The organism is Kitasatospora cheerisanensis KCTC 2395 (assembly GCF_000696185.1).
Lineage (GTDB): Bacteria > Actinomycetota > Actinomycetes > Streptomycetales > Streptomycetaceae > Kitasatospora > Kitasatospora cheerisanensis.
Genome location: NZ_KK853997.1, coordinates 3,886,410 through 3,998,533 on the forward strand (window position 1 = coordinate 3,886,410; position 112,124 = coordinate 3,998,533).

The following is a 112,124-nucleotide window of genomic DNA, read 5'->3' on the forward strand; positions in this document are numbered from 1 at the left end:
GTCATGGTGACCGTGGTCCAGGCGGCGTCGCCGGTCAGCGGGACGGCGGCGACCTCGCCGCGCCCCGCCGGACCGGTCGCCGCGAGCTCGGGCAGCAGGGCGCAGCCCAGGCCGGCGGCGGCGCACTGGCACAGTGCCGCGATGCCGGCGAGCTCGGTGTCGATCACCGGCGCGTCCGGGCCGAGGCTGTCGATCAGGGCGTCCAGCATCTCCCGGAAGCCGCAGCCGGGCGGGGTCGCCAGGAACGGCTCGCCGCGCAACTCCGGCCCGCCGAGCTGCGGGTACCCGGACAGGCGGTGCCCGACCGGGGTGACCACCACCAGCCGCTCGCCGGCCAGCGTCTCGGACGCGACCGCCTCGTCGCGGGGGGCCGGCCCGAAGGTCAGCGCGACGTCGATCTCGCCCCGCCGGACCCAGTCGTACAGCTCGCCGCGGCTTCCCTGACGGACCGTCACCTGCACCCGGGGGAACTCCCGCCGGTACGGGGCGAGTACCGCGGGGAGGCGGTGGGAGCACAGCGTCTCCAGCCCGCCGACGACCAGCCGGCCGCCGGGCTGCCGGTCCTCCTCCTCGACCGCCAACCGGGCCTCCTCGGCGAGCAGCAGCATCCGGTCCGCGTACTCGACCAGCCGCTCGCCGGCGGGGGTGAGGGTCAACCGGCGGCCGCCGCGGTCGAACAGCTTCGCGCCGAGCTCCGCCTCCAGTGCCTGGACCTGCTCGGTGACGCTGGACTGCGCGTAGTTCAACTCGGCCGCCGCCCTGGTGAAGTTGAGCGTCCGGGCGACGGTGCGGAAGGTCCGCAGGTGGCGCAGTTCCACGGCGTCCGCTCCTCGTCCTCGATGCTCGGCCCCGGCGGTGCCATCGGCTCCGGCGATGGGCGCCATCGGAAGCGCCCGCTTCCTCAACCACCCCGGCGCGGCCAGAATTTCAGTGATCGCCCGCCGCTCACAACCGGCCCGGCGAACCGCGGCGCCGCCGTCGTCCGGCGCCCTTCCGCACCCGCAGCTCTTTCGCACCCTCGGGGGGACAGCCATGCCCGCTCTGCAGACCGCGTCCCGGCGCGGCAACGGCCTCCTGCTGCTCGGCCTGTCGCTCGGCTACTTCATGGTGATGCTGGACACCACGGTGGTGACCGTGGCGCTGCCCGCGATCGGCACGGACCTGTCGGGTTCGCTCAGCGGCCTGCAGTGGGTGTCGAACGGCTACACCCTCACCTTCGCCGCGCTGCTGCTCACCGCCGGTGCGCTGGCGGACCGCTACGGCGGGCGCCGGGTGTTCCTGGCCGGGCTGTGGCTGTTCGCCGCCTGCTCCGCGGCGAGCGCGCCGGCCGGCTCGATCGGGGCGCTGATCGCGCTGCGGGCGCTGCTCGGCGTGGCGGGCGCGCTGCTGCTGCCGGCCTCGCTGGCGGTGATCGCGCACGCCTGGACCGAGCCGGCGGTCCGCGCCCGGGCGATGGGCGTGTGGGCGGCGATCAGCGGCAGCGCGCTGGCGGCCGGGCCGCTGGTGGGCGGGCTGCTCACCGACCGGTTCGGCTGGCGGGCGGTCTTCCTGGTCAACGTGCCGGTCGCGCTGGCCGCGGTGGTCCTGACGGTGCGTCACGCCCCGGTCGAACGGCCCGGGCCGGCCCGGGGCGTCGACCTGCCGGGCCAGGTGTGCGCGGTGCTGGCGCTGACCGGGCTGACCTGCGCGCTGATCGAGGGCGGGCCGGCGGGCTGGACCTCGCTGCCGGTGCTCGGCGGCTTCGCGGTGTTCGCGGCGGCGGGCGGCCTGTTCGTGCGGGTCGAGCGCCGCCGGGAGGCCGCCCGCCGCGCACCGATGCTGCCGCTCGGCCTGCTGCGGGACCGGACGCTGGCCACCGGCCTGTGCGCCGGGCTGCTGGTGAACTTCGGGCTGTCGGGCGTGCTGTTCGTGCTGTCCCTGCACTTCCAGCGGGCGGACGGCCTGAGCGCGCTCGGCGCGGGCCTCGCGTTCCTGCCGCTGATGCTGCCGACCGCGTTCAACCCGGTCTTCACCGGGCGCCTGGTGGGGCGGATCGGCGCGCGCCGCCCGGCGGTCGGCGGGTTCCTGCTGATGGGCGCCGGGGTGCTGGTGGCCGCCGCGGCGACGGGCGGTTCGACGGCCGCGCGGGCGGCGATGGCGGGCGGCCTGCTGGTGCTGGGCTTCGGGCTGTCGTTCGCGATCCCGTCGCTGATGACGGCGGTGGTCGGCGCGGTCGCCAAGGAGCAGGCCGGGATCGCCTCGGGCGCGTTGAACTCGGCCCGGCAGACCGGCGCGGTGCTCGGCGTCGCCGTCCTCGGCACGACGGCCGACGCGGCCCCGGACGGCGACGGCACCCGGCTCGCGCTGCTGGTGGCCGGCCTCGCGCTGCTGGCCGGCGCCGGCGCGGTCGCCGCCCGGCTGGGCCGTCCGGTCGGGCCCGGGCCTGACCGGACGGCGGACGGAAGCGCTCAACTCCGGCCGCCGGCACCGTCCTTGTCGTCGCCGCCGGCGCTGCTTCCGGCGGCGGCCCCGGCGTTCTCGCCGTCCGACGCGGGCTTGGCGAACAGGACGTCGCGGGCCTGGTCGGCCACCCGGACCAGGCTCTCGGAGACGAAGTCGAGGAACCGCGCGATGTTCTCCAGCCGGGTGGCGGCCGGGGTGCCGGGGCCGAGGACGGAGACGCCCTGGCGGGCGGTGGCGACCACGGCGGCGTTGGCGCGGGCGCTGGCGATGGTGGCCTGGTACCAGATGTCCTCGTCCAGCGCGTAGCGCTCGCGACGGCGCTCGTCCCGCTCGCGGCGGATCATGGTCTGCTCGTCCAGGTAGGTGACCGCCTTGGAGATGGACGCGGGGCTGACCTGGAGGCGCTGGGCGAGCTGGGCCGCGGTGAGGTGGCCGTCGTCGGTGAGCAGCAGGGCGGCCAGCACCCGGGACGGCATCCGGCTCATGCCGGACTGCATGAAGACGGTGGTGACGGCCTCTTCGTAGGCCTGCAGGGCGTCCGGGTCGCGCCCGTCGGCGGGCCGGTCCGCGTACGGGCCGCGGGGCAGCGACTGGCGGCGCTGGGCGCGCTGCTCGGTGGCGCGGTGGGCGAGGTCGGCGCGGTAGCCGTTCGGGCCGCCGTTGCGCATGACCTCGCGGGTGACGGTCGAGGTCGGGCGGTCGAGGCGGCGGGCGATCTCGGCGTAGGCGAGGTCATCGGCCAGTCCCAGCGCGATCTGCTGGCGTTCCTGCTGGGTGAGCCTGCCTCCCGGCATCACGGTCTCCCTCGGTCGGTGTCCTGGACGGCACCAGCATAGCGTTCACCCTCAGTCTATTGCAACGCACCCCTGTCTGATGTTGCGTTACCTCGCGTACTGTTGCAACGAAATATGCGGCTCTACCTGCGCTTTTGCAGTTCGATTGCAACAACAGCGTTGCCGGATCCTTGAACGCAACGTAGCGTTTCCAATGTCAGAAACGAAGCGCACAGGGGGACAACACCATGCAGAAGTTCGACACCACCACCGCGATCACCGCCGTCGTCGAGATCCCGGCCGGCCGCCTCAACCTGATCGCCAGCGACCGCACCGACACCCTCGTCGAGGTGCGGCCGGCCAACCCGGAGAAGAACCGCGACGCGCAGGCCGCCGAGTCCACCGAGGTCACCCTCACCGACGGCGTGCTGCGGATCGCCACCGCCGCGAAGAACCGCCTGCTCGGCCCGAGCGGTGCGCTGGAGGTCACCGTCCAACTGCCCGCCGGCTCGCGGGTCGAGGCGAACACCGCCGACGTCGAACTGCGCGGCGTCGGACGCCTCGGCGAGGTCTCGTTCGAGAGCGCCCGCGGCGCGGTCAAGCTCGACGAGAGCGCCGGCGGCCGCCTGGTCCTGCAGGACGGCAGCATCGAGGTCGGCCGCCTCACCGGGTCCGCCCGGCTCGACACCCAGCGCGGCGACCTCACCGTCACCGAGGCCACCCGCGGCGAACTGGAGCTCACCACCCAGTCCGGATCGATCACCGTCGGCGCCGCCCGCGGCATCTCCGCCTCGCTGGACGCCGGCACCGGCCACGGCCGCATCCACAACGCACTGCGCAACGCCGACGACGTGACCGCGCTGAACATCCGCGCCACCACCGCCAACGGCGACATCACCGCCCACACCGTCTGACCGCCGCCCCGCCCCCCGGCCGCCGCCCGCGCGGCGGCCGGGCCCGGCAGCACCCCGGTCGCCGGCTCCGGCGACACCCCACCAGGCACCACCCCGCACCCCGCAGCAGAAGGAGCTCACCCATGACCCGCCTGGCCATCGCCGCGCAGGGGCTGCGCAAGTCCTACGGCGACAAGACCGTCCTCGACGGCGTCGACCTGTCCGTCCCGGAAGGGACCGTCTTCGCCCTGCTCGGCCCGAACGGGGCCGGCAAGACCACCGCCGTCAAGATCCTCTCCACCCTGATCTCCGCCGGCCCCGGCAGCGGGCCGATCCGGATCGGCGGACACGACCTGGCCGCCGACCCGCAGGCGGTGCGCGCCGCGATCGGCGTCACCGGCCAGTTCTCCGCCGTCGACGGCCTGATCACCGGCGAGGAGAACATGCTGCTGATGGCCGACCTGCACCACCTCTCCAAGGCCGAGGGCCGCCGGGTCGCCGCCGACCTGCTGGCCCGCTTCGACCTCACCGAGGCCGCGCAGAAGCCCGCCTCCACCTACTCCGGCGGCATGAAGCGCCGCCTCGACATCGCGATGACCCTGGTCGGCGACCCGCGGATCATCTTCCTGGACGAGCCGACCACCGGGCTCGACCCCCGCAGCCGGCACGGCATGTGGCAGATCATCAGGGAACTCGTCACCGGCGGCGTCACCGTCTTCCTCACCACCCAGTACCTGGAGGAGGCCGACGAACTCGCCGACCGCATCGCGGTGCTGAACAACGGCGTGATCGCCGCCGAGGGCACCGCCGAGGAGTTGAAGCGCCTCGTCCCGGGCGGCCACGTCCGGCTCCGCTTCACCGACCCGGCCGGCTACCGGTCCGCCGCCGACGCGCTCACCGAGAGCGCCCGCGACGACGACTCGCTGACCCTGCTCGTCCCGAGCGACGGCAGCCAGCGCGCGCTGCGCGCCGTCCTCGACCGGCTGGACGCCGTCGGCGTCGAGGCCGAGTCGCTGACCGTGCACACCCCCGACCTCGACGACGTGTTCTTCGCGCTGACCGGCGCGCCCGCCGTCCCCGCCCAGCCCGCCGCCCCGTCCGAGGAGACCGTCCGATGAGCCCGTTCGCACTCGCCGTCCGCGACTCGTCCACCATGCTGCGGCGCAACCTGCTGCACGCCCGGCGCTACCCGTCGCTCACCCTGAACCTGCTGCTCACCCCGGTGATGCTGCTCCTGCTGTTCGTCTACATCTTCGGCGACGCGATGAGCGGCGGGGCAGGCCGCTCCGCGTACGTGGCCTACCTGGTGCCGGGCATCCTGATGATGACCATCGGCTCCACCGTGATCGGCACCGCCGTCTCGATGGCCACCGACATGAACGAGGGCATCGTCGCCCGCTTCCGCACCATGGCGATCCACCGCGGCTCGGTGCTGTTCGGCCGGGTGATCGGCAGCGTGCTGCAGTCGGTGCTGAGCGTGGTCCTGGTCGGCGCGGTCGGCGTCGCCATCGGCTTCCGCTCGCACCACGCCACCGTGCTGGAGTGGCTGGCCGCGTTCGGCCTGCTGGTGCTGGTCGCGCTCGCCCTCACCTGGATCGCCGTCGGCATGGGCCTGGGCAGCCCCAACGCGGAGGCCGCCAGCAACAGCGCGCTCCCGCTGATCGTGCTGCCGCTGATCTCCAGCGCCTTCGTCCCGCTGCACTCGATGCCCGGCTGGTTCCAGCCGATCGCCCAGTACCAGCCCTTCACCCCCGCCATCGAGACCCTGCGCGGTCTGCTGCTCGGCACCCACATCGGCAACAACTGGTGGATCGCCCTGCTCTGGTGCGCCGCCCTGACCGTGCTCGGCTACGCCTGGTCCCGCGCCCAGTTCGACCGCGAGCCCAAGTAGCGGAAAGCAACGCCGATGGAGCTGACGCCAGGTCAGCTCCATCGGCGTTCACCGGTGTCGGCGGCACCCCTGCCCCCACTGCACCGTCACCGCCGCGGTCCCGAGCCGCGGCGCGCTCAGTGCGGGAACTGGGTCTCCAGGCTGGAGACGACCTGCTTCCACACCGGGTCCAGCACCAGGGCCGTGAGCCGGTCGCCGTCGAGCAGCGGCAAGAGGACCGGGTTCTGCCCCATCATCGGGGAGTTGTCCTCGGTGGCGCTGACGATGCTGCCGTCGGTGCCGTACAGCGTGGCCTGCCACGTGTAGAGGTCGCCCGCCGCCGGCGGCAGCTTGACCATCAGCACACTGCCGTCGGGCCGGTGCGTGATTGTGCAGTTCGGCGTCCCCTCGCAGTCGGGGTTCGGCTGGTACGTCGTCCCGGGCGCCATCCCCTTCACGTGGGTGATCTCGATGCCGAGGTCACCGGTCCGCGGCGGGTGGTTCGGGTCCGGCCAGTCCCCCTCCTGGGCCAGGAACTCGGTCGTCGCCACCCGGTACCGCAGGCCCGAACCGGGCGTCGGATCCGGGTCGTTGTACCGGTTGACGATCCGGTACCCGGCCGGGTTCCGGGCCGCGAGCAGGTCCTCCACCGTCGGATTGAGGACGGGGCTGTTGCTGGTCTTGGTCGACGGCGTTCCCGACGGCTTCCCCGACGGGGTGCCGGACGGCTTGCCCGAGGGAGAGCCCGACGGCTTGCCCGACGGGGTACCGGACGGCTTCGCCGACCCCGTGGGCTTGTCGGACGGCAGGTCGGACGCGGCGGCGGCCGCCGGCCCGACGGCGGAGCTCGGCACCGGGCCACCGATGAAGAGCGTCCCCATCGTCATCCCGGCCACCGCGGCAGCCGTGCCCGTCATGGCGGCGGCACGCAGCCGCCTGCGGTTGCGGCCCCGGCGCAGCAGCTCCGCCGTCGGGGCAGACCCCGGCGGAAGCTGACGGTCCGCCAGCACCTCCAGCGCGTGCGACAGGTCCTCGTGGTCGTTGGTGCTCACGGGCTGACAGCCTCCTCGTTCTTCAACCGGTTCTTCGGAAGAGCCGAGCGCAGCCGGGCCAGCGCCCGCGAGTGCTGACTCTTGACGGTGCCGACCGAGCAGCCGAGGACGGTGGCGGTCTCCTTCTCGGACAGGTCCTCCAAGTGCCGCAGCACCACCACGGCCCGCTGCCTGGCGGGCAGCGAGAGCAGTGCGCGGTGGAGTTCGTCCGTCTCCCCGTACTCGACGCCGGTCGGCCCCGGGCGGTCCGGCAGGTCCGCGGTGGGTGTCTCCCGGCGTCGCCGGCGCCACCAGCTGACATGGCCGTTGACCAGCATCCGCCGCAGGTACGCGTTCGGATCGTCGGTGGCCACCCGGCGCCAGCGGACGTACAGCTTGACCAGGCAGTCCTGGAGCAGCTCCTCGCCGCGGTGCCGGTCCCCCGCGATCAGGGTGGCCGTCCGCAGGTGGCGGGGCCAGGCAGCCGCGACGAAGGCTGCGTAAGCGTCGTCCTCGGTTTCTCGACTCACACCGACCACACGCCCGAGCACGGTGAAAGGTTGTCAGGTTCTCCGACCGGTTTCCGAACGGGATTCCGGACCGGCCCCGCCCGACCGCCGGTCAGTCGGCGCGGGTGCGCAGCCGCCGGAACGCGAGCGCGGCGGTGACGGCCGTGAGCAGGGCGAACAGGGCGCTCTCCACGGCCTGGAAGGTCCAGTACCGGTCGGCGGGCTGCTGAGTGACGTCGACGTGGACGCCGTGCCCGGCCAGGCAGCGGGGCAGGTCGGCGGGCGAACTGTGGTCCATGCAGTCCTGGAACCAGTCGGTGCGCCCGACCGGCGCGCCGCCGCGGTCGAGGATCGGACTGGTGTCGATCACCCACGGCCCGCCCGGGACGCGCAGGCCGCCGATGTCCCCGTACGTACCGATCTTGGTGAGGTTGGCGACGATCGGCTCGGTCAACTGCACGCTGGTCCGCTCCGGTGCCCGGTAGTGCGGCCGGACCAGCGCCGGAACGGCCAACTGGACGACGGTGAAGACCGCCAGCGTCGCGGCCATCGCGGGAACGGCACGGCGCAGGTGCAGGCCGAGCGTCGCACCGAGCACGGCCGCGAAAGCGGCGTACACGGCGGGCGCGGGCCCGTGCGAGGCGAACGCGACGGGCTCGAAGCGCGCCCCCTGGACGGCCGCGACCGGCCCGGTGGCCCAGCCCAGCAGCAGCGCGGCCAGCAGCGTCGCCAGCGTGCAACTCCCGCCCACCACCGCCAGCTTCACCGCCAGCCAGCGACGACGGGTGACGCTCTGGTTCCACACCAGCCGGTGCGTGCCGGCCTCGAACTCGCGGGCGAGCAGCGGCGCCCCGCAGAACACGCCCAGCACGGCGGGCAGCACCAGCAGCAGGTAGCCGAGCAGGTCCGCGCGCAGCCGGTAGCGGTCGGCGAACGCCGCCAGCGCCCCGGAGCAGTCGGGCCGGGCCGCACAGTGCGCGAGGGTGTCCCGGTGCGCCTGGTGGACGTCGAGGCCGAGCAGCAGCAGGTAGCCGGCCAGCACGAGCAGGGCGGCCAGGCCGATCAGGGCCTGGGTGCGGAACTGACGCCAGGTCAGCCAGATCATCGACGGGCCTCCGGTCGGGCGGACGATCGGCCCTTGCCGCCCGGGCGTTCGGCGCAGGCGAGATGGGCGAGGACGAGTTCTTCCAGGTCGGGCGCGGCGACGCTCCACGGCCCGTCGGCGGGCAGCGGCCGCACGGTGCGCACCAGCGCAGTGGCCCGGCCGTCGCCCTGCTCGGTGCGGGCGAGCACCACGGCCTCGGACGGCAGCGCGTCGAAGTCGGCGGGGCGGCCCGTCACGCGGACGTGCTGGGCGATCAACGGCTCGACGTCGCCGCACAGTTGGACCCGGCCCCGGGCGAGCACCACCAGGTGGTCGCAGACCCGGGCGACATCGGGCAGGGCGTGCGAGGAGAGCACGGCCGTCGCGCCGAGTTCGGTGACGGACTCCATCAGGTGGTCGAGGAACGCGTGCCGGGCGAGCGGGTCCAGCGCGGCGGCCGGCTCGTCGAGGATCAGCAGGTCCGGACGCTTGGCCGCCGCCACCGTCAGGGCGAGCTGGGCACGCTGCCCGCCCGACAGCCGGCCGGCCTTCTGCCGGGGATCCAACTCGGCACGTTCCAGCCGCCGGTCGGCGAGCGCCGCGTCCCAGCGCGGGTTGAGCCGGGCACCGAGCCGCAGGTGCTCGGCGACGGTCAGGTCCGGATAGACCGGGGTGTCCTGGGCGACGTACCCGACCCGGGCCAGCTGCTCCGGCCGGGTACCGGGCTCGGAGCCGTGCACCCGGATCCGCCCCTCGGTGGGCGCGACCAGCCCGCAGGCGAGCTGCATCAAGGTCGACTTCCCGGCCCCGTTCGGCCCGACCAGCCCGACCACCCGACCCGCCGGAACGCTCAACTCCACACCGGACAGCGCCCATCGGCGACCGAACCGCTTGCCGAGACCCACGGCCTCCAGCACCGGCGTCACCACTGCCCGTCCTCCGCGTCCCGCTCCGCCCGCCGGGCCCGCCAACCCCGCACCAACCGGTACGCACCCCATCCGAGAGCGACCAACATCCCCAACTGAACCGCCCACCACGCGTACAGCAGCGGACTGCGCTCGGTCCTCTCGGCCACCGCCGCCAGCACGGCACCCTTCACATTCACATCCATGCCCCCACGCTCCCGCCCACCCCGCCCCCGTCACAGCGGCCGAAGGTACGGTCCTCACGGTGCGGCGTCGTACTTTCGGCCGGTCAGCACCGGCGGCCCGGCAACGCAACGCCCGGCGCTACCAGCCGACTTCGCGCCGAAGGTGTCAACACCGATCCGCGCATCGACACCGCCTGAACGGCACGGCAGCGCGACGGCGCACCTTCGGCCGGCTCGTGGCCTCCGGCGCAACGCCCGGCGCTGCCAGGTCACTTCACGCCACACCGTCCGCCACCGGCTCCGTCCGCCGCGGCATCACCTTCCCGGCCGGCCCGCCGTCGGCTCGCCGTCGCGCTTCCCAGCATCGGGCCGGACACCGGCACGGCAGCTCGGGCACTCCCTGAGCTCCCCAAACCGCCGCGCAGCCAGCTCACTTCACGCCACGTCCGCCACAACGTTCCCCGCCTGCGGCAAGCCCCCCGTGGCCGGGGCGGCGTGGCGTCGTACTTTCGGCCGGTTCGCCGCGGGTGCGGATTCGCCTAGCGTGGCTGCGTGAGACGGACGTGGGTGGTGGGGAACGCGGTGCTGGGGGCGGGGTTCGCGCTGGCGCTGCTGGTGATGGCGGCGCAGTACGCGGCGCAGGGCCGGGTGTGGGCGCTGGACGTGGCGACCGGCGCGGTGGTGTGCGCGCTGGCGGTGGGCCGGGCCCGCAGCCGGGGTGCGGCGGCAGCTCTCGGGCTGGCCGTGGCGGGCGTCGCCGCTCTCGTGGCCCGGGCCGCCGGACTGCCCGGAGAGCCGGGCGCGGCGGCCGTGTTGGGGCTGCTGGTGCTGGGCGGGTCCGCGGTGCGAGCGCTGCCGTGGCGGCGGGCGGCCGTGATCGCCGGGGCCGGGCTGGCCCTGATGGCGACCGGCCTGCTGGCCGGGCCGGCCCCCTCCACCCCGTTCCGGGTCGGCATCGAGGTGTGGGCGCTCGCGCTCGCCGCCGGCCTCGGCCTGCGGCTGCTCGACCACCGCCGCCGGTCCGCCGCCGAGGCCGCCCGCCGGGACGAACGGCTCGCGCTGGCACGGGAGTTGCACGACCTGGTGGCCCACCACATCACCGGCGTGGTGGTGCAGGCGCAGGCCGCCCGGATCGTCGCCCGCAAGCGCCCCGAGCAGCTCGACGACACCCTCGCCGGGATCGAGACGGCGGGCGCGGACGCGCTCTCCGCGATGCGCCGCGTGGTGGGCCTGCTGCGCGCCGCCGACGACACCCCCGGCACCGCGCCCGCCACCCCCGGGACGGCCGAACTCACCCAGCTGGTACGACGGTTCGACGGCCACGGGCCGACCGTCCGGCTGCACCTGCCGGACCGGGACGCCGCGCCCTGGCCGCCCGAGATCGCCACCACCGTGCACCGGATCGTCCAGGAGTCGCTGACCAACATCGCCCGGCATGCCGCGCACGCCCGCACCGCCGAAGTCGCCGTCGCGCACCCGCCCGGCACCCTCACCGTCACCGTCACCGATGACGCCCCACCGCCCGGCCACGCCCGCCACCTGCGCCCCGTCGGCTTCGGCCTGCTCGGCATGCGCGAACGCGTCGAAGCCCTCGGCGGCACCTTCTCCGCCGGCCCCGGCCCCGCCGGCGGCTGGACCGTCCACGCCGAACTGCCCGTCCCCGAAAGCGTCTCCCGATGACCATCCGTGTCCTGCTGGCCGACGACCAGGCGATGATCCGCGGCGGACTGCGACTGATCCTGGAGGACCAGGACGACATCACCGTGGTCGGCGAGGCCGCCGACGGACCCGCGGCCGTCGAACTCGCCCGCCGGCTCCGGCCGGACGTCTGCCTGGTCGACATCCGAATGCCCGGCCTGGACGGCATCGACGTCACCCGCGCGCTCGCCGGGCCCGGCGAGCCCGACCCGCTGCGGGTGGTCGTGGTGACCACCTTCGACCTCGACGAGTACGTCCACGGCGCGCTGCGGGCCGGCGCGGTCGGCTTCGTCCTCAAGGGGGCCGCGCCCGCCCTGCTGATCGAGGCCGTCCGGGCCGCGCACGCCGGCGACGCGCTGATCTCCCCGTCCCTGACCCTCCGGCTGCTGCGCGGCCTCACCCCCGTCGCACCCGCCCGCACCCCGTCCGAACGCCCGCTCTCCGCCCACGAGTCCGAGGTCGTCCGCGCCATCGCCCGCGGCCGCACCAACCAGGAGATCGCCGCCGACCTCTTCATCACCCTCAGCACCGTGAAGAGCCACCTGACCGCCGTCCAGCAGAAGCTCGGCGCCCGCAACCGCGTGGAGATCGCCGCCTGGGCCTGGGAGAACCACCTGATGACCCGCCCCCCGACCTGAGCTCGACCGGTACGCGAACCGCACCCCGCTCCGGTACCGTCGCCGTCCCGTCGATCCACGCCTTCGGCGCGACCGACGCGGCGAGCGGTTCGAACTCCGTCTCGACGAGCGCCCGCTGCAGGCCCGCTCCCGCACCATCGCCCTGATCAGCCGCCAGAACCGTCTCCGGGCCTACCGGTTCGGCATGAAGTGGACCGCCGGGCAGAAGTAGCGGAGCGCCGTGCGGAACCGAACGACGGTGCCGGGGGCTCCTGTTGAGGAAGGTGCGGCACCTCGTGCCCGCCCCGACTCCGTTGTTCCCCGTCGATCCGGAGGCCGCGCCCGTGCTGTTCCTCACCCTGGTCCTGGTCGTGCCGACCGTGCTGGCGATCGTCGTCGCGATGCTGTTCCAGGCCGTCCGGGCGGCGCTCCGGCGGGCCTGGCTGCGTGCGCTCGGGATGGTGAGCTGCGGCGCCACCGCCGTGGTGCTGGGCCTGGCGGCGCTGGCCCTGATGGGGGCCGTCTCGGCGGCGGAGCAGGGCGGCTCCGGCTCCTCGCCGTTGATTCCCTGCCGGATCCCGGGGCAGCCGGTCGAGCGGGTGGTCGACTACCGGATCAACCTGCTCCCGCTCGGATTCTCCTGCGTCCTGGCCGACGGCTCCTCGTACGGCACCGACGAAGTCCCCTGGTACCTCACCCCGTTGGCGGGCGGGCTCGCCCTGCTGGCCGCCGGCGCCCTGTACGCCGGGCGGAACTCGCCTCGCACCGCCGAAGGTTGAGCACCGCACCCGGCGAAACACGCCGGGGCCCGCACCGTCGGACGGTGCGGGCCCCGGCGGGTGGCGTCAGCTCGCGGCGAGCAACTCCAGGGTGTCGATGACCCGGTTGGAGAAGCCCCACTCGTTGTCGTACCAGGCGACCACCTTGATGTGGCGGCCGTCGACCCGGGTCAGCTCCGAGTCGAAGATCGAGGAGGCCGGGTTGCCGGTGATGTCCGAGGAGACCAGCGGGTCCTCGGAGTACTCCAGCACGCCCGCCAGCTTGCCGGCGGCAGCCTCGCGGTAGGCGGCCAGCACCTCCTCGCGGGTGACGTCCCGGGAGACCGTGGTGTTCAGCTCGACGATCGAGCCGACCGGGACGGGCACCCGGATCGAGTCGCCGGCCAGCTTGCCGTCCAGCTGCGGCAGCACCAGGCCGATCGCCTTCGCGGCGCCCGTGGTGGTCGGCACGATGTTGACGGCGGCGGCGCGGGCCCGGCGCGGGTCGCGGTGCGGGCCGTCCTGGAGGTTCTGCTCCTGGGTGTAGGCGTGCACGGTGGTCATGAACCCGTGCTCGATGCCGGCCAGGTCGTCCAGCACGGCGGCCAGCGGGGCCAGCGCGTTGGTGGTGCAGGACGCGTTGGAGACGATGGTGTGCGCGGCCGGGTCGTACGCCTCGGTGTTGACGCCGTAGGCGAGGGTGACGTCGGCGCCGTCGGACGGCGCGGACACCAGGACCTTCTTCGCACCGGCCGCGAGGTGGGCGCGGGCCGCCTCCGCGGAGGTGAACCGGCCGGTGGCCTCCAGCACGATGTCGACGCCGAGTTCGGCCCACGGCAGGTCGGCCGGGTTGCGCTCGGCGAGGACCTTGATCCGGCGGCCGTCGACCACCAGCGTGTCGCCCTCGACGGTCACCGGGCGGCCGAGCCGGCCCGAGGTGGTGTCGTACGCCAGCAGCCGGCCCAGCGCGGTGGGCTCGGTCAGGTCGTTGACGGCGACGACCTCCAGCTTGCTGTCGCGTTCCAGCAGGGCGCGCAGCACGTTGCGTCCGATGCGGCCGAATCCGTTGACGGCGATGCGGGTCATGGGTGGTGCCCTTCTGTGCGGGGTGGACTCCTCCACTTTCGCTCGCAGGCGGGGCCGGTAGCAGTGGCGTCCGTGCCATGGTTCGCAAGGATCGTGCCAACCCCGGCGACCAGCCGGAAAGCGCTTACCAGGCGCTCCGAGGAGCGCCTGCGCGCCATCCCGGAAAGCGCTTGCCCGACACCCCTGGAAAGCGCTTACCCGCCGCGCCCGGAAAGCGCTTTCACTCCCCCTTGGCGAAGGTCCGCCGGTAGTCGCTGGGCGTCGTCCCGAGGATCTGCTGGAAGTGCGTGCGCAGGTTCGCGCCGGTGCCGAGGCCGGTCTCGGCGGCGATCCGCTCGACGCTCCGCTCGGAGCGTTCCAGCAGTTCACGGGCCAGGTCGACGCGGGCCCGCAGCACCCACTGCATCGGCGTGTAGCCGGTGTCCTCGACGAACCGCCGGGAGAAGGTCCGCGGCGAGACCGCCGCATGCCGGGCCAGCGCCCGGACCGTCAGCGGCTCGTCCAGCCGGTGCAGCGCCCACTCCCGGGTCGCGGCGAACCGCTCGCCGATCGGCTCCGGCACGCTGCGCGGCACGTACTGCGCCTGGCCGCCGCTCCGGTACGGCGCGGCCACCAGCCGCCGCGCGGTGTGGTTGGACGCCGCCACCCCGAGGTCGCGGCGCAGCACGTGCAGGCACAGGTCGATGCCGGACGCCGCGCCGGCGGAGGTGAGCACGCTGCCCTCGTCGACGAACAGCACGTTCTCGTCCACCCGCACCCGCGGGTACTTGGCGGCCAGTGCCCGCGTGTAGTGCCAGTGCGTGGTGGCCCGGCGGCCGTCCAGCAGTCCGGTGGCGGCCAGCGCGAACGCCCCGGTGGAGATCGCCGCCAGCCGCGCCCCGCGCGCGTGCGCCGCGCGCAGCGCCTCCACCACGGCGGCCGGCGGGTCCTCCCGGTCGGGGTGCCGGTAGCCGGGCACGAACACCGACTCCGCCCACTCCAACGCCTCCAGCCCGTGCGCCACGTGGTACGACAGCCCGTCCCCGCCGGCGACCAGTCCGGGTGCGGCCCCGCACACCCGGACCTCGTACGGCATGCTCGCGCGGGTCGAGAACACCTGCGCCGGGATCCCGACGTCGAGCGGCTTGGCGCCGTCCAGGACCAGCACGGCCACCCGGCGCAGACGAGGAACAGACATCCCCTCAGCCTAGGTGCCCCGTGCCGGACGCCCCCCGATCAGGAGCCACCGCACGCCGCCGGCCACCGGACGCAGGAACCAGAGTGCAGAACCCGGAAAGCAGGAGGCAGGAAGCGGGTCACCGGCACCCCGACCTGACGGATGCTCAGTCCGCGACGCCGAGGATCCGCCCCACCGTCTCCGGCTCCTTCAGGCTGCGCAGCATGCAGTGCGCGACATCGGCGCGGGAGACGGTGCCGCCGCCGCGCAGGTTCTGCCCGTAGGCGGTCCGGTAGTCGCGGGTGAGCGGCTTGTCGGTGAGACGGGGCGGGCGGACCACCGTCCAGTCCAGGCCGCTGCCCAGCACCACGTCCTCCATCCGGGCCAGGTCGGCGTAGTGCGCGCGCAGCACCCGCTTCACCACGGGGGTCAGCACGTACCGCATCACCGGCCCCTCGCCGGGGTCGTGGCGCGGCGGGTGCGGCCGGGCCGGGGACGGCACGGTGCCGATCGGTGCGGCGCTGACCACGACCAGCCGCCGCACGCCCGCCTGCCGCATCGCGTCGACGACGGCCCGGGTGCCGTGCTCGGCCACCCCGATCCCGGCCTTGCCGACGGCGCCGAGCCCGGACAGCACCGCGTCGGCGCCCTCCACCGCGTCCCGCAGCTCCGCGGGCCCGGCGCTCGCCAGGTCCGCCCGGACCACCCGGGCCCAGTGCTGCTCGCTCAGCTTGGCGGGGTTGCGCACCACCGCCGTGACCTCGTGCCCGGCCTCCAGCGCCTGCTCCAGCAGGTGCCGGCCGATGCCGCCGGTGGCGGCCAGTACGGTCAGTTTCATCGCTCTCCCCTGATCTCGATTCCGTGCACGGCAATGGGAGTTGACCTCACGCCACGGCTCCGGCCCGGGCGAGCTTGTCCGGGTTGGTGACGAAGTAGATGGCGGTGACCTGCTCGCCGTCCGGCGCCAGGTCGAGGACCAGCACGGCGAACGGCGCGCCGCCGACGAGCAGGACGGCCGACGGGTCGCCGTTGGCGGTGGCCCACCGCACCCGCAGGTCGTGCGGGGCGCGGGCGGCGTTGCCGACCAGCAGCCGGGCGACCTTGTCGCGCCCGTGCACGGTGCGGGAGCCCGCCGCGGCGGCCTTGCCGCCGCCGTCCGCCCACAGGGTGACCTCGGGGGCGAGCAGGTGCAGCAGCGCGTCGAGGTCGCCGCCGCCGACGGCGGTGGTGAAGCGCTCGGTGACCTGGCGGCGCACGGCCGGGTCGGCGCGGAAGCGCGGGCGGCGGGCCTGGACGTGTTCGCGGGCGCGGTGGGCGAGTTGGCGGACGGCGGCGGGGCTGCGGCCGAGGATCCCGGCGGTCTCCGGGTGGCTGTAGCCGAACACCTCGTGCAGCACGAACACGGCCCGCTCCAGCGGGGTGAGGGTCTCCAGCACCACCAGCAGGGCGATCGACACCGCCTCGGCCCGTTCGCCGGTCTCCTCCAACTCGGCGGCGGCGACCAGTGGTTCGGGCAGCCAGGGTCCGAAGTAGCTCTCCCGCCGCCGGCTGATCTCCGCGCGCCGGGCGAGCGCGGTGTTGACGGCGGTGCGCACCAGGTAGGCCCGCGGGTGGACGACCGGCCCGGCGTCGGTGGAGCGGTACCGGCCGGACCAGGCCAACCAGGTCTCCTGCAGCACGTCCTCGGTGTCGGCGACGGTGCCCAGCAGGTTGTAGACCATCGAGAACAGCAGCTCCCGGTGGCGGGTGAACACCTCCGTCGCCTTGTCCGGTGGTGCGGGGGGCGGGTGGTCGGTCATCGCGTTCTCCTCTCACGGCTGCATCCCGAGAGTGGCAGCGCGCACCGGGTGTGACACGGTCGCCGGAAATTCTCCGCGAACGCCGCGGGCCCGCCCGCCCGCACGACCGCCCGCCCGCACGAACGACCGCGCGAACGCCGAGGGCCCGACAGCACCGAGGGGCCCGCACGACCGACCGTCCGTCGGTCGTGCGGGCCCCTCGGCGCCCCTCGGCGCTTGTCGGGCGTCAGCCCATGCTCTTCGCCCCGTCCAGGGACTCCCGGATGATGTCGGCGTGGCCGGCGTGCTGGTTGGTCTCGGCGACGATGTGGATCAGGGTGCGGCGGGCGGACCAGCTCTCGTTGCGGTTGAACCACGGGGCCGGCGGCAGCGGGTGGCTCGCGTTCAGGTCGGTGAGGCCGGCGATCAGCTCGTCGGTGGCGGTGGCCACCGCCTCGTACGCGGCGAGGACGCCGGCCAGGGTCTCGCCGGGGAGCAGCCGGAACTCGTCGGCGCGCTGCTGGTAGTCGGCCTCGGTGAAGCTGTTGAAGTCCGGCAGCGCGGCCGGGCCGAGTTCGATGAACGCGGCCCAGGTCCGCTCCACCGAGGTGACGTGCTTGATCAGGCCGCCGATGCACAGCTCGCTGACGGTGGTGCGGCGCCCGGCCTGCTCGTCGTCCAGGTCGCGGGCGGTCAGCCGCAGGAAGTGCCGGGCCGCGCGCAGCGTCGCCAGCAGGTCGGCCTGCTCGCCGCTGAGCCGGTCGTCCGTGAGGGAGCCGGGGTACTGGCCGACGGGGGTCTCGGTGGTCTCGGTCATCGTCTCGCCTCTCCAGGGTGCGTCAACTGCGGTGCTTCGCAGAGGAGTTCTTCACCGCTTCGCGGTCGTCCTCCTCGCTCGTGTTCCACACTAGGGACCATTGCGGCCAGTTTCCGGCCGCAATGGGAGGAGGATCGGATTCATGGCCGACACCAGTGCCCGCACCCTGCGGCTGCTCACCCTGCTCCAGTCCCACCGCTTCTGGCCCGGCGAGGAGCTCTCCGGGCGGCTCGGCGTCTCCGCCCGCACCCTGCGGCGCGACGTCGACCGGCTGCGCGAGCTCGGCTACCCGGTCGAGGCGCGGCGCGGCGTGGACGGCGGCTACCAGCTCGCCGCGGGCGCCGCGCTGCCCCCGCTGGTGATCGACGACGAGGAGGCGGTCGCCCTGGCCGTCGGCCTGCAGGCGGCGGCCGACGGTGCGGTGGAGGGCATCGCCGAGGCGTCGGTGCGGGCGCTGGCCAAGGTGGTGCAGGTGATGCCGGCCCGGCTGCGCCGCCGGGTGGACGCGCTGCGCACCGTGACCGTGCCCGCGAGCTGGCGGGCCGACTCCGGGCCCCGGATCGACCCGGACGTCCTCACCGCCGTCGCGCTGGCCTGCCGCGACACCGAGCGGCTGCGCTTCCAGTACGGCACCGCGGACGGCCGGGCCGGCGAGCGCCACACCGAGCCGCACCACCTGGTCCGGCTCGGCCGCCGCTGGTACCTGGTGGCGTACGACCTCACCCGGCAGGACTGGCGGACCTTCCGGCTGGACCGCCTCTCCTCCCCCGTGCCGACCGGTGCCCGCTTCCTGCCGCGCACCCTGCCGGCCGAGGACGCCGCCGAGTTCGTCCGGGCCGGACTGTCCGGCCCGTCCCGGCAGTACCGGGTCGAGGTGCTGGTCGACGCGCCCGCCGCGACGGTCCGGCAGCGGATCGGCGCCTGGGCGGAGATCGAGGAGGTCGACGCGGACCGCACCCGGGTGCTGATGAACTCCGACTCGCTGGACTGGCCCGCGATGGCCTTCGGTTCGCTGGAAGCCGACTTCCGGATCGTCTCCCCGCCCGAACTCGCCGCCCTGCTGGCCACCTGGGGTGAGCGGTTCAGCCGCTGCACCGCGCCCAACCAGCGGGCAGAATCGGCGTCGTGACGACTCAGCAGCTGCTCACCCCCGCCGAGGCCGCCGAACGTTCGGGCTTCACCCTGGACACCCTGCGCTACTACGAGCGCATCGGCCTGCTCACCGCCATCACCCGCGCCACCAGCGGCCACCGCCGCTTCACCCCGGACGACCTGGTCTGGCTGGGCATCCTGCGCTGCCTGCGCGACACCGGCATGCCCATCGCCGACATGCGCCGCTACGCCGAACTCGCCCGCGCCGAGGGCCCGGAGAGCCTGCTCGACCGGATCGCCCTGCTGGAGAAGCACGACACCGCGGTCAACGACCGGATCGCCCTGCTGGAGCGCCAGCGCGCCCACCTGCGCGACAAGATCGACTACTACCGCAGCGTGCTGGCGGCCGACTGACGCCCCGACGTACAGCCTGATTCCCGGTCAGACCCGCAGTCCGTCCATCACCAGCCGGAACAGGTGCTCGCGCCGCCCGGCGAGCGAGGGCGCCTGGTCGGCGATCCAGCTGACGGCGTTCGCCAGCGCGAACAGGTCGGTGCCGGTGACGTCCGGCCGGATCCGTCCGGCCCGCTGCGCGGCGGCCAGCAGGCCGGCCCCGGCCTCCCGCATCGCCGTGCAGCTGGCGTGCAGCGGCGAGGCCGGGTCGCGCAGCGTGGCCATCAGCGTCTCGGGCAGGCCCTGGTAGGCGCCGGCGCCCTGGCAGAACTCCCGCAGCCACCCGGTCAGCGCCGCATCCGGATCGCCACCGCCCGCCAACTCTTGAGCGCGCTCGGCCAGTTGGCCGAAGCGTCGGCCGAGCAGGGCCTCCAGCAGCGCTTCCCGGTTCGGGAAGTGCCGGTAGAGCGTGCCGAGTCCGACCCCGGCCCGGCGGGCGACGTCGCGCAGCGAGGCCTGCGCGCCCTGTTCGGCGACCACCTCGGCGGCGGTCTCCAGCAGTCGGTCCCGGTTGCGCAGGGCGTCCGCGCGCGGCGCCCGCGCGGTCGGCTCAACGGCCATGGCGATTCCCGTCGTTGACATTCGGAGCAGCGCTCCGTTTAACTTTCCGGAGCAGCGCTCCGCATTCTACGGGAGCGCCGTCCGGCCTGTGGAGGGGAGACTCGGTGGACGACACGACGATGTGGGCGGTGCGCATGCACGCCTTCGGCGACCCGGAGGTGCTGGTCCGGGAACGGGTGCCGCGCCCGGTGCCCGGGCCCGGCGAGGTGCTGGTCCGGGTGCACGCGGCGGGCGTCAACCCGCCCGACTGGTACGCCCGGCGCAACTTCCCCACGATTCCGGCCGAGTTGCGGCCCCGGCTGACCCTCCCGCTGATCCCCGGCAGCGACATCTCCGGCACCGTCGCCGCCCTCGGCCCGTCCCCGGACGGCTCGCCCGAGGGCGCGACGGCGAGCCCCGCCAGGCCGGCCTGGCAGGTCGGCGACCGCGTCCACGGACTGGTCAACTTCCCCGGCCGGGCCTCGGGTTACGCCGAGTACGCGGTCGCCCCGGCCGGCCACCTGGCCCGGCTGCCCGACGCGCTCGACCACCTCGCCGGCGCGGCCCTGCCGATGGCCGGACTGACCGCCCACCAGTACCTCGCCCGCCTGCGCCCCGCCCCCGGCAGCACCGCACTGGTCGTCGGCGCGGCCGGCGGCGTCGGCCACCTGGCGGTGCAGCTGCTCCGGGCCGGCGGCGTCCGGGTGGTCGCGGTCGCCTCCGGCCGGCACGAGCCGTTCCTGCGCGGCCTCGGCGTCGACCGGTTCGTCGACTACACCGCCACCCGGGTCGAGGACGCCGTCCGGGACGTCGACCTGCTGCTCGACACCGTCGGCGGCCCGGACGCCCACCGGCTGCTCCCCGCCCTGCGCCCCGGCGGCCGGGTCGCCCCGGTCTTCCTCGGCGACTACCGCCCGGAACGGGCCGCCGAACTCGGCCTGGCCGTCGAGGACCGCCCCTGGCAGGTCCGCTCCAGCGGGGCCGACCTGGCCGCGCTCGACACCCTGGCGGCCTCCGGCGCCGTCCGGGTCGCCGTCGCCGAGGTGTTCCCGCTCGCCGAGGCCGCCGCCGCCCACCGCCGCGCCGAACAGGGCCACCTGCAGGGCAAGTTGGTGCTCCGGATCGCCGGCTGAGCCCCGGCCGGACGGGCTCAGCCCATGGTGCGCTGGCCGTCCAGGGTCTCGCGGAGGATGTCGGCGTGCCCGGCGTGCTGCGAGGTCTCCGCGATGACGTGCAGCAGGACCCGGCGCACCGTCCAGCTCGCGCCGGGTTCGAACCAGGGCGCGGACGGCAGCGCGTGGGCGGCGTCCAGGTCGAGCGTGGCGACCAGGTTGTCGGTGTGCTCGGCGACCGCCCGGTAGCGCTCCAGCAGGACGTCCAGGGTCTCGCCGGGCAGCATCCGGAACTGGTTCGCCCAGGCCTCGGCGTCCTCGGGCGCGCCCTCGGCGCGCATCGCCTCCGCGCCGCCGACGGCGAACCGCATCCAGCGCTCCTCGACGCCGGCGACGTGCTTGATCAGCCCGCCGAGGGTGAGCGCGCTGACGGTGGGGTGCTCCGCGGCCTGATTGTCCGTCAGGCCGCGCACGGTGTAGCGCAGGAAGCCGCGGTGCTTGTCCAACGCGGCCAGCAGGTCGGCGCGTTCGCCGGTCAGCTCGGGGAGCGGGGTGACCATCGGCTCAGGCCACCTCCACCGTGGCCGGCGGCTCGCCCTCCGCCGCGGCCGGGTCGATCAGCGAGAACGCCGCGCCCTGCGGGTCCACGAAGGACGCGAACCGCCCGAACGGGGTGGTGATCGGCCCGAACACCAGCTGCCCGCCGGCCTTGGCGACCCGCTCGGCCGCGGCGTCGCAGCCGTCCACCACGAAGTACACGCTGATGAACGACGACACCTCCGCGGGCACCTGGGGCGTCATGCCCATCGAGCCGAGCACCGGTGTGTCCGCGAGGTGGAAGATGCTGTAGTCGACGTTGTCGTCCACCAGCTTCCGCACCTTGTACGGGAACACCTTCGGGAAGAAGGCGTTGGCGGCGGCGGTGTCCCGGGTGAACACCTCCGCCCAGCCGTAGCTGCCGGGCGCGTCGCGCAGTTCGAAGCCCGCGTGGTCGCCGCCCTGCCAGATGCCGAACACCACGCCGGCCGGGTCCTTGGCGATCGCCATCGAGCCGAACGTGCCGACCTGCATCGGCTCCAGCAGCAGCGCGCCGCCGGCCTCCCGGATCCGCGCCGCGGTGGCGTTGACGTCCACCGAGGCCAGGTAGAGCACCCAGGCGGACTGGCCCGGTCCCTGCCCGGGCATCGGCGGGACGATCGCCGCCACCGCCTTCCCGTCCCGGTAGGCCTGCGTGTAGTCGCCGTACTCGGTCGAGGATTCGCCGAACGTCCAGCCCAGCACCTCGCCGTAGAAGGACTTGGCGCCCTCCAGGTCGGTGAACATCGCGTCCGCCCAGACCGGGGTGCCTTCGGGTTGCGCAGCCATGGTGCATCTCCGTCCGCTGTCGGGGGTCCGGGCCGGGCCCGGACAGAACCGCGTACGCCTGCCACGCTAACCACCGACCGTGACAGTTGCCCGGCGACGCGCGCGGCCACCGTCCGACGCACCGTCAGCAGCCGTGGAACAGCAGGTCGGACGCCTGTTGCACGGCAGTGACAGTGCACGCACGGATCGAGGTCATCCGGCTGCGAAGCTTTGGTCATCGCCCGAACGACAGCGCCCGAACGACAGCGCGGAGCACGAGCCGGGCCGAGACCACACCGACCACCGTTCCAGGGGGGAACCTTCCATGTCCGTGCGCGCCCGCCTCCGCCGCTCCTCCGCCGTCGCCCTCGTCTCCGCGATCACCGCCGGCTCGGCCCTGCTGCTCACCGCCTGCGACCCGTCGGCCGAGGCGACCGCCGCGAAGCCCGCGAGCTCCGCGCCGACCGGCGCCGCCGGCACCCCGTCCGCCCCCGGCTCCGCCTCGCCCTCGGCGTCCGCGAGCACCGCCGCCACCCCGTCCGCGCCCGCGTCCTCCCCGGCCCGCCCGAGCGGCTCCGCCTCCGCGCCGGCCGCCCCGAGCAGGGCCGCGGTGAACCTCACCGCCGGCACCGGGCTGACCATCAGCAACGGCACCCAGTACGTGGTGATGGACGGCAAGGTGGTCGACTTCGGCACCGTGGTCCGCGACCTCGCCTGGTCCCCCGACGGCAAGCACGCCGCCTTCATCGACGGCGCCGGCAACCTGCAGACCTCCGACCCGGACGGCAGCCACAAGGTGCTGATCGCCAAGGCCCCCACCGGCGTCACCTGGTCCCACCCGACCTGGCAGGTCACCACCCCCGACCAGTACGACAAGGGCCGCACCAACCTGATCTTCACCGCCGACGACCACGGCACGCTGCGCCTGCTCCGCCTCCCGGCCCGGGCCGGTGCCACCCCGGACGTGCTCAGCCTGAACCCGTACAGCGACGACCACCCGAAGCTGCCGCCGACGACCGGCAACCTGTGGCCGAACTCGTCGGGCGCGCACGGCCGGATCGTCTACGCCAACACGGACGACGGCCAGGTCTACCTGCGCGACGACTACCTGCGGCAGAACGGCGGCCCCGTCCTCAAGGGCTCGCAGCCGGCCGCCGCCGACGAGGGCGAGCTGGTGTTCGTCCGCTCCGTCGACGGGCACGACCACATCTTCGCCTCCCGGCTCAACCAGGTGGAGCCGGACGAGCAGGACCTGACCCCCGGCTCCGTCCTGGACTTCACCGAGCCGGTCATCTCGCACGACGGCAGGACCGTCGCCTTCCGCGGCCCGGACGGCATCTACACCGCCCCGACCGAGGGCGGGAAGCCGCAGAAGGTCTCCGACACCGTCGGCCTGCCCGCCTTCCGCTCCTGACGCCCCTGCGCACCACCGGCCCCCGCAGCCCGTCCGGCACCCGCCGGGCGGGCCGCGCTGCTGTCGGGCCGTCAGTTCGCCCACGCAGCACGCCCGGGAGGCCTGTTGCACGGCGGTGACAGCGCACGCACCCGGTACGGACGTGCGCCTGCCAGGCTGGAGTCATCGCCCGGGGGGCCGCCCGCCCCGTCCACCGTTCCAGGGGGAACCATTCATGTCCGCGCGCGCCCGCCTCCGCCGTTCCGCCGCCACCGCCCTGGTCAGCGCCGTCACCGCCGGCTCCGCCCTGCTGCTGACCGCCTGCGACCCGGACGGCGCCGACAGCGCCGCCGGCGCCACCGGCTCCCCCGCCGCCACCGCGTCCGCCTCCTCCGGCAGCACCGCCAAGCCCTCCGAGGCCGCCTCCGCGCCCGGCAGGAGCGGCGGCGCCCTGAACAGGACCGGCGGCACCGGACTGACCGTCAGCACCGGTACCAGCACCGTCCTGATGGACGGCAGGTCCGTGGACTTCGGCACCGTCGTCCGCGACCTCGCCTGGTCCCCCGACGGCAAGCACGCCGCCTTCATCGACGGCGCCGGCAACCTGCAGACCTCCGACCCCGACGGCAGCCACAAGACCGTCATCGCCAAGGCCCCCACCGGCGTCACCTGGTCCCACCCGACCTGGCAGGTCACCACCCCCGACCAGTACGACAAGGGCCGCACCAACATCGTCTTCGCCGCCGACGACAAGGGCACGCTGCGCCTGCTGTCCGTCCCCGCGAAGGCCGGCGGCACCCCGGCCGTGCTCAGCCTGAACCCGTACAGCGACGACCACCCGAAGCTGCCGCCGCAGACCGGCAACCAGTGGCCCGGCTCGACCGGCGCGCACGGCTCGATCGTCTACGCGAACAAGGACGACGGCCAGGTGTACCACCGGGACGACTACCTGCGGCAGCAGGGCGGCGTCACCACGAAGGGCTCGCAGCCGGCCGCGGACGACGAGGGCGACCTGGTGTTCGTCCGCTCGGTCGGCGGGCACGACCACATCTTCGAGCGCACCAACGACGACAGCCACCAGGAGCGCGACCTCACCCCGGACGCCTCGGTCGACTACACCGAGCCGGTGATCTCGCACGACGGCAGGACCGTCGCCTTCCGCGGCCCGGACGGCATCTACACCGTCCCCTCCAAGGGCGGGAAGCCGGAGCGGATCACCGACACGGTCGGCCTGCCCGCCTTCCGCTCCTGACGCCCGCACCGCGCCGGTCCGCGCATTCGGCCGCCGTGGACCGGACCTGACGCACCGCCGGCTCGAACGGCCCCCGCCGTCCGGGCTGTTGGCGGTTGCTGACAAAATCTTGACGAGGCATCTGCCTGGCACCGCCGACCCGGCACCGCCCGGGTCGCGGCCGCACAGTGATCCGTTCATGGGGGAATGTTTGATGAGCGAACGCATCCGTCTGCGCCGGTCCGCCGCCGCCCTGCTGGTGGCCCTGGTCACCACCGGGTCCGCCCTGCTGCTGACCGCCTGCGACCCGGAGGGCGACACCGGGACCGCCGCGCCGAGCAAGGCCGCCGACAGCCCGGCCGCCGACAAGCCGAGCAGCCCGGCCGGGCAGTCCTCGCCCGCCAAGGGCGGCGGCACGCTGAACAAGACCGCGGGCACCAAGCTGACCGTCAGCACCGGCACCAACACCGTCCTGATGGACGGCAAGTCCGTGGACTTCGGCACCGTCGTCCGCGACCTCGCCTGGTCCCCCGACGGCAAGCACGCCGCCTTCATCGACGGCAGCGGCAACCTGCAGACCTCCGACCCCGACGGCAGCCACAAGACCGTCATCGCCAAGGCCCCCACCGGCACCACCTGGTCCCACCCGACCTGGCAGGTCTACGGCCCGGACGAGCCGCACGGCGCCGGCACCTACCTGCTGTTCACCGCCGACGACAAGAAGGCGCTGAAGCTGCTGTCGGTCGAGGCGAAGGCCAACGCCAAGCCCGAACCGCTGCACGTCGGCGACTCCGAGGCCGAGAAGCCGCTGCCGGACACCGGCAACCAGTGGCCGAACTCGGCCGGCCCGGCGGGCATGACGGTGTACGCCAACAAGAACGACGGACAGGTCTACTTCCACGACGTGATCAGCCGGACCAACGGCGGCGTGATCACCAAGGGTTCGCAGCCGGCGATCTCCGACGACGGCGAGGTGGTGTTCGTCCGCTCGGTCAGCGGCCACGCCCACATCTTCGCCAAGGCGTCCGAGCAGGGCAGCAAGGAGACCGACCTGACGCCGGACGCCTCGGTCGACTACACCGAGCCGGTGATCTCGCACGACGGCAAGACCGTCGCGTTCCGCGGCCCGGACGGCATCTACATCGTCCCCGCCAAGGGCGGAAAGCCCGACAAGATCACCGACACCGTCGGGCTGCCCGCCTACCGCTCCTGAGCCAGCCGGGCCAACTCCTCCTGGAGATTCGGGAGTTGCTGGTCCGCCAGGTCGTGCGGCAGCCACTCCATCGGCTCGATGAAGCGGAACAGCACCCGGCTGGGAGTGATCGCGAACTCGTAGTCGACGAAGCCCACCACGGCGCCCAGCTCGCCCCGGGCGGCCCCGCGCACCACGTGCGCGGTCAGGTCGTCCGGGGCGCCCTCCTGATCGGCCGTCAGGTGCCGCCGGGCGTTCGGGCGGCCCAGGTACGGGCAGACCATCGTCGCGTACAGCATGCACGCCCGGTGGCCCGGAGCCTCCATGGTCGGCGCCATGTTCCGGTACGGCCGGCCGGCCGCCAGCGCCTCGCCGATCGCGGCCGCCTCCTCCCCGCCGACCACCCGCCACACCGGCCCGCGCGGCATCAGCGTGTTGCACACCGAGCACAGCCGCTCGCGCGCACAGGCCGCGGACCGCTCGTAGTCGGTCAGGCCGAACTGCGGGTGCCCGTCCTCCCACGGCGTGATCGCGGGCACCGGATAGCCGCGCTCGTCACGCGGACGGACGGCCACGGCGGGCGGCTTGGGCACGGAGTCGAAACGCATGCCCCATGCCTATCACGCCCCGCGGCTCAGCCGCGCGGCACCGCATAGTCGGTCAACTCGGCACAACGCGGAACGAGTTGGCTCCACTCGCCGGGCACGTCCAGCACCGCGATCCCGGCGGTGGCGAACTTCTCCCGCAGCCGCTCCAAGGGCTCGCTCTCCCGGCCCCCGGCCAGTGCCAGCACCAGCTCCTGCACCTCCGGCCGGTGCCCGACCAGCATCGCGGTGTGCACCATCGGCGGCAACTCCCGCAACAGGCCCACCAGTTCGTCCGGCCCGGCGCGGTACGCCCGGGGCTCCAGGACGAGATCGGGCGCACCGCCGAGCTCCTGCTCCGCCAACTCCCAGGTCTGCCGGGTGCGCACCGCCGTCGAGCACAGCACCCGGTCCGGCACCAGCCCGTGCGCGGCCAGCCACCGCCCCGCCGCCGCCGCGTCGGCCCGGCCGCGCTCGGCCAGCGGGCGCAGCTCGTCCGGAACGTCCGGCCAGTCCGCCTTGGCGTGCCGCAGCACGATCAACCGCCGCTGTTGGGTCATTGCTCCAGTGTGGCCCGCCCGACCAATAGTGTGTTGCGGGACGCGCCGCCGAACCGCGGCTGCCAGGATGGGCATCCCGACCTCTGGAGGCCGCCATGGCTGTCACCGTCCACCTCGCCCAGCAGGACGACGCCGACGCACTGCTCGGCCGCAGCCCGCTGGCCGCGCTCACCGGCATGCTGCTGGACCAGCAGGTGCCGATGGAGAAGGCGTTCAGCGGCCCGCTGGTCATCGCGCAGCGCATGGGCGCCGACGACCTGGACGCGCACGCCATCGCCGCCGCCGACCCGGAGGCCTTCGCCGCGCTGTTCGCCGAGAAGCCCGCCGTGCACCGCTTCCCCGGCTCGATGGCCAAGCGCGTCCAGCAGTTGTGCGCCTACCTGGTCGAGCACTACGACGGCGACGCCGAGGCGGTCTGGCGCGACGCCCCCTCCGGCAAGGACCTGCTGGCCCGGCTGAAGGCGCTGCCCGGTTTCGGCGTGCAGAAGGCGCAGATCTTCCTCGCCCTGCTCGGCAAGCAGTACGGCGTCCGCCCGACCGGCTGGCGGGAGGCGGCCGGCGCGTACGGCGAGGAGGGCTGCCACCGCTCGGTCGCCGACATCACCGGCCCGGAGTCGCTGCTGAAGGTCCGCGCCACCAAGCAGGAGGCCAAGCGCGCCGCCAAGGCCAAGGGCTGACATCGCCGGAAAAATCGGACGACACCCGTCCGCCGCCCCGCTAGCGTCGAAGGCATGCGTGCCCTGACCGAGCCCGAGATCCGCGCGTCCTTCGTCAACTGCTCGAAGGGCGAGGCCAAACGGCTTCCCGTCCCGCGCGAACTCGCCGAACAGCGCTGGGACGACCTGGACTTCCTCGGCTGGCGCGACCTCGGCGCCCCCGACCGGGCGTACCTGGTCGCCGAGCTCGACGACGCCCTGGTCGGGGTGGTGCTCCGGTCGCCGAACGTCCGGCGCAGCCTGACCCGCACCAACGTCTGCTCGGTGTGCATCACCGCCCACCAGGGCAGCGGCGTCTCGCTGCTCACCGCTCCCCGGGCCGGCGCCCGCGGCCGGGAGGGCAACTCGGTCGGCACCTACCTCTGCGCCGACCTGGCCTGCTCGCTGTACGTGCGCGGCATCCGCCGCCCGGCCACGGTCAGCCGCCCGAACGAGTCCCTCCCGCTGGAGGACCAGATCGCCCGGACGGTCGCCAACCTGGAGTCCTTCCTCCGCCAGGTCCTGGCCTGACGTCCCGTCACGGAGCGGACTGGTACTCCACGGTGAGCAGCGCCCGGCCCAGCGCGTGCGCGGTCAGGTGGAAGCCGACCTGCGCGGCGGGGGTGTCGCGGTCGACGCCGAGGTGCTCCACGTCCAGCGCGTGCACCACGAACACGTACCGGTGGGCCGGCCCGGGCGGCGGGGCCGCGCCGTCGTACCGGTGGCCGGGGAAGTCGGTGCGGACGTGGAACGCCCCGCCGGGCAGCCCGCCGTCGTCCGACCCGGCGCCGCGCGGCAGTTCGGTGGTGGTGGCCGGCAGGTCGACGGCCAGCCAGTGCCACCAGCCGGCCGCGGTCGGCGCGTCGGGGTCGTAGCAGGTCACCGCGAACGACCGGGTGCCCGCCGGGAACCCGGACCAGGACAGCTGCGGCGACTCGTTCCCCGCCGCGTGCACGTGCGCGTCCGGCATGGTCGCGCCGTCCACCAGGTCGTCGCTGCGCAGCTGGAACCTCGCCACCGGCGGCAGGAAGTCGTACGGGAGCGGGATGCGACCGGTCATCGGTGTCCTCTCACAGGGCGGATGGGGTACGCCGGGCAGTCTACGGAGCGTCAGCCGCGGCCCAGCGCCTCGACGGCCGCGCCGAGCACCGTGTCGGTCCGGCCCAGGTCGAAGACCAGGTCGAAGTGGTTGCGGCCGCCGATCAGCAGTTCCCGCACCGCCACCCCGGCGTCCCGGGCCGCGTGCGCGAACTCCGCCTGCTGGCGGGCGAACTCGTCGGTCTCGTACTCGCCCAGTGCCATCACCAGCGGCGGCAGCCCCGCAAGGTCGGCGAACAGCGGGCTGAGCCGGCGGGCCCGCTCCTCGTCCAGCCCGAGCGGCTGGTTGACGTAGCTCAGCGCCACCGGCTCCAGGTCGTACACCCCGCTGAGCAGCGCCGCCCCGGCGATCCGCCCCTTCAGCCGCCCGTCCAGCAGCGCGGTGGCGGCCAGGTGCGCGCCCGCCGAGCTGCCGCTCAGCACGATCCGCTCGGGGTCCACGCCCAGCTCGGCGGCGTGCTCGACCAGCCACACCACCGCCTCGGTGACCTGCCCGGCGATCTGCTCCACCGTCCACCCGGGCGCCAGCCCGTAGCCCACGGCGGCGTACGCGGTGCCCCGGGCCACGAAGTCCAGCGCGGGGAAGACCGAGTCCTCCTTGCCGAGCTCCTGCCAGAAGCCGCCGTGCACGAAGACGTGCAGCGGCGCGCCCGGCCCGGCCGGGAAGAAGTCGATCAGTTCCGGCCCGTGCGCCCCGTACCGCAGCTCCCGCTGCCCGGGCAGCTCCCGGTAGGCCCGCCCGCTCTCCCGGGCGTACGCGGCGAGCTCCGCGTCGAAATCCTCCACCCGGCTGCTCGGCGAGTACTCCCGATCGAGTTCCCGCTGGTCGAAGCCCCGGTAGACCGCCATCACGCCGCTCCCTCACCCAACCAGGTATAGACCAATACGGGAAGCCGCGGTTAGCGTGGTCACTCCCCGTACTTCCTTCTCCGGAGTTGCCCCGTGGAGACGTCCGTCCTCGCCTTCGCCACCGACCTGCTCGACGAAGGGGCCGACACCTTCTTCGGCAACCTTACCGACCGGGCCGGAGTCGGCGGTGTCACGCTCGCCTCCGTCTACCACGAGGCCCGCGACGTCTTCCCGCACAACCCGCACCGCGTGCTGCGCTACCTCGAACCCGGCGCCGCCTACTTCCGTCCCGACCCCGCCCGCTGGTCCGGCCGCCGCCTCACCCCGCTCCCCTCCACCGCCATCGGCACCCGCGACCCGTTCGCCGAGGCCGCCGAGGAGACCCGCCGCCGCGGCCTCAAGCTCCACGCCTGGACGGTCTTCTGCCACAACGACCGGCTCGGCTTCGTCCACCCCGACTGCGCCCCCGCGAACGCCTTCGGCGACCGCCACCTCACCGAGCTCTGCCCCGCCAACCCCGAGGTCCGCGAGTACTGCCACACCCTGGTCGAGGAACTCGCCCGCTACGGCGTCGACGCGATCCGCGCCGAGTCCCTGCACTTCCACGGCCTGGCCCACGGCTACCACCACGAGCGCTACTTCGAACAGCTCGGCCCCGTCACCGAGGCGCTGCTCTCCGTCTGCTTCTGCCCGTACTGCCTGGCCGCCGCCACCGCCGCGGGCGTCCCCGCCGAACACGTCCGCGACACCGTCCGCGCCGAACTGCGCGCCCGCCTCGCCGACGAGACCCGCGCCCTCGCCCCCGCCCCCCTCGACCAGCTCGCCGGCGGCGCCCTCGCCGCCTACCTCGACGCCGCCGCCCGCACCGTCACCACCCTCACCGCCGAACTCGCCGCCACCGCCGCCGCCCACGGCATGCGCCTCACCTTCATGGACGGCGGCGGCCCCGGCACCGGCTGGCTCTCCGGCATCGACCTCCCCGCCCTCGCCACCGCCGCCCACCGGATCGAGACCCTCGGCTACGCGAAGACCCCCGAGGAGGTCCGCGAGAAGGTCGCCGCCTTCGCCCTGCACGGCGTCCGCCCCGAGAACATGGCCGTCATCCTGCGCCCCATGTCCTCCGACTGCGACGGCCCCGCCAACCTCGCCGCCAAGATCACCACCCTCCGCGAACTCGGCGTCCCCGAGGTCGAGTTCTACAACTACGGCCTCATGCGGCTCAGCTCCCTCGACCGCATCGGCGCTGCGCTGCGCTGACCGGACGAGCTCAACGCCGCCGCTTCGCCGTCCCGAACAGGCTCCGGCTGATCTCCCGCCCCAACTGCGTCCCCGCCGACCGCGCGAACGACTTCAACGCCGCGCTGTTCAGCAACGACCCCAGCATCCCGTCCTCCTCCTTCTCCCTCCGCTGCGGCTTCTCCGGCTCGGGCGCGGGAGCCGGAGCGGGAGCGGGGGCGGGCGGCTCCGGCCGTGCGGCCGCGAGCTTCTCGTAGGCGGACTCCCGGTCGACCGCGTCCCGGTACTTCGCGTTCAGCCCCGAAGCCCCCACCGCCGCCGCCAGTTCCCCCTCCGGCAGCGGCCCCATCAACGACCGCGGTGCCCGCAGCCGGGTCGCCGCGACCGGCGTCGGCGCGCCCTTCTCCGAGAGCACCGTCACCACCGCCTCCCCGGTGCCCAGCCCGGTGAGCACGGCCGCCAGGTCGTACTCGGAGCGGGGGAAGGTCGACACCGTCGCCTTCAGCGCCTTCGCGTCGTCCGGCGTGTACGCCCGCAGCGCGTGCTGGACCCGGTTGCCGAGCTGCGCCAGCACGTCCGCGGGGACGTCCTTCGGGGTCTGGGTGACGAAGAAGATGCCGACGCCCTTGGAGCGGATCAGCCGGACGGTCTGGGTGATCGCCTCCTGGAAGGCCTTCGAGGCGCCCTTGAACAGCAGGTGCGCCTCGTCGAAGAAGAACACCAGCTTCGGCCGGTCGAGGTCGCCGACCTCCGGCAGGTGCTGGTACAGGTCGGCGAGCAGCCACATCAGGAAGGTGGAGAACAGTCGCGGCCGGTCCTGCACCGCCGGGAGTTCGAGCACCGACACCAGGCCGCGCCCGTCGTCCGCGGTGCGCAGCAGGTCGGAGGTGTCGAACTCGGGCTCGCCGAAGAACGCCGCGGCGCCCTGGTTCTCCAGCAGGGTCAGCGAGCGCAGGATCACCCCGGCGGTGGCGGCGGACAGCCCGCCGATGCCCTTCAGCTCCTCCTTGCCCTCCGGCGAGGTGAGGAAGGAGATGACGGCGCTCAGGTCCTTCAGGTCGTACAGCTCCAGGCCGTGCCGGTCCGCGTAGGAGAACACCAGCGAGAGCGAGGCCTCCTGGGTCTCGTTCAGCTCCAGCACCTTGGCCAGCAGCAGCGGCCCGAAGCTGGTGACGGTGGCCCGCACGGGGGTGCCGGCGCCCTGGCCGCCGAGCGAGAGGAACTCGGCCGGGCAGCCGGCCGCCGTCCAGTCCTGCCCGACCTCGGCGGCCCGCGCGGTGAGCTTCTCGCCGCCCCGGCCGGGCGCGGCGATCCCGGACACGTCGCCCTTGATGTCGGCGAGGAAGACCGGCACCCCGGCGGCGGAGAGCTGTTCGGCGATCAGCTGGAGGGTCTTGGTCTTCCCGGTGCCGGTCGCCCCGGCGACCAGCCCGTGCCGGTTCAGCACGCCCAGCGGGATGCGCACCTGCGCGGCGGGGTAGGCGGTGCCGTCCTGGAGGACCGCGCCGAGGTCGAGGGCCGGTCCGGTGAAGGCGTATCCGGCGGCGATCCGGGCGACCGGTTCGGGCAGGGCGGCGGGTTCGGTGTCAGCGGTCATGTCTCGGATCTCCCCGACTGAACGGTGAAATGACAACATTTCCCATGAAATAGCCCGCATTGCCCCGCGCCCGGTCAACGCACCGTTGGTCCCGCTTGCTGCGCCCGCCATGCCCCAAACGGTAGGCTTTCCGTGTGATCTTCAAGCGCATCGGTAACGGGCGGCCGTACCCGGATCACGGCCGGACCAGCACCCGCCAGTGGGCGGACGTCGCGCCGCGTCCGGTGCGGCTCGACCAGTTGGTGACCACCAAGGGCCAGTTGGACCTGGAGACCCTCCTCGCGGAGGACTCCACCTTCTACGGGGACCTCTTCGCCCACGTGGTGAAGTGGCGCGGAGACCTGTACCTGGAGGACGGGCTGCACCGCGCCGTGCGGGCCGCCCTCCAGCAGCGGCAGGTCCTGCACGCCCGCGTGCTGGAGATGGACTGACGGATCGTCATCCGCCGTCGGCTGCAACCGATGGTCGGTGTCGGTACGTCCTTTCGAGTGCCGTCGTCCCCCGGATGATGATCATCCAGTACCTGTGTCGCTGTTGTCGGATTAGTCTGCTGACTACCGCGGTGCACGCGGCCCTCTTCCACGGCCGCGCTGCGGTCACCGGCACCCCACCCTGGCACCTATGGGGAGACAGATCATGAGCATGTTGACTCCCCGGGGGTTGAAGGGGAAGCAGTACCGGATCACCGGCAACAGCTACCCCCGCCTCGGGCGCCCGTCGCGCCGCGGCCGCAAGGTCGCCGTCGCCGTCGGCGGCGTCCTCGCCCTCGGCCTGGTCTCGGTCGGCGGGGTCCAGCTCTACGGGGTGTTCACCGGCAAGGACAACCACGCCGCCGCGCAGGCCTGTGCCACCCCGTCCGGCAAGCCGCTGGCCGCGCCGGAGGGCTCCGCGTCCCCCGCGGCCGCCGGCTCCCCCGCCGCGGGCGGGCCCGCGGCGGCCGCGCGCAACACGGCCGTGCCGCAGCCGGCCGCCGTGACGGTGAACGTGCTCAACGCCACCGGCAAGAGCGGCCTGGCCGCCCACACCGCCGACGAGCTGCGCAAGCGCGGCTTCCAGGTGGGCACGGTCGGCAACGCGCCGTCCGCGCTGGACAAGAAGGTCCCGGGCACCGCGCAGGTGCTGAGCGGTCCGGGCGGGCTGGGCGCGGCCACCCTGCTGGTCTCCCAGGTGGCGTCCGCCACCAGCTCCGAGGACGCCCGCACCGACGGCTCCGTGGACTTCGTCATCGGCGACGCCTTCACCGCGCTGGCCGACCCGACCCAGGCCGCCGCCGCGCTGGCCGAGCTCACCAAGCCGTCGCCCAGCCCGGAGCCCGGCCACTGCTGAGCGGCCCGCCCGCACGAACGACGGAAAGAGATCCGGCCGGAGACGGGGCTTCCGTTTCCGGCCGGATCTCTACGTTTGGAACCGTGCGGAGGGCGCTCAGCCGGCGGTGCCGTACAGGCGGTCGCCCGCGTCGCCGAGGCCCGGGACGATGTAGCCGTGCTCGTTGAGGCGCTCGTCCACGGCGGCGGTCACCACGGTGACGGGCTGGCCGGCGAGCTCGCGCTCCATCACGGCGACGCCCTCCGGCGAGGCGAGCAGCACCACGGCGGTGACGTCGGTGGCGCCCCGGTCGATCAGCATCCGGATCGCCGCGACCAGGGTGCCGCCGGTGGCGAGCATCGGGTCGAGGACGTAGACCTGCCGGCCGGAGAGGTCGTCCGGCATCCGGGTCGCGTAGGTGGAGGCCTCCAGGGTCTCCTCGTTGCGGACCATGCCGAGGAAGCCGACCTCGGCGGTGGGCAGCAGCCGGGTCATGCCGTCGAGCATGCCGAGGCCGGCCCGCAGGATCGGGACCACCAGCGGACGCGGGTAGGACAGCCGGGTGCCCCGGGTGACGGCGACCGGGGTGGTGATCTCGACCGTTTCGGTGCGGACGTCCCTGGTCGCCTCGTACGCGAGCAGGGTCACCAGCTCGTCGGTGAGCCGCCGGAAGGTCGGCGAGTCCGTGCGCTCGTCGCGCAGGGTGGACAGCTTGTGGGCGACCAGCGGGTGGTCGACGACGTGGAGACGCATGACAACGACGATAACGGCCATCGGCACATGTGTACGACTTCGCACGGTTCGCGGGGACCCGCCGTGACCAGGCCGGAGTCCTGTGGAATCAGGGATTCCCGGCCGCTGCTGTGGTATCGGAGGGTGACATCTGGGAAAGTCGGAACCTATGAAGAGCAACCCGACGCGGGCATCGACCGCCGGCGCGGGCGGGTCCGGCTCGACAGACGAGGCCCGTCCGGAGTCAGCGGCCGCCGAGGAGACGGCGGCCACGACCGAGGAGACGGACGCGGAGCGGCGCAAGCGCCGGGCCGTGTTCCTCCGTGAGCTGGCCGAGGCCCGCGAACTGCGCGCCCGGGTGCAGCCGAGACGCACCAAGGAACGGCGCATGCGCGAGGCGTTGCGGATGCGAACCTTCCGGATCTGAGCCGCCCGGGGCCGCGCCCCGCACCGGAGTTGCGCCCCGTGAGCCCCCGTCCGCCCCCCGCCCGGGGGCGTTCGAGGGGCAAGATCCACGCCCCGACCGGCCGGAAGCCGGCCATTCCGACACGACCTGCGAAGACGCGCTGCCGAACACCCCCCGCAGCGGCGGGCTTTCTGTCACGATGCGGTGGGACGGTCCGAACAGCGGGCCGCCTTCTGGCGCGGGGGCGGCCGGACCGCACCCGCCCGAGATCGCCGACAGCCGAGACCAATCTTGGGAGTGTCCCTGGTGGCGTACTTCGCTGCAGTGCTTGCTCGCACCGGTGCCGGGTGGGATGTGAGCGAGACCGAACTCGACGACGTAGAGACCCTGGCCGACCTGACCGACCTGGCCCGCGAAACGGCCGAGGACGACGACACCGTGCTGGTCTTCATCGAGCAGGAGGACGCCTGGTTCGCCGTCCTGCGCATCGACGGTGAGGACGACCCGCGGATCTTCGTCTCGGACGCGGCCGCCGCGGCGCGCAGTTCGTACGGCTCGGTCCTCACCGACGAGCTGATCGAACAGGACGGGGAGGCCGACTTCGACGACCTCGACGGCCTGGTGGCCGAACTCGACGAGGACGCCGAGGCGAGCGCCGAGGCCGACGACGCGGACGAGGACGACGACGAGCCGGCCGGCGGGCGGGGCGCGACCCCGATCGGGCCGATCGGGGACTCCGAGCTGCTGAGCGAGTTCGGCATGGGCGCGAGCGCCCTGCTCGAACTGGCCGGCGAGGGCGCGGCCCCCGGCGACGCGCTCGGCGAGATCGCCGAGGCGCTCGGCTGCGGCGAGGTCCTGGAGGCCGTTCGGTAGCGGCGGTCCCGGTGCCCGACACTGGGAACCATGCAGCCCGTCCCCTCCCCCATCAGCACCCTGGGCGAACGGCCGCGGATCGCCCCGCTGCCCGCCCCCGAGCGCCCCGACCCGGTCCGCGACCGGTGGCGGGACCGGATGCGCCTCGCCATCGACGAGGCGGCTCTGGCCACCGCGACCGGTGACGTCCCGGTCGGGGCGTTCGTCCTCGGTCCGGACGGGACGGTGCTCGGGCGCGGCCACAACGTGCGCGAGGCGGTCGGCGACCCGACCGGGCACGCCGAGGTGGTGGCGATCCGTCAGGCGGCGAGCGCCGTCGGAGAGTGGCGGCTCAGCGGCTGCACGCTGGTCGTGACCCTGGAGCCGTGCACCATGTGCGCGGGCGCGATCGTGCTGTCCCGGCTGGACCGGGTGGTCTACGGCGCCCTCGACCCGAAGGCCGGCGCGGCCGGCTCGCTCTTCGACGTGCTGCGCGACAACCGCCTCAACCACCGCCCCGAGGTGATCTCCGGCGTCCTCGCCGAGGAGTGCACCGCCCAGCTCCGGGCCTTCTTCGACACCCAGCGCTGAACGGCCCGCGGATACGGATTTCGTCCGCTCCCGCCGATCCGGTAGAGTTCCCCTCGGTAGCGTGTCCGAGCGGCCAAAGGAGCACGCCTCGAAAGCGTGTGTGGGGGCAACTCCACCGTGGGTTCGAATCCCACCGCTACCGCTCTTCCGAAGGGCCCCGACCGTCAGGTCGGGGCCCTTCGCGTTGTGCTGCCGCGGTCCTGGGGGGCGGTCAGCTGCGGCGGCGTGCCCAGCGGATGGTGAACAGGCCGGCCACGCCGAGTCCGGCCGAGATCAGCAGCGGCAGCACCGGGGAGCCGTCACCGCCGGTCTTGGGCAGCTCGCCCGGGTGGGTCGGCCGCTCCGACGGGTGCTCGGACGGGCGCTCCGAGGGGTGCTTGGAGTGCGAGGGGCACGGCGACGGCGTCGGCGAGGGGGACGGCGACGGGGTCGGGCACGGCGAGGGGCTGGGGCTCGGCTCCTCGGCCCGGACGGCGATCTCCTCCTGGGCGGGCGGCGAGGTGACGGTCCGTTCGGGCGCGGTGCCGGTGGCGTGCGCGGTGTTGCGGACCGTGCCGGCCTCCGCGTCCGCCTCGGTGACGGTGTACGAGCCGGTGCAGGTGGTGACCGACCCGGGGGCGTTGCGCGGGGCGAGCGCGGTGGACTCGCACTGCACCCCGGTCAGCCGGTCGTCGAGCACGGCGAGGTCGGTGACGGTCAGGTCCGTGGTGTTGGTGACGGTGTACGTGTAGGTCGCGGTCTCACCGGCCAGGTACACCCGCGGCTCGTCGACGTGCTTCTCCAGCAGCAGGCCGTAGTTGTCGTTCAGCGGCAGGGTGTGGTCGGCCTCCGGGGAGGTGACCGGGCCGCTGTCGGAGTCGCCGTTGGCGACGGCCAGGTTGGTGATGAAGCCGCGCTGCACGTCCGCCGCAGTCACCGTGTACGTGCCGGTGCAGGTGGTGGTCTCGCCGACGGCGAGGTCGGTGGTCGGACAGGTGATCGCGCCGACCAGCGGGTCGGTCACCACCAGGTCGCGGATCGCGGCGCCGCCCGCGTTGGTGACCACGAACTGGTAGGGCACCACGGTGCCGGCGGTGACCGGGTCGGGCAGCGGCGTGGTGCGGTCGATCTGCTTGACCAGGTTCAGCTCCGGCAGCGGGTTGACGCTCCGGGCGACCACGTTGCGCAGCAGGTGCACGTCGGTGAAGTCGCCGGTGGAGGAGGCGAAGCCGAACTTGTAGGTGGCGGGCACCGGTTGCGGCGCGGCCTGGCTGAGCACCCGGACCGGGCCGGCCCCGAAGTCGACGTCCACCTCGACCTGCGGGTCCGGGGTGGGCGTCACGGTGACCGTGACGGTCCGCCGGCTGGGGACGAGCGCGGCCTCGGCCTGCTCCGGGGTGATGCCGGGCGGCAGGTCGGCGGCGGTGGCCGGGCCCTGCAGTTGGCCGGGCAACGTGGAGGGCCACGGTCCGGTGGTGGTGAGGTTGCTGGTGGTCGCGCCGAGGAAGCAGTAGCCGTCGGTGCCGTTGCCGGGCCCGCGCAGCGTGACCATGTTGGGTCCGGGCGCGGGCACGTGGAAGCCGGTGCCGGCCGGGGAGCGGGTGGCGCAGCCGTTGCCGCGGCGCTCCCAGTCGCCGAAGTAGTTGCCGAGCACGTCGAGTCCGACGCCGAGGTAGCCGTCCTCGACGCCCGGCAGGAACGGGTTGGCCGGGTTGTCGTCGGGCAGCTTCTGCGCGTACCCGAGGCTGCCGCCGTACGCGCCGGGCCGGCTCAGCGGGGCGGCGCCGTCGACCAGGAAGAACGCGATGCCGTCGGCGGGCGACGGCAGCGCGGGGTCGCCGCCGTACTGCCACTGCTCGAACGACACCTGGATGCCCTCGTTGGCGGGCAGCGGCCGCTCGTACAGCACCGCGGCGGTGCGGTCGTGGCCCGCGTCGGTCATCCGCAGGTAGCCGTGCGGGGCGGCGCTGTTCGGCGGGACGGGGCCGACCGGGTCGGCCGGGCAGCCGGTCAGCGGGTGCGGCTGGCCGACCGGCGGCGGGGCCGGGCGGCGCCGGTCAGGCAGGCGCCCTCGGTCGCGACGAACGCCGGGTCGGCGGTCGCTCCGGTGAAGCTCTCGGACACCAGCAGGGAGCCGGCGCCGGCCCGGGGCACGGTCGGGCGGCCGCGGCCTGCGGCAGCGCGGCCGGGCCCAGGACGGCCAGGGCGCAGACCGCCCCCGCCAGTAGCCTGCGGCCGGCCCGGGAGGTCCGGTGGGTGGTCAGCACTTCGGGTTCCGCCTTCCTGCGGCGCTCCGCCGGGCCACTGCCCCGTCGCGTTCGCCCGCGGTCTGCTCTCGACGTCTCGCAGTCGACCCCGGGCGAACGGGGAATCGAGGACCGGACACGCATACGACCGGCGGTAAGCACCCGGCCGGTCCAGTCGCCGGGAGCCTTCGGAGTGGAAAGCCGACCGGCGGGTTTCCCGGACGGCGCCGCACTGACGGCCCATTTCCGGTTGCCGGAGCCGAAGTTGAGGGGATGATGCCCGCATGGGCAGCACGCGGTGGCGCTGGTTGGTGTGGGTCGGGGCCGGGATATCGGTGGTGGGGCTGGCGTTGTTCCTGTGGGGGGAGGGACTGGACCGGGCGAACCAATGGGCGGGCGTGCTGGGCCTGTTCGTCGGCCTCGTGGGCCTGCTGGCCTCCGTGACGGGCGGCGTGCGCGGCCGCGGCGGCGGCCAGTCCGCGGACGGCGCGGCGGCCGGCGGCTCGGTCCGGATGGTGCGCGGGGTCAAGGGCGACGTGGTGATCGGCCGCACCTCCGCGGCGCCCGGCCCCGTCCCGGACCAGGCCTCGACTCCCGTGACCGACACGGCAGGTGACGGGCAGTCGGCCCGGGGCGTGCGGGCCGGCGGGGACGTGGAGCTGGTCGACGGCGTGGACGGCTCGGTGCGTTTCGGCGAGCAGCAGCCGTGAGCGGATTCTGGCGCCGGCTGTTCGGCGCGGAGGACGGCGCCGGCGGCGGCCAGTCCGCGGAACGGGCCGAGGTCGGCGGCGACCTGACGATGATCCAGCACGCGCAGACCGTGCGGATCACCATCGGCGCGGAGCCGCCCCCGCCCGGCGACCTGGACGAGGCCCGCCGCCGCCACGCGGTGCGGCTGCGCGAGCGCTACCACCGCCTCGACCTGGAGGTGCTGACCCCGCTCTCCGAACAGGACGAGCACCCGGCGGTCCACCTGCGGGAGGTGTTCGTCCCGCAGCTGGTGCGCGCCGACCCGCCGCCCGTGGAACTGCCCCGCGAGCTGCTGAAACGGCTCACCGAGACCGGCGAGCTCGACCCGGGCCGGCTCCCGCCGGGCATCGAGCGGGAGACCGTGCGCCGGGTCCGGGAGGCCTACCGCCGCCGCCCCGCCGTCCCGGTGCTGCCGCTGCTCGCCGGGCCGGACGGGCACCGGGCCGTGCTGCTCGGCGACCCCGGGTCGGGGAAGTCCACGCTGGCCCGGTTCCTCGGCCTGGCGCTGACCGAACCGCTGGTGCACCCCGGCGCGCCCCTCCCGGAGGAGGTCGCGGCGCTGGCCGGCCGGCTGCCGCTGATCGTCGAACTGCGCCGCTACGCCGACCCGGAGTGGCGGGAGCGGACCTTCGAGGACTTCCTCGCCCACCTGCACGGCACCGAGGGCCTGGGCCTGCCCGCCCCACTGCTGGAACGCCAGCTGACCGAGCACCCGGCGGCCACCCTGGTGGTGTTCGACGGCCTCGACGAGCTGTTCGACCCGCAGGTGCGGGAGACCGCGAGCCGGCGGATCGCCGCGTTCGCGGCCCGCTACCCGCAGGTGCGGGTGGTGGTGACGTCCCGGGTGATCGGCTACCGGCGGGAGCCGCTGGACGCCGCCGGCTTCGGGCACTACATGCTGCAGGACCTGGACGACCGGCAGATCGACACCTTCGCGGCCCGCTGGTACGCCACCGCCTGCCCGGGCGACCCGGTCGAGGCGCAGCGGCTGCACCGCCGGGTGACGGCCGCCGTGGCGTCCTCCGTGCCGGTGCGGGACCTGGCCGGCAACCCGCTGATCCTGACCATCCTGGCGATCATCGGCCGCCGCCGGGAGCTGCCCCGGGACCGCCGCACCGTGTACGAGCACGCCGTCGCGGTGCTGGTCGAGCACTGGGACCCCAGCAAGTACCTGCAGGACCGGCGGGTGGACGGCGGCATGCCCTACCTGGCGTCCGAGGACCGGCTGGAGCTGCTGCGGCTGGTCGCCCGGCGGATGCAGGAGGGCGGCGACGGCATCGCCGGCAACCACATACCGGGGCGGGTCCTGCTGGCGTCCTTCGAGGGCTACCTGCGGGAGCGCTACGAACTGCCCGCCGACCGGGCGGCGCCGGTGGCCCGGGCGATGCTCCAGCAGTTCCGGGAGCGGAACTTCATCCTGAGCCGGTTCGGCGGCGAGGTGTACGGCTTCGTGCACCGGGCGTTCCTCGAGTACCTGGCGGCCTCCGACATCGCCTACCGCTTCAACCGGGAGCGCTCGCTGACCGAGGACCAGCTGCTGGACGGGGTGTTCGCGGCCCGCTGGCGCGACCCGGCCTGGCGCGAGGTGCTGCTCCTGCTGGCCGGCGAACTGGACGAGCGCTTCGTCGGCGAGGCGGTCTCCCGGCTGCTGGCCGCGGCACCCGCCCTGCCCGGCGCCGCCGACCCGGTGCCGGAGTGGCTGGTGCTGGCGGTGCGCTGCCTCGGCGAGGTCCGCAAGCTCGGCCTGGTGACCGCGCAGAGCGAGGCCGTCGTGGACGCCCTGGTGGCGCTGTTCGAGGCGTACGCGGCCGAGGGCTCCACCGTCCTGCCCGGCGACACCGTGGAGGCCCTGGACGGCCTGCGGGCCGTCCTGACCGGTCTCGGCCCGCACTGGGTCGGCCGGGAGCGGTTCCTGCGCTGGTACCTGGTGTACGGGCACCACGCCCAGCGGGAGTCGCCGCTGCCCGCCGAGGTGGGCGCGGTGACCGCGCGACTGGCGTGCGCGCTCCTGCTGAACGACCCGCGCGGCCCCGCGCTGCTGCGCGCCTGGGCCGAGCACGGCTGGTCGCCGGCCCAGCGGGCGGCGGCGTTCGGCGCGCTCGCCGAGGGCTGGGCCGGCGACCGGCGGGTGGGCGCGTTCGTCCGCCGCCGGGTCGAGGAGGACGCCGACCCGCTGACCCGGGAGGCCGCGGTGGCGGCGCTCGCCGACGGCTGGGCGGGCGAGGCCGCCAGCGGCGCGTTCCTGCGCGCCCGGGTGGCGGGCGCCCGCGGCGAGAACCGGCTGAACGAGATGCTCGCGCTCGGCAAGGGCTGGTCCGGCGACGAGCCGGCGCAACTGCTGCTGCGGGAGATCGCGGCCGCCGACGGGCAGCCCGAGCTGCGCGGGCTGGCGGTGTTCGCGCTGACCGTCAACGAGCGGGTCGGCGGCCCGCTCGCCGAATTCCTGCGCGAGCGGGTGCGCCTCGACCGCGACCCGGGAGTGCGCGGCATGGCCCTGCAGGCGATCTGCCTGCAGCCGGCCGAGGACCCGCGCAACGCCCCGTTCCTGCGGCTGCTGGCCGGCGCCGACAAGGACCCGCGGGTGCGGGTGGCGGCGCTCGCCGGCCTGGCCCGCGGCTGGGCCGGCGACCCGGAGGTGGCGGACTTCCTGCGGCAGCGGGTCGCCCAGGACCCGGACCCGATGGTGCGCCGCCGGACCCTCGCCGTGCTCGCCCACCGCTGGGCGGGCGACCGGCGGGTGGCCGCCCAGCTGCGCGGCTTCGTGGCCGGCGACGGCCTGCCCGAGGTCCGGGCTTTCGCGCTGACCCTGCTCGGTCAGGGCTGGGCGGGCGACCCGGAGGTCGCCGAGTTCCTGTTCGAACGGGCCCGCGCGGCGGACGGCCACGGCCGGGCCCAGGCGACCGGCGAACTGGCCGCGCACTTCGCGGACGACCCGGCGCTGGACGCGTTCGTCCGCGAGGAGGCCGTGCACTCGCCCGACCCGCTGGTGCGCGGCGCCGTGCTGACCGCGCTCGCGGACCGCCGCTCGCCGAGCGCGCAGGCCCGCGCGCTGTTCCTGGAGCGGGCGGTCGCCGACCCCGACCCGCGCACCCGGGACCTGGCGCTGGAGGCCGTGGTGCGCTGCTTCGACGGCGAGGAGCGGGCCGGGGTGCTGCTGCTGGCCCGGGCCGCGCACTTGCGCGACGCGGCGGTGCGGCTGTCGGTGCTGCGGGCCCTGCTGGCGCACCGGCCGGACGACCCGGCGGTGCGGGCGCTGCTGCGGGAGCGGGCGGTCGCCGACTCCTCGGCGCCGATCCGGGCGATCGCCCTGCACGCGCTGTCCCGCGACCGGGCCCGCCGGCCGGTGGAGCTGCTGCGCGAACGGGCGGTGGCGGACGCCGACCCGCTGCCGCGCCGGGTGGCGCTGCGGGCCCTGGTCGCCGACCCGGCGGCGGCGGACTTCCTGCGGCTGCGGGCGGTGGCGGACTGCGACGACGAGGCGCGGATCGCGGCGCTGCGGGCGCTGGCGTTCGCCTTCCCCGGCCCGGAGACGGTGGAGCTGCTGGCCGGCCGGGCCCGCTCCGAGCGGACGCCGGCGGTGGCGGTGGAGGCGGCCCGGCTGGGCGAGGCGCTGCGTGCGGCCGACACCCCGTGGACGGCGAACGGCCCCGCACTCCCGGGCGGTTGACCACCATGCCTCGGGGAGTGCGGAGCCGGGACGAACCTCTCGGTCCGCGGTGGGGGCAGCAGCTCCGGGGGGACGAGCTGCTGCCCCGGGCGGAGGTCCCACAACCGGGGCCGCGTCGGGGGGAAAGCCGCGGCACCCGGTCCCACAGCGGGGACCTCCGGATCGCCGTACCGGGGATTCCTGCCAGATCCTCGGTACATCAACCATCCTGCCGCGCCCCCGGGGCGGGCACATCCGGAGAAAGCCCTGTCCGGACAGGACCTTCGTCCTGCCGGGTGAACAAGGCCCTCACCCCTTGCGCCGTCCGGTGGATAAGCTGCGGGTGGCAGGGCCGTTCGGGGAGAGGACGGCGGCCCGACTCAGGGAGGCAGGCCCGTTCGATGGCTCAGGCGAAGAAGGTGGCCATGTGGATCGTGGTCATCTTCGTCATCTACACGATCATCACCTCGCCGGTGCGCGCCGCCGAGCTGGTGCAGTCCGGCTTCGTCGGCATCTCGGACGCGGCGAAGGCGGTCGGCGCTTTCATGACCGGACTGGTCCGCTAGGGCCCGTCTTCAAACCCCCGCCTGCCCCACGACGCCCGGCACGCACTCTCGCCGCACCGGGCGAAAGACCAAGTACATCCAGTACGAGGCCTTCCACCCGGCACGCCGAGAGCACGCACCGGACGCCGCGGGCCTGCGACGCGGGTTTGAAGACGGGCCCTAGTACCGTTTGCGGGGTTCGTCCTTCGGGGGCGCTCCCCCGCCGGGGCGTGCCCTCCCTGATCCGCGAGGAGCGGCATCGTGATCCGGCACCTGGTCCTGTTCAAGCTCAACGAGGGCGTCACCAAGGACGACCCGCGGGCCCTGGCGGGCGCCAAGGCGTTCGAGGAGCTCGGCGCGCTGATCCCGGAGCTGCGCGAGTGGGAGTGCGGCTGGAACATCACCGACCGGGACATCGCCCACGACTTCGCGATCAACAGCCTGGTCGAGGACCGCGAGGCGCTGGCCTCCTACCTCGGCCACCCGGCCCATCAGGCGGCCGCCGGACAGTGGCGGGCCTTCGCCACCTGGGTGATCGCCGACCTGGAGGTCTGACCCCCCGTCGCACACGCACGACCACCGCGACCCCCGGCCCGCTCGGCGGACCGGGGGTCGCGGCGCGCTCCGCCGAATGCTGGACAGTCCGTCAACACGCCTCTGTCGGGTGCTTGCCCGGCCGCAGAGCGACTTGTGATGCTATGACCGGTTTTGCCGGAAATTGGCGAGGTGGTTCACAAGGGAGGGGTGACGTGTCCGTGCGGACGCAGGGCAACAGCGCGCCGGAGGACCGGATCGACGACCTGCCGGACCCGGTCGAGCTGGCCGCCCGCCGCTCCGGGGGGCGCGGCGCGGTCGACGTCCGCACCCTCACCCGGGTGCTGTTCGAGCGGCTCGCCGAACTCCCGCCCGGCGCCCCCGAGCGCACCCGGGTCCGGGCCGCCCTGATCGAGATCAACATCCCTCTGGTCCGCTACGCCGCCACCCGCTTCCGCAGCCGCAGCGAGCCGATGGAGGACATCGTCCAGGTCGGCACCATCGGCCTGATCAACGCCATCGACCGCTTCGACCCCACCCGCGGCGTCCAGTTCCCCACCTACGCCCTGCCCACCATCCTCGGCGAGATCAAGCGCTACTTCCGCGACAACGTCCGCACCATGCACGTGCCGCGCCGGCTCCAGGAGCTGTGGGTCCAGGTCAGCGGCGCCATGGAGGAGCTGACGGTCACTCACGGCCGGGCCCCCAAGGTCCCCGAGATCGCCGCCAACCTGCGCATCCCCGAGGAGGACGTGCGCGCCTGCCTGGACGCCGGCCGCGCCTACAACGCCGCCTCCCTGGAAGCCGCCCAGGAACACGAGGGCGGACTCGCCCTGCTGGACCGCCTCGGCTACGAGGACTCCGCCCTCACCGACGTCGAACACCGCGACATGGTCCGCCACCTGCTGGTCCAACTCCCCGAACGGGAACGGCGGATCATCATGCTGCGGTTCTTCGCCAACCTCACCCAGTCGCAGATCTCCACCGAACTCGGCATGTCCCAGATGCACGTCTCCCGGCTGCTCTCCCGCATCCTCACCCGGCTGCGCACCGGCAACTCCTGGGAGGAGTGAACCGCCCGCGCCGGGCCCCGCTCCGGACCCCGCGCGACGACTCGCCGCGATCGGGTTTGCCGGGCCCGGTGATCCGGTATTGAGCAGAAGGACACGTCAGTCGGGAACCGCCGTACGGGTGGAACCCGTTCGACAGGCAGTCGCAAAGGGGTGGGCGCGTGTTCACAGAACAGGGCAGTGCGGTCATCGAATCCGTCGCGGTACCGATCCCGGCCCAGGCCGGGCCCGCCGAGGCCCCCGACCGGGCCCTCGACACCCGCACGCTGTCCCGCTCGCTGTTCCACAGACTCGCCGCGCTGGAACCCGGCAGCGCCGAGCACGGCTACGTCCGCGACACCCTGATCGAGCTCAACCTGCCGCTGGTCCGGTACGCGTCCGCGCGCTTCCGCAGCCGCAACGAGCCGATGGAGGACATCGTCCAGGTCGGCACCATCGGCCTGATCAAGGCCATCGACCGCTTCGATCCCGAACGCGGCGTCGAGTTCCCGACCTTCGCCATGCCCACCGTGGTCGGCGAGATCAAGCGCTTCTTCCGCGACACCAGCTGGTCGGTGCGCGTCCCGCGCCGCCTCCAGGAGCTGCGCCTCGCCCTCACCAAGGCCGGCGACGAGCTCTCCCAGCGGCTCGACCGCTCCCCCACCGTCCCCGAACTCGCCGCCTACCTCGGCGTCTCCGAGGACGACGTGGTCGAGGGCCTCGCCGTCGGCAACGCGTACACCGCGAGCTCCCTCGACTCCACCCCCGCGGAGGACGACGGCGGCGACGGCCCGCTCGCCGACCGCCTGGGCTACGAGGACCTCGCCCTCGAAGGCGTCGAGTACCGCGAGTCGCTGAAGCCGCTGCTGGCCAAGCTCCCGCCGCGCGAGCGCCGCATCATCATGCTGCGGTTCTTCGGCAACCTGACGCAGTCCCAGATCGGCGACGAGATCGGCATCTCCCAGATGCACGTCTCCCGGCTCCTCACCAAGACCCTCGCGCACCTCCGCGAAGGCCTGACGGCCGAGTAGGGCTCCGGCGGGCGGGTCAGGGACGGACCCTAGGCGGTGCAGGCTGCTCGGAGCGCGGCGAGGTGGTCGTCCGACAGGCCGAGGCCGTCGTGCCAGAAGTCCTCGAAGGTGGGCCAGCCGAGGGCGAGTTCCTCGAAGGCCGCGTCGAGGTACACCGTTTCGGCGCGGGCCAGCGGGCGCATCAGCGGGTCCACCTTGGCGATCCGGGCGGCGGCGCGCTCGTTGGTGAGCAGGTAGTCGGCGAGGACGGCCTCGCGGGGGACGCCGAGGGCGGTGAGGAGGAGGGCGGCCGTCCAGCCGGTGCGGTCCTTGCCGGCGGTGCAGTGGAACAGCACCGGGGCGCCGTCCGCCTCGGCGATCAGCCGCAGGACGGTGGCGAAGCGCGAGCGGGCCAGCGGGTCGGTGACGAACCAGCGGTACATCGAGGTCATCATCGCGGTGCCCCGCCCGTCGCCGAGGACGGCGTGCATCGCGTCCGGCTCCCCGCTGCCGAGGGCGCGGCGCAGGTCGACGTAGAGGTCGAAGTCGGCGGAGAACACCGGCAGGTGGTGCAGCGCCGGGCCGAGCCCGTCCGGGGAGGGCACGCTCAGCGTCGCGGCGGCGTCCACCGGCAGCACGGCCGCCGGCAGGCCCGGGACCAGGTCGGCGCCCAGGTGGCGGACCTCGTCCAGGCTGCGCAGGTCGACGACGTGCCGCAGGGCGAGCGCGCCGAGCAGTTCGCGGTCGCGTTCGCCGAGCCGGCTCAGCGCCTCGGTGCGCAGCAGCAGGCCGGGGCGGACCCGCCGCCCGTCCGCGGTGCCGTATCCGCCCAGGTCGCGGGCGTTGACGGCGGAGGCCAGGCCGAGGCTGCGGGCGGTCTCGGTGGACGGCGCGGACACGGGGCCTCCTGGCGGGCTGCGGCGGTTGCGGCCAGTGTAGGCACGCCGACCCGCGGGGCCGCCCGGGGTGTCCGGTCGGCCCCGGGCGGGCCCGCCGCGTCCGCTACTTGACGGCCAGCCAGATCACGCCGACCACGACCGCCAGGGCCACCACGGCCCCGACGACGATCAGCGGGGTGCGGCTCGACGAGGAGCTGCTGCCGTAGGTGGTGACGGTGCCCGGGGCCTGCGCGGCCGGGGCCTCGTCGACGAACGCCCGGAACATCTGGGTGGAGCCGGCGGGGTCGTAGTCGTTGTCAGCCATGGAACGGGACTCTAGCCAACCCCGACGGCCCGCCGACACCCCGGACCCCACTGCGGGCCCACTCTGCACGGAGCCCTCACCTCGGCGGACGCCCGGGTGAACATCCGGTCGCACCGGAATCAAGCAGGACCCGAACGGGTTGTCCCCGTGCATGACGACCAGTGACGCCCCGCGGGTGACCCTCGGCCCCTCCGACCTCTCCGTCTCCCCGCTGTCCCTCGGCGGCAACGTGTTCGGCTGGACGGCCGACGAGGCGCAGTCCTTCGCCGTGCTCGACGCGTACGCCGCAACCGGCGGCAACTTCGTCGACACCGCCGACGTCTACTCCGCGTGGGCGCCGGGCAACTCCGGCGGCGAGTCCGAGACGGTGATCGGCAACTGGCTGCGAAGCCGCGGCAACCGCGAGCAGATCGTGATCGCCACCAAGGCCGGCATGGCCCCCGGCCTGGACAACCTCCGGCGCGACACCGTGCGCCGCGCCGTCGACGGCTCGCTGCGCCGGCTCGGCGTCGAACGGATCGACCTGTTCTACACCCACCGGGACGACCCGGACACCCCGGTCGAGGAGATCGTCACGACGCTGGACGAGCTGGTCCGCGAGGGCAAGGTGCGGGAGGTCGCCGCGTCCAACATCGGCGCGGAGCGGCTGGCCGCCTCGCTGGAGTTCGCCGCCCGCGAGGGCCTGGCCCGGTACGTGGCCGTGCAGCCGCACTACAACCTGGTCTCCCGCGACACCTACGAGGGCCCGCTGGCCGAGACCGCCGCCGCGCACGGCCTGTCCGCGGTGCCGTACTACGCGCTCGCCTCCGGCTTCCTGACCGGCAAGTACCGCCCCGGCGCGCAGGTCGACAGCGCCCGCGCCCAGGGCGCCGGGCGGTACCTCGACGAGCCCCGCGGCCTGCGGGTGCTGGCCGCGCTGGACGAGGTCGCCGCCGCGCACGGCGTCGAGGTCGCCACCGCCGCGCTGGCCTGGCTGGCCTCCCGGCCCACCGTCGCCGCGCCGCTGGCCAGCGCCCGCACCGTCGAGCAGCTGCCGCCGCTGCTGGCCGCCCTGACGCTGCGACTGACCGAGGCCGAGCTGAAGCTGCTCGACGGCGCCTCCGACTGACGCCGCGTCACCGTGCGACGGCGCCCCTCCCGCGGCTGCGGGAGGGGCGCCGTCGCCGTTGCCGGGCCGGTCAGGGGCGGCCGAAGAAGTCCGGGTAGTACCCGCTGTTCAGATGGGAGACCCGGACGTTCTTGCCGGGCCGCGGCGCCTCCACGTACGTCCCGTCCCCGAGGTAGATCGCGACGTGGTGGATGCCGGAGACCCGGCCGTTGCTCGACCAGAAGACCAGGTCGCCGCGCTGGAGCTGCTTCGACGTGATCGGGGTGGCCGCCCGGTACTGGTCGTCGGCGACCCGCGGGGTGGAGACCCCGGCCCGGCGGAACGCCTGCTGGACCAGCCCCGAGCAGTCGAAGCCGTTCGGCCCGTTGCCGCCCCACACGTACGGCTTGCCGACTTGCGCCAGCGCGTACGACACCGCCGCCTCGACGCCGCTCGCCGCGGGCGCGGCCGGCTTCGACTGCTGGGCGGTGGAGCCGCCCCCGCCGGTGCGCGAGACGTACACGTCGTAGTGGCTGGTGTACCGCCACTCGCCGGCCGCGTTCCTGAACCAGTAGACGCGGCCGTCCCAGCCCTGCCGGATCCCGCCGCCCGAGGGCTGCGCGGAGCCGGAACCCTGCTGCTGCGACTGGCCCTTGGAGCCGCCGGTGCGCTCCAGGTAGACGCTCTGCCACTTGGTGTAGCGCCACTCGCCGGCCGCGTTCTTGAACCAGTAGACGTGACCGTCCCAGCCGGGGCCGGACGGTGCGGGCATGGCGTGCGCGGTGGTCGCGCCCAGGCCCAGACCGACCGCACCCGCGCCGGCCAGCACGGTGGTGGCCAGACAGGTCGAACGCACCGCGCGATGGATGCGCCCCGCGCGCTCGGCAGCTCCGGACCCGGCGGTGCGGACCGCCGGCCGGGCGCACTCCGGGCACCGGCAGGCTGACGCACCGTCGGATTCGGCGAAGCCCAGCAGCGGGCCGTCCGACCGGTCGGGCAGATCTGTGGGGTCGGTGGATATCGAGGCGAGCGCTGGCTTCACGCGGGTTTCCCTTCCTTGCGGTTCGGCCGGGCGGCCGGGGCGGGCACCGAGGCGGTGACCCCCGCCGGGGCGACGAACGCGACCAGCAGCTGCTCCATCAGGGCGCTGCGCGCGGCGTCGTCCAACTCGTGGGCGGTGGCGCGCTCCAGGCGGCGCACCGCGAGCGCGGCGGCCTCCACCGCGTCGTCCACCAGGACGGTCCGCAGCCCCGCGTCCAGGTCGGCCAGCCGGCGGCGGCGCATCGACTCGGCGACCTCCGGCGCGTACTCCAGGGCCAGCGGCTGCACCGAGTACACCTCGATGCCAGCCGGGGCGGTCTCCGCCGCCAGCGACCGGGTCAACTCGTCGGCGAACCAGTGGCCGTCGCGCAGCGCCGGCCCGGGGGCGGAGTTGGAGTCGCACGGCAGCGTCGAGGCGATCCGAGTGAGGACGGCCTGCACCTGCTCCCGCAGATACGTCTCGTGCTCGGCGATGCCCAGCGTGACGCGGGCGGTGTCCTTGACCCGCCACACGATCAACACCCGCACCAGCAGCGGGGTCCCGGTCCGGTCGGTGACCTGCACCGGCTCGCTGCGCCAGTGCCGCAGCCGGACGTCCACCCGGCGGCGGCGCACCAGCGGGTTGACCCACAGCAGGCCGGTGCGGCGCACCGTGCCCCGGTAGCGGCCCCAGCGGGTCAGCACCCGGGTCTCACCGCCCGGGTTGGACAGCAGCCCGGCCAGCGCGACCAGCATCGCCAGCCCGATCGCGCTGACCGAGACGACGGTGCGGTCGCCGACCTGCGCCCCGTCGGCCTTCGCGGCCGCGTCCCGCAGGTCCGGCAGGCCGGACAGGTGCGGGATCACGCCGACCCGGGCCAGCACCAGCACCACCCCGGCCGCGCCGAGCAGCAGCACCAGCAGCGGCACCCAGCCCGGCAGCGCGAACGCCCGGCGCTCGCGCAGCGACTGGTCGGCGCGCGGCGGCCGCCGGTGCGCGGAGCCGTCCGCCACCGTCGGGTGCGCGCCGGTCTCGGAGCGGTCCGGGCCCTTGCCGAGCGGGCGCAGTCCGCCGCCGGCGAAGGGTTCGGGCGTGGCCCGCGGGCCGGGCGGGATCGCGGCCGGTTCGTCCGCGCCGACCGGCACCAACGCCGGTTCGACGGCCGGGAGCTGCGCGGTCGGCTCGCCCCGGTCGGGGTGTTCCCCGTCCGGTGCCGCGGTCCTGATCAGCGGGTTGCCCGCCGCTCGGGCGACGGCCTTGGTCAGTTGGGTCGCGCCGACGGGGTCGGCAGGAGGCTCGGTGGCCGAGGGCCAGGAGTTGGGTCGCGGCGACGAGTCGCGGGTGACGTCCATGCACGTGTCCTAAGGGTCAGAGTGTCGCGCAACGGGCGGCCCGGATCTGACGGGCAGTGCCAGACTCAGGCTAGGCTGATTAGTCATCAAATGCGACATTTACCAAGCGGTGTGTCGTTATCTCGGCAAACTCGCAGGAACCGGGCAATGCCGCCGCGACCTGCACGAACGGGCCGCTCGATCGCCCAACGCGCCTGCCGCGGAAGGCAGTCAGCGGTGGCGAGAACCGAACACCCGGCGCGCCAGCAGCCCCAGGCCCGCCGCGATCAGCAGCGCCCCGCAGGCCAAGCCGCGCCACCCGGTGGCCGCCGCCCGGTGCTCGGCCGCCATCGCGTCCGGCGGCGGAGCGGCCAGCGCCCGCACCGGCCCGGGGCCGTCCTGCTCGCCGACGGAGAACGGTTCGTCCGGCGCCTCGGCCGCTGCTGACGGCACGTCATCAGCCCTTGCCGGTGCGGACTCGGTCGGCAGCGACGTCGGCGTCCCCACCGGTGGTGTGCCCACCGGCGGCGTCCCCACCGGTGGTGTGCCCGCCGGTGGCGTGGTCGCAGGTGAGGTGCCCGGTGGCGGCGTGGTCGCGGGCGGGGTCGGCCGGGGCGGGGTGGTGGCCGTCGCGGCGGGGAGCTGGCGCTCCGGGGACGCGGACGGGGGCCGGCTGCCGAGCGGTGACGACTGCGCCGCGGTGGCCGGGCGGGTCGCAACCGGGGCGGACGGCGTGGCACTTGAGGGTGCGGGCCCGGCCGACGCGCGGGCCGACGCGGGGGCCGGCGCCGGGGCGGCGGGTGCCCGGACCGTCACCGCCTCGCCCGGAGTGCCGTTGCCCGCCGGGTCGGTGGCGGTGGGGACCAGCGTGAGGTCACCGGCCGCCAGGTCGCGGGCGGCGGTGCAGGACCAGGCCCCGTCGGCGGCGGCCACGGCGCTGCACACCGTGACGCGTTCGCCCTCGCCGTGGCGGGCCGTGACCGTGACGGTGCTGCCCGGTTCAGCGCGCCCGGCGAGTTCGGGCCGGGCGGAGTGCAGGAGGGCACCGGCCGACGGCGAGGCGAGCTGCGGCCGGTCGGGCGCGGCGGTGTCCACGGTGAGCGCGACGGGCTTGCCGTCGGCGTGGTTGCCGGCCGCGTCGAGGGCGTGCGGGGTGAGCAGGTGGCGGCCGTCGGCGAGGTTCTCCACCGGCAGGCAGGACCAACTCCCGTCCGCGGCGACGCCGATGGAGCACAGGTCGGCGCCGTCCGGGCCCTCGTCCGCGCCCACGGTGACGGTCGAGCCGGGCTCGCCGAGGCCGGTGACCAGCAGCCCCGGATCGTTGCTGAAGGCCGGCAGGGTGAGCACCGGGGCGGTCGGCGGCGTGGTCTTGACGGTCAGTCGGAACGGGTCGCCGCGCAGCGCCGTGCCGCCGTAGCCGGTCGTCGCCACCGTCAGGGTGTGCGCGCCCTCGGCGAGCGCGCTCTCGGGGCGGCAGCTCCAACTGCCGTCGCCGCCGGGCCGGGCGGCGCACAGCGTGCTGCCGCCCTCCTCGACGGCGATGCCCGCCCCCGGGGGTGCGCCGTCGCCGCGGAACTCGGGGCGGACCTCGGCCGTGACGGAGCCGGGGACGGGCAGCCCGATCTCCGGCCGGCCGGCGCCGAGCGCCAGCGCGATCTGCTGGTCGACGACCTGCCCGGAGTCGGCGAAGCCGTCGGGGGTGACGAGCTGGGCGCCGTTGTGGGCCAGCCGCAGCCGCACCCAGGTGTCGCCGCCGGCGGCGCCGGCCGGGACCTGCCACTCCAGCGTGGCGCTGCCCGCCCCGGCGGGGACGTCGGCCTGCACCCGCTCCCGCTGGTCGAAGCGCCCGTTGTGGTCGAAGTCGATCCAGCCGGCCAGCACGGCCGGCCCTGCCCCGGAACTGACCGGGACGTCCAGCCGGTAGGCCCGGCCGGGGGCGGCCTCGGCCGGGAAGGCGAGGGACGGGTCGGCCCCCCGGTACTCGGCCCGGCCGGGCCGGAGCCGGTCCGCCGGCGGATTGGCCCACGGGCTGCGGCGGCCCTCCCCGTCGTCCGCCCGCACCTCGGGCGCGAGCCGGCCGGCCGTACGGACGGGCGGCGGCGCGCCCGCCGTCGGGCCGGGCAGCAGCGGCTTCTCGACGGACTGGGCCACGGCGGGCCGGACCCGGGCGGCGTCCTGCCCGAGGAACAGGTCGGAGACCAGATGGGAGGCCGTGCCGTAGTCCGGCGGGGCGCTGCCCAGGTCCTCGTCCAGGGTGACCGTCCAGGCCTGACGGGGCGTCACCGCCGTGGTGGTGGAGCCGGCCCGGGCGGTGGAGCGCCGGTCCACCCGCAGTTCGACGGTGCTGACGGTGCCGGAGAGTTCGAGGGTGCCCGCGTCGTCGGCGGCGCCGTCCCGCGCAGTCGGGGCGAGCGAGTCGGCGCCGACCGTCCAGCCGCTCCAGCCGGTGCGGCCGACCAGCGCGGGGGCGGCGGGGGCGCCGCCGATGACGGTCAGCCGGGTGCCGGTGGCCGGCCCGGTCAGGCCGCTGACGTGCAGGCGGGGATCGCGCACGGGGCGGGAGAAGGACAGCCGCAGGGTGCCCAGGGTGTGCCACGTGCCGTCCGCACGGGGCCGCCGCTCGGCGGCCCGGAACGTTTCGGCGGGATCGCCGGGGCGGATCCCGTCGGCGTAGACGCTGCCGCCGCCCGGGCGTTCGGCCAGCTTCCCGGGCGCGGCCTCGACCGTCACCTCGGGGGCGGCCGCGAAGTCGAGGCGGACGGCGAGCCCCGAGGGGAGCTGCGCGCGGCCCTCGGCGGTCCAGCCGTCGGGTGCCTGCTGGGCGGCGGCCGGTGCGGCGACGCCGGTGAGCAGTCCGGTGGCGATCAGGACGGCGGTGCCCCGCCCGATCCGGGGCCCGGGCCGGTCACGGTCGGCCGGGCGGGCGGCGGGGGCCGGAGCCCGGTGGAGGAACTGTCGGCACATCCGGCTCTCCTCTCGGTGTCGTCGTCCGCCGAAATCGCGGCCCGACGCCATGCCCGAATGGTCGTGACGATCGGACAAAAGGGAATCACGATCTGGTTTCGGTCATACCGCGACACCTGGGACTTCGGCTGACACCACCCGATCGGCGGCCACTCGTCGGCAGCAGGGGGATACCCGCCGGGACCCCTGTCAACCCGCCCAAGCAGGCATCAATCGGACGCTAAGGTCACATAGTTGACCGATCGTCAGGCTTGCCCCCGTGCGCGAACCGATGCGCTCCTCCACCGGGTCGGCGGGGCCGCCCGGGCGCACGCCCCGCTCCCGGCGCCCACGCCCGGCGCATCCGGTGCGCGGGCTGCTCCCGATCGGCGGCGCGGCCCGACCGGCCCGCGCCCGGGAACGACGAAGGCCCCGGGTGGAAACCCGGGGCCTTCGGCTGGTGCGCTCAGCAGGATTCGAACCTGCAACCTCTTGATCCGTAGTCAAGTGCTCTATCCGTTGAGCTATGAGCGCTCGGACGGCCCCTTGCGGAACCGCGAGCGGAGATTTGGTGCGCTCAGCAGGATTCGAACCTGCAACCTCTTGATCCGTAGTCAAGTGCTCTATCCGTTGAGCTATGAGCGCTCGCCCCGTCGGCCTTGGCCTCTTGGGCGGTGCGGGGACAACATTACATGACCGGCGACCTGGGACGAAATCGATTGCCGGCGGCCCCGTCAAGGCCGCCGCGACGGCCATCGGGCGAACAGTGCCCGACAACGCAGAAGCCCCGTCGGTCAGTGACCGACGGGGCTCCCGGCAGAGCGGAGGCGGAGGGATTTGAACCCTCGATGGACGATAAAGCCCAAACCGCATTAGCAGTGCGGCGCCATAGACCGGACTAGGCGACGCCTCCAACACCCGGACCGCGACCGGGACTCCGGCGCAATCCGTGCGACTGCGATGATGCCACAGCCGAAGGCTCCGGCACCAACCACCACAACGATACTGGCCGGGTCGTCCACGGCGCAAAGAAGAATGAGATACTCCAGTCTCCGAGGAGAGCCAGAGCCGCCCGTCGAAGCGGCGGCCCGAAGGCGTGAGGAGACCTGTCGACGTGAGCAGCAGGCCGACCCGAGGCGCTGCTCGCCTCGCCGCGATACTCGACGCACTGCCCGACCCACTGCTGCTGGTGAACTCCAACGGCACCGTGGTCGACGCCAACAAGGCGGCCGTGGAGAGCCTGCAGGCGCCCGGCACCTCGCTGGTCGGACGGGGAGTGCTGGACCTGCTGCCGGAGTTCGACCCCAGCCGAATCCCCGGTTCGATGCGGCCCCCGGCGAGCGAGACCGAAAGCCTGGAACTACCACCGGTCCGGATGACCGCCCGGCGCACCGACGGCACCACCTTCGCCGTCGAGGTGTCCGGGAACGACTTCAAGGACGAGGGCGGCGGGGAGGCGCACGGCTTCCTGTCCTTCGCCACCACCGACCAGGACCTGCTGCTGCTCCTGGTCCGCGACCTGTCGACGCGCCTCGGCGTGGAGTCCGAACTGCGGCGCCAGCACAAGCAGACCGAGATGATCCTGCGGGCCGCCGCCGAAGGTGTCCTCGGCGTCGACCTGGAGGGCCGCGTGGTGCTGGTCAACCCGGCCGCCGCGCACATCCTCGACTTCCGGGCCAGCGAGCTCGGCGGCCGCGAACTGCACCCGCTGATCCAGCACTCCCAGCCCGACGGCAGCCCGCTGGCCGCCGAGAGCTCGGCGCTGATGGACACCCTGCACTCCGGCCGCAAGCACCGGATCCGCAACACCGTGCTGTGGCGCAAGGACGGCAGCCCCGTCACCGTCGACCTGACCACCGCCCCGGTCCGGGACGGCGAACAACTCGTCGGCGCGGTCATGACGTTCACCGACCGCACCCACGAACTCGCCCTCACCGCACGCAACGAGCACCTCACCGCCGTCCTGGAGTCCGAACTCGGCGGCGCGCTCGGCGCGCTGCACCGCCGGATCGACCAGCTCGCCGCCGACCCCGCCGGACAGCTCTGGCCCGAGGCCAACTGGACGCTGCGCCGGCTCGCCGACGAGTGCCGCCGCTTCGGCCGGCTCATCGAGGGCGTGCTCGAACACCAGCGCTTCGAGGCCGCCGCCGACCGCGGCAAGGCCGCGCTGGACCGCGAACGGATCGGCCTGGACGAGGTCGTGCAACTGGCCGTCGAGCGGGCCGGCGACCTGGTCGGCCCCGGCCGGGTCCGCTACTCGGTGCACGCCGCCGCCGTGAAGGTGCTCGCCGACCGCGAACGCCTCGCCCAGGCGCTCGGCCACTTGGTCGCCGACGTCAGCGGCGTCACCCCCGTGCCCGAACCCGCCCACGCCGAGGGCGAACCCGCCCCCGTCGGCGGGGCGTTCGGCGAGCCCGCGCCCGACGGCGCGCAGCCGCCGATGGTGGTGCTGGCCGCCGCCCAGCGCGGCCAGGTCGCCCGGATCGAGGTGCGCGGCCCCGCCCGCAGCTCCAGCGCCGTCCACCTGCCGATCGCCCGCGCCGCCGTCCAGCGGCACGGCGGCGTCCTGCAGCGGCACGACCTGCCCGGCGGCGCCGGCGCCACCTACGTGGTGGAACTGCCGATCGACCCCGACGGCGGCGACGGCGGCACCCCCGACAAGCAGCAGCACGTCCCCAAGGACTCCGACACCGCGATGCTGCCCGACCTCCCCGGGCAGCCCGCCGCGGCCGCATCGCGGCCGGACGCCGACACGGCGTCAGAGCCCGAGCCCGTCAAGGAGGCCGGCCCCGCCACCGCGCGGGCCGACGACACCCAGGGCTCCGGCCGCCGCCGGGCCCGCCCCGCCCGCGAGGACGACACCGCGGGCGGCCGGCCCGCCCCCGGCACGCCGATCGCACTCGGACCCGGGCCGTCCGCCGGCGAGACCGCCGACGGCGACAGCGAACGCCGGACCGCCGAGCCGCCCGCCCCCACCGGCCGGCGCGCCCGCCGGGCCGCCGCGCAGCAGGACAGCTCGCCGGCCCTGCACCTGCCGGGCGTCCCGGACGCGGGCACGCCCGTCTACCCCGGCCTGGAGAACGCGCTCCCCGCCACCCCGCCCGAACCCGTCGCCCCCGCCGCGCAGCCCACCGGGCGGCGCCGCCGGCTGGCCCTGCCCGCCGACACCGCGGAGAGCGCGGAAGAGGTGACGACGGTGCTGCCGCCCGTCCCCGCCGCCGAGCCCGAACCGTCCACCGCGCTGGCCGTCGCCCGGCCCGCCGCGCCCGCCGTCCCCCCGATGCCGCCCGCGCCGCCGGCCGGGCCCGACGGGGGCCAGCCGCAGCCGGTCGGCAGTGGACTTGGCGAACTCGTCCCGCCGCGCCCGATGGGCGGCTTCCAGGCCGCCTTCCCGGGCGCGTTCCCGCCGCCCGGAACGCCGCAGCAGGCCGAACTGCCCGCCGCCCAGAGCCCGGCCGCCAACGGGCAGCCCGTGCCCGCCGGTTCGGGCGAGAACGGCGGCGCCCCGGCGCTGCCCGCCGGGGCCGGCGCCGTCGAGGGCCGCACACCGCCCCGGCCGATCGCCGAACTCGCCCCCGCCCCGGCCAGGGAGTTCGACGGCCCCCGGCCGCTGCTGGTGTGGCCCGAACCCGACCCGTCCACCCGCGGCGCGCTGGAGAACCGGGGCTTCCGCCCGGTCGTCGTGGCCTCCCGCGAGGAGGTCGACGCGCAGGTGCCGCAGACGCCCGCCGCGCTGTTCGTCGACCCGCTGACCGGACCGATCACCCGCACCGCCCTGCAGTCGCTGCGCACCGCCGCGCTGGCCGGACGGATCCCCGTCCTGCTGGCCGCCGGACTCGGCCAGGCCACCCGGGACGCCGCCTACGGGGCCGACCCCGCCGTCCTGCTGCGCGCCCTGGCCCCCCGCGACGGCGAGAACCACGCCGCCCGGGTGCTGCTGGTGGAGTCCGACCCGGAGGTGGCCGCCGCCCTGGTCGCCAGCCTGGAACGGCGCGGCATGCAGGTCGAGCACGCCGCCGACGAGAACGAGGCGGTGGCCCGGGCCAGCAGCATCCAGCCGAACCTGGTGGTGCTGGACCTCCAGCGGATCGAACAGCGCAACCACGGCCTGCTGGACTGGCTGCGCGCCAACGACCGCCTGCACCGCACCCCGCTGGTGGTGTACACCTCCGCCGACCTGGACCCGCAGGCCCGCGCCGGACTCCGCACCGGCGCGAACGTGCTGTTCCTCGCCGAGCGCTCCACCACCGACGACGTCCAGGGCCGGATCGTCGAACTGCTGGCCCGGGTCGGCTCGTTGGGGCAGGTCGCCACGGCCGCCTCGTTCTGACCTCCCGTCAGGCTCCGGCGCCCTCCGCCTGACCGGCCCGCGGCAAGCGGGCCACCAGGCGGGCGCCGACCGGGGACGGCTCGACGGTCAGGGTGCCGCCGTGGTGCCCGGCGAGGTCCCGGGCTATCGCCAACCCGAGCCCGGCGCCGCCGAGTTCGCGGCTGCGCGCATCGTCGAGCCGGGTGAACCGCTCGAACACCCGCTCCCGGTCGCCCGCCGGGATGCCCGGCCCGTCGTCGCGCACCTCCAGCACCACCAGGCCGCCGCGGACGGCCAGTTCGACCTCCACCCGGCCCGCCGCGAAGCGCTGGGCGTTGTCGACCAGGTTGGTGAGCAGCCGGGTCAGCCAGGTGCGATTGCCCGACACCGTCACCCCGGCGGCGAGTCGGGCCGCGACCGGCACCCGGTCGGCGGTCCGGGCGGCCAGGGCGGCGGCGAACAGGGCCTCCAGGTCGAGGAGTTCGACCGCGACCGGATCCGCGGCGTCCAGCCGGGCGAGCAGCAGCAGATCCGCCGCCAGGTCCTGCAGCCGGACGGTGTCCTCCAGCGCGTCGGCGAGCAGTTCGGGCCACAGCTCCGGATCGGGATGCGCCAGCGCCACCTCCAGCTGGGTGCGCAACACCGCGATGGGGCTGCGCAGTTCGTGCGAGGCGTCGGCGATGAAACGGCGCTGCCGCAGGCCCGCGTCCTCCAGCCGGTCCAGGGTGGCGTTCACGGTGACGGCCAGCCGCGCCACCTCGTCCCCCGTGCGCGGGACGGGCACCCGGCGGTGCAGGTCGTGCCCGGTGATCTCGGCGACCTCGGCGCGGATCGCCTCCACCGGACGCAGCGCCCGGCCGGTGACCCGGCAGGTGACGGCCGCGACCAGCACCACCAGCCCCGGAACGCCGACCGCCAGCGCGGCGGCGGTGGTGTCCCGGGCCGCGTCCACGTCGCGCAGCGAGGCACTGGCGTGGACGGTGAGCGGCCCGTCCGGACCGGTCACGCTCATGGTGATCATTCGCTCCTCGTGCCCCTGGCCCCGCACGCCGGCCACCAACGACCGGTCGCCGGGCGCACGTTGGAACGGATGCCGCTCGGCCCCCGGAACGGTCGGAGCCGGGACGTCCGGCGCGGGGACGTCCGGGCCGGGGACGTCCGGGCCGGGGACGGCGGGGCCCGGGAGGTGCGGAACGGGCGGCTCGGCCGGGCGCGGCAACAGGTCCGGGGTGGCGGCGACCAGGTGCCCGTGCGCGTCCACCACCCAGACGGACGTCCCGCCGTGCGGCGCGAGGACCGGCGGCAGGTGCTCGACGGCCGCCGACTCGACGACCTTGCTCGCCTGCTCGACCGCGGCCTGCTGCGCGGTGCGGAGCAGGTTGGCGTGCAGCACCGCGAGCAGCGCGACCGAACTGCCGCCCAGCGCCAGCGTCACCACGGCGGTGGCGGCGAAGGTGGCGCGGGCCCGGACCGAACGCGGCACCAGCCGCCGGGGCTCCTTCGGCAGCAGGCGGTGCAGGCGGCCGGGCCCGGGCGGGGGCAGGCGGCGCAGGTGGCGCACCTTGCGCAGGTGGTGCAGGTGGCGCAGGTGGCGGCGCAGGTCAGCCACCGTCCACCGCCAGCCGGTAGCCCGCGCCGCGGACGGTGCCGACGGCGGCGCGGCCGAACGGGGCGTCGATCTTGCGGCGCAGCGCGCTGATGTGGACCTCGACGATGTTCGGGTCTCCGTCGTACGCCGAGTCCCAGACCCGCTCCAGGATCTCCCGCTTGGAGACCACCCCGCCGGACGCCCGGGCCAGGCACTCCAGCACGGCGAACTCCCGGGTGGTCAGCCGCACTTCGGCACCCGCGCGGGTGCAGGTGCGGCGGGCCGGGTCGATCGCCAGGTCGCCGAACTCCAGGGTCTGAGGCAGCCGCCGGCCGGTCCGGCGGACCAGGGCGCGCAGCCTGGCCACCAGCACCACGTACGAGAACGGCTTGGACAGGAAGTCGTCCGCGCCGGTGTCCAGCGCCTCGGCCTCGTCGAGCTCGCCGTCCTTCGCGGTGAGCATCAGGATCGGGGTGTCGTCGCCCGCGGCCCGCAGCCGGGCGCAGACCCGGTAGCCGTTCAGGAGCGGCAGCATGATGTCGAGCACGATCACGTCGTAGTCGTGCTCGGTGGCCAGCCAGAGGCCTTCCTCGCCGTCGTGGGCCAGGTCGACCGCGAACCCCTCGGCCCGCAGCCCGCGTTGCAGGGCGGCGGCGAGCCGCCGTTCGTCCTCGACCACCAGTACGCGCATGGGACCAGCGTGGCAGGCGTCGCGCCCGGCGGCGGGGCGGCTTCAGCCTGGCTTCAGGCGGGGCGCGGCAAGCTGGGCGCCCGGCCGGCGGGAGGATCCCGGCCGGGCCGTCGAGGGGAGTTGTGCAGATGTCCGAACCGCAGTCGCCGGAGCCGTCCGAGCCTGGGGCGTCCTCGCCCGGGGCGTCCGAGCCCGCGGCCTTCAAGCGCGAGCCGTTCGAGCCCGGGGCCGAGAAGGTGACCGCCCCGACGTTCCGTCAGCGCTACGTCCGGCTGCCTGAGCGGTCGGGCCGCCGGTGGTTGCTGGGCGCCGCCGCCGTCCTGGTGGTGGGAGTCGCCGCCGGTGCCGGTGCGGTGGCCGCGCACCACCCGGACCGGGAGCGGCCGCCGTTCGCCCGGACGTTCGCCGGGCGCGCCCCGGACGCGCCCTGGGCGCCCGGCGTACCCGGTGCGCCCGACGGCCGGAAGGACCGCCACGGGGACGGCGGGCAGCGGGCCGGCGGGAAGGCCGGGCACCGCGGGCCGAGGGCGGCACGGACGCGCTGCCCGGCAGCGGGGCACTCGCGCCGGCCCGGTGCCCTCCGTCCCGGCCGACCAGGCGCTGGCCAAGGCCGTGGGCGCGGTGCCCGGCGGCAAGGTCGACGCCCTCTCGGTGGTCGGCCGGCAGGGCGGCGGCAGCTCCTGGGCCGTCGAGGTGCTCGGCGCCGACGGGGTGCGCCACCTGGTGACGGTGGACGGCACCGACGGCTCGATCACCGGCAACACCACGAACGGCCGCTGACCGTCCGGCACCGGAAGGGCCCCGCCGCGCAGTCGCGGCGGGGCCCTTCCAGTGTCTCGTTGCTCCGGTACGGATCCGGGTCAGTGGTAGGCGTGCACGACGGCGTGGCCGAGGCCGCGGCCGATCAGCCAGCGGTTGACCGGCACGGTCACGACGAACGCCAGCACCAGCGAGGCCGCCAGCGACACCCAGAACAGCAACTGGCCCAGCCCGGCGTTCATCGCGCCCGGGACGGCGACCATCACGCCGTTGTCGATCAGCTCCATCACCAGGATCGACACGGTGTCGGCGGCCAGCGCGACCTTCAGCGCGGCGCCGACGCTCAGGCCCGCCTTCAGCACGCCGCGCGCGGTCAGCGCGTAGCCGAAGACGAACGCCAGGGCGATCGACAGTGCCACGGTCGCGCCGTTGTGCAGGCCGAAGCCGACGCCGATGACCTGGCCGAGCACCTCGCCGATGGCACAGCCGGTGAGGCAGTGCAGGGTCGCCTGGGCGGCGGTGCGCCAACTGCTGCCGCCACCGTGGCTGTGGTGGCCGTGGTGTGCGCCGTGCTGGTGCCCGGCGTGCTGCTCGTGGTGCCCGGTGTGCTGTGCGTGCTCGTCGTGCGACGCGTGCTCGTCGTGCGACGCGTGCTGGTCGTGCGAGCCGTGCTGCTCGTGGGCCGTGCGGTGGGCGGTGTGGTCGTGGTGTCCGTGGTGCTGGTGGCTCTCGTGACCCTCGTGACCCTGGTGTCCCTCGTGGCCGGAGTGCTCGGTGTGCGGCTCCATGGTGGCCCCTCCCTGGTCCGGTGCGTTCCGGCAAGCCTGAACGCTATACCCCCTATGGGTATTCCCCCAGGCTTTTCGGACCTTCACTCCGGAGCGGAGGGGCCGCCGCGGTCACCCCTTGCCGAGCACCGTCACATCCAGCCGCTCGGCGGCGTAGTCGGCCCGGATCACCTTCTTGTCGAACTTGCCCACCGAGGTCTTCGGCACCGACTCGATCAGCGCCCAGCGCTCCGGCAGCTGCCAGGAGGCGACCCGCTCGGCCAGGAAGGCCCGCAGCTCGGGCAGGCCGGCGGTGGCGCCGGGCCGCAGCACCACGGTGGCCAGCGGGCGCTCGCCCCACTTCTCGTCCGGGACGGCGACCACGGCGGCCTCGGCCACCTCGGGGTGGGCCATCAGGATGTTCTCCAGGGCCACCGAACTGATCCACTCCCCACCGGACTTGATGACGTCCTTGGCCCGGTCGGTGAGGGTCAGGTAGCCGTCGGCGGTGATGGTGCCGACGTCGCCGGTGCGCAGCCAGCCGTCGGGGCTGAACTTGTCCTCGGGGCGCTCCGCCTCGGCGTTCGCGCCGCCGAAGTAGGCCGCGGCGATCCACGGGCCGCGCACCTCCAGCTCGCCCTCGGCGACGCCGTCGTGCGGCATCGCCTCGCCGCCGGGGCCGATCAGCCGGGCCTGCACGGAGGCGGGGAAGACGCCCTGGGTGACGCGGTAGACCCACTCGTCCTCGCCGGTGACGCCGGCCGGCGGGTGGGCGACGGTGCCGAGCGGGGAGGTCTCGGTCATGCCCCAGGCGTGGATGACCCGGATGCCGTGCCGCTCCTCGAAGGCCTTCATCAGCGAGGGCGGGCAGGCCGAGCCGCCGATCACCACGGTCTCCAGCGTGGAGGTGTCGTAGTCGCCGGCGTCCAGCTCGTCCAGCAGGCCGGTCCAGATGGTCGGGACGGCGGCGCCGAAGGTCGGCTTGATCCGGTCGATCATCGTGGCCAGCGGCTTGGGCTGGAGGAAGCGGTCCGGCATCAGCAGGCTCGCGCCGGTCATGAACGCCGCGTGCGGGATGCCCCAGGCGTTCACGTGGAACATCGGGACGACCGGCAGCACGGTGTCACGGGCGGTGAGGCCGAAGCTGGAGGCGGCGATGATCTGCATCGAGTGCAGGTAGATCGACCGGTGGCTGTACACCACGCCCTTGGGGTCGCCGGTGGTGCCGGAGGTGTAGCAGAGCGCGGCGGCCTGCTTCTCGTCGATGTCGGTCTGCCACGGGTAGTCGGTCGGGCGGCCCGCGATCAGCGTCTCGTAGTCGTGCACCGTCCCGCCGAAACCGGCCAGCGCGGCCGGGTCGTACGGGCCGGCCACCACGATGTGCCGGACGGTGTCGGCCAGCTGCGGCAGGACGGCGGCGAGCAGCGGCAGCACCGAGCCGTTGACGATCACCACGCGGTCGGCGGCGTGCTTCACGATGTAGGCCAGCTGGTGGGCGGGCAGCCGCAGGTTCAGCGTGTGCAGCACCGCACCCATGGACGGTATCGCCAGGTACGCCTCCTGGTGCTCCGTGTTGTTCCACATCAGGGTGCCGACGGCCTCGCCCTGGGCGACGCCGAACTCCTCGCGCAGCGCGTGCGCGAGCTGCGCGGCGCGGGCGCCGATCTCGGCGAAGGTCCGGACGACCGGGCCGTCCTCGGTCCAGGTGGTGACGGTCGACCGCCCGTGAATGGTGGACCCGTGCTGCAGAATCCGGGCGACGGTGAGCGGAACGTCCTGCATCGTGCTGTACACCAGGGGTCCTCCTTGACCGACCGGCGGATTGTTACCCGCAGGTAGTAGGCGATGTCCTCGATTGTTTCCCCGGTGCCCCCGCGCTGTCAGTAGCCGCAACCGAGATGAGACCGAGGCGATCCGCCGCGTGTCCGTCCATGTTCGGCGGGTGGCCGAAAACCGCGACCCGGGGCCGCCGACGAGGGCCCGCGGAAAGCGCTTGCCCTCGGCCGCCGGACGGTCGGCGGTCCCGCGCCGCGTCCACGCCCGGGCGGTAACCGTCTTTGACCAACCACACTCCTTACGACACACTCGATCTCATGCCAGGCACCTCCCTCACCGTCGAAAGCACCACTGAACTCCCCGCCATCGCCTCGGTTTCCAAGGTCCAGAGCGGCTCCGGTCGGGCGCGGGCCAGCGGAATGCGACGACGGCTGGGCGGCGTGCCGGCACCGGTGCTGTGCGTGGTGTCGATGCTGGCGGTGCAGCTCGGCGTGGCGGCGTCCAAGCCGCTGTTCGGGGTGCTGGGAGTGGCCGGCGCGACCTTCCTGCGGATCTCCTTCGCCGCCGTCGTCCTGCTCGCCTTCACCCGCCCCCGGCTGCGCGGCCGCAGCCGGCGCGACCTGGCGATGGCCGGACTGCTCGGCGTCGCCTCGGCCGGCATGACCCTGCTGTTCGCCGCCGCCGTCGACCGGCTCCCGATGGGCACCGCCGCCACCATCGAGTTCCTCGGCCCGCTCGCCGTCGCACTGGTCTTCGCCCGGCGCGCCGGACACGTGCTGTGGGCGATGCTGGCCGCCGGCGGCGTCGTCCTGCTGACCCTGTTCGGCCACGGCGAGTCCGGCGCCGGACTGGACCCGGTCGGTCTGGCCTGCGCGTTCGGCGCGGCCGCCTGCTACTCCGGCTACATCCTGTTCACCGACAAGGTCGGCGCGGCCTTCCGCGGCTTCGAGGGCCTGGCGGTCTCCTTCACCGTCGGCACCGTGGTGCTCGCCCCGTTCGGCGCCGCCGAGGCGCTGCACGGCCTGGCCGGCTCGTCCTCCCCCGCCCTGCTGCTGCTCGCCGTCGCCGGCGTCGCCCTGCTCTTCCCGGTGCTCCCGTACGCGCTGGAGATGGTCGCGCTGCGCCGGATGTCCCAGCGGGTGTTCAGCGTGATCGTCAGCCTGGACCCGGCGGTCAGCGCACTGGTCGGACTGGTGGTGCTCGGCCAGGTGCTGGGCCTGCCGCAGCTCTTCGGCATCTGCTGCGTGGTCGCCGCCAGCGTCGGGGCCACCCTCACCGCGCGGCGCTAGCCGGCCTGCGACACGCCTCGGGGGCGCGGTGGCGTTGCGGCCGCCGCGCCCCCGAGGGGTTCTGTCCGTCCGTGCGCCCCGAGGTGGGTGACCCTTTCCACTCCCGGGCGCCCCGGCGGTCCTGCCCGGACGGTCCGGCGCCCCCGCCGGTCCGTCCGTACCTCCCGCCGCGAGGTCAGCAGCGGTGGACCGGCGCGAGGCCGACGTCGACGTTGCCGCCGGTCCGGTCGGCGCGGACGGTACCGGCGCTGTCCGCCGTGCCGAGCGTGTGGTTCCGGTTCCACGCACCGGCCCCGGCAGCCGCACCGCTGTCCGCGGCCGGGCGGGGGGTGCGCAAGCGCGCCATAGTCTCCTCCGTGCTGCTGGTTTCCACTGATGAATTTCCGACGTCCGGCCGGACGGGGACCGGGGCTGCGCTGCCGAGGAACAGAATTCCGCAACAAATCGACAAAGCACCAGCGCCGCCGGGCCATTTCCCCCATTCGCGTGACATCCCGGCCCGTTCCCACGACCCCGCCCCGCGACCCGATCGCCGCCTCTGACCTGGCCTTTCAGGCGAAATCCGGCACCCTCCGCGGGCCCTCGGATTCCGGCGGGTCGGGCCACCGCCCGACAGGAAGCCGTTCGAATGTCGATTTCCGGCCACTGCCGGAAAGGGCGGAAATCCGATCGGAATCCGGAACGATCCTCAGATCATCTTTCCCGGATTGAGCAGGCCCAGCGGGTCGAACACCGCCTTGATCTGCCGCTGCAGCTCCAGCCCGACCGGCCCCAGCTCGCGGGCCAGCCACTCGCGCTTCAACAGCCCGATGCCGTGCTCGCCCGTCACCGTGCCGCCCAGCTCCAGACCGAGCGCCATGATCTCGTCGAAGGAGACCCGGGCCCGCTCGACCTGCTCCGGATCCTGGGCGTCGAAGATCACCACGGGGTGGGTGTTGCCGTCGCCCGCGTGCGCGACCACGCCGATGGTCAGGCCGTGCCGGTCGGAGATCTCCGCGACACCGTTCAGCATCGCGGCCAGCGCACTGCGCGGCACCGCCACGTCGTCGATCATCGTGGTGCCCATGCGCTCCAGCGCGGGCAGCGCCAGCCGGCGCGCCTGGAGCAGCAGTTCGGACTCCGCGCGGTCCTCGGCCGGCACCACCCCGGTCGCCCCGGCGGCCGTGCACAGCTCGCCGACCGCGGCCAGCCGGTCGTGCTGGTCCGGCCCGTCGAAGGCCACCAGCAGCAGCGCCCGGGTCGACTCCGGCAGGCCCATCCGCGTCATCTCGTTGACCGCGCGGACGGTGGTGGCGTCCATCAGCTCCATCAGCGAGGGCGTGAACCCGGCGGCCATCACCTCGCACACCGCCCGCCCGGCGGCGTCCACCGAGTCGAACTCCGCCGCCAGCACCAGCTGCGGGCCCGGCGCGGGACGCAGCGCGAGCACCGCCTCCACCACCACGCCGAGCGTGCCCTCCGAGCCGACCAGCAGCCGGGTCAGGTCGTAGCCGGCCACGCCCTTGGCGGTGCGGCGGCCGGTGCGCAGCAGCCGGCCGTCGGCCAGCACCACGTCCAGGCCGAGCACGTACTCGCTGGTCACCCCGTACTTCACGCAGCACAGGCCGCCGGCGCCGGTGCCGATGTTGCCGCCGATGGTGCAGGACTCCCAGCTCGACGGGTCCGGCGGGTAGGCCAGCTGCTGGGCCTCGGCGGCGCGTGACAGTTCGGCGTTGACCACGCCCGGCTGCACCACCGCGATCCGTTCGACCGGGTCGAGGTGCAGGATCCGGTTCATCCGGGTCATCGAGAGCAGGATGCAGCCGTCGACGGCGTTCGCACCGCCCGACAGGCCGGTGCGCGCGCCCTGCGGCACCACCGGGATCCGCAGCTCGGTCGCGGTCCGCATCACGAACTGCACCTGCTCGACCGTCTCCGGGAACACCAGTACCGCCGGCTCGCCCGCGTCGCAGAACCCCGCCATGTCGCGCGCGTACGCGCCCGTGACGTCCGGGTCCACCGCGACCGCGCCGTCCGGCAGGCCCCGCTGCAGCCGCTCCACCAACTCACCCACGACAACCTCCACTCGTCCCGCCCGCACTCTCCTCCCCCACCCCGCGCCGGGCAACCGCCACCGCGTTGTCGGCCCGCTCCGGCACCCTGGTACCCATGCGCGCACCCCGCATCCACTGCCCCGCCTGCGACCGCCCGGTGGCCCTCATGCCCACCCGCCGCACCGGCTACGGCGTCATCCACGACCACAAGCGCGACCGCCGCTCCCTCGTCCTCTGCGACGGCAGCATGCGCCAACTCCCCCTCGCCGAAGCCACCCTCTGGCAGGACACCCTCCCGGGCCTCCCCGCCCCGGACGGGCCGCCGACGCTGTTCTGACGCCCCGCCAGGTCAGGACTGTTCACTCCGGGACGCCACCGGTAGCGTCCCGGGGCGACGGTTCGTCCTGGGGGGGCACGACATGGCGTACGACGGCACGCGGTTCCAGTACCTGGAGTCGATCGACTCGACCCGAACGGCATGGGCCGGACCGGGGCGGCGCGGCGAGGGCCCGGCCGAGGAACTGCAGATCTTCACCGAGGTGCTGATGACGCTGGCGCTCGGCCGCGACGTCGTCGTCCCCCAGTCGTACGCCTTCGACTCGTTCGGGTTCCAGCGGGTCGCGGCCGCCGTCCTGCGGGCCAGGGACAGCGCCACCGCGGGCGAACACCCGTTCCGGCCCCACCTGTTCGGAGCGCACTCGTACGAGGAGGCGGTGGCCGGCATCCTCGCCCGGACCGTCGACCCGGCGAACCCGTTCCTGAGCTGCCTGCTGCCCGAACTCAACGACCCCGCGGCGTACGGCCTCGACCCCGGCGACGTGCGGGAGCAGGCCGCCGACTTCGACCGGCTGCTGAACGCCGAATGGCTCGGGCCGGAGCGGGCCGACGGACTCGCCCTGGTCCGCGACGAGTTCCGGCACCTCCCCCGGGTCGCGGCCCGGCCGCCGGCCCGGCTGTACAGCCTCGGCGAGCTGGTGGTCTCCGCCGTCGACGAGACCTCCCCGATGGGACGCGCCGTGGCGGACCTGCCCGAGCCGTACCGCGAGGTGCACGCCACCCTGGCCGCCGCGATCCGCCGCCTCGGCACCGACCGGCCGCAGGCCTTCCACCACCGCAGCCGGCTGCGGCTCCCCCTGCCCTGGCCGGGCGACCCCGCCGGCCGCACCCCCGAGGAGATCGCCGGCGGGCCGGAGCCCCTCGGCCTGCTGGTGGAGTTCGTCGACACCCTCTACAACCTGACCGTGGCGGACTCGATAGGAATCGCCGACACCACGCTCAGCACCGGCCTCGGCCGCGACAGCGACCGCCTCGCCGCCCGCGCCCTCGCCCAGGAACTCGCCCTCGCCCAGTACCGCACCCGCGCCCACCCCGCCGAACGGATCGCGCCCGCCGTGGGCGACACCGGCACCGAGCCGCTGTTCGAGGTGAAGGTCGACGCGGCGGTCGGTCTCGCCGACGAGCGGGTCCAGGCCCGGATGGCCGCCCTGCGCACCGCCGCCACCGACGCGGTCGGCGCTCTGCTGCAGGCCCGCGCCGAACGCGGCCGCGCCGCCAAGTCCCCGTTCTGGCAGGGCCTGGAGCGGCTGCACACCGCCGAGGACCCGCTCTCCGCCCGCAAGGCGCTGGACGCCCACCTGGCCCGGGTCGCCGCCGTCCTCGGCGACCGCACGGGGCTGGCCCCCATCGGCGGGCTGGCCGTCGAACTGGTGCTGACCGCGACCGGCGCGGTCGGACCCGCCCTGGCCACCGAGGTGTGGAAACTGCCCGGCCTGGTCGGCTACCCGGCGATGGCGGCCGGCGCGGTCGGCAATGTCCTGTACCGCAAGGGGAAGGACAGTGTGGCGCGCCGGCTCTCCACCCGACGGCTGGCCTGCGCGCTGGGACGAATCGTCGATGTGAGGAGCTGACCATGACCGACCCCGAGCACCCGGACGCCATCCGCCGCACCCGGGAGGTCCTCGCGTACCGCAACCGCTACATCGACGTCTACGACGACGAAGTCGCCTTCCCGAGCGGGTCCGCCGGGAACTACCTGCGGATCCAGGCCCGCGACGAGGGGCTCGGCGTGGTGATCGTCCCCGTCCACGACCAGTTCGTCGGACTGGTCCGCACCTACCGCTACCCGCTCGGCCGGCCCCAGTGGGGCCTGCCCCGCGGCTTCTCCCAGAGCCCCGACCCGCTGGTCACCGCACGGGCCGAACTGCACGAAGAACTCGGCGTCCCCGACGCCGAGTTCCACCTCCTCGGCACCATGACCCCCGACTCCAGCCTGCTCGGCACCACCGTCGCCGTCGTCCACGCCGCCGTCCCCGCCCTCCCCGGCTCCGCGCCCCTCGACCTCGACGAAGTCACCGGAACCCGCTGGCTCCCCCTCCCCGACCTCCCGCGCTGGATCACCACCGGCCACCTCGACGACGGCATGACCCTCGCCGCCCTCACCCTCGCCCGGGCCCACGGCCGCCTCCCCTGACGATGCGGCCGGCAGCCGTCCCTGACGCATCGTCACAGTCGCCGGACACGGCGACGGCCCCTGACCAGAAGCACTGGTCAGGGGCCGTTGTCAGGCGCGGAGGGTGTGGGATTTGAACCCACGGTGGCGCGAAGCCACGACAGTTTTCAAGACTGGTCCCTTAGGCCGCTCGGGCAACCCTCCTGGGCGGAGGCCAGCCTAACGGGTCGGGGCGGGTTCGGTGCACACCGTTTCGGTGGGGTGGGTCAGTTGTCGCCCTTGCGTTCGCCGAGGGTGACGGTGGTCTTGGCGGCCTTGCCGTCGCGGGTGTACTCGACCTCGACCTTCTCGCCGGGCTTGTGGGTCCAGATCTCGCTGACCAGGGTCGGGCCGCTGTCGATGGAGATGCCGCCGAGCTTGGTGATGACGTCGCCGGCCTTCAGGCCGGCCTGGTCGGCGGGGCCGCCCGGGGTGACGGCGGGGGTGTCGCGGACGGGGGCGGTGGCGATCTGCGCGCCGTCGCCGCGGTAGTCGTCGTTGCGCAGGACGCCGAGGATCGCGTAGACGGGGGTGCCGTCCTTGATCAGGGTCTGGGCGACCCACTTGGCCTGGTTGATCGGGATGGCGAAGCCGAGGCCGATGGAGCCGGCCCGGCCGGTGCCGCTGGTGTTGGACTGGATCGCCGAGTTGATGCCGATGACCGAGCCGGAGCCGTCCAGCAGCGGACCGCCGGAGTTGCCCGGGTTGATCGAGGCGTCGGTCTGCAGGGCGTTCATGTACGAGGAGTTGGCGCCGGTCTCGTCGCCGGAGGCGACCGGGCGGTCCTTGGCCGAGATGATGCCGGTGGTGACGGTGCCTTCGAGGCCGTAGGGCGCGCCGATGGCGATGGTGGCGTCGCCGATGGCGACCTTGTCGGAGTCGCCGAGCGGCAGCGGGTTGAGCTTGTCCTTGGGCGGGTTGTCGAGGCGGATCACCGCGACGTCGTAGCCCTCGGCGCGGCCGACCACGGAGGCGTCGTAGCTGGAGCCGTCGGAGAACTTGACGCTGAGCTTGCCGCCCTTGGCGGCGGGCGCGACCACGTGGTTGTTGGTCAGGATGTGGCCCTCGGTGTCGAAGACGAACCCGGTGCCGGTGCCGGACTCGCTGGAGCCCGAGGCCTTGATGGTGACGGTGGACGGCAGCGCCTTGGCGGCGATCCCGGCGACGGACTCGGGCGCCCGGTCCAGGTTCTGGTGGGTGTTGCCGACGGCGACGGTGGTGCTGCTGTGGCTGCTGCCGCTGTTGCTGCTGCCGCCGCCGTTGTCGGAGACGGACGCCCCGATCGCGCCGCCGACCAGGCCGGCGACCAGCGCGACCGCGGCGACCAGCGCGACCAGCGAGCCGCGCTTGTTCTTTCCGGCCGGCGCGGGCGGCTGCGGCCCGGCCCACGGCGAGCCGGGTTCACCCGGTCCGCCGGCCGCGCCGCCGGACGGCTGGGCCCACCCGCCGACCGGGTGACCGGCGCCGAACGGGTGCTGCGCCTCCCCGGGAGCCCCGGCCGCCGACGCCCCGTCCTGCGCGTACGCCCCGGGCGCCCCGTCCTGCGCGTACGGCGCGGGCGGGACGGCCGGAACGACCGCGGTCGGCGCCTCGACGGCGGGCCGCGCGTACGGGCTGTTCGGGTCGGTGACGCTGCCGTACGGGTTCTGGAACGGCGGCGGCGCGTCGACGGCGGGGGCCGGGGCGGCCGCGGGCGCCGCCGGGACCTTCCCCAGTTGAATGGTGTGGTCCGCCTCGGGGGCGGCGGGCGCGGCCGGCAGCACCGGCGGCGGCGCATCGAGGTACGCGGGAGCGGAGGAGGCGGCGCCCGCCTCGGTGCCGGCGGCCTCGGGGGCCTTCTCCGGCGGGGTGGTACCACTCGCGTGCTCGGTGCTCACGGACGACCTCCATCGCTGACAGAACCTTGGGCTGTGCTCCGGGCCGCACGGGCGGGGCGGCCACAGCCTCGGAGCACAGTTTTTCCTATGCCGGATTCGGACACCGTAAGCGGCCCCCTGAAGAAATCATGAGAAGCCTTAAGCCTCTCCGACATGCCCGTCAGTGGTTCCGCGATGCGGACGCCGTTCCCCCCGGCCTTGGCGTTCCTCCGCCCGGCGGCTAGCCTTTCGCTCCTGTCAACGAAGAACGTCGCGGGAGCTTGGACCAGCCAGGCTGAGAGTGCGCCGGATCGACCGTAGGGCATGGCGGTGACGCCATCGCGGGCGAGGGGGCGCTGACCGCCGGAACCTGTCCGGGTAATGCCGGCGTAGGGAGTATCGGCCATGACGGCTGTTCCGTCTGCCCAAATTTCCGATCTTGAGACGGCCGCGCGGGCCGAGGCCCCGCTGACCCTCGACACCGCGCCCCCGCGCACCCTCGACTTCCGGGCGCTGTTCGCGCTCTGGGCCAACCTCGGGGTGAGCCTGATCGGCTTCACCAGCGCCGCGACGGTGCTCGGCAAGCAGGGCCACGAGCTGGGCTTCACCGCGGCCGTGACGGCGATCGTGGCGGGCACCGCGATCGGCACCGCGATGCTCGCGGTGGCCGCCCTGGTCGGCGCCCGCACCGGTGCGCCGGCCATGGCGGTGCTGCGCGGCCTGTTCGGCACCCGGCTCTCGTACGTGCCGACGGTGCTGAACATCCTGCAGTGCGTCGGCTGGGGCGTGTACGAGCTGACGGTGATCGCCTGGGGCGCCCAGACGGTGGCCGGCACCGAGGGCTGGCGCTGGCTGTTCGTGCTGCTGGCGGGCGTGCTGACGACGGTGCTGACGATCTGGCCGCTGGGCGCGATCGCGGTGCTGCGCAAGTACGTGGCGGTGGCGGTCGGCCTGGCGATGGTCTACTTCACCGTCCAGTTCGCCCGGCAGGGCTTCCCGGACCCGGGCGCGGGCAACTGGGACGGCTTCCTGTCGGCGACGGACGCGGTGATCGCGGTGTCGATCTCCTTCGTGCCGCTGGCCGCGGACTACACCCGGCACGCGCGCAGCTCGGCCAAGGCGTTCTGGGGCACCTTCTCCGGCTACACGGTGGCCCAGGTGTGGTGCTACGTGCTGGGCGTGGTGGCGCTGCTGCAGTCCGGCGGCGACCCGGACCGGATCCTGGGCTCGTTCACCGGCGTGGCCGCGGGCTGGGCGTTCCTGCTGGTGCTGGTGCTGCGCGAGTCCGACCAGTCGTTCGCGAACGTGTACTCGACCGCGATGTCGATCCACAACCTGTGGCCGAAGGTCGACCGGCGGGTGCTGACCGGCGGCATCGGCGTGCTGGTGACGGTGCTGGCGCTGCGGATCAAGGAGTTCACCGACTCGTACTACGCGTTCCTCGGCCTGATCGGGTCGGTGTTCGTGCCGCTGTTCGCGGTCCTGGCGGTGGACTACTTCCTGGGCGCCGGCCGGCGCGGCTGGAACCTGACGCAGGACGCCCCGGCCCGCTGGGTGATGCTGCTGCCGTGGGTGCTGGGCTTCGCGGTGTACCAGTTCCTGGCGCCGACGGCGGTGGCCGGCTGGTGGACCGAGCTGTGGACGAAGGCGCAGGAGGCGGTGCACTTCACCCCGCAGGCGTGGAGCTCGGCCTCGCTGTTCTCCTTCCTGGTCGCGGCGCTGGCGACCGGCGCGGTGACGGCCCTGGAGCGCCCGCGGGCCTGACGCCGCGTCACCCCGTCTGCGACGTCCCGGTGAGCCGTGTTCACCGGGACGTTGCCGTGCCGGAAGCGAGCCGTCATCCGGTGCCGCGTAGGGTGGTTGACGTGAACACCCAGCACAGCGCCTCGGCCTCGTCCTCCGCCCCGATCGACCGCTCGGCGGTCAAGGTGATCGCCCACCGCGGGTCCTCGGCGGCCCTGCCGGAGCACACCGAGGAGGCGTACCGGCGGGCGCTGGAGGAGGGCGCGGACGGGCTGGAGTGCGACGTCCGGGTCACCGCCGACGGGCAGTTGGTGTGCGTGCACGACCGCACGGTGCGCCGCGTCTCCGACGGCCGGGGCGTGGTGTCGACCATGACGCTGGCTCAGCTGTCCGAGCTGGACTTCGGTTCGTGGAAGCACCCCGAGCAGCCGCACCGCAGCTCGGTGCTGACGCTGGAGCGGCTGCTGGAGCTGGTCGCGGACGCCGGCCGGCGGGTCGAGCTGGCCATCGAGACCAAGCACCCGGTGCGGTACGCGGGCCGGGTGGAGTCCGAACTGCTGCGGATGCTGGACCGGTTCGGCCTGCTGCCGGCCGCGCCGGAGGAGTCCACGGTGCGGATCATGAGCTTCTCCGAGCTGGCCCTGCACCGGGTCCGCCGGGCCGCCCCGGCGGTGCCCCGGGTGTACCTGTGGGAGCGTCCGGTGCCGCTGCTGGGCCGGACCAGGGCGCTGCCGGGCGGCGCGTCGATCGCCGGCCCGGGCATCTCGCTGGTGCGCCGCGACCCGGGCGTGGTGAAGGCGCTGCGCCGGGCCGGGCACCGGGTGCACGTGTGGACGGTGGACCGGCCGGAGGACGTCGAGCTCTGCCTGGAGCTCGGGGTGGAGGCGCTGATCACCAACCGCCCGGCCGACGTGCTGGCCCAGTTGGGGCGCTGACGGCCGGTCCGGAGCGGGTGGCACGCGGGCCCCAATCGCGTGACATAAATACCGAACGGGGTATTTCCCGTTGCTCATTCGGACAAGCCCGCGGTCCGCGCGGAAGGTGAGACCCAGCTCACCTTTCGGCCTTCGGCCGTGCAGATGTCGTTAATGCCGCGATCGGATCGTCGAACGTCCGTTTCCGAGGCATTAACGGCGGGCATCCATCCCTCGGCAGAAGCTGAAGGAGGTCCGGGGGTGGCGTTGATGGTGGCGCGAGCTGTGCCAGTTCAGGCCGGGTCGACCTCATCGGCCATGGCCGTTCCGCACGGTCCGGCCAGTGTCTCGACAGCACGGCGCAGGCTGCGCAGCGATCTCGGTGATCGCTCGATACCGGATGCGGTGATTGACGACGCGGTGTTGATCCTCTCCGAACTGCTCAGCAATTCCTGTCGTCATGCCAGACCGCTGCCGGCCGATGATCCGGACGCAGCGGACGAACCCGGCGACGACGCGGAGATCGGTACGGTGCTGGTGAGTTGGCGGATGCGCGCGGACGGTCTGCTGACCCTGGAGGTGACGGACGGCGGGGCGACCACCCGGCCGGTGCCGGCCAGCCCGTCGGTGACGGCGCACGGCGGCCGGGGCCTGAGCATCGTCGGCAAGCTGGCCAAGGACTGGGGCGTGCGGCACGCACCCGGTCAGGTGACGGTGTGGGCGGACCTGCCGGCGTTCGAGCAGGTGGCGGGCGGCCGGGAGCGGCGCAGCGCCTGAACGGGGCGGCGCGGGCGAAGTAGGCTGCCCGGTGCAAAGTCCGCCGTCCCCGGGAGAGCCGCACCATGGCCAAGAAGGCCGCGAAGAAGCAGCCCAGCCAGTCCACCGTCGTCGAGGGCGAGGTCCCGGTCGTCGGAGCCCGCGAGGCGTGCCCGTGCGGCTCCGGCCGCCGGTACAAGGCCTGCCACGGCCGCGAGGCGGCGCACGCGGTGCAGGAGTTGGTGCACCGGCCGTTCGAGGGCCTGCCGGGCGAGGCGGACTGGGTGGCCCTGCGCGAGCTGGTGCCGGCCGCCACGGTGCCGCTGACGCTGGCCGCCGGGGTGGCCGAGGAGGCCGTCGGCGAGGTCCCGTCGGTGACGCTGGCGACGGTGCTGCCGCTGGCCTGGCCGGCGCTGCGCCGGGCGGACGGGTCGATCCTGCTGGGCCTGCAGACCCAGTCGTCCTCGGGCGACCTGAGCCGTGACCTGGCGGACGCGCTGGAGCTGGCGCTGGCCACCGAGCCGGGCACTCCGGTACCGGCCCGCCGGACCAGCCCGGGCGGCCGCCGCCTGCAGGAACTGCTGGACGTGACGGCCGAGTTCGTGCCCGCCGTGCACACCGGCTTCGAGTTCTGGCTGGAGGACGCCGAGTCGGCGACCGGCGAGGTCGCGGCCTCGCTGGAGCGGGCGAACGCGTCGGCGATCCCGACCGAGAAGCTGGCCGGCGTGGACTCCGCCTACTGGTGCGGCACCCCGGACAAGAACCACCTGCGCTGGGTGATGACCGTCCCCGAGGAGCAGCTGCTGGACGCGCTGGCCCGGCTGACCGCGGCCGGCGAGAGCTCGCTCGGCGAGGGCACCAAGCTGGTCGGCTCGTTCCGCGCGCACGGCCTGACCGTGCCGGTCTGGGACCTGCCGCTGGAGATGACCGCCGCCGACGTGGAGAAGCCGGCCGTGGAGTTCGCCGCGAAGCTGGCCGAGGTGCTGGCCGCGCCCGCGCCGCTGACCGCCGAGGAGCGCCGCTCCCGGGCCAACCTGGTGAACCGTCAGATCACTCTGAACTAGCCGCAGGTGACCGGCGTCACACCGCCGTCCGGCCGCCGAAAATCCCAAGGGCCTTTCGGCGTGGACAAATTGGCGCGGAGCCGGATCTTTGTTACTGTTTGAACAGTCCGACCGCTGGTGCATCCCCCGTCGCCAGCGGTCGGGCCTTTTCTGTCTCCGGCCCTACCCCGCAAGCGGGCTGACGAAGCGTCAGCCGCTCGGCCGGGCGACGGCCGTGGCGGTGATCAGCCCGCCCAGCAGCGTGCCGACCTCCGGCAGCCAGGGGCGCCCCGGTCCGGGGCGGCACACCCAGTGCACCGGCCCGGCGCCCGTCCGCGAGGGCGGCAGCACCAGGTAGCCGCCCGGCCCGTGGTAGCGCAGCGCGCCCGGCACCCACGGCCGTTCGGACAGCAGCCCGCCGAGCTCCGGCAGCGTGTACGGCGCCGTCAGCAGCACGAACCGGCCCGGCGTGCCGAGCACCGGGCCGTACGGGACGCCGATCTCGTCCAGGTGCCGCAGCAGCCACGGGCCGGCCGGGCGGGGCAGGCTCACCGCGCACAGCGCCCGCCCGGTGGCCGCCAGCACCGGCGCGCCGGGCGCGCGCCGCTCCCACCAGTGGCGGACCATCCGCGGATCGGTGGTGGCCGCCTCCAGCGGCGGGTCGGACGGGTGCGCGCCGGGCATCGGGCAGAGCCGGTCCGGGCAGGAGCAGGGGCCGGCCGGGCCGCGCAGCACCCGCGCGCCGGGCACCACCGGCCAGCCGCACCCGACGGCCGCGTGCAGCGCGGCGGCCAGCGCCAGGGTCCGGCCGCGGCGTCCCGGCCACCACTGGCCGACCCGCTCGGACAGCAGCTCTCGGCGGTGTGGGCGCATGGCGACTCGTTCCTCTCCGCGTCGGACGGCGTGGGTCGGGGACTGGCGGGCGGTACGCGTGCGCTTCGGTTACCCGCCGCTGGAACGAGAATCCCCCATACGTCCGGATGGACGCGGGCCGGCCGACAGCGGTTCCACCGTACGAGTGAGTGCGCGACGCCCCGGGTGGCATGCGGGAGGCCCCGCCGTACGATCCCTGGCACGTTCCGGCCGTCGCACTCCTGGACATGCCCCGATCGGCCTGTGTACAAGTGGGGGAATCGTGCCGAGTAGTGAGTAAAGACATCGTTTTCGGTCGGTCTCGGGGGTCCTGCGTGACACGTTCCGGATTGTGGGGAGTTGCGACATGACCGACGTCCAGCCGCTGACGTCCGAGGCCCTGACGTCCGAGCCGGTGCTGCTGCCGGAACTCGGCGAGCCGGCCTCGGCCGATCTGCAGGACCGTTTGGCCGGATGGCTGTCCGATTTCACCAGCCTCCAGGAGCACCTGGAGCTGCTGGCCAGGGCGGACGGGCTGCCCGGCACCCTCGACGCGCTGCTGGACTCCGGCGCGGCGCTGCTCGGCGCCCGCCGCGGCCTGGTGGTCACCCTGCGGCCGGGACCGGCCCGCACCCTGGCCCGGCCGGTCGGCCTCGGCCTGGACCGGTCGGTGCTCGGCGCGCTGGAGACCCTGCCCGCCGAGCACGGCCCGTTCGCAGACCTGCTCGGCCGGCCGGGCGGCACCGGCCGGCTGCTGATCTCCGACCTGGCCACCGACCCGTCCGTCGGCCCCCGGTTCCGCGAGCTCGCCGCCCAGCTCGGCCTCGGCGCCTGCTACGCGCTGCCGCTGGCCACCGAACGCGAGGGCGCGCTCGGCGCCGCCGTCTGGTTCTACGACGAGCCCGGCAGCCCCGACGAGCGCCGCGAACACCTGGCCCGCCGCTACTGCGAGTTCGCCGCCCCGCTGCTCGCCCGCCAGCTGGAGGCCGACCGGGCGGTGCGCGCCACCGCCGCGCTGCGCCGCTCGCTGCTTCCCGACCACCTGCCGAGCCGGCCCGGGCTGCGGACCGCCGCCCGCTGCGTGCCCGCCGCGCTGGAGCGCTCCGCGGGCAGCGACTGGTACGACGCGGTCGCGCTGCCGGACGACACGGTGGCGCTGACCGTCGGCAGCGTGCTCGGCGGCGGCCCCAGCGCCGGGCCGGGCGCGGGGCCGGCGCGGCCGCCGCGATGGGCCGGGTGCGGGCGGCGCTGCGCGCCTACGCGGTGCTGGAGGGCGAGGACCCGGTGTCGGTGCTCGGCGACCTGGAACTGCTGCTGAAGACCACCGAGCCGACCCGTTCCGCGACCGCCGTGTTCGCCAACGTCGACCCGGCCGAGCGGCGGATCGCGCTGGCCGGGGCGGCGAACTGCCCGCCGGTGCTGCTCACCCAGCACGGCGCGAACTTCGTCGAGACCTCGCTGTCCGCGCCGCTCGGCATGCTCAGCTGCTGGGAGGCCCCGGGGGTGGAGCTCACCGCGGAGCGCGGCGACGTGCTGGTGCTCTACACCGAGGGCCTGGCCCGCCGCTTCGGCGCCAACCTGCACGCCGGGCAGAGCGCGCTGCGCCGGGTCGCCGCCGACGCCCCCAGGGACGTCCGCCTCGACCCGGACCGGCTCTGCGACCACCTGCTGGCCGAGGCCGGCGGCGAGGAGCCCGGCGAGGACGACCTGGTGCTGCTGGCCGCCCGCTTCGAGTAAGGTCCGTCGCTGCTCGAAGGGGCTTTCTCCACTCGAACGGGCCTACGTACCATGGGGGCGACGTCCGCCCTCGCGCCCCGCGACCCGGGGAGTGCGGGGCGGTACCACGCGCAAGGAGGCGACGCAGTGACCGAGGACCGCAGCCCGGCGGTGTCCGAGAACCCCGAAGGGACCGCCGACGGCGAGGAGGAGGACAAGCCGATCAAGAGCCGCAAGAACGGCCTGTACGGCGAGATCTCCGAGGAGCTCACCGCCTCCATGCGCTCCGGCTGGGCCGACACCGAGCTGCACGGCCTGCAGCCGGTCGCCCAGGCCCCGTACGCGGCCGAGCGCCGCGCCAAGCTGTCCGCCGCCTTCCCCGGCGAGCGGCTGGTCGTCCCGGCGGGCAACCTGCGCACCCGCTCCAACGACACCGAGTACGCGTTCCGCGCCGCCAGCGAGTACGTGCACCTGACCGGCAACCAGACCGAGGACGCGGTGCTGGTCGGCGAGCCGGTCGACGGCGGCCACGAGTTCGCGCTCTACCTGCTGCCGCGCTCCGACCGGGAGAACGGCGAGTTCTGGCTCAGCGGCCAGGGCGAGCTGTGGGTGGGCCGCCGCAACTCCCTCACCGAGGCGTCCCAGCTGTACGGCCTGCCCGTCCGCGACGTCCGCAAGGCCGCCGAGGAGCTGGCCGCCGTCACCGTCCCGACCCGCCTGGTGCGCGGCTACGACGCCGGCCTGGAGGCCGCCCTCGCCGAGCAGCTCGACGAGGAGAAGGACGACGAGCTGAAGGTGTTCCTGTCCGGGCTGCGCCTGGTGAAGGACGCCTGGGAGATCGGCGAACTGCGCGCCGCCTGCACCTCGACCGTCAACGGCTTCACCGACGTGGTGCGCGAGCTCGGCCAGGCCGTCGCCACCTCCGAGCGCTGGATCGAGGGCACCTTCTGGCGCCGCGCCCGGGTCGAGGGCAACGACGTCGGCTACGGCACCATCGCCGCCGCCGGCCCGCACGCCACCACCCTGCACTGGGTCCGCAACGACGGCGACGTCCGCCCCGGCGAACTGCTGCTGCTCGACGCCGGCGTGGAGACCAGCACCCTCTACACCGCCGACGTCACCCGCACGCTGCCGATCAACGGCGCCTTCACGCCGCTGCAGCGCAAGATCTACGACGCGGTGTACGACGCCCAGGAGGCGGGCATCGCCGCGGTCAAGCCGGGCGGCAACTTCCGCGACTTCCACGACGCCGCGCAGCGGGTGCTCGCCGAGCGCCTGCTGGAGTGGGGCCTGATCGACGCCTCGGTGTACGACGTGGACAAGGTCCTGGAGCTCGGCCTGCAGCGCCGCTGGACCCTGCACGGCACCGGTCACATGCTCGGCCTGGACGTCCACGACTGCGCGCACGCCCGCCGCGAGAACTACGTGGACGCGGTGCTGGAGCCCGGCATGGTGCTGACCGTCGAGCCCGGCCTGTACTTCCAGGCCGACGACCTGACCGTCCCCGAGGAGTACCGCGGGATCGGCGTCCGGATCGAGGACGACATCCTGGTCACCGCCGACGGCAACGAGAACCTGTCGATCGGCCTGCCCCGGCAGGCCGACGAGGTGGAGGCCTGGATGGCCTCGCTGACGGGCTGACCCCGCCGCGGCATCGCCCCGAAGCCCCCGTCCGGTCCGCCGGCGCGGGGGCTTCGGTGCGCTCAGTGCCGCCGGCCCCATCCGGAGCGGACGGCGACGGTCACGACATTCTTCTCGAAACGGGCACGGACGGGCGTGAACATGGCTGCTCTCCGGGAAAAGGGTGTGGTGGACGGCCGCGGGCGGCGCTCCCGCTGCCCCCGCTGACGCCCCCATCCTCCCGGGCGGTTGCAGGTCAGTTCCAAAGGTTTTCCGCCCCCGCCCGATCAGCCTCCGGCACGGCCCGTGCGCACCCGGTCCGCCCCGGGGTCGCACCCGGACCCCGGGGGCGCGGGCCGCTACACTCGCCGCGAACCCGCCACCGGCCGCACCAGGAGCACCACATGGCCGAGCCCGTACCCGTCGTCATCGGAAAGCGCCCGGCGCCCGTGCACACCGTCGCGGTGTACGCCTTCGCGGGCATGGCCCCCTTCGAACTGGGCGTGGTGGTCGAGGTGTTCGCCCTCGCCCGGCCCGAACTCGCCGGCCTGCTGGCCGCCCCCTGGTACGACGTCCGGGTGTGCGCCGAGCGCCCCGGGCACCCGCTGGAGGCGGTCGGCGGCTTCACCCTGACGCCCCGTCACGGCCTGGAGGAACTCGCCGCCGCCGACACCGCCGTGGTGGTCGGCGTCCCCGACCCGTACGGCCAGGTGCCGCCCGCCGTGGTCGCCGCGCTGCGCACCGCGCACGCCCGCGGCGCCCGGGTGGTGTCGATCTGCTCCGGCGCCTTCGCGCTGGCCGCCGCCGGCCTGCTGGACGGCCTGCCCGCCACCACCCACTGGCGGTGGGCCGAGGAACTGCGCCGCCGCCACCCGGAGGTCCGGGTCGACCCGGACGTGCTGTACGTGGACAACGGCCAGGTGCTGACCAGCGCCGGCAGCGCCGCCGGCATCGACCTGTGCCTGCACCTGGTCCGGCAGGACCACGGCGCGAAGGTCGCCAACACGGTCGCCCGCCGCTTCGTCGCCCCGCCCCACCGCGACGGCGGGCAGGCGCAGTTCGTCGAGGCCGCGGTGCGGCCGGTGGACGAGCCCGAGGACGGCGTGACCCGCTCCATGCGCTGGGCGCTGGACCACCTCGCCCGGCCGCTGACCGTGCCGCTGCTGGCCCGGGCGGCCGCCATGTCGGACCGCTCGTACCTGCGGCACTTCACCGCCCGCAACGGGGTCAGCCCGATGCGGTGGGTGGCGATCCAGCGGATCGCGGCCAGCCTGCCGCTGCTGGAGTCGCCGGAGGGCAGCGTCGAGGAGATCGCCGCGGCGGTCGGCTTCGAGTCGGCGGCGACCTTCCGCCACCACTTCGGCCGCACCATGCGCACCTCGCCGTCCGCCTACCGGCGCACCTTCGGCCGGGCCGCCTGAGCGCCCCGGCCGGCACCGGCCGGCCGGGCGTCCGGCGCGGCCCGTCCGGCCGCGCGTTCCGCCCGGCCGGGGCCGGCCGACGCGGCGTCAGGACTGCTCCTGCCGGTCCGCGTTGGCGTGGATCGCGTCCCGCAGCCACCCGGCGAGGCCCGGGGCGAGCTGCTCGTAGGTGGCGGTGAACCGCTCGTCGGCGACGTACATGTCGCCGAGGCAGCGGTGCATCTGCGGGGCGCACTCGTAGAAGTTCAGGCCGATGTGCCCGCGGTGCTGCTCGGCGGCGTCCATCGCCTCCGGGCTGTCCGGCGCCGCACCGGCCGTGAACGCGGCCACCAGGGCGTCGTTGACGGCGTCGGTCTCCGCCTTGATCCGCTCCCAGTCCGCCTTGGTGTACGTCGAGGTCTTCGCCTGGGACTGCTTCCACGCGTCGGTGTCGCCCCAGCGCTGCTCGGCCTCGTCCTCCCAGTTCTCCTGGTAGTCCTTGCCGAACACCTCGAACTTCTCCTCAGGGGTCAGCTGAATTCCCAACGTCCTTGCCTCCATCGCTCGTTCGACCGCCGCGGCGAGGTCTTCCAGCTTCCTGATCCGATCGCCGATCAGCTCGCGCTGCCGGCGCAGGTGCTCGGTCGGGCTGACCGAGCGGTCGTCCAGGATCGCCGCGATCTCCTCCAGCGGGAAGCCGAGTTCGCGGTAGAACAGGATCTGCTGCAGCCGGTCCAGCTCGGCGTCGTCGTACCGCCGGTAGCCGGCCCGGGTGCGGCCGCCGGGCGACAGCAGCCCGACCTCGTCGTAGTGGTGCAGGGTGCGCACCGTCACTCCGGCGAGCCGGGCGAGCTGCCCGACCGTGTACCCGCTCATCGCGTCCTCCTTCCCTCCCGCTGCGAACCAGCCTCCGGCCTCACGTCGCGTGAGGGTCAAGCCGGAACGCGGGGACGGTCATTCGGACTCGCCGTAGCGGACCAGGTAGCCGGCGAAGCGCTCCAGGTCCTCGTCGTCCCAGGAGGTGAAGCGGTCGGTGAAGGCCCGCCGCCGCTGCTCGTAGGCCTCCGCCAGCAGCTGCTCGCCCGCCTCGGTCAGGTGCAGCAACTGGCCGCGCTGGTCGTCCGGGTCGGCCTGCCGGCCGAGCAGGCCGAGCCGCTCCAGCGCCCCGACCTGCCGGCTCACGGTGGACTTGTCGAGCATGAAGTGCGCCGCCAGGTCCGCGCCCCGGCAGGAGCCGCGTTCCTTGACCAGGTCGAGCATGCTGTACGTGACCAGCGAGAGCTCGGGGTGCAGCTGGGCTGCCTTGTGGCGGGCCCGGCGGGCGAACGCGGTGAGCTCGCGCTGAATGGTGTCCAGCGCGGCGTCGCGGTCGGGCATGGCGGTGACTCCTTCGTCGTGCGGTGTTGCGACCCACGGTAGGGGCAGCCGCACTCAGACGCCGACCGCCTCCTCCATCTCCTCCTCCGCGGGCTCCCCGGCGGTCGGCGCCGGGGCTGCGGCGAGGCCCCGGCGGCGCTCGGTGCGGGCGGCCAGGAGGAGCAGCGCCGCGCCGGCCGCGAGCCAGCCGAACAGGGTGGCGACGTGGCCGCCGAGCCCGGCCCGGCCGCCGAAGTGGGCGTGGTCGCGGACGCCCTCCAGGAAGCCCGCGCCGTTCCAGAAGGAGTGCAGCGCGGCGTAGAAGCCGTTCTGCAGCTCGGGCTGGAAGACGCCGCCGGAGCTGGTGAAGTTGAGCATCACGAACAGCGCCATCATGGTCAACGTGGTCCAGCGGCCGAGGAAGGTGTGCAGGGCGGTGCCGATCGCGATGATGCCCGCCGAGTACAGCCAGCTCATCGCCCAGACGCCGAACAGGCCGTGGTCGACCAGGTGGAACACCGGCCCGGCCAGCGCCGCTCCGAACAGGCTGACCACGAGCGCCACGCCGAGCCCGAGCAGGGCGCGTGCCCGCACGGTCAGGGCCGCGCCGGCCGCGCCGAGCACCGCGACCGAGCCGTAGGAGCCGATGCTCAGCGCCACCAGCAAGAAGAACAGACCCTGTCCGGTCGGGTCGCCGGCCGGCATCGGGGTCAGTTCCTGGACGGCCAGCGGCTTGTCCTGCTGGGCGGCGACCCGGGTGAACACCTTCTCGGCGGCGCTCGCCGAGGTCTCCGAGTTCGCGGTGGCCACCAGGAGGGTCGGCGTGCCGGCGTCGGGGACGTAGGCGGCGACCAGCTCCCGGTCGAGCAGCCCGGTCCGGGCCGCGTCGGTGTCGGCCAGGGTGGTGACGTCCAGCGCGTCGCCGGCCCTGTCCTGGACGGTCCGCGCGAGCGCCTGGGCCTGCGGGCCCTGGCCGACCACGGCGACCGGCAGCCGGTGCGGGGCGGGGGCGTGGAAGGCGGACAGGTACGCGATCCCCATGCCGAGGCACATCAGCAGCGGTGTGACCAGGTGGGTGAGGACGTGCCGCAGGGCGGGGCGGGGGGCCGCTGGCAGCGAGGACATCACGACTCCAGAGTTGGTAAATGCAACTAACTCGTTGCACTTTACAACGCCAGGATGCTTCGTATCCACCCTTCCGCCGTCCCTGTGACCCGCCCCACCGCGCTACAGCAGGTCGTCCAGCTCCCGCAGCAGCCGGGCCTTGGCCCGCGCCCCGACGATCGAGCGGACCGGCTCACCCCCCTGGAACACCATCAGCGTCGGCATCGACAGCACGCCGTACGCGGCCTGGGTCTCCGGGTTCCGGTCCACGTCCAGCTGGACGATCTTCAACCGGCCCGCCTGCTCCACCGCCATCTCCGCCAGCACCGGCGCGATCATCCGGCACGGCGGGCACCAGTCGGCGGTGAACTTCACCAGCACCGGGCCCTTCTCCGCCAGCACCTCGTCCGCGAAGTCCTGGTCCGTCACCACCTGCACGCCACTCATCGGATCCCCTCTCGTCGCTCACTCGTCCCTGCGCACCAGCTCGCAGCGCGGCTGGGCGTCCGCCGCGGCCAGCGCGTCGCGCGCCGCCTCGGCCTGCCCCAGCTGCGCCGCCACCTGGTCCCGGATCTCGCTCAACCGGGCCACCATGGCGTCCAGTTCGGCGAGCTTCGCCCGGTACACCTCCAGCGAGGCCGGGCAGGAGTCGCCCGCCGGATGCCCGGCCCGCAGGCACTCCACGAACGGCCGGGTCTCCTCCAGCACGAACCCGAAGTCCTGCAGCACCCGGATCTGCCGCAGCAGCCGCAGGTCCTCCTCGTCGTACGCCCGGTACCCGTTGCCGCCGCGCCGCGCGGGCAGCAGCCCCCGCGACTCGTAGTACCGCAGCGCCCTGGTGGTGGTCCCCGCCCGCTGCGCCAGCTCGCCGATCCGCATGCCACGACGCTAGACCTTCACCCCGGCGTCAACGCCAGCCGCCCGCCCGGAACCCGCCTCGGGAAAAGCCCGGAAAGCGCTTGCCGAGATCCTCTACCCTCACCGGGTGACCGACCTGACGACGGCCCTGCTCGCGGCCTACGACGAGCACATGCGCGGCCTCGGCGCCGCCCGCGACGGCGAGACCCAGCAGAGCGACGGACCGCTGCTCCGCAAGCACGGCGGCTTCCGCGGCTTCATCACCTCCCCCACCGCCGACCTCGGCCTGCGCGGCGCCGAACTCGACGAGCTGATCACCCGTCAGCGCGACTTCTTCGCCGCCCGCGGCGAGGCCGTCGAGTGGAAGACCCGCGGCCACGACCTGCCCGCCGACCTCCCCGAGCGGCTCACCGCCGCCGGCTTCGTCGCCGAGGCCCCGGAGACCGTCCTGATCGGCCTGACCGCCGAACTCGCCACCCCCACCCCGGTCCCCGAGGGCATCGTGCTGCGCCCCGTCACCGCGCCCGCCGACATGCGGCGGATCGCCGCGATGGAGAGCGAGGTCTGGGGCGAGGACTGGAGCTGGCTGGCCGACGACCTGGCCGACCGCGCCGCCGCCGACCCCGACGGCTTCCTCGTCGTGGCCGCCGAGACCGACACCCGCACCCCCGAGGTGGTCTCCGCCGCCTGGCTGATGCGCACCCCCGGCACCGAGTTCGCCGGCCTGTGGGGCGGCTCCACCCTCGCCGCCTGGCGCGGCCGCGGCATCTACCGCTCGCTGGTCGCCCACCGCGCCCGCTGGGCCCTCGACCGCGGCATCCGCTACCTCCAGGTCGACGCCTCCCCCGACAGCGCCCCCATCCTGCGCCGCCTCGGCATGCACGCCGTCACCACCACCACCCCGTACGTCTGGACCCCGCCCACCATCTGACACCCCGCCCGACCTGCCAAGACGCCCCCGTCCCGGCGATTTCCGGAGAATCTCCGCCAGCATGTAGAGAAGCCCCCGCCCGCTCCGACCACTGCACGCAAGCACCCACCGAGCACAGAGGACGTGGTCCCCGTGAAGTACCTGCTGATGACCTACGGCAACCAGGAGAAGTGGGCGTCGATCTCCGCCGAGGAGTGGCCGGAAGCGATCGCCAAGCAGGACGCGTTCAACGAGCGCTACCGCGGGACCGGCGAACTGATCGGCGCCTACGGCCTCGGCGACGCCGCCGCCGCCCGGCTGGTGCGCCGGCAGGACGGACTGCCCGCGGTGAGCGACGGCCCGTACCTGGAGACCAAGGAGTACATGGCGAGCTTCTACCTGCTGGACTGCGAGAACGAGCAGCGGGCCCTGGAGATCGCCGCCGACATGCCCTGGGCCGACCAGGAGCCGGTCGAACTGTGGCCGATCCTGCACGAGACCCCGATGGCGGACCCGGCCGCGTGACCGGACCGACCGCCGCCGACCAGGACCTGCTGCGCACCCTCGCGCCGCAGGTCCTGGCCGTGCTGCTGCGCCGCCACCCCGGCGCGTTCGACAGCTGCGAGGACGCGGTGCAGGAGGCCCTGCTCGCCGCCGCCTTGCAGTGGCCCGACCAGGGCCGGCCGGACAACCCGCGCGGCTGGCTGGTCACGGTGGCGTCCCGCCGGCTGGTCGACCTGGTGCGCGCCGACCGGGCCCGGCGCGAACGAGAGGAGCGGCTGTTCCTCGCCACCCCGCAGTCCGAACTGCTGGGCCGCCCGGCGGACGCCGGCCCCGAGGCGGACGGCGACGACTCGCTGGCGCTGCTGTTCCTGTGCTGCCACCCGGCGCTGACCGCGCCGAGCCGGATCGCGCTGACCCTGCGCGCCGTCGGCGGCCTGACCACGGCCCAGATCGCCGCCGCCTTCCTGGTGCCGGAGGCCACCATGGCGCAGCGGATCAGCCGCGCCAAGCAGACCATCCGCTCCTCCGGGCTGCGGTTCGCGCTGCCCGGCCCGGGCGAGACGGTGGAGCGGCTGCGCGAGGTGCTGCAGGTGCTCTACCTGGTCTTCAACGAGGGCTACACGGCCACCTCCGGCGACGACCTGACGACCCCTCACCTGTCGGACGAGGCGATCCGGCTGACCAGGCTGCTGCACCGCCTGCTGCCCGCGGACGCCGAGGTGATGGGCCTGCTCGCGCTGATGCTGCTCACCGACGCCCGCCGCCCCGCCCGCACCGGCCCGGGCGGCGAACTGGTGCCGCTGGCCGAGCAGGACCGCTCGCGCTGGGACGGCGCGGCGATCGCCGAGGGCGTCGCGCTGGTCGAACGCGCGCTGCCGCACGGCCGGGTCGGCCCGTACCAGTTGCAGGCGGCGATCGCGGCGCTGCACGACGAGGCGCCGAGCGTGGCGGACACCGACTGGCCGCAGATCCTCGCCCTGTACGACCTGCTGGTGCGGGTCGCCCCCGGCCCGATGCCGGAGCTGGGCCGGGCGGTGGCGCTGGCGGAGGTGACCGGACCGGAGCTCGCGCTGAAGGAACTCGACGTGCTGGAGCCCGCGTTGGGCCGCCACCACCGCTTCCTCGCGGTGCGCGCCGAACTGCTGGCCCGCCGCGGCGACCCGGCCGGCGCGGCGGAGGCCTTCCGCCGGGCGTCCGCCCTGGCGCCCAGCCTGCCGGAGCGCCGCTACCTCGCGGACCGCGCCCGGCGCACCTCCTAGCCGGCGACGGCCGCAGCCACCGCGGCGTCGACGGCCCCGTACAGCTCGGAGCGCAGGCCGAGCCGGCTGGCCCGGATCTCGACCGCCTCGGCGACGGCCGGCTGGGCGTAGCGGTCGACGGACTCCCGGATGCCGTGGATCAACGGCGCGCCGGCCAGGCCGAGTTCGCCGCCGATGACGATGGCGGCGGGGTTGAGGCAGTTGACCAGGTCGGCGAGGACGCGGCCGATGGTGCGGCCCGCCTCGCCGATGACCCGGGCCGCCGCGGGGACGGCCGCGAGCTCGCCCAGCGGGGGCAGTTCCACCGACTCGCGGGCGCCTGGGCTGAGCACGTGGGCCAGCCGGCGGCGGACCTCGACGATGGAGGCGACCGACTCCAGGCAGCCGCGGTTGCCGCAGCGGCACCAGGTGCCGGTGTCGGGGAGCTGGATGTGGCCGATCTCGCCGGAGATGCCGCTCGCGCCGCGGTAGATCCGGCCGTCGAGCAGCAGCCCGGCGCCGATGCCGGTGGACGCCTTCACGTAGATCAGGTCGTTGACGGCCTGCCCGTCGCTGTGGGCGCGTTCGCCGCGGGCGCCCATCTCGGCGTCGTTGCCGACCGTGACGGGACGGCCGAAGAGCCGGCCGAGTTCGGCGGCGGGGTCCATGCCGATCCACTGGGAGAGGGTGGAGGGGGCGCGGACCACGTTGGTGCGGGTGTCGAGGGCGCCGGGGATGCCGGCGGCGACGGCGGTGATCGCGTCGAGGGTGTGCCCGGCGGCGGCCAGCGCCCGGTCGGCGAGGGTGCGGGCGGCGTCCAGGACCTCGCGCGGGTGGTTGTCGACGTCGAGGTGGGCGGTGGCCTCGCCGAGCAGGGCGCCGGTGGTGTCGGCGACGGCGGCGGTGACGTGGGTGTGCCCGAAGTCGAAGGCCAGCACGAGGGCGTGGGCGCGGCGCAGGGTGACGGCGGCGGCCCGGCGGCCGCGTCCGGTGGCGGTGGTGGCGGTGGTTTCGCCGGCGAGTCCTTCGTCGAGCAGGTCGGTGACGGCGCTGCTGACGGCGGAGCGGGAGAGCCCGGTGAGCCGGCTGATCTCGGCGCGGCTGAGCGTGCCGTGCTCGCCGAGGACGGCGAGCAGGGTGGCCCGGGTGCGCAGGCGGCGGGCCGAGGGAGCCGGGTTGGCGGGGGCGGTCATGCGGGGAACGGTAGCGGACCGCGACCGGATATACACCGTTGAACGGATTATTTGACAGACGACTTGTCCTCTTGACGGAGGAATTGGCCTATACCTATGGTCGAGGTCAACTGCCCGTCGTCCGGGGAGCAGCAGCACCTCATGTGCCGGTACGGGAACGCGCCGGGAGAGGAAAGGCCGATGAACGCCATCCAGAGCCGCCATCGCTGGTGCGTCGAGATTCCGCACGCCAACGAGGTCCGCTCCGGCCGCCACCTGTTCATCGTGGACGCCGCCGCCGAGGACGACGCCCGCCGGGCCGCCATCGAACGCGCCGAGTCGGCCGAGGCCCGCCGCCACCGCCGCGACGCCGCCCTGGACCTGGCCCAGGTCACCGTGGTCCACCTCGGCCTGCTGCGCACGCACTGAGTCCACGCGCCCCCGATCCCCCGACGGCCCGCCGGCCGCCGGGGGATCGCGTTTTCCGCCCCGCCCTCCCCGCCCGCCCGGCACCGGCACCGGCCGCCCGGAACAGGGGTGTGACTTCACCCGACCGAATTTGTATGCTTCGCTGACCCTCTACAGCACTGTAGAAGTTCGAGTCGGCGCCCGAGCCGACCGCAACCGGGAAGGGTGCGTCATGTCTGCACGCAGGGCGGGGGCCCACAGCACCGGAGCCGGGCGCGGCCGCCGGATCCGGCGGATCGCCCTGTGGACCACCGCCGGCGTCGCCGCCCTCTCCGTCACCGCCGGCGGCCTGGTCTACTACCGCCTCAACGGCAACCTGAGCACCTTCGACAGCTCCGGCGTCAGCAAGGACCGCCCGGACGCCGCCGGCGCCGACGCCCAGGGCCGCGTCCCGGTCAACCTGCTGCTGATCGGCTCCGACTCGCGGGCCGGCGCCAACAAGGACCTCGGCGGCGGCCAGGACGGCGGCGCCCGCTCGGACACCGCGATCCTGCTGCACGTCTACGCCGACCACAAGCACGCCGTCGGCGTCTCCGTCCCGCGCGACTCGCTGGTCGCCGTCCCGCCCTGCATGCTGCCGAACAAGACCTGGACCAAGCCGCAGGCCTCCGCCATGTTCAACAGCGCCTTCTCGGTCGGCGACACCGACCAGGGCAACCCGGCCTGCACCCAGAACACCGTCGAGAAGCTCACCGGACTGCGCGTCGACCACACCATGGTGATCAACTTCCAGGGCTTCGCCGACATGACCAAGGCCGTCGGCGGCGTCGACGTCTGCCTGCCCAAGCCGGTCTACGAGGGCGACCTCGACCCCAACCTCGGGCACCGCGGCAAGGTCCTCTTCAACCAGGGCCACCAGAAGATCTCCGGCCAGGCCGCCCTGGACTACGTCCGGATCCGGCACGGCCTCGGCGACGGCTCCGACATCGGGCGCACCAAGCGCCAGCAGGCCTTCCTCTCCTCGCTGATCAAGGAGGTCAAGGCGCAGGGCATGAACCCGGTGACGCTGCTGCCGCTGGCCGACGCCCTCACCAAGTCGCTCACCGTCGACGAGGGCCTCGGCTCCGCGCAGAAGCTCGTCGACTTCGCGATGTCCCTCAAGGACATCGACCTGCACGACATCAAGTTCCTCACCGTGCCGTGGCGCTACCAGGGCGAACGGGTCGCCCTGGTGCACCCCGACGCCGACCAGCTGTGGGCCGCCCTCAAGGCCGACCGCACCCTCGACGGCCAGGACACCGCCGGCGCCGCCGCCCCCACGCCCTCCGCCACCGCCGCCCCGACCACCAGCCAGGCCCCCGCCAAGGTCGACGGCACCGGCGTCCGGGTCACCGTCTACAACGGCACCGACGCCGCCGGACTGACCGCCCGGGCCGCCGAAGCGCTGGAGGCCTCCGGCTTCACCGTCGCCGGCCGCGCCAACGCCGCCTCCCGCACCCACGCCACCACCCTCGTCGAGTACGGGCCCGGCGAGAAGGCCAAGGCCGAGAAGGTCGCCGCGCTGTTCCCCGGCGCCACCCTGCAGGCCGGCAGCCGCGCCGGCATCAACCTCACCCTCGGCGCCGACTACGCGGCCGGCAACGGCACCACCGCCGCCCCGCCGCTGCCCACCGGCCCGCTCCCCACCAGCGTCAGCCAGGCCCGCTCCGCCGACGACGACGCCTGCGCCGACCTCACCTACGGCTGACCGGCACTCGACCACCACGGGGGACAGCAGCGATGCACCCGCTCTCCGGCCACGGCCCCACCCAGCAGGACCGCGCCGACTTCGAGTACGCCCTCGGCCGGGCCCTCGCCGACCCCGCCGTACGCGCCGCCCTGGCCGGCGACGCCCCGCAGGCCGCCCGGCTGCGCGCGCTGGCCCGGCAGCACACCGCGGAGATCCTCGCCGCCGCCGAACCCGAGTACCTGACGTACCGCCGGCTCCGCGACGCCGCACCCGACCGGCAGCTCCCCGCCGCCGCCCCGACGACCGGCTGTCCGGCTGGTTCGGCGCGCTGGCGCTGGTGGTGCCGATCGTCACCGGCAGCGCCGCCGCCGTGTTCTTCCTGCTCGGCGCCGTCATCGGCCCGTCCCGACCGCACCACGCCCTCGCCGACGCGCTGCGCACCGCCGCCTGGTCCACCGTCGCCGCGGCCGTCGCCAGCGCGCTGATCGGCCTGCTCGGCCTGCTGTTCAGCGCCGCCCGCCAGCGCACCGCCCCGCCCGGCGACCCGCAGCACGCCCAGGACCTGGCCGCCGCCCGCACCGCCTGGCGCACCGCCCTGCTGCACCGCGGCCTGGTCCCGTTCCTGCTCGCCGGGCTGCACGCGGCCGACGCCGGGCGCGACGCCTGACGCTCCATCAACTCCGCTCCCGGACCGGTTAGTTCCACTTCGATCGGCTGCCGGGTGCGCCGGTAGCATGCCCGGTCGGCCGCCGCACGGCCGACCGGACCCTGTGCCCGCGAGGAGAAAGCCCGGACGATGGACGTACGACTCCCCACCCCCGCGCCGCCCGCGGGCTGCCCCGCCCACGGCGCCCGGGTGCCGCTGTACGGGCCCGAGTTCGCCGCCGACCCGCAGGCCTACTACGCCCACCTGCGGACCTTCGGGCCGGCCGCACCGGTGGAGCTCGCGCCCGGCGTCGAGGCCACCCTGGTCACCGACTACGCCACCGCGCTGCGCCTGCTCCAGGACCCGGCGACCTTCCGCAAGGACCCGCGCCGCTGGCGGGCCCTGTCCGAGGGCCGGATCCCCGCCGACAGCCCGGTGCTGCCGCTGCTCGGCCCGCGCCCCAACTGCATGTTCACCGACGGCGCCGAGCACCTGCGGCTGCGCCGCGCGGTCACCGACTGCATGGCCCGGATCGACCCGCGCCGCCTCGCCCGCACCACCCGGCAGGTCTCCGACTTCCTGATCTCCCGGTTCGCCGAGCAGGGCTCCGCCGACCTGCTGGCCGCCTACGCCCGGCAGCTGCCACTGTTCGTCTTCAACGAACTGTTCGGCTGCACCGCCGAGATCGGCGACCGGGTGCTGTTCGGCATCTCCGGCATGTTCGACGGGGTGAACGCCGAACAGGCCGCCCAGGTGCTGTTCGGCGCCGTCGGCGAACTCGTCGCCCTCAAGCGGTCCCGGCCCGGCGACGACGTCACCTCCTGGCTGATGGCCCATCATCAGCGGTTGAACGACGAGGAGATGGTCCACCAGCTGGCCCTGCTGCTGGGCGCCGGGGCCGAGCCGCTCGGCAACCTGATCGGCAACACCCTGCACCGCCGGCTCACCGACGACGCCTACCTCAAGGCCGGCGGCCTCACCGACGAGGCGATCGACGACACCCTGTGGGACAACCCGCCGATCACCAACCTGGCACCGCACTACCCCGTCACCGACCTGAACCTCGGCGGGCAGCGGGTCCGGGCCGGCGAGCTGGTGCTGGTCGGCTTCGCCGCCGCCAACACCGGCCCCGAACTGCGCGCCCGCCGCCAGGCCGGCAGCCGCGCCTACCTGTCGTGGAGCGCCGGACCGCACGCCTGCCCGTCCAAGGACCCGGCGCTGCACATCACCATGACCGCGCTGGACAACCTCTTCCAGCAGCTGCCCGACCTCGAACTGGCCGTTCCCGAAGCCTCGTTGAGCTGGCGGCCGGGCCCGTTCAACCGCGCCCTGGTCGCCCTCCCGGCCCGCTTCACCCCGGCCTCACCCAGCGCCGCCCCGGCCCCCGCCGCACCCACCGTGGCCACCGCGCCCGCGACGCCGGAAGTCCCGTCCGCGCCCGCCGGGAAGCCCGGCCGGTGGAGCCAGTTCCTCAGCTGGCTGACCGGCTGAACGCCTGTGTTCGAGACCGGTGCTGACCTCCCGTCACCGCCGGGCGAATACCCCCGTGCAAGTGTTCGTACGCGTCCACTAGCATTCCCCGCGCCCACCGGGCGGCGTTCGTCCGGAACGCCGCCGGGGGCTCCAAGGGGAGATCACCACGTTGAACAGAACTCCGGCCGCACGCATCCGTGCGGCCCTCGCCTCGGCCGTCACGGCCGGCCTCGCCCTGCTCACCGTCGCCACGCCCGCGCACGCGGCCGGCGGCGCCCCGACGACGCCGACCGACCTGTACAACGACTACCAGGCGTGCTCCACCGACCAGGCCCGGCCGTACTACGGCACCGGCCGCGCGGGGATCACCGTCGAAGGAATCCCGGGCCACACCGACTCCGGTGTCCAGTGGGTCACCGCGCAGTACCGCGCCTGGCCGCTCTCCGACCCGACCCAGGTCGTCACCGCCGAGCGCCCGTACTCGACCGTCGGCAACGAGGCGGTCGCCACCATCGGCGGCTACAACAACCCGCTGCGCGACGGCGAGACCTACGCCTGGCAGGCACGGACCCTCGACCCGGCCGGCGGCGCCGCCTCCGACTGGACGGCCCCCTGCTACGTCGCCACCGACGACACCTTCCCCGACGCCGAGCCGACCGTCAGCTCGCCCAACTACCCGGCGGGGCAGGCCAACCAGGGCGGCGCCCCGATCACCCTGAACTTCGGCGCCAACGGCGTGAGCGACCTCGCCGGCTACGCGTTCACCTGGTCCGGCTCGTTCCCGATCGCCGGCGGCGCGACCATCGGCGACCACGGCATCCCGGTCTACCACGACCCGTTCGAGACCAGCCCGAACTACTTCGTCCGGGCGACCTCGCTCGGCGGCCCGGCCACCGTCAGCGTGATCCCGCCGAACAACAGCGGCTTCCTGATGCTGCGGGTGGCCGGCCTGGACCGCTCGCTCAACATGGGCCCGGCCACCACCTACTACATCTCGGTCAAGCGGGACGCCCCGACCGTCACCAAGGTCTCCAACTCGCCGCAGTACGGCAAGGACGCGACCTTCAAGCTCACCCCCGACCCGGGCGTGCAGGCCGTGAGCCCGGTCGTCAGCTACACCGTCCGCCACCTCGGCCAGACCCAGACGGAGACCACCGTCCCGGCCTCGGCCGCCGGCATCGCCGAGCTGAAGGTCACCCTGAACAGCCCGTACGGCGAGTCCCTGCTCGTCACCTCCACCAGCGCCAACGGCTGGGTCAGCCAGCAGGAGTGGTGGCGCACCGACGGCGACGCCGCCGCGCCGACCGTCACCTCCGACGTCTACCCCGAGGACGCCGCGGGCGGCGGCGTGGGCGTGCCCGGCACCTTCACCTTCGCCCCGAAGCTCAAGGGCGCCGTCAGCTACACCTACTCCTTCAACTGGAGTGCGGAGACCACCGTCCCGGCCGGCGGCCGCGGCGAGGCGAAGATCTCCTGGACCCCGACCGAGAGCGGCTGGTACGCCCTCGAAGTCCACGGCACCACCAAGGACGGCCTGCAGACGCCCCCGGCGTACTACTACTTCACCGTCAACTGACCCACCCCGAACCCCCGGAGGGACGCCCGCGCGCGTCCCTCCGGGACCGGAGACGGATCTCCGCGATCCGGTGCCGGGTCGAGCGGCGTAGAGATCCTTCGTGCAGAGTCGAGCAACAATGCCCCGTTCCCCGAAGGAGCCGGCGATGGCCAGCAGTTCCGCGCCCACCCCGCCGGCGCCGTCCGCCCCCCGCACCGCCCGCGGCCTCCACGCCCTGCTTACCCCGGGCCCGGCCGCCGGCCCGCTCACCCTCCACCTCCTCGGCTGGGCCCGGAGCCTGGACGCCGCCGAACGCGCCCTCCGCGACAGCGCCGCCACCGCGACCGACCCGCGGACGGTCGGCCGCGCCGCCGCCCTGCTGACGGCCGCCGAGGCCGCCACCGTCCTCGCCGCCCGCGACGCCGGGTCCGGCACCACCCTCGCCGTGGTCTCCGCCCTGGTCCCGGGCCTGGCCGCCGAAGCGACCGCCGCCCTCGGCCACCCCGTCGCCCCCGCCCCGCGCACGGAACGCCTCCGCGCCACCCTGGTCGCCCAATTCTCGCGACTGGTCAGCGGATTCGCCCCGCACCCCGGCAACCCCCTGCGGACACTCCCCCGGCTGGTCACCGACCCGGTCCTCACCACCGCCGATCCGGAGGTCCAGCAGCTCGCCAAGTCCGCCCTGGCCGCCGCCGACGAACTCCACCGCCGCATCGCCGAGTTCCCCACCGGCCCGAGCGCCCGCCGCCTCGCCGCCGCCTACGAGACCCTCTACGCCACCGCCGCCTGCCTCACCCTGCTGCCCCCGACCCGCTCCGCCTGCACGCCGCCCTCCGCGCCCTCCTGCTCCGCCTCCTCCCCCTCCTCGACGAACCCGCTCCCTCCTCGCCCCGCACCCCGCCGAGGAACTCCTCGCCACCCACCTCGCCACCGGAGCCCCCCTGCTCCCGCTCTCCACACTCTGACGGGAAGCACGAAAAAGCCCCAGGTCAGTGACCTGGGGCTTTCTGCTGGAGCGGGCGACGAGAATCGAACTCGCGCTCTAAGCTTGGGAAGCTCATGTTCTACCATTAAACTACGCCCGCAGCTGACGGGCCGTCAGGGACGGCTCGATCAAGGACCACTGTACCCCATCGGGTGGGGCGCGAGGTGCAGGGTTTCGGGGGGCGGCGAGCCTCTCCGGGTGGTGTCCGGTAGATCCCCTAATGTGACGCTGTCGGCGGAACTGTGGGAAGGGGACCGATGGAGCAGCGCACCGTGGTTCGTTGTGCCGAGGGGCATGTGTTCAGTACGGCGGCGTTTCCGATGCAGCAGTTGCAGGCGGGGCGGCTGGGGCCGGGGCGGTTGTTGAGGTGCCCCGGGTGCGGGCGGTTGCGGAGTTCGGTGCCGGCGGAGCTGTCGGAGCTCTCGGCCTCCCGACCGGCCCGCGAGTCGCGGCGGTAGCAGGCCCGGCCGCCCGCCCGCGCGGGTGATCGGCCTGGTCCGAGGGGCGGGCGCTTTTGGGCGCCCGCCCCTCGGCACGTACCCTCGGGGGCGTGCTGCTCTCTGACAACGACATCCGCGCCGAGATCGACAAGGGGCGGGTCGTCATCGACCCGTTCGATCCGTCGATGGTTCAGCCGTCGAGCATCGACGTCCGACTGGACCGGTTCTTCCGGGTCTTCGAGAACCACCGCTACCCGCACATCGACCCCTCCGAGGAGCAGCCGGACCTGACCCGGCTGGTCGAGCCGGAGGGCGACGACGCGTTCATCCTGCACCCGGGCGAGTTCGTGCTGGCCTCCACCTACGAGGTGATCACGCTCCCGGACGACGTGGCCTCGCGCCTGGAGGGCAAGTCCAGCCTGGGCCGGCTCGGCCTGCTGACGCACTCGACGGCCGGCTTCATCGACCCCGGCTTCAGCGGCCACGTGACGCTGGAGCTGTCGAACGTGGCGACGCTGCCGATCAAGCTCTACCCGGGCATGAAGATCGGCCAGCTGTGCCTGTTCCGGCTCTCCTCGCCGTCCGAGCACCCGTACGGCTCCGAGCGCTACGGCTCCCGCTACCAGGGCCAGCGCGGCCCGACGCCGTCCCGCTCGTTCCTGAACTTCCACCGCACCCAGGTCTGATCCGCCTCGGCAGGGCGCACGGAGCGCACGGACACCACGAGGGCCGGCCCCGCAGGACGGGGCCGGCCCTTCTTCATGCCCGGGCTGTCTTCATCCCCTGACCGCCCGAACTCCGCCCGGGCTCGGGCCTCAGGCGCGCTTGGGGCTGGTCCGGGCGACCAGCACGGTGCCGTCCTCGGAGAGCGTCAACTCGGTGCGGAGCTCGGCGAGTTCGCCCAGCCGGTGGAGGTGGGTGCCGCCGCAGGGGATCTCCGCGGCGCCGTCCGGCAGTTCGGCGTGCCAGCGGCGGCGGGCGGTCAGCTCCGGGCCGGGGACGTCGATCCGGACGGCCGCGTCGGCGGCGACCCAGGCGGCGAGGCGGGCGTTGACGTCCTCGGTGAGGGCGGGCAGCGCCTCGGCGAGGGCCGGGTACTCCTCGGTGGCGTCGACCGTGAAGCCCTTCTTCTTCAGCGACTTGCCGATCCGGTAGGTGTCGGTGCTGGCCTCGGTGTCCATCACCGAGGTGTCCATGGCGAGGCTGTCGAAGTCGGGGTGGCCGAAGGCGTCGGCGCGGCCCGGGTCCTTGCGCCAGCGCGGGGCGAGCGCCGCGTTCAGGGCGAGCGCCAGCAGGTGGCAGCCGGTGTGCGCGGCGGACAGCAGGCCGCGGCGGTCGGCGTCGACGGCCAGCTCGGCGGTGCGGCCGACGGCCTCCGCCCCGAGCGCGCCGGCGGGCAGCACGTGCAGCACCAGCCAGGCCCAGTCCTCGTCGCCGCGCCGGACCGGGATGTCCGCCCCGGCCGCGAACTCGCCGTCCGGGCCCTGCGCGCCGGTGAGGCAGTCGACGACGGGGTGCGCGACGCCGTCCACGGTCAGGGTGCCGAGGTCGGCGGGCTGGTCGGGCCAGGTGTGGTCGACGGGGTGGAACGGAGTGGCCCCGGTGACCACGGCGGTGCGCCCGTCCGGCAGGGCGTGCACGGCGAGGATCGGCGAAGCGCCGGTCACCGCCCCGGCCGGGAAGCTGACGTGGGTGGTGGGCAGGCTCATGCGCGGACTCCGGACGGGATCTGAGGGTGGGCCGAACACCCCACCCTACAAAAATCCCACCATGCGGACGCCCGGAGCCCGGCCTCTGCCACATCGGCCCGGCGTGGGCCGCTTGCGCGTCAGCCCAGCGTGGGCAGCTTGATCAGCACCAGCAGCGCGAGCAGCTGCACCGCCGCCGCACCGGCCGCCTTGCCCCACGGCAGGTCGTGGACGCGCCGCACCAGGATGGTCAGCAGCACCGCGCAGCCCACCCAGGTCGCCCAGCCGACGGCCTGCACCACCAGGTTGTCGGCGGGCAGGAACAGCGCGAGCAGCAGCCGCGGGGCGTCGGTGGTCCAGCTGACCAGCACGGCCAGACCGACCGTCGACCGCCACGGGCCGTCGCCGCCGAACTGCCGGGCCAGCACGTGGGTGACGGCGCTCAGGACGCCGCCGGCCACCGTGAAGCCGATCGCGGCCCCGGCGATCGCCCACAGCGCGACCGCGAAGGTGGAGTGCACCACCTGGTCGTAGGTGCTGTCGAGGGCGAACACCGCGAGCACGCCGTACAGCAGCGACACGCACAGCGCGGGCAGCCAGACCTGGTGGTCGCGCATCCGGTCGAAGGTGGCGCTGGGGCTGCGGTAGATCCCGGTGAGCAGCTCCCGCCAGGGCAGCCGGGGCCCGCCGAGGTGCGGCGCGGCCTGCCCGCCGGCCCGGTAGACGGCGACGTTGTCCTCGGCCGGGTAGCCGGGCCCGGGGTGGCCGTCCTGCTCGTACTGCGGCGGGTAGTAGCCGTCGCCGCCCGCGTACGGCTCGCCGTAGGCCCCGCCCTCGTAGGGCGCGCCCGGGTACGGCTCCTCCCCGTACGGCTGCTCGCCGACCGCGAAGGCCTTGGTGTGACCGGGCTGGTCGCCGTAGCGGTCGCCGGGGTGCGCCGGCGGGGCCGGGTAGCCGGGCGTCGGGGCGGTGAAGTACTCGGGGGCGCCGGTGGGCGTGCCGCGGTACGGGTCGCCCTGGGGGGTGCCCGGTCGGGGTGCCGTCCAGCCGTGCCGGGGGTCGGCACCCCGTCCGTCGTCGTGTCGATTGCCAGCCACGCCTCGACGGTACCCGCAAGGGCTGACCCCTCGTCGGGTGATCATGATGGCGGGACCGGATTGCAGCCGTCCTGTGACGCGGCCGCCCGGAGGGTCGGTCAGCCGATGACGCGGGTGCCGGGCGCGTGCACCGCGGCGGCGTTGGTCAGGCCGGCCTCGCAGCCGCCGGGGCCGGCGGACAGGCGCACCGCGCCGACCGGCAGGCGGGTGCCGCAGGCGATCCGCAGGCCGTTGGAGAGCTCGTTCTCGGCCTCCAGCACGGCGCCGTCGCCGATCACCACGCCGTCCAGCGAGCAGCGCTCACCGATCTCGGCGAAGGCGCCGACGATGGAGTCCTTCACGTACGCGCCGGCCTTGATCCGGGCGCCCTGGAGCACCACGCTGCCCTCGACGATGGCGCCGGCGGCGATCTCGGCGTCCGCGGCGACCACGGTGCCGGAGCCCAGCACGGCGGCCTGGTCGACGTGCGAGCCGGCCAGCAGCAGGGCCTCGCCGGTCGGGCCGGGGACGGCCGGGGAGTCGACCTTGCCGAGCACCAGGTCGGCGGAGCCGCGGACGAACGCGGCGGGGGTGCCGAGGTCCAGCCAGTACGAGGTGTCGACGACGCCGCGCAGCAGGGCGCCGGTGGCGAGCAGCTCGGGGAAGGTCTCGCGCTCGACGGAGACCTCGCGGCCGGTCGGGATGCGGTCGATCACCGAACGGGTGAAGACGTAGCAGCCGGCGTTGATCTGGTCGGTGACGATCTGCTCGGGCGTCTCGGGCTTCTCCAGGAACGCCAGCACCCGGCCGTCCTCGTCGGTCGGGACCAGACCGAAGGCGCGCGGGTCGGCCACCCGGGTGAGGTGCAGGGTGACGTCGGCGCCGGAGGCGGTGTGCTCGTCGCGCAGCGCGGCGATGTCCAGGCCGGACAGGATGTCGCCGTTGAAGATCAGCACCGGCTCCTCCGGGCCGCAGGTCAGGCCGGCGGCGGCGTTGCGGATGGCGCCGCCGGTGCCCAGCGGCTCGTCCTCGGTGAGGTAGACCAGTTCGAGGCCGTAGGGGCTGCCGTCCTTGAAGTGGTCGACGAACACGTCGGCCAGGTACGAGGTGGCGAGGACCACCCGGGTGACGCCGGCCGCGGCGGCACGGGCCAGCTGGTGCGCGATGAACGGAACACCGGCCACGGGCAGCATGGGCTTCGGCGTGTGCGTGGTCAACGGGCGCAGCCGGGTGCCCTTGCCGCCGACCAACATGATCGCCTCGGTCATGTCCTATCTCCCCTGGTCAGATTCCGGCGGCCCGGCTCGACAGGGTCCGGTGCGCTCGCTCGGTGACTGTGTCGGGCCAGCATCAGGTGGCCAACGACGGAACCGGTTCTTTACCCGGTCCCGCCGCATACTCTATTTGCTCGAACAGCGTGTCAAACCCACCGCCCCTGGTCGGGCAGGTGTGCGGCCGGAAGCGCCCGGACCCCGGAGCCGCAACGGGCGTCCGGGGTCCGGGGAGCTGTGGGCGTCAGGCCTGGACCGGCTCCGCGTCCTCCGCGGGCACGGCCTTGACGGACTCCAGCAGCAGCTGGGCGACGTCGACGACCTTCAGGTGCTCCTTGGCGGCGCCCTCGTTCTTCCGGCCGTTGACCGAGTCGGAGAGCATCACCAGGCAGAACGGGCACGCGGTGGAGACGATGTCCGGGTTGAGGGACAGCGCCTCGTCGACGCGCTCGTTGTTGATCCGCTTGCCGATCCGCTCCTCCATCCACATCCGCGCGCCGCCGGCGCCGCAGCAGAAGCCGCGCTCCTTGTGGCGGTGCATCTCCTCGTTGCGCAGGCCGGGCACCTTGCCGATGATCTCGCGCGGCGGGGTGTAGACCTTGTTGTGGCGGCCGAGGTAGCACGGGTCGTGGTAGGTGATCAGGCCTTCCACCGGGTTGACCGGCAGCAGCTTGCCCTCGTCGATCAGGTGCTGCAGCAGCTGGGTGTGGTGGATGACCTCGAAGTGCCCGCCGAGCTGCGGGTACTCGTTGGCGATGGTGTTGAAGCAGTGCGGGCAGGTGGCGACGATCCGCTTGGTCGGCGCGTCCTCCAGCGCGGCGTTCAGGGTCTCGACGTTCTGCGCGCCGAGCATCTGGAACAGGAACTCGTTGCCGAGGCGGCGCGGGGAGTCACCGGTGCAGGTCTCCTCCTTGCCGAGGATCGCGAACTTGACGCCCGCGGTGTGCAGCAGCTCGGCGAAGGCCTTGGTGGTCTTCTTCGCCCGGTCCTCCAGGGCGCCGGCGCAGCCGACCCAGTACAGGTACTCGACCTCGGCGGGGTCGATGTCCTCGCCGATCACCGGCACCTCGATGCCGGTCTCCTTCTTCAGCTCCTTGACCCAGTCCAGGCGCGCCTTGGTGGCCAGGCCCCACGGGTTGCCCTTGTTCTCCAGGTTCTTGAGCATCGTCCCGGCCTCGGTCGGGAAGTTGCTCTCGATCATCACCTGGTAGCGGCGCATGTCGACGATGTGGTCGATGTGCTCGATGTCCACCGGGCACTGCTCGACGCAGGCGCCGCAGGTGGTGCAGGACCACAGCACGTCCGGGTCGATGACGCCGCCCTCTTCGGCGGTGCCGATCAGCGGGCGCTCGGCCTCGGCGAGGGCCGCGGCGGGGACGTCCTTGAGCTGCTCGGAGGTCGCCTTCTCCTCGCCCTCCATGTCCTTGCCGCCGCCGGCGAGCAGGTACGGGGCCTTGGCGAAGGCGTGCTCGCGCAGGCTCATGATCAGCAGCTTGGGCGACAGCGGCTTGCCGGTGTTCCACGCGGGGCACTGCGACTGGCAGCGGCCGCACTCGGTGCAGGTGGAGAAGTCGAGGATGCCCTTCCAGGAGAAGTGCTCGACCTGCGAGACGCCGAACACCGCGTCGTCGGCCGGGTCCTCGAAGTCGATCGGGGCGCCGTTGCTGGTCATCGGGCGCAGGGCGCCCAGCGCGGTGCCGCCGTCCTCCTCGCGCTTGAAGTAGATGTTGAAGAAGCCCAGGAAGCGGTGCCAGGCGACACCCATCGACGGGTTGACGCCGATGGTGATGGCCCACGCGAACGAGATGCAGATCTTCAGCATCGCGAACAGGTAGATCAGGTTGACCAGGGTGCCGTGGGCGGTGCCCTCGAACGCGGCGACGATCGGGTACGAGATCAGGTACGTCGGGTCGTAGGAGGTGACGCCTTCGAGGGCGCCCTCCAGGCCGCGCAGCATCATGATGCAGATGCCGATGCCGAGGATCGTGTACTCGACGTAGAACGCCTGCCAGGCGATCGAGCCGGCGAACCGGGACTTGCGGCCGGCCCGGGAGGGCAGGCTGAGCAGCCGGATCACGATCAGGACGGCGATGCCCAGCGTGGTCAGGGTGCCGATCAGCTCGACGAAGACGTTCCACACCAGCCAGTGGCCGATGATCGGCAGCGCGAACTCGGCGTCGAAGAGCTGGCCGAACGCGTTGACCAGGGTGAGCACCAGCGAGAAGAAGCCGACCGCGACGAACCAGTGCGCGACGCCGACCACGCCCCACCGGTTCATCCGGGTGTGGCCGAGGAACTCCTTGGCCACGGTGGCCACGCGCTGCGCGGGCTGCCCGAATCGGGTGCTGTCGGCGGAGCCGGTGCGCACCACCTTGTAGATGTACAGCGCCGCCCGGGCGGCGAGCGCGGTGCCGATCACAAAGGTGACCAGCGAGATGACGATCGCTGCTAGCTGCATCGGCTCTCCGTCTCCAGCGGCTTTGGTCCGAAGTCTTCCCCAGAGTGTACTGGTCGGTAACTTTCAGGGTCGACGCGCCGGACATTACCGCGCGTTAACACCCAGCCAGAAGATGTTCAAGGTATGGCGGCAGTCACTAAGCCCAGACTCACCCGCCCGGAGCACCCCCTGACCCCGCTCGGAACGGCCGGGCGACATAAGGGCTCAGTAAAGTTGAGCGAGGCAGACTCAAAGGTGTTGACGCTTCCCGGTCGGTCATGCATCCTTGAGCCTGTACTGCTCAACTTCTCCCCGGAGGTATTCACGATGGCACGCGCGGTCGGCATCGACCTCGGTACGACGAACTCCGTCGTCAGTGTTCTTGAGGGCGGTGAGCCCACGGTCATCACCAACGCCGAGGGCGCTCGGACCACGCCGTCCGTCGTCGCCTTCGCCAAGAACGGCGAGGTGCTCGTCGGCGAGGTCGCCAAGCGCCAGGCGGTCACCAACGTCGACCGGACCATCCGTTCGGTCAAGCGCCACATGGGCACCGACTGGAAGATCGGCATCGACGGCAAGGACTTCACGCCGCAGCAGATCTCCGCCTTCGTCCTGCAGAAGCTCAAGCGGGACGCCGAGGCCTACCTGGGCGAGACGGTCACCGACGCCGTCATCACCGTCCCGGCGTACTTCAACGACTCCGAGCGCCAGGCCACCAAGGAGGCCGGCGAGATCGCGGGCCTGAACGTCCTGCGCATCGTCAACGAGCCGACCGCCGCCGCCCTGGCCTACGGCCTGGACAAGGACGACCAGACCATCCTGGTCTTCGACCTCGGTGGCGGCACCTTCGACGTCTCCCTGCTGGAGATCGGCGACGGCGTGGTCGAGGTCAAGGCCACCAACGGCGACAACCACCTCGGCGGCGACGACTGGGACCAGCGCGTCGTCGACCACCTGGTGAAGGTCTTCCAGGCCGGCCACGGCGTCGACCTGTCCAAGGACAAGATGGCCGTCCAGCGCCTCCGCGAGGCCGCCGAGAAGGCCAAGATCGAGCTGTCCTCCTCCTCGGAGACCTCGATCAACCTGCCCTACATCACGGCCTCCGCCGAGGGCCCGCTGCACCTGGACGAGAAGCTCACCCGCTCGCAGTTCCAGCAGCTCACCGCCGACCTGCTGGACCGCTGCAAGGTCCCGTTCCACAACGTCATCAAGGACGCCGGCATCCAGCTGTCCGAGATCGACCACGTGGTCCTGGTCGGCGGCTCGACCCGCATGCCGGCCGTCGCCGAGCTCGTCAAGGAGCTGACCGGCGGCAAGGACGCCAACAAGGGCGTCAACCCGGACGAGGTCGTCGCCATCGGCGCCTCCCTGCAGGCCGGTGTGCTGAAGGGCGAGGTCAAGGACGTCCTGCTGCTCGACGTCACCCCGCTGTCCCTGGGCATCGAGACCAAGGGCGGCATCATGACGAAGCTCATCGAGCGCAACACCACGATCCCGACCAAGCGCTCCGAGATCTTCACCACCGCCGAGGACAACCAGCCCTCCGTGCAGATCCAGGTCTACCAGGGCGAGCGCGAGATCGCGGCGTACAACAAGAAGCTCGGCATGTTCGAGCTGACCGGCCTGCCGCCGGCCCCCCGCGGCCTGCCGCAGATCGAGGTCACCTTCGACATCGACGCCAACGGCATCATGCACGTGGCCGCGAAGGACCTCGGCACCGGCAAGGAGCAGAAGATGACCGTCACCGGCGGCTCCTCGCTGCCGAAGGACGAGGTCAACCGCATGCGCGAGGAGGCCGAGCGCTACGCGGAGGAGGACACCAAGCGCCGCGAGGCCGTGGAGACCCGCAACCAGGGCGAGCAGCTCGTCTACTCGACCGAGAAGTTCATCGCCGACAACGCCGACAAGCTCCCGGCCGACGTCAAGACCGAGGTCGAGACCGCCATCGGCGAGCTCAAGGAAGCCCTCAAGGGCGAGGACATCGCGGCCATCCGCACCGCCACCGAGAAGGTCTCCACCACCGCCCAGAAGCTCGGCGCGGCGCTGTACGCGCAGGCCGACGGCGCGGGCGCGGCCACCGGTGCGGCCGGTGCCGGCGAGGCCGGCGCCAAGGACGACGACGTGGTCGACGCCGAGATCGTCGACGACGAGAAGCCCAAGGGCGGTGCGGCATGACGGAGAAGCCGCAGGGCGAGCAGCCCGGCGACGACTCCGCCGCCGAGGAAGCCGTGCTGAAGGCCGCCGAAGAGGCTGTCTCGGGCGCGGGTGCCGACGAGCTGGCCGCCGCCAAGCGCGAGGCCGGCGAGCGCACCGCCGACCTGCAGCGCCTCCAGGCGGAGTACCAGAACTACCGCAAGCGGGTCGAGCGCGACCGGGCCACCGTCCGCGAGATCGCGGTCTCCAACATCGTGGAGTCGCTGATCCCGGTGCTGGACGACATCGGCCGCGCCCGCGAGCACGGCGAGGTGACGGGCGGCTTCAAGTCCGTCGCCGAGTCGCTGGAGACGGTCGTCGCCAAGCTCGGGCTGCAGCAGTTCGGCAAGGAGGGCGAGCCCTTCGACCCGACCATCCACGAGGCGCTGATGCACAGCTACTCGTCGGACGTCACGGAGGACACCTGCGTGCAGATCCTCCAGCCCGGGTACCGGATCGGCGAGCGGATCATCCGCCCGGCGATGGTCGCGGTCGCGGAGCCCCAGCCGGGCACCCAGACCACCGGCGAACCGGACGGCGACAAGGCTGACGGCTCGTCCGACAGCTGAGTGGAGTTCCCGTGCGCTGCGGAGTCGTACGTCGTCCAGTACGACGGCCGGCTCCGCAGCGCCGTATCCCGGGCTCTTCACAACAGCCCTCATCACCAACAGACTTCAGGATTACGGGAGGTGGCGGTCAAAGGCCATGAGCGCTAAGGACTACGTGGAGAAGGACTACTACAAGGTCCTCGGCGTGCCCAAGGACGCCACCGCCGCCGAGATCAAGAAGACGTACCGGAAGCTGGCACGCGAGTTCCACCCGGACGCCAACAAGGGCGACACCAAGGCCGAGGAGCGGTTCAAGGACATCTCCGAGGCGTACGACGTCCTCTCCGACGAGAAGCGCCGCAAGGAGTACGACGAGGCCCGCTCGCTGTTCGCGGGCGGCGGCTTCCGGCCCGGCGGCGCGGGCGGCGCCGGCGGATTCGACTTCGGCGACCTGTTCAGCGGCGGCGGCGCGACCGGCGGCGGCGGGCTCGGCGACGTGTTCGGCGGCCTGTTCAACCGCGGCGGCCGGCAGACCGCGCAGCCGCGCCGCGGCGCGGACGTCGAGACCGAGGTCACCCTGAACTTCGAGGAGGCCGTGGACGGCGCGACCGTGCCGCTGCGGATGACCTCCCAGGCCGCCTGCCGCGCCTGCGCCGGCACCGGCGCCAAGGCCGGCACCACCCCCCGGGTCTGCCCGACCTGCGTCGGCGCCGGCACCGTCAGCCGCGGCCAGGGCGCGTTCGCGCTCTCCGAGCCGTGCCGGGACTGCAAGGGCCGCGGCATGATCGTCGACGACCCGTGCACCGTCTGCCACGGCAGCGGCCGGGCCGCCTCGGCCCGCACCATGCAGGTCCGCATCCCCGCCGGTGTGCAGGACAGCCAGCGGATCCGGCTCAAGGGCAAGGGCGCCCAGGGCGAGCGCGGCGGCCAGCCCGGCGACCTGTACGTCACCGTGCACGTCGACCCGCACCCGGTGTTCGGGCGCAAGGGCGACAACCTCACCGTGACGGTGCCGGTCAGCTTCCCCGAGGCCGCGCTCGGCGGCACCATCGAGGTGCCGACCCTGAACGGCCCGGCCGTGAAGCTCAAGCTGCCCCCGGGCAGCGCCAACGGCCTGACCATGCGGGCCCGCGGCAAGGGCGCCACCCGCAAGGACGGCACCCGCGGCGACCTGCTGGTCACCGTCGAGGTCGCCGTGCCGAAAGTCGTCAGCGGCGACGCACTGAGCGCACTGGAGCAGTACCGCGAGGCCACCGCCTCGGACGACCCGCGAGCCGCCCTCTTCAAGGCGGCGGAGGGAGCGTGAGATCCCGATGAGTCCACACCCCGACAGCCCGCACGGCACCGAGGGCCGGATCGGCGCCGGCATCGGCGAGGGCCTGCCCGGCTCCGGCCGCGGCCGCCCCGCCGGCCCGCCGACGTACGTGCTGACCGAGGACACCCCGGTCTACGTGATCTCGGTCGCCGCCGAACTGTCCGGGCTGCACCCGCAGACCCTCCGCCAGTACGACCGGCTCGGCCTGGTAAGCCCCGACCGCACCGCCGGCCGCGGCCGCCGCTACTCCGCCCGGGACATCCAGCAGCTGCGGGAGGTCCAGCGGCTCTCCCAGGACGAGGGCATCAACCTGGCCGGCATCAAGCGGATCATCGAACTGGAGAACCAGGTCGCCGCCCTGCAGTCCCGGGTGTCCGAGCTGGTGGACGCCCTGGAGGGCGCCGCCGCCACCCTCCAGCAGCGCGAGGCCGCCGTGCACGCCTCCTACCGCCGGGACCTGGTGCCGTACCAGCAGGTCCAGCAGTCCAGTGCGCTGGTGGTGTGGCGCCCGAAGCGCTGAGGCCGAGAGCCGCCGACATCCCTGCCCACCGGGGGGTATCGGCGGCTTTGCCATGATGAGAGAGTGCGTCTGGCGATCCGTCGGTGGTTCCCCCGGTGGCACGGCGGACCGTCTCGGGTGATCGCCGCCTAGGATCACCCCCACAAGAGGATCGTGGCGCCGTTCGAGCTAGGGGCAGGGGCAACAGATGGACAGGGCTGAAGTGCCAGGTCTCACCACCGCGGGCCTCGGTGTCGTGTCTGCCGAGGCCCGCGAACTCTACAAATCGATCCTCGGGACCGCCGGCCGCTCGTGCCCCGCCCGACCGGAGGACCAGCGCCCCGCGCCGCTCCAGGAACTGCTGGACATCGGCCTGCTGGTCCCGGACGTCAACGACCCCAAGGTGCTGATGGCGGTCGACCCGCAGCAACTGGCCGCCGGGCTGAGCGCCTCCTGGCAGCGCAGCGCCCTGGAGCTCCTGACCAGGGCCGCGAGCCTCCCCGCGGACCTCCAGGAGCTGAGCCAGGCGTACGGCGGCGGGCTGGCCGCCGACAAGACGGGCGGCATCGTCGAACACATCTCCGGAAAGGCCGAGATCAACCGGCGGTTGGCCGAATTCGGCCAGTCGGCCAACCACGAGGTGCTCAGCGCGCAGCCCGGCGGCGGTGCGCGCTCGTTCCCGCCGGCCACGGCGATCGCGCTGGACACCGGAATGCTCCGCCGGGGCGTCGCCCGGCGGACGATCTACCAGCCGAGCACCCGCTATTCGGCGCCGGTCCGCGAATACGTCGCGGCGGTGACCAGGGCGGGCGGTGAAGTGCGCACGCTCGGTGAGCCGTTCACCAGACTGATCGTCATCGACCGCAGAATCGCCATCATTCCGTTCGCCGACGACAACGAACGGGCGGCGGTCGTGCGGGACGAACCGGTGATCGCCTATCTGGTCAACACATTCGAGCTCTGCTGGGAGCGCGCGATTCCGTTCCTCGACGGAAACGACGTGCCGGTGGAGGTCGTCTCCCTGCTCCGACAGAACATCATCAGAATGCTGCTGCAGGGCGTGGGTCACCGCGTGATAGCCCGAAACCTGGGCCTCAGCGAACGGACGCTGGCACGGCACATCGCCGAACTGCGCGAGGAATACGACGCGGAGACGCTGTTTCAGCTGGGCTGGAAGCTGGCCGAGGGCCACCGCAGCAAGCCGATGATGGATGCGATGGATGCCGAGGGAGCCCTCGACTAGCGACGTCCGGCGATCATCACGTCCAAATGATGTCGGAAGTGAGGGACTGGACCTTCGGCAGCGGCAGTGGCGCCGAGGCGGCCTCCGCCGAGACCGGGTCCGGCTTCGAACCGGTCCAGATGATGTCGACCGCGTGGGCCGGGGCAGCCCCGAACACCACCGCTGTCAGCACTAGTGCGGCCGATGCCACGAAGTGGCGCGTCCTGCGCATTGGGACTCTCCTTCCCCCAAGCCGGTCCGACGAGTCGGGCCTGCTCCGGCGACCAGTCATATCAGCGTCCAGAGTACGACGGTCAGTCAAGCACACCTTGACTCCTACCAATTCACCGTCGACAACTCTCGCAGACCGCCGGGTCCTTGCCCAAGTGTTGCCCAGTGTCATCTCGCTGCCAGGCAGGGAGATGACACTGGGCACCAGTGGACGGCCGGGCCCCCCTACCGAGACGATCAGTCCACCATCGATCGGCAACGGCAAGTCCCGTGCACGGGGGAACCGCAGATGGCATGGGCGCGCCAATTTTGTCGAGACGATAGCGGATGCTCAGCAGCATTCCCAAACAACGAATGCCTGACCGGACCACACCCGGACCAGGCCTTTCCCCCGGAGTCGAAATGAGTGAGCCAGATCTGCGTCACCAGACGGTCAGCAGCAGTGAAGGCCGACGGGCACGGGTGTTCCTGGCCGCGCCCCTGATGCGGCTGACCGGGCCGGCCGACAGCGTGGTGACGCTGGCCAGCCGGACCAGGCTGACCACCCTGCGGAGCACCCTGCTGCGCAGCGGCGCCGCGGTGTACAGCGCCCACCACAGCGACGCGTGGACGGTGGCCGGGCGGGCCCCCGAGCCGCGGGTCCCCTCGGACTTCCGGGCGATGCAGAGCGCCGACCTGGTCTTCGCCTACATCGGCGCCCCGCTGTCGGCCGGCGTGAGCCTGGAGCTCGGCTGGGCGTCGGCGCTGCGCAAGCCGATCGTGCTGCTCGTCGACGAGGCGATCACCCACAACCCGCTGATCGCCACCATCGAGCAGGTCTCCCCCGTGCTGCCGCTGGTGTTCGACGACACCTGGTCGCAGGAGGCCCTGCACCACACCGTGGAGACCGCGCTGGACTGGGCCGGCATGGCGCTGTCGCTGCGCAGCGGCTTCTGGACCGCGCCCGGCGAGCAGTTCCCGCGCCCGCGCCGCGAGCACACCGGCCCGTACGGCTTCTGGTCCCCGGAGATCGCCACCGGCTGACGCCCGGTCAGTCCGACGCGCCGGCCCCGGGCGGGTGCTCGGCCCCCCGCATCTGCCAGCCCAGCTGGAACAGGGTCTCCGCGTCGTGCAGTTCGCGCAGCCGGGAGATGTGGCCCGCCACGGTCCGTTCGGACAGGCCGAGGCGGGTGGCGATCGAACGCTGCGTCAGCCCCTGGGCGAGCAGGCGGCCGACCTGCTCGTGGACCGGGACGACGCTCTCGCCGCCGTCGTCGGCCGTGCGCCACTGGACCCGCTCGGCCCGCTCCCAGTCCCGCTCGAACGCGGCGACCAGGAACCCCACCACGGCCGGGTCCTCCACCACCGCGGCACTGGAGTTGTCCGCCGACGCCGGGACGACGGCGACCCGCCGGTCGAAGACCAGCATCCGGCCGAACGGCTCGCTCAGCGTGCGGAACCGGCCTCCCCACGCGGTGACCGACTCCGCCCACCGCACCGTCGGCTCGTCCAGCAGCGCGGCCGGCTCGTAGACGGTGTGCAGCGAGGCCCCGGCCGCCAGGAAGTCGCGGGTGCGCTCCAGCGAGTCGGCCTGGAAGTCGCCCCGGCAGATCCGGCCCGGCCGCATGGCGAGGATCTCCTCGGTCGCCGTGCTCTCCAACTGCCGCACCCGCTCCCGGATCCGGTCGGTCCGCTCGACGTGCTGCACCACGCTGGAGCGGTCGGCGCGGCGCGGGGTGGCGTCGTAGGCGTGGGTGAGCTCCTCCAGCAGCGCCGGCATCTCCTCGGCGCGCAGCAGCATCCGGGTGCCCTCGGCGCGGAGTTCGGCGCTGATCCGGTCGCCGACCGTGCGCGGGTTGACCGCCGTCAGCGACTGGTCGGCGCCGTCGTGCACCAGCAGCCCGAGCTCCAGCAGCCGCAGCACCCCCGCCGGGTCCTGTTCGACCGCCTCGCGGAACGCCACCCGGCCGCCCTGGTCCAGGATCCGCTGGTACAGCCGGCGTTCCGAGGCGCTCGGCAGGGCGGCTCCGTTCGACTCGCTCACAGCTCCCACTCCTTCCGGGCCGGCCCCGGGCGGGCCCCGGCGGTCGGTTCCGATCGTCAATCCGGTGCTCCGCGCAGCTGCCAGCCGAGCTGGAACAGGGTCTCCGCATCGTAGAGCTCCCGCAGGCGGGCGATGTGGGCGGCCACGGTCCGCTCCGACAGGCCCAGCCGGGAGGCGATGGCGCGCTGGGTGAGGCCCTGCGCGAGCAGCGCGCCGACCTCCTTCGGGACGCCGGTGTCGCGCGGGCGGCCGGCCAGCGCGTGCCAGTCGATCCGGGCGGCGCGCGCCCAGTCGCGTTCGAACAGGTCGATCAGGGCGGCCAGCACGGCCGGGTCCTCGACGAAGGCCGCGTGGTTGTCGTCCGGCGAGGCGGAGATGATCGCGATCCGCCGGTCGAAGACCAGCATCCGCCGGAACGGCTCGTCCAGGACCCGGATCCGCTCGCCGCCGGCCGAGACCGTCGCGGCGTAGTCGACGGTGGGCGGGTCGGCGAGGGCGCCCGGCTGGTAGAGGGTGCGCAGGGCGATGCCGCGGTCGAGGAAGTCGAGCGAGCGCTGCAGCGCCTGCCGCATCTGGCCGATCGGGCGGGCGCCGCCGGGCTGCGCGGCGAGGGTCTCCTCGTGCATCTCGGACTCGATCTGCATGATGCGGTGCCGGATCTGCTGACGGTCGTTCACCCGCTCCACCGCGTGCGCCCGGTCGGGGCGGCGCGGCGCCAGGTCGTAGGCGTGCACCAGGTCCTCCAGCTGGGCCGAGGTCCGCTGGGAGTTCGCCAGCTTGCGGATCGCCGCCTCGCGCAGGTCGGCGCTCAGCCGGTCGGCCACCGCGCGGGGGTTGACGGCGCTGAGCGACTCGTCGACGGCGTGGTGGATCAGCAGGCCGATCTCGATCAGCCGCAGGGTGGCCTCGGGGTCCTGCTGCATCGCCTCACGGAACATCACCCGGCCGCCCTGCTCCAGCACTTGGCGGTACAGCGCCCGCTCGGCCTCGCTCGGCAGCCGGTCCGTCACCGCGCACCGTCCCGCATCAGCCAGCCGAGCTGGAACAGCGTCCCGGCGTCGTAGCGCTCGCGCAGCCGGGCGATGTGTTCGGCGACGGTGCGCTCGGAGACGCCGAGGCGGGAGGCGACGGCGCGCTGGGTGAGGCCCTGGGCGAGCAGCCGGGCGATCCGGTCGGCCGCCTCGGGGACGGCGCCGCCGGCGAGGTCGTGCCAGCGGACGCGTTCGGCCCGCTCCCAGTCGCGCAGGAACAGGGCCACCAGGTGGCCGACCACCGCGGGGTCCTCGATGAACGCGGCGGTGCGGTTGTCGGCGGACGCCGAGATGACGGCCACCTTGCGGTCGAAGATCAGCATTCGGGTGAAGTCCTCGTCCAGCGAGCGCAGCCGCATGCCCCAGCCGGTGGCGCGCACCGCGTAGTCGATCACCGCGGGGTCGGTGCTGCCGACCGGCTGGTAGAGGATGTCCATCCGGGCGCCGGCCGCCAGGGCCTGCTCGGTGCGGGCGCTCTTCTCCAGGTAGACGCTGGGGCGCCGGCCGGGCTGGGCGGCCAGGACCTCCTCGCGGAAGTCGGCCTCGATCTGGAGCAGCCGGTGCCGGATCCGGTCCACGTCCAGCACGTGGGTGATCGCCCGGGAGTTGTCGTCCGGCCGGGCGGCGCGGTCGTAGGCGTCGGTCAACGCGCCCAGTTCGGCAGGGAGTTGCTCGGCCTGGTCGAACAGCCGGGTGCCGGCCGTGCGGAGTTCCCGGCCGAGCCGGGCGCCGACCGAGCGCGGGTTCACCGCGGTGAGCCGTTCGCTCTCGTCGTGGTGGACGAGCAGCCCGAGGGCGAGCAGC

At 73.9% G+C, this 112,124-nt stretch carries 103 protein-coding genes, 6 tRNA genes and 2 pseudogenes (1 of these 111 only partly in view); 58 read left to right on the forward strand and 53 right to left on the reverse strand.

Going from position 1 to position 112,124, the window contains the following annotated elements; translation table 11 throughout:
* The coding region (locus tag KCH_RS17625; RefSeq protein ID WP_035864119.1) for a LysR family transcriptional regulator at nt 1-818 on the reverse strand (818 nt) is incomplete at its 3' end.
* A gap of 292 nt (nt 819-1,110) precedes the next feature.
* Between KCH_RS17625 and KCH_RS17630 the strand changes: the two are divergent.
* Nucleotides 1,111-2,436: pseudogene (locus KCH_RS17630) on the forward strand (MFS transporter); the annotation flags it as partial.
* 11 nt (nt 2,437-2,447) lie between these two features.
* Here KCH_RS17630 and KCH_RS39760 read toward each other — a convergent pair.
* On the reverse strand, nt 2,448-3,236 hold the full coding sequence (locus KCH_RS39760) for a GbsR/MarR family transcriptional regulator (RefSeq protein WP_084223700.1): 789 nt from the start codon (nt 3,234-3,236) through the stop codon (nt 2,448-2,450).
* 227 nt (nt 3,237-3,463) lie between these two features.
* Here KCH_RS39760 and KCH_RS17635 point away from each other — a divergent pair, with 227 nt between their 5' ends.
* The 3 genes from KCH_RS17635 (at nt 3,464) to KCH_RS17645 (ending at nt 5,999) form a co-directional block, all read left to right on the forward strand.
* The gene (locus tag KCH_RS17635; protein WP_035864121.1) at nt 3,464-4,129 is read left to right on the forward strand and encodes a DUF4097 family beta strand repeat-containing protein; all 666 of its coding nucleotides are present in this window, start codon (nt 3,464-3,466) and stop codon (nt 4,127-4,129) included.
* Between the two features lie 122 nt (nt 4,130-4,251).
* Entirely contained in the window at nt 4,252-5,226 is a 975-nt protein-coding gene (locus KCH_RS17640) for an ATP-binding cassette domain-containing protein (RefSeq protein WP_035864122.1), read from the forward strand.
* Nucleotides 5,223-5,999 (forward strand): ABC transporter permease, encoded by a 777-nt coding sequence (locus KCH_RS17645; RefSeq protein WP_035864123.1) that lies wholly within the window; start codon nt 5,223-5,225, stop codon nt 5,997-5,999. Before KCH_RS17640 ends, KCH_RS17645 begins: the two co-directional genes overlap by 4 nt.
* 116 nt (nt 6,000-6,115) lie before the next feature.
* Here the strand turns inward: KCH_RS17645 and KCH_RS43370 are convergent, their stop codons facing one another.
* The 4 genes from KCH_RS43370 to KCH_RS17665 all read right to left on the reverse strand — a co-directional run bounded on the left by KCH_RS43370 (nt 6,116) and on the right by KCH_RS17665 (nt 9,528).
* Nucleotides 6,116-7,030: a hypothetical protein gene (locus KCH_RS43370; protein ID WP_035864125.1), complete on the reverse strand. Its 915-nt coding sequence runs from the start codon at nt 7,028-7,030 to the stop codon at nt 6,116-6,118.
* Nucleotides 7,027-7,560, reverse strand: a complete 534-nt coding sequence (locus KCH_RS17655; RefSeq protein WP_244305357.1) for a SigE family RNA polymerase sigma factor — start codon at nt 7,558-7,560, stop codon at nt 7,027-7,029. The genes KCH_RS43370 and KCH_RS17655 overlap by 4 nt, the downstream gene beginning before the upstream one ends.
* 70 nt (nt 7,561-7,630) lie before the next feature.
* Nucleotides 7,631-8,623, reverse strand: a complete 993-nt coding sequence (locus tag KCH_RS17660) for a hypothetical protein (RefSeq protein WP_035864127.1) — start codon at nt 8,621-8,623, stop codon at nt 7,631-7,633.
* On the reverse strand, nt 8,620-9,528 hold the full coding sequence (locus KCH_RS17665; RefSeq protein ID WP_035872505.1) for an ABC transporter ATP-binding protein: 909 nt from the start codon (nt 9,526-9,528) through the stop codon (nt 8,620-8,622). Before KCH_RS17665 ends, KCH_RS17660 begins: the two co-directional genes overlap by 4 nt.
* Before the next feature lie 716 nt (nt 9,529-10,244).
* Here KCH_RS17665 and KCH_RS17670 point away from each other — a divergent pair.
* From KCH_RS17670 to KCH_RS17680, 3 genes are all read left to right on the forward strand, one after another.
* Nucleotides 10,245-11,372: a sensor histidine kinase gene (locus KCH_RS17670; RefSeq protein ID WP_208865962.1), complete on the forward strand. Its 1,128-nt coding sequence runs from the start codon at nt 10,245-10,247 to the stop codon at nt 11,370-11,372.
* The gene (locus KCH_RS17675) at nt 11,369-12,028 is read left to right on the forward strand and encodes a response regulator (RefSeq protein WP_035864131.1); all 660 of its coding nucleotides are present in this window, start codon (nt 11,369-11,371) and stop codon (nt 12,026-12,028) included. Before KCH_RS17670 ends, KCH_RS17675 begins: the two co-directional genes overlap by 4 nt.
* A 275-nt stretch (nt 12,029-12,303) precedes the next feature.
* The gene (locus KCH_RS17680) at nt 12,304-12,786 is read left to right on the forward strand and encodes a hypothetical protein (RefSeq protein ID WP_157032089.1); all 483 of its coding nucleotides are present in this window, start codon (nt 12,304-12,306) and stop codon (nt 12,784-12,786) included.
* A gap of 66 nt (nt 12,787-12,852) precedes the next feature.
* Here KCH_RS17680 and gap read toward each other — a convergent pair whose 3' ends face one another.
* The 5 genes from gap to KCH_RS17705 form a co-directional block, all read right to left on the reverse strand.
* Entirely contained in the window at nt 12,853-13,851 is a 999-nt protein-coding gene (gap, locus tag KCH_RS17685) for a type I glyceraldehyde-3-phosphate dehydrogenase (protein ID WP_035864133.1), read from the reverse strand.
* Nucleotides 13,852-14,071: 220 nt separating this feature from the next.
* Nucleotides 14,072-15,028 (reverse strand): GlxA family transcriptional regulator, encoded by a 957-nt coding sequence (locus KCH_RS17690; RefSeq protein ID WP_035864135.1) that lies wholly within the window; start codon nt 15,026-15,028, stop codon nt 14,072-14,074.
* Between the two features lie 145 nt (nt 15,029-15,173).
* Nucleotides 15,174-15,845, reverse strand: coding sequence for an NAD(P)-dependent oxidoreductase (locus tag KCH_RS17695; protein WP_035864136.1), 672 nt, complete (start codon nt 15,843-15,845; stop codon nt 15,174-15,176).
* A 46-nt stretch (nt 15,846-15,891) separates the two neighbouring features.
* Nucleotides 15,892-16,806, reverse strand: a complete 915-nt coding sequence (locus KCH_RS17700; protein ID WP_035864139.1) for a sigma-70 family RNA polymerase sigma factor — start codon at nt 16,804-16,806, stop codon at nt 15,892-15,894.
* A gap of 226 nt (nt 16,807-17,032) precedes the next feature.
* Nucleotides 17,033-17,602 carry a DinB family protein gene (locus KCH_RS17705; RefSeq protein WP_035864142.1) on the reverse strand — a complete coding sequence of 190 codons (570 nt, stop codon included), beginning with the start codon at nt 17,600-17,602 and terminating at the stop codon, nt 17,033-17,035.
* Nucleotides 17,603-17,744: 142 nt separating this feature from the next.
* Between KCH_RS17705 and KCH_RS17710 the strand changes: the two genes are divergently transcribed.
* The gene (locus tag KCH_RS17710) at nt 17,745-18,731 is read left to right on the forward strand and encodes a helix-turn-helix transcriptional regulator (RefSeq protein WP_035864146.1); all 987 of its coding nucleotides are present in this window, start codon (nt 17,745-17,747) and stop codon (nt 18,729-18,731) included.
* Nucleotides 18,728-19,108, forward strand: a complete 381-nt coding sequence (locus KCH_RS17715) for a MerR family transcriptional regulator (RefSeq protein ID WP_084223704.1) — start codon at nt 18,728-18,730, stop codon at nt 19,106-19,108. The genes KCH_RS17710 and KCH_RS17715 overlap by 4 nt, the downstream gene beginning before the upstream one ends.
* 27 nt (nt 19,109-19,135) lie before the next feature.
* Here KCH_RS17715 and KCH_RS17720 read toward each other — a convergent pair whose 3' ends face one another.
* Nucleotides 19,136-19,708 (reverse strand): TetR/AcrR family transcriptional regulator, encoded by a 573-nt coding sequence (locus tag KCH_RS17720; protein WP_035864150.1) that lies wholly within the window; start codon nt 19,706-19,708, stop codon nt 19,136-19,138.
* Nucleotides 19,709-19,812: 104 nt separating this feature from the next.
* Between KCH_RS17720 and KCH_RS17725 the strand changes: the two genes are divergently transcribed.
* A complete protein-coding gene (locus tag KCH_RS17725; RefSeq protein WP_157032090.1) occupies nt 19,813-20,820 on the forward strand; it encodes an NADP-dependent oxidoreductase in 1,008 nt (335 codons plus the stop codon).
* A gap of 17 nt (nt 20,821-20,837) precedes the next feature.
* On the opposite strand, the gene KCH_RS17730 is transcribed toward KCH_RS17725, so the two are convergent.
* Nucleotides 20,838-21,359, reverse strand: a complete 522-nt coding sequence (locus KCH_RS17730) for a DinB family protein (RefSeq protein ID WP_035864151.1) — start codon at nt 21,357-21,359, stop codon at nt 20,838-20,840.
* A gap of 4 nt (nt 21,360-21,363) precedes the next feature.
* Nucleotides 21,364-22,164, reverse strand: coding sequence for a VOC family protein (locus tag KCH_RS17735; RefSeq protein WP_035864152.1), 801 nt, complete (start codon nt 22,162-22,164; stop codon nt 21,364-21,366).
* 304 nt (nt 22,165-22,468) lie between these two features.
* Between KCH_RS17735 and KCH_RS37390 the strand changes: the two genes are divergently transcribed.
* From KCH_RS37390 to KCH_RS17750, 3 genes are all read left to right on the forward strand, one after another.
* On the forward strand, nt 22,469-23,557 hold the full coding sequence (locus tag KCH_RS37390) for a TolB-like translocation protein (RefSeq protein ID WP_051653174.1): 1,089 nt from the start codon (nt 22,469-22,471) through the stop codon (nt 23,555-23,557).
* 214 nt (nt 23,558-23,771) lie between these two features.
* Nucleotides 23,772-24,788: a TolB-like translocation protein gene (locus KCH_RS17745; protein WP_035864154.1), complete on the forward strand. Its 1,017-nt coding sequence runs from the start codon at nt 23,772-23,774 to the stop codon at nt 24,786-24,788.
* Between the two features lie 193 nt (nt 24,789-24,981).
* Complete coding sequence (locus KCH_RS17750) at nt 24,982-25,980, forward strand: hypothetical protein (RefSeq protein WP_035864158.1); 999 nt, start codon at nt 24,982-24,984, stop codon at nt 25,978-25,980.
* On the opposite strand, the gene KCH_RS17755 is transcribed toward KCH_RS17750, so the two are convergent.
* Nucleotides 25,968-26,567, reverse strand: coding sequence for a hypothetical protein (locus KCH_RS17755; RefSeq protein ID WP_035864160.1), 600 nt, complete (start codon nt 26,565-26,567; stop codon nt 25,968-25,970). The genes KCH_RS17750 and KCH_RS17755 overlap by 13 nt on opposite strands.
* 26 nt (nt 26,568-26,593) lie before the next feature.
* Nucleotides 26,594-27,103 (reverse strand): SixA phosphatase family protein, encoded by a 510-nt coding sequence (locus KCH_RS17760; RefSeq protein WP_035864162.1) that lies wholly within the window; start codon nt 27,101-27,103, stop codon nt 26,594-26,596.
* A gap of 95 nt (nt 27,104-27,198) precedes the next feature.
* Between KCH_RS17760 and KCH_RS17765 the strand changes: the two genes are divergently transcribed.
* Nucleotides 27,199-27,780 carry an HhH-GPD-type base excision DNA repair protein gene (locus tag KCH_RS17765; protein ID WP_035864164.1) on the forward strand — a complete coding sequence of 194 codons (582 nt, stop codon included), beginning with the start codon at nt 27,199-27,201 and terminating at the stop codon, nt 27,778-27,780.
* Nucleotides 27,781-27,834: 54 nt separating this feature from the next.
* Complete coding sequence (locus KCH_RS17770; RefSeq protein ID WP_035864166.1) at nt 27,835-28,329, forward strand: FBP domain-containing protein; 495 nt, start codon at nt 27,835-27,837, stop codon at nt 28,327-28,329.
* 7 nt (nt 28,330-28,336) lie between these two features.
* Here KCH_RS17770 and KCH_RS17775 read toward each other — a convergent pair whose 3' ends face one another.
* Together KCH_RS17775 and KCH_RS17780 are read right to left on the reverse strand one after the other, a co-directional pair.
* Entirely contained in the window at nt 28,337-28,858 is a 522-nt protein-coding gene (locus tag KCH_RS17775; protein ID WP_035864169.1) for a YbhB/YbcL family Raf kinase inhibitor-like protein, read from the reverse strand.
* A gap of 50 nt (nt 28,859-28,908) precedes the next feature.
* On the reverse strand, nt 28,909-29,745 hold the full coding sequence (locus tag KCH_RS17780; protein ID WP_035864171.1) for an alpha/beta hydrolase: 837 nt from the start codon (nt 29,743-29,745) through the stop codon (nt 28,909-28,911).
* A gap of 93 nt (nt 29,746-29,838) precedes the next feature.
* Between KCH_RS17780 and KCH_RS17785 the strand changes: the two genes are divergently transcribed.
* On the forward strand, nt 29,839-31,002 hold the full coding sequence (locus KCH_RS17785; RefSeq protein WP_035864173.1) for a glycoside hydrolase family protein: 1,164 nt from the start codon (nt 29,839-29,841) through the stop codon (nt 31,000-31,002).
* Nucleotides 31,003-31,012: 10 nt separating this feature from the next.
* Here the strand turns inward: KCH_RS17785 and KCH_RS17790 are convergent, their stop codons facing one another.
* On the reverse strand, nt 31,013-32,578 hold the full coding sequence (locus KCH_RS17790) for a helicase HerA-like domain-containing protein (RefSeq protein WP_035864175.1): 1,566 nt from the start codon (nt 32,576-32,578) through the stop codon (nt 31,013-31,015).
* 134 nt (nt 32,579-32,712) lie between these two features.
* On the opposite strand from KCH_RS17790, the gene KCH_RS17795 reads away from it, so the two are divergent.
* Nucleotides 32,713-33,009, forward strand: a complete 297-nt coding sequence (locus KCH_RS17795; RefSeq protein ID WP_014136828.1) for a type II toxin-antitoxin system VapB family antitoxin — start codon at nt 32,713-32,715, stop codon at nt 33,007-33,009.
* A 205-nt stretch (nt 33,010-33,214) separates the two neighbouring features.
* The gene (locus KCH_RS17800) at nt 33,215-33,904 is read left to right on the forward strand and encodes a LytR C-terminal domain-containing protein (RefSeq protein WP_035864177.1); all 690 of its coding nucleotides are present in this window, start codon (nt 33,215-33,217) and stop codon (nt 33,902-33,904) included.
* A gap of 96 nt (nt 33,905-34,000) precedes the next feature.
* On the opposite strand, the gene upp is transcribed toward KCH_RS17800, so the two are convergent.
* A complete protein-coding gene (upp, locus tag KCH_RS17805; RefSeq protein WP_035864179.1) occupies nt 34,001-34,636 on the reverse strand; it encodes a uracil phosphoribosyltransferase in 636 nt (211 codons plus the stop codon).
* 148 nt (nt 34,637-34,784) lie between these two features.
* Here upp and KCH_RS17810 point away from each other — a divergent pair, with 148 nt between their 5' ends.
* The 4 genes from KCH_RS17810 (at nt 34,785) to KCH_RS17825 (ending at nt 36,606) form a co-directional block, all read left to right on the forward strand.
* Complete coding sequence (locus tag KCH_RS17810; RefSeq protein ID WP_035864182.1) at nt 34,785-35,042, forward strand: hypothetical protein; 258 nt, start codon at nt 34,785-34,787, stop codon at nt 35,040-35,042.
* A gap of 285 nt (nt 35,043-35,327) precedes the next feature.
* A complete protein-coding gene (locus tag KCH_RS17815) occupies nt 35,328-35,894 on the forward strand; it encodes a tRNA adenosine deaminase-associated protein (protein ID WP_035872534.1) in 567 nt (188 codons plus the stop codon).
* A gap of 30 nt (nt 35,895-35,924) precedes the next feature.
* Complete coding sequence (gene tadA, locus KCH_RS17820; RefSeq protein WP_051653176.1) at nt 35,925-36,464, forward strand: tRNA adenosine(34) deaminase TadA; 540 nt, start codon at nt 35,925-35,927, stop codon at nt 36,462-36,464.
* Between the two features lie 55 nt (nt 36,465-36,519).
* Nucleotides 36,520-36,606: transfer RNA gene (locus KCH_RS17825), tRNA-Ser, on the forward strand.
* A gap of 69 nt (nt 36,607-36,675) precedes the next feature.
* Here KCH_RS17825 and KCH_RS17830 read toward each other — a convergent pair.
* Nucleotides 36,676-38,385 carry a DUF7507 domain-containing protein gene (locus KCH_RS17830; RefSeq protein WP_035864184.1) on the reverse strand — a complete coding sequence of 570 codons (1,710 nt, stop codon included), beginning with the start codon at nt 38,383-38,385 and terminating at the stop codon, nt 36,676-36,678.
* A gap of 588 nt (nt 38,386-38,973) precedes the next feature.
* Between KCH_RS17830 and KCH_RS37395 the strand changes: the two genes are divergently transcribed.
* From KCH_RS37395 to KCH_RS17855, 6 genes are all read left to right on the forward strand, one after another.
* Nucleotides 38,974-39,399: a hypothetical protein gene (locus tag KCH_RS37395; protein WP_051653177.1), complete on the forward strand. Its 426-nt coding sequence runs from the start codon at nt 38,974-38,976 to the stop codon at nt 39,397-39,399.
* Complete coding sequence (locus KCH_RS17840; RefSeq protein ID WP_035864185.1) at nt 39,396-43,106, forward strand: HEAT repeat domain-containing protein; 3,711 nt, start codon at nt 39,396-39,398, stop codon at nt 43,104-43,106. The genes KCH_RS37395 and KCH_RS17840 overlap by 4 nt, the downstream gene beginning before the upstream one ends.
* 380 nt (nt 43,107-43,486) lie before the next feature.
* Nucleotides 43,487-43,651, forward strand: a complete 165-nt coding sequence (locus KCH_RS41405) for a hypothetical protein (RefSeq protein WP_157032091.1) — start codon at nt 43,487-43,489, stop codon at nt 43,649-43,651.
* Nucleotides 43,652-43,891: 240 nt separating this feature from the next.
* Nucleotides 43,892-44,185 carry a Dabb family protein gene (locus KCH_RS17845; RefSeq protein WP_035864188.1) on the forward strand — a complete coding sequence of 98 codons (294 nt, stop codon included), beginning with the start codon at nt 43,892-43,894 and terminating at the stop codon, nt 44,183-44,185.
* A gap of 194 nt (nt 44,186-44,379) precedes the next feature.
* Nucleotides 44,380-45,237: an RNA polymerase sigma factor SigF gene (locus KCH_RS17850; protein WP_063750163.1), complete on the forward strand. Its 858-nt coding sequence runs from the start codon at nt 44,380-44,382 to the stop codon at nt 45,235-45,237.
* A gap of 185 nt (nt 45,238-45,422) precedes the next feature.
* On the forward strand, nt 45,423-46,244 hold the full coding sequence (locus KCH_RS17855) for an RNA polymerase sigma factor SigF (protein WP_244305662.1): 822 nt from the start codon (nt 45,423-45,425) through the stop codon (nt 46,242-46,244).
* A gap of 29 nt (nt 46,245-46,273) precedes the next feature.
* On the opposite strand, the gene KCH_RS17860 is transcribed toward KCH_RS17855, so the two are convergent.
* Nucleotides 46,274-47,122, reverse strand: a complete 849-nt coding sequence (locus KCH_RS17860) for a tyrosine-protein phosphatase (RefSeq protein WP_051653178.1) — start codon at nt 47,120-47,122, stop codon at nt 46,274-46,276.
* 103 nt (nt 47,123-47,225) lie between these two features.
* On the reverse strand, nt 47,226-47,426 hold the full coding sequence (locus KCH_RS17865; protein WP_035864192.1) for a hypothetical protein: 201 nt from the start codon (nt 47,424-47,426) through the stop codon (nt 47,226-47,228).
* A 151-nt stretch (nt 47,427-47,577) separates the two neighbouring features.
* Between KCH_RS17865 and KCH_RS17870 the strand changes: the two genes are divergently transcribed.
* Nucleotides 47,578-48,534, forward strand: a complete 957-nt coding sequence (locus KCH_RS17870) for an aldo/keto reductase (RefSeq protein ID WP_035864195.1) — start codon at nt 47,578-47,580, stop codon at nt 48,532-48,534.
* A gap of 70 nt (nt 48,535-48,604) precedes the next feature.
* Here the strand turns inward: KCH_RS17870 and KCH_RS38665 are convergent, their stop codons facing one another.
* From KCH_RS38665 to KCH_RS17900, 6 genes are all read right to left on the reverse strand, one after another.
* Nucleotides 48,605-49,369, reverse strand: coding sequence for a C40 family peptidase (locus KCH_RS38665; RefSeq protein WP_157032092.1), 765 nt, complete (start codon nt 49,367-49,369; stop codon nt 48,605-48,607).
* 182 nt (nt 49,370-49,551) lie between these two features.
* A complete protein-coding gene (locus KCH_RS17880; protein WP_051653179.1) occupies nt 49,552-50,886 on the reverse strand; it encodes an SPFH domain-containing protein in 1,335 nt (444 codons plus the stop codon).
* A gap of 210 nt (nt 50,887-51,096) precedes the next feature.
* Nucleotides 51,097-53,829 (reverse strand): Ig-like domain-containing protein, encoded by a 2,733-nt coding sequence (locus KCH_RS17885; protein WP_035864198.1) that lies wholly within the window; start codon nt 53,827-53,829, stop codon nt 51,097-51,099.
* A gap of 437 nt (nt 53,830-54,266) precedes the next feature.
* Nucleotides 54,267-54,342, reverse strand: a tRNA-Arg gene (locus KCH_RS17890).
* 35 nt (nt 54,343-54,377) lie between these two features.
* Nucleotides 54,378-54,453: transfer RNA gene (locus KCH_RS17895), tRNA-Arg, on the reverse strand.
* A 177-nt stretch (nt 54,454-54,630) separates the two neighbouring features.
* Nucleotides 54,631-54,721: transfer RNA gene (locus KCH_RS17900), tRNA-Ser, on the reverse strand.
* A 201-nt stretch (nt 54,722-54,922) separates the two neighbouring features.
* Between KCH_RS17900 and KCH_RS17905 the strand changes: the two genes are divergently transcribed.
* Entirely contained in the window at nt 54,923-58,138 is a 3,216-nt protein-coding gene (locus KCH_RS17905) for a hybrid sensor histidine kinase/response regulator (protein ID WP_035864200.1), read from the forward strand.
* A gap of 7 nt (nt 58,139-58,145) precedes the next feature.
* Here the strand turns inward: KCH_RS17905 and KCH_RS17910 are convergent, their stop codons facing one another.
* Together KCH_RS17910 and KCH_RS17915 are read right to left on the reverse strand one after the other, a co-directional pair.
* Nucleotides 58,146-59,726: a sensor histidine kinase gene (locus KCH_RS17910; RefSeq protein WP_051653180.1), complete on the reverse strand. Its 1,581-nt coding sequence runs from the start codon at nt 59,724-59,726 to the stop codon at nt 58,146-58,148.
* Nucleotides 59,719-60,396 (reverse strand): response regulator transcription factor, encoded by a 678-nt coding sequence (locus tag KCH_RS17915; RefSeq protein ID WP_035864202.1) that lies wholly within the window; start codon nt 60,394-60,396, stop codon nt 59,719-59,721. Before KCH_RS17915 ends, KCH_RS17910 begins: the two co-directional genes overlap by 8 nt.
* Before the next feature lie 573 nt (nt 60,397-60,969).
* Here KCH_RS17915 and KCH_RS17920 point away from each other — a divergent pair.
* Nucleotides 60,970-61,176 (forward strand): PepSY domain-containing protein, encoded by a 207-nt coding sequence (locus tag KCH_RS17920; protein WP_035864205.1) that lies wholly within the window; start codon nt 60,970-60,972, stop codon nt 61,174-61,176.
* An 80-nt stretch (nt 61,177-61,256) separates the two neighbouring features.
* Here the strand turns inward: KCH_RS17920 and KCH_RS44580 are convergent, their stop codons facing one another.
* Both KCH_RS44580 and KCH_RS17930 read right to left on the reverse strand, forming a co-directional pair.
* On the reverse strand, nt 61,257-61,658 hold the full coding sequence (locus KCH_RS44580) for a DUF4396 domain-containing protein (RefSeq protein WP_244305664.1): 402 nt from the start codon (nt 61,656-61,658) through the stop codon (nt 61,257-61,259).
* 396 nt (nt 61,659-62,054) lie between these two features.
* Nucleotides 62,055-63,716 (reverse strand): long-chain fatty acid--CoA ligase, encoded by a 1,662-nt coding sequence (locus KCH_RS17930; protein ID WP_035864206.1) that lies wholly within the window; start codon nt 63,714-63,716, stop codon nt 62,055-62,057.
* 299 nt (nt 63,717-64,015) lie between these two features.
* Here KCH_RS17930 and KCH_RS17935 point away from each other — a divergent pair, with 299 nt between their 5' ends.
* Nucleotides 64,016-64,987, forward strand: a complete 972-nt coding sequence (locus tag KCH_RS17935) for an EamA family transporter (RefSeq protein ID WP_157032093.1) — start codon at nt 64,016-64,018, stop codon at nt 64,985-64,987.
* Between the two features lie 175 nt (nt 64,988-65,162).
* Here KCH_RS17935 and KCH_RS41410 read toward each other — a convergent pair whose 3' ends face one another.
* Nucleotides 65,163-65,324: a hypothetical protein gene (locus tag KCH_RS41410; RefSeq protein WP_167574076.1), complete on the reverse strand. Its 162-nt coding sequence runs from the start codon at nt 65,322-65,324 to the stop codon at nt 65,163-65,165.
* 351 nt (nt 65,325-65,675) lie between these two features.
* Entirely contained in the window at nt 65,676-67,040 is a 1,365-nt protein-coding gene (locus KCH_RS17940) for an FAD-binding oxidoreductase (RefSeq protein ID WP_035864211.1), read from the reverse strand.
* Between the two features lie 95 nt (nt 67,041-67,135).
* Between KCH_RS17940 and KCH_RS17945 the strand changes: the two genes are divergently transcribed.
* From KCH_RS17945 to KCH_RS17955, 3 genes are all read left to right on the forward strand, one after another.
* Nucleotides 67,136-67,357: a hypothetical protein gene (locus KCH_RS17945; protein ID WP_035864212.1), complete on the forward strand. Its 222-nt coding sequence runs from the start codon at nt 67,136-67,138 to the stop codon at nt 67,355-67,357.
* Between the two features lie 82 nt (nt 67,358-67,439).
* Nucleotides 67,440-68,927 (forward strand): hypothetical protein, encoded by a 1,488-nt coding sequence (locus KCH_RS17950; RefSeq protein ID WP_035864214.1) that lies wholly within the window; start codon nt 67,440-67,442, stop codon nt 68,925-68,927.
* Between the two features lie 2 nt (nt 68,928-68,929).
* Nucleotides 68,930-69,490 carry an NUDIX hydrolase gene (locus KCH_RS17955; RefSeq protein WP_035864224.1) on the forward strand — a complete coding sequence of 187 codons (561 nt, stop codon included), beginning with the start codon at nt 68,930-68,932 and terminating at the stop codon, nt 69,488-69,490.
* Nucleotides 69,491-69,587: 97 nt separating this feature from the next.
* Here KCH_RS17955 and KCH_RS17960 read toward each other — a convergent pair.
* Together KCH_RS17960 and KCH_RS17965 are read right to left on the reverse strand one after the other, a co-directional pair.
* Nucleotides 69,588-69,673: transfer RNA gene (locus KCH_RS17960), tRNA-Ser, on the reverse strand.
* Between the two features lie 62 nt (nt 69,674-69,735).
* Nucleotides 69,736-71,385, reverse strand: coding sequence for a S1C family serine protease (locus tag KCH_RS17965; RefSeq protein WP_035864226.1), 1,650 nt, complete (start codon nt 71,383-71,385; stop codon nt 69,736-69,738).
* Nucleotides 71,386-71,769: 384 nt separating this feature from the next.
* Here KCH_RS17965 and KCH_RS17970 point away from each other — a divergent pair, with 384 nt between their 5' ends.
* The 4 genes from KCH_RS17970 (at nt 71,770) to KCH_RS17985 (ending at nt 75,841) form a co-directional block, all read left to right on the forward strand.
* On the forward strand, nt 71,770-73,128 hold the full coding sequence (locus KCH_RS17970; RefSeq protein WP_035864228.1) for a purine-cytosine permease family protein: 1,359 nt from the start codon (nt 71,770-71,772) through the stop codon (nt 73,126-73,128).
* Nucleotides 73,129-73,229: 101 nt separating this feature from the next.
* Nucleotides 73,230-74,042, forward strand: a complete 813-nt coding sequence (locus tag KCH_RS17975) for a glycerophosphodiester phosphodiesterase (protein WP_084223708.1) — start codon at nt 73,230-73,232, stop codon at nt 74,040-74,042.
* Between the two features lie 249 nt (nt 74,043-74,291).
* Entirely contained in the window at nt 74,292-74,798 is a 507-nt protein-coding gene (locus tag KCH_RS17980) for an ATP-binding protein (protein WP_035872566.1), read from the forward strand.
* 65 nt (nt 74,799-74,863) lie between these two features.
* Complete coding sequence (locus tag KCH_RS17985; protein ID WP_035864230.1) at nt 74,864-75,841, forward strand: DUF5926 family protein; 978 nt, start codon at nt 74,864-74,866, stop codon at nt 75,839-75,841.
* A gap of 189 nt (nt 75,842-76,030) precedes the next feature.
* Here the strand turns inward: KCH_RS17985 and KCH_RS17990 are convergent, their stop codons facing one another.
* Nucleotides 76,031-76,693 (reverse strand): bifunctional DNA primase/polymerase, encoded by a 663-nt coding sequence (locus KCH_RS17990; RefSeq protein ID WP_035864232.1) that lies wholly within the window; start codon nt 76,691-76,693, stop codon nt 76,031-76,033.
* Nucleotides 76,694-77,039: 346 nt separating this feature from the next.
* Here KCH_RS17990 and KCH_RS17995 point away from each other — a divergent pair, with 346 nt between their 5' ends.
* The 4 genes from KCH_RS17995 (at nt 77,040) to KCH_RS18005 (ending at nt 81,429) form a co-directional block, all read left to right on the forward strand.
* Complete coding sequence (locus KCH_RS17995; protein ID WP_244305359.1) at nt 77,040-77,990, forward strand: hypothetical protein; 951 nt, start codon at nt 77,040-77,042, stop codon at nt 77,988-77,990.
* A complete protein-coding gene (locus tag KCH_RS44585; RefSeq protein WP_244305360.1) occupies nt 77,909-78,409 on the forward strand; it encodes a PP2C family protein-serine/threonine phosphatase in 501 nt (166 codons plus the stop codon). Before KCH_RS17995 ends, KCH_RS44585 begins: the two co-directional genes overlap by 82 nt.
* A gap of 126 nt (nt 78,410-78,535) precedes the next feature.
* Nucleotides 78,536-80,029, forward strand: coding sequence for an aminopeptidase P family protein (locus tag KCH_RS18000; RefSeq protein WP_035864234.1), 1,494 nt, complete (start codon nt 78,536-78,538; stop codon nt 80,027-80,029).
* Nucleotides 80,030-80,412: 383 nt separating this feature from the next.
* Complete coding sequence (locus KCH_RS18005) at nt 80,413-81,429, forward strand: helix-turn-helix domain-containing protein (protein WP_035864236.1); 1,017 nt, start codon at nt 80,413-80,415, stop codon at nt 81,427-81,429.
* An 87-nt stretch (nt 81,430-81,516) separates the two neighbouring features.
* Here the strand turns inward: KCH_RS18005 and KCH_RS18010 are convergent, their stop codons facing one another.
* From KCH_RS18010 to KCH_RS18030, 5 genes are all read right to left on the reverse strand, one after another.
* Nucleotides 81,517-82,284 (reverse strand): MerR family transcriptional regulator, encoded by a 768-nt coding sequence (locus KCH_RS18010; protein ID WP_035864238.1) that lies wholly within the window; start codon nt 82,282-82,284, stop codon nt 81,517-81,519.
* 78 nt (nt 82,285-82,362) lie between these two features.
* The gene (locus tag KCH_RS18015) at nt 82,363-82,785 is read right to left on the reverse strand and encodes a MarR family winged helix-turn-helix transcriptional regulator (protein WP_035864240.1); all 423 of its coding nucleotides are present in this window, start codon (nt 82,783-82,785) and stop codon (nt 82,363-82,365) included.
* Between the two features lie 54 nt (nt 82,786-82,839).
* On the reverse strand, nt 82,840-83,889 hold the full coding sequence (locus KCH_RS18020) for a membrane protein (protein WP_035864243.1): 1,050 nt from the start codon (nt 83,887-83,889) through the stop codon (nt 82,840-82,842).
* A gap of 102 nt (nt 83,890-83,991) precedes the next feature.
* Nucleotides 83,992-84,315 (reverse strand): thioredoxin, encoded by a 324-nt coding sequence (gene trxA, locus KCH_RS18025; RefSeq protein ID WP_035864244.1) that lies wholly within the window; start codon nt 84,313-84,315, stop codon nt 83,992-83,994.
* A gap of 18 nt (nt 84,316-84,333) precedes the next feature.
* The gene (locus tag KCH_RS18030; RefSeq protein WP_035864245.1) at nt 84,334-84,747 is read right to left on the reverse strand and encodes a MerR family transcriptional regulator; all 414 of its coding nucleotides are present in this window, start codon (nt 84,745-84,747) and stop codon (nt 84,334-84,336) included.
* A 106-nt stretch (nt 84,748-84,853) separates the two neighbouring features.
* On the opposite strand from KCH_RS18030, the gene KCH_RS18035 reads away from it, so the two are divergent.
* From KCH_RS18035 to KCH_RS18045, 3 genes are all read left to right on the forward strand, one after another.
* Complete coding sequence (locus KCH_RS18035) at nt 84,854-85,657, forward strand: GNAT family N-acetyltransferase (RefSeq protein ID WP_035864246.1); 804 nt, start codon at nt 84,854-84,856, stop codon at nt 85,655-85,657.
* A gap of 132 nt (nt 85,658-85,789) precedes the next feature.
* Complete coding sequence (locus tag KCH_RS18040) at nt 85,790-86,161, forward strand: YciI family protein (protein WP_035864247.1); 372 nt, start codon at nt 85,790-85,792, stop codon at nt 86,159-86,161.
* Complete coding sequence (locus KCH_RS18045) at nt 86,158-87,399, forward strand: RNA polymerase sigma factor (RefSeq protein ID WP_035864249.1); 1,242 nt, start codon at nt 86,158-86,160, stop codon at nt 87,397-87,399. Before KCH_RS18040 ends, KCH_RS18045 begins: the two co-directional genes overlap by 4 nt.
* On the opposite strand, the gene KCH_RS18050 is transcribed toward KCH_RS18045, so the two are convergent.
* Nucleotides 87,396-88,571: an ROK family transcriptional regulator gene (locus tag KCH_RS18050; protein WP_035864251.1), complete on the reverse strand. Its 1,176-nt coding sequence runs from the start codon at nt 88,569-88,571 to the stop codon at nt 87,396-87,398. The genes KCH_RS18045 and KCH_RS18050 overlap by 4 nt on opposite strands.
* Before the next feature lie 180 nt (nt 88,572-88,751).
* Between KCH_RS18050 and KCH_RS41415 the strand changes: the two genes are divergently transcribed.
* From KCH_RS41415 to KCH_RS18080, 5 genes are all read left to right on the forward strand, one after another.
* A complete protein-coding gene (locus KCH_RS41415; RefSeq protein WP_035864253.1) occupies nt 88,752-88,979 on the forward strand; it encodes a hypothetical protein in 228 nt (75 codons plus the stop codon).
* A gap of 211 nt (nt 88,980-89,190) precedes the next feature.
* Nucleotides 89,191-90,705: an LCP family protein gene (locus KCH_RS18060; RefSeq protein ID WP_035864254.1), complete on the forward strand. Its 1,515-nt coding sequence runs from the start codon at nt 89,191-89,193 to the stop codon at nt 90,703-90,705.
* A gap of 319 nt (nt 90,706-91,024) precedes the next feature.
* Nucleotides 91,025-91,354 (forward strand): hypothetical protein, encoded by a 330-nt coding sequence (locus KCH_RS18070; RefSeq protein ID WP_035864258.1) that lies wholly within the window; start codon nt 91,025-91,027, stop codon nt 91,352-91,354.
* 129 nt (nt 91,355-91,483) lie between these two features.
* Complete coding sequence (locus tag KCH_RS18075; RefSeq protein WP_035864260.1) at nt 91,484-92,824, forward strand: cytochrome P450; 1,341 nt, start codon at nt 91,484-91,486, stop codon at nt 92,822-92,824.
* A 151-nt stretch (nt 92,825-92,975) separates the two neighbouring features.
* Nucleotides 92,976-94,382, forward strand: a complete 1,407-nt coding sequence (locus tag KCH_RS18080; RefSeq protein ID WP_035864262.1) for a hypothetical protein — start codon at nt 92,976-92,978, stop codon at nt 94,380-94,382.
* A gap of 990 nt (nt 94,383-95,372) precedes the next feature.
* On the opposite strand, the gene KCH_RS18090 is transcribed toward KCH_RS18080, so the two are convergent.
* A tRNA-Gly gene (locus KCH_RS18090) sits at nt 95,373-95,446 on the reverse strand.
* Between the two features lie 450 nt (nt 95,447-95,896).
* Here KCH_RS18090 and dcd point away from each other — a divergent pair.
* A complete protein-coding gene (gene dcd, locus KCH_RS18100) occupies nt 95,897-96,472 on the forward strand; it encodes a dCTP deaminase (RefSeq protein ID WP_035864267.1) in 576 nt (191 codons plus the stop codon).
* 129 nt (nt 96,473-96,601) lie between these two features.
* Here the strand turns inward: dcd and KCH_RS18105 are convergent, their stop codons facing one another.
* The 4 genes and pseudogenes from KCH_RS18105 to KCH_RS18120 all read right to left on the reverse strand — a co-directional run bounded on the left by KCH_RS18105 (nt 96,602) and on the right by KCH_RS18120 (nt 102,279).
* Entirely contained in the window at nt 96,602-97,495 is an 894-nt protein-coding gene (locus KCH_RS18105; RefSeq protein ID WP_035864269.1) for an alanyl-tRNA editing protein, read from the reverse strand.
* 119 nt (nt 97,496-97,614) lie between these two features.
* Nucleotides 97,615-98,571, reverse strand: a complete 957-nt coding sequence (locus KCH_RS37405) for a Yip1 family protein (protein ID WP_051653183.1) — start codon at nt 98,569-98,571, stop codon at nt 97,615-97,617.
* Between the two features lie 173 nt (nt 98,572-98,744).
* Nucleotides 98,745-99,818 (reverse strand): annotated as a pseudogene (gene manB / locus KCH_RS18115) (mannose-1-phosphate guanylyltransferase); the annotation flags it as partial.
* 247 nt (nt 99,819-100,065) lie between these two features.
* Complete coding sequence (locus KCH_RS18120; protein ID WP_035864270.1) at nt 100,066-102,279, reverse strand: (Fe-S)-binding protein; 2,214 nt, start codon at nt 102,277-102,279, stop codon at nt 100,066-100,068.
* Between the two features lie 306 nt (nt 102,280-102,585).
* Between KCH_RS18120 and dnaK the strand changes: the two genes are divergently transcribed.
* From dnaK to KCH_RS37410, 5 genes are all read left to right on the forward strand, one after another.
* Complete coding sequence (dnaK, locus tag KCH_RS18125) at nt 102,586-104,433, forward strand: molecular chaperone DnaK (protein ID WP_035864272.1); 1,848 nt, start codon at nt 102,586-102,588, stop codon at nt 104,431-104,433.
* The gene (gene grpE, locus KCH_RS18130; RefSeq protein WP_035864274.1) at nt 104,430-105,020 is read left to right on the forward strand and encodes a nucleotide exchange factor GrpE; all 591 of its coding nucleotides are present in this window, start codon (nt 104,430-104,432) and stop codon (nt 105,018-105,020) included. Before dnaK ends, grpE begins: the two co-directional genes overlap by 4 nt.
* Nucleotides 105,021-105,156: 136 nt before the next feature.
* The gene (gene dnaJ, locus KCH_RS18135; protein ID WP_035864276.1) at nt 105,157-106,305 is read left to right on the forward strand and encodes a molecular chaperone DnaJ; all 1,149 of its coding nucleotides are present in this window, start codon (nt 105,157-105,159) and stop codon (nt 106,303-106,305) included.
* A gap of 7 nt (nt 106,306-106,312) precedes the next feature.
* Nucleotides 106,313-106,834, forward strand: coding sequence for a heat shock protein transcriptional repressor HspR (locus tag KCH_RS18140; protein ID WP_244305361.1), 522 nt, complete (start codon nt 106,313-106,315; stop codon nt 106,832-106,834).
* 187 nt (nt 106,835-107,021) lie between these two features.
* Nucleotides 107,022-108,056 carry a helix-turn-helix domain-containing protein gene (locus KCH_RS37410; protein ID WP_157032095.1) on the forward strand — a complete coding sequence of 345 codons (1,035 nt, stop codon included), beginning with the start codon at nt 107,022-107,024 and terminating at the stop codon, nt 108,054-108,056.
* 16 nt (nt 108,057-108,072) lie between these two features.
* Here the strand turns inward: KCH_RS37410 and KCH_RS18150 are convergent, their stop codons facing one another.
* Nucleotides 108,073-108,267, reverse strand: coding sequence for a hypothetical protein (locus KCH_RS18150; RefSeq protein WP_035864279.1), 195 nt, complete (start codon nt 108,265-108,267; stop codon nt 108,073-108,075).
* A 401-nt stretch (nt 108,268-108,668) separates the two neighbouring features.
* Between KCH_RS18150 and KCH_RS37415 the strand changes: the two genes are divergently transcribed.
* Nucleotides 108,669-109,289, forward strand: a complete 621-nt coding sequence (locus tag KCH_RS37415) for a TIR domain-containing protein (protein WP_157032096.1) — start codon at nt 108,669-108,671, stop codon at nt 109,287-109,289.
* A gap of 7 nt (nt 109,290-109,296) precedes the next feature.
* On the opposite strand, the gene KCH_RS37420 is transcribed toward KCH_RS37415, so the two are convergent.
* The 3 genes in view from KCH_RS37420 to KCH_RS18170 are tightly spaced (at most 56 nt apart) and all read right to left on the reverse strand, a layout consistent with a single transcriptional unit that may run on beyond the window.
* Nucleotides 109,297-110,289, reverse strand: coding sequence for a LuxR C-terminal-related transcriptional regulator (locus tag KCH_RS37420; protein WP_051653186.1), 993 nt, complete (start codon nt 110,287-110,289; stop codon nt 109,297-109,299).
* Between the two features lie 56 nt (nt 110,290-110,345).
* On the reverse strand, nt 110,346-111,299 hold the full coding sequence (locus tag KCH_RS18165; protein WP_035864280.1) for a LuxR C-terminal-related transcriptional regulator: 954 nt from the start codon (nt 111,297-111,299) through the stop codon (nt 110,346-110,348).
* Nucleotides 111,296-112,124: the 3' portion of a helix-turn-helix domain-containing protein gene (locus KCH_RS18170; RefSeq protein ID WP_035864282.1), read on the reverse strand. Its footprint extends 125 nt past the window's final position; the window shows 829 of its 954 coding nt (coding positions 126-954); the start codon falls outside the window, past its right edge; the stop codon is at nt 111,296-111,298. Before KCH_RS18170 ends, KCH_RS18165 begins: the two co-directional genes overlap by 4 nt.

Coding starts and splice junctions, on each gene's coding strand:
- KCH_RS17995 (WP_244305359.1), top strand. CDS start 77,040: ATGACCGACGTCCAGCCGCTGACGTCCGAGGCCCTGACGTCCGAGCCG.
- gap (WP_035864133.1), bottom strand. CDS start 13,851: ATGACCCGCATCGCCGTCAACGGATTCGGCCGCATCGGACGCAACGTG.
- KCH_RS18005 (WP_035864236.1), top strand. CDS start 80,413: ATGGCCGAGCCCGTACCCGTCGTCATCGGAAAGCGCCCGGCGCCCGTG.
- KCH_RS17645 (WP_035864123.1), top strand. CDS start 5,223: ATGAGCCCGTTCGCACTCGCCGTCCGCGACTCGTCCACCATGCTGCGG.
- KCH_RS18015 (WP_035864240.1), bottom strand. CDS start 82,785: ATGCCCGACCGCGACGCCGCGCTGGACACCATTCAGCGCGAGCTCACC.
- KCH_RS17745 (WP_035864154.1), top strand. CDS start 23,772: ATGTCCGCGCGCGCCCGCCTCCGCCGTTCCGCCGCCACCGCCCTGGTC.
- KCH_RS18050 (WP_035864251.1), bottom strand. CDS start 88,571: ATGACCGCCCCCGCCAACCCGGCTCCCTCGGCCCGCCGCCTGCGCACC.
- KCH_RS17990 (WP_035864232.1), bottom strand. CDS start 76,693: ATGCGCCCACACCGCCGAGAGCTGCTGTCCGAGCGGGTCGGCCAGTGG.
- KCH_RS17985 (WP_035864230.1), top strand. CDS start 74,864: ATGGCCAAGAAGGCCGCGAAGAAGCAGCCCAGCCAGTCCACCGTCGTC.
- KCH_RS17760 (WP_035864162.1), bottom strand. CDS start 27,103: ATGACCCAACAGCGGCGGTTGATCGTGCTGCGGCACGCCAAGGCGGAC.
- KCH_RS17690 (WP_035864135.1), bottom strand. CDS start 15,028: ATGTCTGTTCCTCGTCTGCGCCGGGTGGCCGTGCTGGTCCTGGACGGC.
- grpE (WP_035864274.1), top strand. CDS start 104,430: ATGACGGAGAAGCCGCAGGGCGAGCAGCCCGGCGACGACTCCGCCGCC.
- KCH_RS17935 (WP_157032093.1), top strand. CDS start 64,016: ATGCCAGGCACCTCCCTCACCGTCGAAAGCACCACTGAACTCCCCGCC.
- KCH_RS17950 (WP_035864214.1), top strand. CDS start 67,440: ATGGCGTACGACGGCACGCGGTTCCAGTACCTGGAGTCGATCGACTCG.
- KCH_RS18075 (WP_035864260.1), top strand. CDS start 91,484: ATGGACGTACGACTCCCCACCCCCGCGCCGCCCGCGGGCTGCCCCGCC.
- tadA (WP_051653176.1), top strand. CDS start 35,925: ATGCAGCCCGTCCCCTCCCCCATCAGCACCCTGGGCGAACGGCCGCGG.
- KCH_RS41405 (WP_157032091.1), top strand. CDS start 43,487: ATGGCTCAGGCGAAGAAGGTGGCCATGTGGATCGTGGTCATCTTCGTC.
- KCH_RS37395 (WP_051653177.1), top strand. CDS start 38,974: ATGGGCAGCACGCGGTGGCGCTGGTTGGTGTGGGTCGGGGCCGGGATA.
- KCH_RS18010 (WP_035864238.1), bottom strand. CDS start 82,284: ATGAGCGGGTACACGGTCGGGCAGCTCGCCCGGCTCGCCGGAGTGACG.
- trxA (WP_035864244.1), bottom strand. CDS start 84,315: ATGAGTGGCGTGCAGGTGGTGACGGACCAGGACTTCGCGGACGAGGTG.
- KCH_RS37390 (WP_051653174.1), top strand. CDS start 22,469: ATGTCCGTGCGCGCCCGCCTCCGCCGCTCCTCCGCCGTCGCCCTCGTC.
- KCH_RS17735 (WP_035864152.1), bottom strand. CDS start 22,164: ATGGCTGCGCAACCCGAAGGCACCCCGGTCTGGGCGGACGCGATGTTC.
- KCH_RS17790 (WP_035864175.1), bottom strand. CDS start 32,578: ATGACCGCTGACACCGAACCCGCCGCCCTGCCCGAACCGGTCGCCCGG.
- KCH_RS17730 (WP_035864151.1), bottom strand. CDS start 21,359: ATGGTCACCCCGCTCCCCGAGCTGACCGGCGAACGCGCCGACCTGCTG.
- KCH_RS18105 (WP_035864269.1), bottom strand. CDS start 97,495: ATGAGCCTGCCCACCACCCACGTCAGCTTCCCGGCCGGGGCGGTGACC.
- upp (WP_035864179.1), bottom strand. CDS start 34,636: ATGCGTCTCCACGTCGTCGACCACCCGCTGGTCGCCCACAAGCTGTCC.
- KCH_RS18140 (WP_244305361.1), top strand. CDS start 106,313: ATGAGTCCACACCCCGACAGCCCGCACGGCACCGAGGGCCGGATCGGC.
- KCH_RS39760 (WP_084223700.1), bottom strand. CDS start 3,236: ATGCCGGGAGGCAGGCTCACCCAGCAGGAACGCCAGCAGATCGCGCTG.
- KCH_RS17865 (WP_035864192.1), bottom strand. CDS start 47,426: ATGGCTGACAACGACTACGACCCCGCCGGCTCCACCCAGATGTTCCGG.
- KCH_RS17880 (WP_051653179.1), bottom strand. CDS start 50,886: ATGGACGTCACCCGCGACTCGTCGCCGCGACCCAACTCCTGGCCCTCG.
- KCH_RS17970 (WP_035864228.1), top strand. CDS start 71,770: ATGACGGCTGTTCCGTCTGCCCAAATTTCCGATCTTGAGACGGCCGCG.
- KCH_RS17635 (WP_035864121.1), top strand. CDS start 3,464: ATGCAGAAGTTCGACACCACCACCGCGATCACCGCCGTCGTCGAGATC.
- KCH_RS17830 (WP_035864184.1), bottom strand. CDS start 38,385: ATGACCGACGCGGGCCACGACCGCACCGCCGCGGTGCTGTACGAGCGG.
- KCH_RS17980 (WP_035872566.1), top strand. CDS start 74,292: ATGGTGGCGCGAGCTGTGCCAGTTCAGGCCGGGTCGACCTCATCGGCC.
- KCH_RS17945 (WP_035864212.1), top strand. CDS start 67,136: ATGCGCGCACCCCGCATCCACTGCCCCGCCTGCGACCGCCCGGTGGCC.
- dnaK (WP_035864272.1), top strand. CDS start 102,586: ATGGCACGCGCGGTCGGCATCGACCTCGGTACGACGAACTCCGTCGTC.
- KCH_RS17780 (WP_035864171.1), bottom strand. CDS start 29,745: ATGGCGGTCTACCGGGGCTTCGACCAGCGGGAACTCGATCGGGAGTAC.
- KCH_RS17710 (WP_035864146.1), top strand. CDS start 17,745: ATGGCCGACACCAGTGCCCGCACCCTGCGGCTGCTCACCCTGCTCCAG.
- KCH_RS17750 (WP_035864158.1), top strand. CDS start 24,982: ATGAGCGAACGCATCCGTCTGCGCCGGTCCGCCGCCGCCCTGCTGGTG.
- KCH_RS17660 (WP_035864127.1), bottom strand. CDS start 8,623: ATGATCTGGCTGACCTGGCGTCAGTTCCGCACCCAGGCCCTGATCGGC.
- KCH_RS17915 (WP_035864202.1), bottom strand. CDS start 60,396: ATGCGCGTACTGGTGGTCGAGGACGAACGGCGGCTCGCCGCCGCCCTG.
- KCH_RS17695 (WP_035864136.1), bottom strand. CDS start 15,845: ATGAAACTGACCGTACTGGCCGCCACCGGCGGCATCGGCCGGCACCTG.
- KCH_RS17800 (WP_035864177.1), top strand. CDS start 33,215: ATGAGCATGTTGACTCCCCGGGGGTTGAAGGGGAAGCAGTACCGGATC.
- KCH_RS17775 (WP_035864169.1), bottom strand. CDS start 28,858: ATGACCGGTCGCATCCCGCTCCCGTACGACTTCCTGCCGCCGGTGGCG.
- KCH_RS18020 (WP_035864243.1), bottom strand. CDS start 83,889: ATGTCCTCGCTGCCAGCGGCCCCCCGCCCCGCCCTGCGGCACGTCCTC.
- KCH_RS41415 (WP_035864253.1), top strand. CDS start 88,752: ATGAACGCCATCCAGAGCCGCCATCGCTGGTGCGTCGAGATTCCGCAC.
- KCH_RS17705 (WP_035864142.1), bottom strand. CDS start 17,602: ATGACCGAGACCACCGAGACCCCCGTCGGCCAGTACCCCGGCTCCCTC.
- KCH_RS18150 (WP_035864279.1), bottom strand. CDS start 108,267: ATGCGCAGGACGCGCCACTTCGTGGCATCGGCCGCACTAGTGCTGACA.
- KCH_RS17885 (WP_035864198.1), bottom strand. CDS start 53,829: ATGTGCCGACAGTTCCTCCACCGGGCTCCGGCCCCCGCCGCCCGCCCG.
- KCH_RS17765 (WP_035864164.1), top strand. CDS start 27,199: ATGGCTGTCACCGTCCACCTCGCCCAGCAGGACGACGCCGACGCACTG.
- KCH_RS17955 (WP_035864224.1), top strand. CDS start 68,930: ATGACCGACCCCGAGCACCCGGACGCCATCCGCCGCACCCGGGAGGTC.
- KCH_RS18060 (WP_035864254.1), top strand. CDS start 89,191: ATGTCTGCACGCAGGGCGGGGGCCCACAGCACCGGAGCCGGGCGCGGC.
- KCH_RS17870 (WP_035864195.1), top strand. CDS start 47,578: ATGACGACCAGTGACGCCCCGCGGGTGACCCTCGGCCCCTCCGACCTC.
- KCH_RS17640 (WP_035864122.1), top strand. CDS start 4,252: ATGACCCGCCTGGCCATCGCCGCGCAGGGGCTGCGCAAGTCCTACGGC.
- KCH_RS37410 (WP_157032095.1), top strand. CDS start 107,022: ATGGACAGGGCTGAAGTGCCAGGTCTCACCACCGCGGGCCTCGGTGTC.
- KCH_RS18030 (WP_035864245.1), bottom strand. CDS start 84,747: ATGCGGATCGGCGAGCTGGCGCAGCGGGCGGGGACCACCACCAGGGCG.
- dnaJ (WP_035864276.1), top strand. CDS start 105,157: ATGAGCGCTAAGGACTACGTGGAGAAGGACTACTACAAGGTCCTCGGC.
- KCH_RS37415 (WP_157032096.1), top strand. CDS start 108,669: ATGAGTGAGCCAGATCTGCGTCACCAGACGGTCAGCAGCAGTGAAGGC.
- KCH_RS17720 (WP_035864150.1), bottom strand. CDS start 19,708: ATGGCCGTTGAGCCGACCGCGCGGGCGCCGCGCGCGGACGCCCTGCGC.
- KCH_RS17770 (WP_035864166.1), top strand. CDS start 27,835: ATGCGTGCCCTGACCGAGCCCGAGATCCGCGCGTCCTTCGTCAACTGC.
- KCH_RS18120 (WP_035864270.1), bottom strand. CDS start 102,279: ATGCAGCTAGCAGCGATCGTCATCTCGCTGGTCACCTTTGTGATCGGC.
- KCH_RS17810 (WP_035864182.1), top strand. CDS start 34,785: ATGAAGAGCAACCCGACGCGGGCATCGACCGCCGGCGCGGGCGGGTCC.
- KCH_RS17675 (WP_035864131.1), top strand. CDS start 11,369: ATGACCATCCGTGTCCTGCTGGCCGACGACCAGGCGATGATCCGCGGC.
- KCH_RS17755 (WP_035864160.1), bottom strand. CDS start 26,567: ATGCGTTTCGACTCCGTGCCCAAGCCGCCCGCCGTGGCCGTCCGTCCG.
- KCH_RS17700 (WP_035864139.1), bottom strand. CDS start 16,806: ATGACCGACCACCCGCCCCCCGCACCACCGGACAAGGCGACGGAGGTG.